Below are 109364 nucleotides of genomic sequence, written 5' to 3'. Positions count from 1 at the left end.
CCGCGCGCGACGCATTGCTGGCCTTTCCCCGGCAGGCCTTGCATGCGGAAACGCTGGGCTTCAACCATCCCGTGACCGGTGCGCCGCTGCGCTTCTCGGCGCCAATGCCGAGCGACATGAAGGCTTTGCTCACATTGCTGGATGGTAACCCGGCGTAACCCGACTATTACAGTCGGGATTTTCTTGCGCAACCCGGCCAATAAGGGTAGCGTTCACCTGTCGCCAACGCCGGGTGCCAACACCATGGCGCGGCCGTCGGAACCATTCCTGACCTATGTGACCTTGGAATGGGTCGGCGCGTCAGGGCCCGCGTGCAAGGCGACCGGACCAGGCGCCGGGGCTCGCCGTCACAGGGGCTCCCGGCCGGTGCAGGAGGCAGATGCTGACCATGGCTTCCACTTCGATGATTCCGATCGCCCCGGAGGGCAATCTTTCCCGCTACCTCCAGGAGATCCGCAAGTTTCCCATGCTTTCGCCGGAGGAGGAGTTCCGCCTGGCGAAGGAATGGAAGGACAATGGCGACCAGCAGGCCGCCCACCGTCTCGTCACCTCGCATCTGCGCCTCGTGGCGAAGATCGCCATGGGCTATCGCGGCTACGGCCTGCCCGTCGGTGAGCTGATCAGCGAGGGCAATGTCGGCATGATGCAGGCCGTCCGCCGCTTCGATCCCGACCGGGGCTTCCGCCTGGCCACCTATGCCATGTGGTGGATCCGCGCCGCGATCCAAGAGTACATCCTGCATTCCTGGTCGCTGGTGAAGATGGGCACCACGGCCGCGCAGAAGAAGCTGTTCTTCAACCTGCGCCGGCTGAAGGGCCAGATGGCCGCGCTGGAGGAGGGCGACTTGCAGCCCGAGCAGGTCGAGAAGATCGCCCGCGTGCTGCAGGTGCCCGAGCAGGACGTGGTGTCGATGAACCGCCGCCTCGCCTCGCCCGACAACTCGCTGAACGCGCCCGTCCGCGCCGACAGCGAGGGCGAGTGGCAGGACTGGCTGGTGGATGACAGCGAGAGCCAGGAAACCGAGATCGCCGAGCGGCAGGACATGTCCAACCGCCGGCAGCTTCTCGGCGAGGCGCTCAAGACGCTCAACGAGCGCGAGCGCCACATCCTGATCGAGCGGCGGCTGAAGGACGAGCCGACCACGTTGGAGGAGCTGTCGCAGCAGTACAACATCTCGCGCGAGCGGGTGCGACAGATCGAGGTGCGGGCCTTCGAGAAGCTCCAGAAGAGCATGAAGACCCAGATCATGGAGCGGCGGCTCACCGCCGAGTGACGACGGCCAGGGGAAGTTCCGCTTCCCCGGCCCCCTTTGCCTCCCGCACGCACCGGCCGCCGCTGGCGCCCGGAAGCGTTTTCAGAGCAGCGGGTCGTGGCCCCAGTTCATCAGGGAATGGCGCCAGCGCGTGTCGGTGACGTCGCCGCCCGGCCGCTGCTTGCCGGGGCGGTGGACGTAGCCGATCACCTTGCGCATGTCGGCCAGGTCGTTATCCGTCAGCTCCGCCTGCTTGCGGGCTTTGATCTCCAGGATGCGCCCGCCCATCTGGTGGCCGACCGCCTCGCCCTGCCCCTTGGCGGTGACCTTCTCCCCTTCGCTGGTCATGCCGACGCTCTGGCTCTCGTTGGTGGCCAGCCACTTCCGCAGGGCGGCGGGCGTCATGTTCACCACCCTGCCGAACTCGGCGATGGTCTCGTCGCGGTCGAGGCTCATGCGCGCTGCTCCAGGGCCTTCTGCAGCTCGGCCTTGGTCATGCGGGAGCGGCCGCGAATGTCGCGCCTGCGCGCCTCGGCCGTCAGCGCCTCGCGCGTGGGGGTGCCATCCTTGCGGGCGCGGGCGGATTTGCGCGCGACGTCCGGCGGCTGGGCGCTGAACTGGCGGCCCTTGCGCGTGTCGGCCCGCTTCTTGGCCGTGCTGCGGTCGTACTCCTCCTTGCTGAGGGATTCGCGGGCCTTGCGGGGCAGGTAGCGCTCGCCCGTCTCGCCGCTCTTCTCGCCGGAGCGGGTGCCCCAGTCCTCGTCCTGCCATTTTTGCAGGTGGTTGTCGGCACTCTTGCGGCCCTTGTAGCCGCCGCCTTCTTCCTTGTACGCGCTGACGGCGCGCTGCGCCTTGCGGGCGGACCATTGCCCGGGCTTGCCGCCCTTGTTCTCGCGCGTGACCTTGGCCTTGACCTTCTCCCACAGTTTGGGGTCGGTCTTCTCCGCTGTGCTGGCCATGCCTGCCTCCTCGGAGGGATGACAGGAAAACGGCCGCGTGCCCCGCGGGGTTGCCCAAGCCGAAGGCGAGGTCCAGGGGCAGCGCCCCTGGCCTTCTACCGCGTCACCCCGCGAACGGGTCGCTCACCAGGATGGTGTCGTCGCGCTCCGGCGAGGTGGAGAGCAGCGTCACCGGCGCCTCCACCAGCTCCTCGATGCGCTTGACGTACTTGATGGCGGTCGCCGGCAGCTCGGCCCAGGAACGCGCGCCCTGGGTGGACTGGGTCCAGCCTTCCAGCGTCTCGTAGATCGGCTCGGCCTTGGCCTGGGCGCCCAGCGCGGCGGGCAGGCGCTTCACCACCTCGCCCTCGATCCGGTAGCCGGTGCAGATCTTGAGCTCTTCCAGCCCGTCCAGCACGTCGAGCTTGGTCAGCGCCAGGCCCTGGATGCCGCCCACCTTCACCGCCTGGCGCACCAGGCAGGCATCGAACCAGCCACAGCGGCGCGGGCGGCCGGTGACGGTGCCGAACTCGCGGCCCCGCTCGCCCAGGCGCTTGCCCACATCGTCGAACAGCTCGGTCGGGAAGGGCCCGGAGCCCACGCGGGTGGTGTAGGCCTTGGCGATGCCGAGCACGGTGCCGATGCCGTGCGGCCCGATGCCCGCGCCCGCCGCCGCGTTGCCCGCCACCGTGTTGGAGGAGGTGACGAACGGATAGGTGCCGTGGTCCACGTCCAGCATCACCGCCTGCGCGCCCTCGAACAGCACGCGCTTGTTGCCGTGGCGGGCCTCGTCCAGCCGCTCCCACACCGCCTCGGCATAGGGCAGCAGCTTCGGCGCCAGCGCCACCAGCTTGTCCAGCAGCTCCTGCTTCTCGAAGGTGGCAGCGCCCAGGCCCTTGAGCAGCGTGTTGTGGTGCAGCAGCAGCTCGTCGAGCTTGGCCGAGAGCGTCTCCGGCTCGGCCAGGTCGCAGAGCCGGATGGCGCGGCGCGCCACCTTGTCCTCATAGGCGGGGCCGATGCCGCGCCCGGTGGTGCCGATCTTGGCCTCGCCGCGGGCTTCCTCGCGCGCCTTGTCGATCGCCGGGTGCAGCGGCAGGATCAGCGGCACGTTCTCGGCGATGCGCAAATTGTGCGGGCCGACATCCAGCCCCTGCCCCCGCACGCGGGAGATCTCGGAGAGCAGCGCGTCCGGGTCCAGCACCACGCCGTTGCCGATGACGCCCAGCTTGCCGCGCACCACGCCCGAGGGCAGCAGGCTCAGCTTGTAGGTCTGGTTGCCCACCACCAGCGTGTGGCCGGCATTGTGCCCGCCCTGGAAGCGGACGACCACGTCGGCCCGGCTGGCCAGCCAGTCGACAACCTTGCCCTTGCCTTCGTCGCCCCACTGGGCGCCGATCACGGCGACATTGGCCATGGTCAAGCAATCTCCTCGATCGGCGCGGCGTCGTGGCCGCGCAGGATGTGGCCGCAGCGGAGCTGCCGCGGCGTGTCGGCGGCCGAAAGCGCCGCCACCGTGATGAAACCTTGGGCGCGCAGCCGCGCGGCCGCCGCCGGGTCGGCCCCCAGCGGAATGAAGACCCGCGGCGCGGCCGGCGTGGCGGGCGCCGCGCGGCGCACGGCATCGGGGTAGAGCGTCATGCCGGTGGCCGGCTCCTCGCCGCTGCGGTAGCGGCCGCCGCGCGCCAGCTCCCCCGTGTTGCCGGGGCCATACAGGGTGAAGGCCACGCCCACATGGTACTGCAGCCCGCGGAACTCCACCGGGTCCAGCGTGATGCGCAAGGCCGGCGCACGGGCGCGGATGGCGGCGACGATGGCCGCGGCATTGTCGGCGATGGCGCGCGCCTCGGGGGGCAGCTCCGCCTCGCGCAGGGCCTCCAGCGCGCGGTCGGCGGGCCCGGCGGCGGTGAGCAGCGCGGCCAGCCCGATGGCGGGCGGCCCGGCGATGGCGGCGAGCTCGGCCACCGCGGCGGCATCCTTGCGGTCCAGCGCGCGGGCGAGGCGGCGGCGGAGGTCGCCCTGCACGCCGGCGGCGTCCAGCAGGGCGGGCGCCATGGTGGGAAGCGTGATGTCGAGGCTCGGCGAGCCGATGCCCACCGCCGCCAGCGCCTCGACGCCGAGCAGCGCCACCTCCGCATCCGCCTCGGCGCTGTCGGCGCCGATCAGCTCGATGCCGGCCTGCGGGATCTGCCGCTCGGGTGCCAGCTGGTTGCCCTGCACGCGCAGCACCTGCCCGGAATAGGACAGGCGCAGCGGGCGCGGCACGTCGGCCAGGCGGGTGGCGGCGATGCGCGCCACCTGCGGCGTGGTGTCGGCGCGCAGCCCCATCATGCGGTGGCTGCCCGGGTCCATCAGCCGAAAGGTCTGCTCGGCCACGGCGGCGCCCGAGCCGGCCAGCAGGCTGTCCTCGAATTCCAGGAGCGGCGGCTTCACCCGCTCATAGCCATGACCGGCGAAGACCGCGAGCATGGCCTCCACCAACGCGGCCTCCCGTGCCGCCTCGGGGGGCAGCAGGTCGGAAAGGCCAGAGGGCAGCAGGGCGGGGCTGGGCAGGTCTTCGGTCATGGTTCCGGAGGCCGGGGCGCCGGGCGTGGCGCGGGGTCAGAGGCAAACGGCGGCTGTGTGGCAGCGCAAGGCGGCGGCGGCAAGGGCGGATCGTCGCGCCGGGGCGTGGCGGGCGAAATCCGGGCGGCGCGCGGCAGCGTGAAGCGCCCTTCTCCGCGCCGCCCCTGGCCCGGCGGGAGCGGCGCCTTATCTGCCGGGGCATGCAACGCCGCCACGCCCTCGCCCTCCTCGCCCTTCCCCTGCTCGCCGCCTGCGCGGGTGGCCAAGGCACGGACTACCGCATCGGCGGCTACGAGGTCGGCTTCGGCGACCGTATCCACAGCGCGGCGCTGCGCGCGCCCTGGGAGTTCGGCGACCTGTCGCGCTGGCAGGGGCAGCCCGGCCGTGCCGCCCTGGCCGTCGCCGATCTCGAGATCCTGACCGACGGCCTGGCGCGGGATCCCTACTGGTCGCCAGAGACCCCGCCCGACGTGGTGGCCCTGCTCGGCCGGGCGCGCGCGGCGGTGCGGGCACGGCTCGGCATCGAGCAGGGCGCGCCGCCCGCCCTGGTGGTGGCGGCACTGCTGCAGGCGGCGGACGCGCTGGAAACCGGCCGCGCCTCCCTGGCGCCGCGGGCGCTGGAGCAGCCGGGCTTCCGCCAGGACGGGCCCGGCACGCTGGGCCTGCTGGCCAGCCTGCCCCGGCTGCCCGAAACCTCCACCGCCGCCAATGCCGCGGCCGCCGAGATCGCCCGGCGCGCTGGCGGCACCGATTGAGCCGGGCCGGGCAGACCGGGGCGCACAACCGGGGGCAGGCCGTCACAGGCGGGCGCCCGGGCGATGCTGGCCGTTCCAAGCGGTGGCAAGCGCGGTCTATGCTGCGCCGCAGGAACGATTGCCGGGATCTCGCATGTCCATACATGTCGCGCTGACGCACCGCACCCGCTACGTCTATGACCGCCCCGTCACCCTGGGGCCCCAGACCATCCGGCTGCGGCCCGCGCCCCATGCGCGCACGCCGATCCTGTCCTATGCCCTGCAGGTCTCGCCCAGGCCGCACTTCCTGAACTGGCAGCAGGACCCGCAGGGCAATTTCCTCGCCCGCGTGGTGTTCCTCGAGGCGGTGCGGCACTTCGAGGTGACGGTGGACCTCGTGGCCGACATGGCCACCATCAACCCCTTCGACTTCTTCCTGGAGCCCGAGGCGGAGCAGTGGCCCTTCGCCTACGACCCGGTGCTGGAGCAGGAGCTGGCGCCCTTCCGCCGGACGGAGGCGCCGGGGCCGCTGCTGCGGGCGCTGCTGGACGAGGTGCCGCGCGAGCGCCAGGGCACGGTGGACATGCTGATGCGGCTGAACCAGCTCGTCGGCCAGCGCGTCTCCTATGTGGTGCGCATGGAGCCGGGCGTCTGGACCCCGGAGCAGACGCTGGAGGAGGCCCGCGGCTCCTGCCGCGACAGCGCCTGGCTGCTGGTGCAGATCCTGCGCAACCTGGGCTACGCCGCGCGCTTCGTGTCGGGCTACCTGATCCAGCTCGTCGCCGACCAGAAGCCGCTGGACGGCCCCGAGGGCCCGGCGGCCGACTTCACCGACCTGCACGCCTGGGCCGAGGTCTATCTCCCCGGCGCCGGCTGGGTGGGGCTCGACGCCACCTCCGGCCTGATGGCGGGCGAGGGCCACATCCCGCTGGCGGCGACGCCGGAGCCGCAATCCGCCGCCCCGATCTCCGGGCTGATGAGCAAGGCGGAGGTGACCTTCGACTTCGGCATGGGCGTGCGCCGCATCCGCGAGACGCCGCGCGTCACCAAGCCCTATTCGGAGGCGGCCTGGGCCGCCATCCAGGCGGCGGGCGAGGCGGTGGACGCGCAGCTCGCGGAGGGCGGCGTGCGGCTGACCATGGGCGGCGAGCCCACCTTCGTCAGCGCCACGGACCAGGAGGCGCCGGAATGGAACACCGCCGCGCTCGGCCCCACCAAGCGGCGCCACGCCAACCGGCTGCTGAACCGGCTGCTGCCGCTCTGGGCGCCGGGCGCGGCCGTGCAGCACGCCATGGGCAAGCACTACCCCGGCGAGCAGCTGCCCCGCTGGGCGCTGAACGCCTATTGGCGCGCGGATGGCGAGCCGGTCTGGCTCGACCCCGCCCGCCTCGCCTCCGACGACGACACGGACGACGCCACGGCGCAGGATGCCGGCGCCTTCGCCCGCGCGCTGGCCGCCCGGCTGGGCCTGTCCGGGGACTACGTCCAGCCGGCGCATGAGGACATCCACCACTACCTGTGGAGGGAGAAGCGCCTCCCCGCCAATGTCGTCGCCGAGGATTCGAAGCTGCGGGACCCGCTGGAGCGCGCGCGGCTTGCCAGGGTGTTCGGCCAGGGGCTGGCGGCCGCGGCGGGCCATGTGCTGCCGCTGCGCCGCGCCTCCGGCGGGCAGGGCTGGGAAAGCGGGCTGTGGTTGTTCCGCCAGGACGACCCGATCTTCCTGATCCCCGGCGATTCGCCGATCGGCTTCCGCCTGCCGCTGGAAAGCCTGCCCTGGGCCGATCCCGCCAGCATCCCCGCCGGGTTCGAGCGCGACCCCTTCGCCCCGCGCGGCCCCCTGCCGCCCGCCCGGGCGCTGCACGCCCAGCCTTCCCTGCCCGGCGCGCCGGAACCCGCCGAAGGGGCGCCCGGCCACCCGCTGCGCCACCAGCCCTTTCCCGGCCCCCATCCCGGCCCCGCCCCCACGCCGGAAGGCCCGCTGCCTTCCGCCGCCGCGCTGCGGCGGACGCCGCCCCGGCGGGAAGCGCCGGCGGTCGGGCGGCAGGAGCCGGACCTCGTCCGCACCGCGCTGACCGTCGAGGCGCGGGAAGGCAAGATCCATGTGTTCTACCCGCCGCTCCAGATGGTGGAGGACTGGCTGGAGCTGACCGCCGCCATCGAGGACACCGCCGCCGCGCAGGGGCGGAAGGTGGTGCTGGAAGGCTACGGCCCGCCCTCCGACCCGCGGCTGCTGCACTTCTCCGTCACCCCCGATCCGGGCGTGATCGAGGTGAACATCCATCCCTCCCATTCCTGGGCCGAGCATGTGGAGCGCACCGAGCAGCTCTACGCCCTGGCGCGCGAGGAAGGGCTGGCGGCCGAGAAGTTCATGCTGGACGGGCGGCATGTCGGCACGGGGGGCGGCAACCATGTGGTGATGGGCGGCGCCTCGGTGGAGGAAAGCCCCTTCCTGCGCCGCCCCGACCTGCTGAAGTCGCTGCTCGGCTTCTGGCACAACCATCCGAGCCTCTCCTTCCTGTTCTCCGGCCTGTTCATCGGCCCCACCAGCCAGCACCCGCGCATCGACGAGGCGCGGCAGGACGCGCTGAACGAGCTGGAGATCGCCTTCCAGCAGGTGAGGCCCTTCCAGGAGGTGCCGCCCTGGCTGACCGACCGGCTGTTCCGCAACATCCTGGCGGACATGACCGGCAACACCCACCGCACCGAGTTCTGCATCGACAAGATGTACTCGCCGGACAGCAGCGCCGGCCGGCGCGGCCTGGTGGAGTTCCGCGCCTTCGAGATGCCGCCCAGCCCGCGCATGTCGGCGGCGCAGATGCTGCTGATGCGCGCGGCCGTAGCCGCCTTCTGGCGCACCCCCTATGAGCGGCGGCTGGTGCGCTGGGGCAGCCGCCTGCATGACGACTTCATGCTGCCGCACTACGCGGAGCAGGACTTCGCCGACGCCATCGAGGAGCTCCGCGGCCTCGGCGCGCCGCTGGAGAAGGCGTGGTTCGACCCGCACTTCGCGTTCCGCTTCCCGCTGGTGGGCGAGGTTTCCATGCACGGGGTGGCGCTGGAGCTGCGCCACGCGCTGGAGCCCTGGCACGTGCTGGGCGAGGAAAGCACCGCCTCCGGCACCGCCCGCTATGTGGACAGCAGCACCGAGCGCCTGCAATTGCGCGCCACCGGCTTCGCGCCCGAGCGATTCATCCTGGCGGTGAACGGCCACGCCCTGCCCATGGCCCCCACCGGCCGCGCCGCCGAGTTCGTGGGCGGCGTCCGCTTCAAGGCCTGGTCGCCGCCCTCCGCCCTGCACCCCGCCATCCGCTCCCAGGCGCCGCTCACCTTCGACCTGTGGGACAGCTGGACGGGCCGCTCCCTCGGCGGCTTCAGCCACCACGTGGCGCATCCGGGCGGGCGCAACTACGAGCGCTTCCCCGTCAACGCCAACGAGGCAGAGGCGCGGCGGCGCGCCCGCTTCTTCCCCTTCGGCCACAGCGCCGGCGGCGAGGGGGCGGGCGCGGCGCCGCTGCGGGTGGACGCGCCGGAGCTGCGGCGGACGCTCGACCTGCGGCGCCTCGCGTGATACCGGGAGCGGGGTGAACGCCCCCCTCCCCCACCCTTCCGCGCCCGACGAGATGGTGGACGGCCATGGCCATGTGCGCCCGCATTGGCGGCGGGTGCTGGCCGCGTTCTCCGACCTGCCGCAGGACTATGCCGGCCGCGGCATCGGCGAGGCGGTGCGGCGGCTGGACCGCGCCTTCGAGGATGAGGGGGTCGTCTCGCTGCTGCCCGGCGCCGCGCGGCCCGGCCGCGCCTGGCGCTGCGACCCGGTGCCGCTGCCGCTGCCGGCGCGCGAGTTCGCCGCCCTGGCCGAGGGGCTGGCGCAGCGCGCCCGGCTGCTGGAGCGGCTGCTGCTCGATTTCTACGGCCCGCAATCGCTGCTCGCCGAGGGGCTGGTGCCGCCGGCGCTGGTCTTCGCCAACCCGGCCTTTCTGCGCCCCTGCCGCGCCGCGGACCGCCCCCCCGCCGGCCCGCTGCTGACCACCTACGCCGCCGACCTGCTGCGCGCGGCGGATGGCGGCTGGCGCGTGCTGGCCGACCGCACCAGCCGCGCCGCCGGCATCGGCCACGCGCAGGAGAACCGGCGCATACTGGCGCGGGTGGTGCCCGGGCTGTTCCGCGGCCAGCAGGTGCGCCCGCTGCGCCCCTTCTTCGACCGCTGGCAGGACGCGCTGCAGCGCCTTTCGCCGCGCGGGCCGGGCAATGCCGCCCTTGCCCTGCTGACGCCGGGGGTTCACCACCCGCTCTGGTTCGAGCATGTGCTGCTGGCGGGCGAGCTGTCCTGCGCGCTGGTGGAGCCGGGCGACCTGACGGCGCGCAACGGCGCCCTGTTCCTCAAGACGCTGCGCGGCCTGCAGCCGGTGGACGTGCTGCTGCGCCGGATGGACGGGCGCCAGCTCGACCCGCTGGAGTTCGGCGGCCATGGCGGCGTGCCGGGGCTGATGGACGCGGCGCGCAACGGCGCGGTGCGCATCGTCAACGCCCCCGGCTGCGGCATGGTGGAGGCGCCGGCGCTGGCCGCCCTGCTGCCGGAGCTTTGCCGCCGCCTGCTGGGCGAGGCGCTGCTGCTGCCCTCGGTGGAGACGCACTGGCTCGCCAGCCCCGGCACGCTGGAGATGGTGCTGCGCGCGCCCGGGGAATGGCTGCTGCGCCCCGCCTTCGACGGCGGCGCCCCCGCCCAGCACCCGGCGCTCATGCCGGAGGCGGCGCGGGAGGCGCTGCTGCGCCGCCTGGCCGAGCGCCCGCAGGACTGGGCCGCGACGCGCGACATGCCGCCCTCCGTGGCCCCCTGCGCCGATGGCGAGCGGCTCTCCCCCCGCCCGGTGATCCTGCGCCTGTTCCTGGCGCAGGACGGGGCGGAGTGGCAGGCGATGCCCGGTGGCCTGGCGCGCGTGCCGGGCGGCCCGGGGGAACTGACCGGCCGCCTGCCGCAGGATGGGTTGGCCAAGGATGTGTGGGTGCTGGCCGAGGAGGGCGCCGAGATCCTGGGCCCCGCCGCTCTGCCCCGCCAGCCCCTGCCGATCCGCCGCGCCGCGGGCGAGCTGCCCTCCCGCGTGGCCGACAACATGTTCTGGCTGGGCCGCCATGTGGAGCGGCTGGAAGGCGCGGCGCGGCTGATGCGCGCGGCGCTGGCCCGGCTGGAGCGCGACCCGCTGCTGCCGCGCGAGTTCGCCGAGCTGGCGGCGCTCTCGGCCGCGCTGCGCCATGCCGGGCTGGTGCCGGCCGAGGAAACGCCCGGGGGCGCCGCCAGCGCGGCGTTGCAGGCCGCGCTGTGGCGCTCGCTGCGCGAGGGTGGCGCGGTGGGCCGGCAGATGGCCGAGATCGCCCGCCTCGTGGGGGCGGTGCGGGACCGGCTGACGGGCGACATCCACACCCTCTTCACCCTGCCGCTGCGCGCCGTGCAGGTGCAGGCGGCGGCGCAGCACCGTGGCGCGCAGGGGCTGGAGGAAGCGCTGGCCGGGGTGCTGCGCTATTGCGCCGGCGTGGCGGGCGCCGCGGCCGAGAACATGGTGCGCGCCGGCGGCCATGCCTTCCTCGACCTCGGCCGCCGGGTGGAGCGCGCCCAGAGCATCGCCGCCCAGCTCCGCTTCGCGCTGGACCAGCCGGCCAGCCGCGTCGAGGGCGGGCTGCGCCTGGCGCTGGAGTTGTGCGACAGCGTCATCACCTACCGGAGCCGCTATCTCGGCGTGCTGCAGCCCGCGCCGGCGCTGGACCTGGTGCTGGCCGACCCCGGCAACCCGCGCGGGCTCGCCTTCCAGCTTCGCGCCATAGGCCGGCTGCTGGCGGATATCGGCGGCGGCCCGGAGCAGGACCTGCTGCCGCAGGCCGAGGCGCTGCTGGCCGCCGTGGAGGAGATGCCGCTGGCCGTGCAGGCGGCGCACGACCCGGCGCTGGCCGCGGTGCAGCTCGCCCCGCGCCTGGCCGCGCTGGAGGGCGAGGTCGCCGCACTGTCGGACCATGTCAGCCGCCGCTACTTCGCGCTGCTGCCGCCCGCGCAGTCGCTGGGCCAGGAGATGGCCAAGGAGCCCTCGGTGCTGTTCTGGGGGGCCGCGTGACGCTCTGGCGCATCCGCCACGCCACGACCTACCGCTATGCCGAGCCGGTGGACATGGCCAGCCACATGCTGCACCTCTCGCCCCGCCCGCTGCCGCACCAGCGGGTGCGCTGGGAGAAGATGGCCTGCGCGCCGGAGCCGGCCCGCGTTTCCTCCTCGGTGGACCATTTCGGCAACCGCGTCACCTGGCTGTTCCTCGACCGCCCGCATGCCCGCTTCGAGGTGGTGGCGGAGGCGGAGATCGAGGTGGCCTTCCCCGCCCCGCCGCCCGCCGACCAGACGCCGCCCTGGGAGCAGGTGGCGGCCGAGGCGGCACGCGACGCGGCGGTGGCGGAGTTCACCTTCCCCTCCCCCCTGCTGCCCGAGCATGCCGGCGCGCGGGACTACGCGGCGCAGTCCTTCACGCCGGGGCGGCCGGTGCTGGCGGCGCTGCTGGAGCTGAACGGCCGCATCCGCCGCGACTTCACCTTCCGCGCCGGCGTCACCGGCATCGCGACGCCCGTCGGGCAGGTGCTGGCGCAGCGCATGGGGGTCTGCCAGGACTTCACCCACCTCATGCTCTGCGGGCTGCGCGGGCTCGGCCTGCCGGCGCGCTACGTGTCCGGCTACATCCGCACCCTGCCGCCGCCGGGGGGCGTGGTGCATCTCGGCGCCGATCAGTCCCATGCCTGGGTGGGCGCCTGGCTCGGCGCCCAGGCGGGCTGGGTGGACCTCGACCCCACCAACGACCTGGTGGTGCGGGACGAGCATGTGGTGCTGGGCTGGGGCCGGGACTTCCAGGACATCTCGCCGCTGCGCGGGATCATCCTGGGCGGCGGGCGGCACAGCCTGAACGTGGCGGTGGACCTCATCCCCGCCTGAGCGGAACCGGCGGGCTGATGGGCCGGAACGGGCGGGCGCCACACCGGCTCTTGAGCGCGGCACTCCTGCAACCGCGCCGCTCCGCTTCCGTTCTTTCCGGCCAAGGGCACCCGCTCCATCGCACCCGCTCCATCGCGCCCGATCCACCCCGCCCAGCCCGCAGGGGCCGAGCCCCGCCGAGACCTTCCCCTCCCCCGGGCGGGACACGGCGCTCGATGCCTGGCGCGGCGTGGCGCTGATCACGATCTTCATCAACCACGTCTCCGGCAACGTGCTGGAGCAGGTGACGCACAAGAACTTCGGCTTCTCCGACGCGGCCGACCTGTTCGTGATGTTCGCGGGCTATGCCGCCGCGGCGGCCTATTTCAGCCGCTACGAGATCGGCCAGCGGCTCGCCGTCTCGCTCAAGGTGGCGAGCCGGGCGGTGAAGCTCTACACGACGCATCTGGCGCTGGTGGTGCTGGGTGGCGCGGTGTTCGCCCTCGGCGTCATCCGCACGGGCGATTTCGGGCTGTTCTCGGTGATCGCGCTGGAGCCGCTGATGATGGACCCGGCGGAGGCGCTGGTCTCGGCCGTCACCCTCAGCTACCAGCCGGGCTTCCTGAACATCCTGCCGCTCTACTTCGTGCTGATCGGCATGCTGCCGCTGCTGCTTCACCTGGCCTCGCGCAGCCTGTCCGTGGCCGTGGCGCTGTCGGCCGCGCTCTACACGGCGGCGGGGCTGACCGGCACCAACCTGCCCGCTTACCCGATGCCGGGCGGCTGGTTCTTCAACCCGCTCTCCTGGCAGTTCCTGTTCGTCATCGGCTTTGCGCTCGGCGCGCGGCGCAACCGGCGGGGCGCCGCCATGCCCTGCCATCGCGGCGCCTGGTACGCCGCGCTGGCCTATCTGCTGCTGGCGCTGGTGGTGATGCGCGGCCCCGGCCTGCCGCCGGCCGGCTGGATCCCCTTCCTGCCCGACCTGCTCACGGTGCCGGAGAAGCAGTTCCTGTCGGTGCCGCGCCTGCTGCACGTCCTGGCGCTGTGCTATGTGGTGGCGCATTCCCCGCTGCAGGGCTGGGCGCGCGGCCTGCCCCGGCACCATCCGCTGTCGATGATGGGGCGGCACTCGCTGCCGGTGTTCTGCACGGGCCTTGTGGTCAGCATCACCGGCGTGGCGCTGAAGCAGACGGGCTTTGGCGGCCCCGTCTTCGACATCGCCTATGTCACCGCCGGCATCGCCACCCAGATGCTGGTGGCGTCCATGCTGAGCCTGGCCGAGAAGCGGCGCGGCGCCGGCCCTTCCACCCTGCCGGCCGCGGCGCAGCCCTCCTGATGCGGGGCGGGCGGAGGCTCCCCGCGCTGCTCGGCGCCGCGCTGCTGGCGGGCCTCGCGGCCCATCTCCCGCCCTCCCCGGCCCGGGGCCAGGCGCCGCCTCCCGTCAGCACCGACAACGTCCCCGCCGCCTGCACCGTGCCGGACGCGCTGCGCGACCTCGCCGGGCCGATGCCGCGCATGGCATCGCTGCTGAAGGAGAAGAGGCCGGTGCGCATCCTGGCCATCGGCTCCTCCACCACGGCGGGGGCCGGCGCCTCGGCGCCCGGCCGGGCCTATCCCCCCCGGCTGAAGGCGGCGCTGGAGCGGCTGCTGCCCGGCATTGGCGTCGTGGTCCGCAATGACGGCGTGGGCGGCGAGATCGCCTCCACCACCCTTGCCCGCATGCGCGCCTCGGTCGAGGAGTGGAAGCCCGACGTGGTGCTGTGGCAGCTCGGCACCAATGACGCGCTGCGCGGCATCACGCCGCAGGCCTTCGCGCAGGTGCTGCGCGAGGGGGTGGCGCTGGTGCGCGAGCGGCGGCTCGACCTGGTGCTGATCGACCCGCAGTTCTTCCCCCGCATCCCCGACGCCGCACTCTACGAGGATGTGGTGGGAAGCATCGCGGCGGTGGCGGAGGAGAAGGGGCTGCCGCTGATGCGGCGCTACGCCATCATGCGCTTCTGGCAGGCCCTGCCCCAGCCGGTGCCGATGCTCTCGCCCGATGGGCTGCACATGAACGACCTTGGCTACCACTGCATGGCCGAGGTGCTGGCGGGCGGCATCGCCCGCCGCGTCTCCGGCACGGAGTGAGCCGGCCCGCGCCCTTCTCCCCGCGCGGCCTCAGTTGGAGCCGGCCAGGAAGCGCGCGGCGCCCTCCACCAGCACCTCGATGCCGAGCGCCAGGTCCTCCTCCTTGGTGTCCTCCGCCCAGTGGTGGCTGACGCCGCCGATGGAGGGAACGAACAGCATGGCCGCCGGCATCACCTTGGCCAGGTACTGCGCGTCATGCCCGGCGCCGCTCGGCATCACCTGCCAGGCGCCGGGGGCCAGCGCCTCGGCGGCGGCGGACAGGGCGCGCATCATGCCCTCGTCGCACAGCGCGGGCGTCGCCTTGGCCACGCTGATCAGCGTCGTCTCGCAGCGCTCGCGGCGGTTGCTTTCCTGCACCAGCCGGCGCAGCCCCGCCTCCATCTCCCGCAGCCTGTCCATCGACACGTCGCGGAACTGGAACAAAACGTCGGCGCGGCCGGGGATGATGCTGGGCGCGCCGGGCTCCAGCGCGATGCGGCCGGTGGTCCAGGTGCTGCGCTCGCCGCAGAAGCGGGGGAACTCGGCGTCGATGGCGGCGAGCAGGCGCACGGCGGTGAGCCCGGCGTCGCGCCGCTCGGCCATGGTGGTGCCGCCCGCATGGTCCTGCTGCCCCTCGACCAGCAGCCGCCACTGCCAGATGGCGACGATGCCGCTGACCACGCCGATGCGCAGCCCGGTCCGCTCCAGCTGCGTGCCCTGCTCGATATGCATCTCGAAGAAGCCGCGGTAGCGCGCGGGGTCGATCCGCATGCGCGGCAGGCCCTCCAGCCCGGCCGCCTTCAGCGCGTCGCGCAGCGGCGTGCCGTCGGTGCGGTTGCGGCTGCGGTCGATCTCCTCGTCGGACAGCTCGCCGATGATGGAGCGGCTGCCGAGGAAGCCGCCCTCGAAATGCCCTTCCTCGTCGGCGAAGGCGCAGACATCGACGGGCAGGCCGGCGCGGGCCAGGGCGAGGCCCGCCACCACGCCGAGCGCGCCGTCCAGCCAGCCGGCCTCGTTCTGGCTCTCGATGTGGCTGCCCACCAGGAGGTGCGGCCCCGCGCCCTTGTGCCGGCCGAACACGTTGCCGATGCCGTCGATGGAGGCTTCCAGCCCCACCTCCTCCATCCGCTGCATCAGCCAGCGGCGGCTTTCCATGTCCTGCGGCGAATAGGTCGGGCGGTGCACGCCGGTCTTGAAGGCGCCGATGCGGCGCAGCTCGTGCAGGTCCTGGAGGAAGCGGGCGGAGTCGGCCTTGGCCATGTCTGTGCATCCGGTGCTGTTGGCGGGGATGCTGCTATGCAAGGCCTGTGCCGGCAAGCCCGCGCGCTCCCGCCCCGCGAGGAGGCGCGGCCCTCGGCAAGGGCCGCGCCTCCCGGCCGCCGGATCAGCGGGATTCCAGCGTCAGCCCGCCATCGACCACCACGGTCTGCCCCGTCACCATGCCGGCGCCGACGAGCAGGAAGGTGATGACCTCCGCGAGGTCCTCGGGCTGGCAGCGGCGCTTGAGCAGCGCCTTGCTGGCCGAGGCGGCGCGGCGCTCCTCGGTCCATTCCACCATCCAGGAGGAATCGACGGCGCCCGGCGCCACCGCGTTCACCCGCACCTCGGGCGAGAGGCCGCGCGCCAGGTTCTTGGTGAGGCTGATGACGCCGGCCTTGGTGGCGCCATAGGCCATCGAGCTGCCAGGGCTGTCCATGCCGGCGATGGAGGCCACGTTCACCACCGCGCCGCGCGCCGCCTTCAGCGCCGGCGCCGCCGCCTTGGCGCAGCGGAACACGCCGAGCAGGTTCACCTGCAGCACAGTCTGCCACAGCTCCTCGGTCAGCCGCTCCAGCGCCGTGGGCGGGATCAGACTGCTGGTGCCGGGGGTGCCGGCATTGTTCACGAGGTAGTCGAGGCGGCCGCCGAGATCGGCCACCGCCTGCTCCACCATGCGCGGGCCGTCGGCGGCGTCGCCCACATTGCCGGGGGCGGAGATGACGTCGTGGCCGGCGGCGCGCAGTTCGGCCACCACCTGGGCGCCGCGCGGGTCGTCGGCCAGGTGGTTGATGGCGACGCGGCAGCCGCCGCCCGCCAGGCGCTTCACCGTGGCGAGGCCGATGCCGGAGGCGCCCCCGGTCACCAGCGCCGTCTTGCCGGAGAGTTCGTAGCGGATCATCTCTATGCCTTCTGCGGGGTTTGGGCGTGGCCGGCCATCGGGCCGATCTCGCGGAATGCGCGCTTCAGCGCCAGCAGCCGGCGGTCACGCTCGGCCAGCAGGGTGGCGGGGTCCTCGCCGCCCCAGTCATACAGGCCACGGCCCGCCATCACGCCGGTGCGGCCCTCGGCGAGCGCCCGGTCCAGCGTGTCGCTGTGGCCGCGCGGCTTCGGCGGCTCGTACATCCGGTTGGCCAGCGCCTGGGCGGAAAGCGGCAGGCCGGTCAGGTCGCTCTTGGCCATCTGCCCCAGCAGCAGCATCCGCAGGCCGAGGCCGTGGATGATCGCCTCGTCGATCTCCTGCGGCGTGGCGTAGCCCTCGTCCATCAGCCGGTAGCATTCCAGGCTGAGCGCCGATTGCAGCCGGTTGGCGATGTAGCCGGGCAGGAAGCGGCGCATCACCAGCGGCACCTTGCCCATGGCGGCGAGCATGGCGCGCACCTCCTCCAGCAGCGCCTCCGGGCATTCCGGGCTGCCGACGAGATCGACCAGATCGACGAGATAGGGCGGCGTGTACCAGTGCATGATGATGGCGCGTGGCAGGCGCGCGGGCGGCATCAGCGGGAACACGTCGAGATAGGAGGTGTTGCTGGCCAGGATGGCGTCGGGGCGCATCAGCCCGTCCAGCTCGGCGTAGAGGGCGCGCTTCGGCTCGGGCTTCTCGATGATGGCCTCGATCACCATCCCCGCCTCGGCCACCGCCCCGGCCAGGGTGGGATGCAGCGTGACGCGCTCGCGCAGCGCCGCGGCGGAAAGGCCGCCCGCCTCGCCCGCGCCTTCCAGCGTGCCGCGGGCCTTCTCCATCAGCCCGGGCGCGCGGGCCAGCGCCTCGGCGCTGTTGTCCGTCAGCGTGACGCGGTGGCCGCCGATGGCGAAGACCAGCGCCAGGGCGTGGCCCATCAGCCCGGCGCCGATGATGGCGATGTTCATGCGGTTCAACCCTTCCGGTTCACGCTTCGGGGGTCCAGGGCTCGGGCGCGCGGTGGTCGATGCCGGTCATCACCTCCACCACCACCGTCTCGTCCGACGCCATGGCCTCGCGCAGCGCCGGGCCGATCTGGTCCGGCCGCTCGACGCGGATGCCGCGCAGGCCGAAGCCGGCGGCGAGGGCGCAGAAATCGGTGTGCTCGCCGAAGCGCAGCAGCGTGCCCGCCACCTCCGGCCGGTTGCCGGCGGCGCGCACCAGGTTGGGCCAGCCCTGGCCGAAGCCCTTGTTGTTGTTCACCACCAGCGTCACCGCGATGCCCCGGCGCTTGGCCGTTTCCAGCTCGGTGAGGTGGTAGTAGAGCGCGCCGTCGCCGCTGTAGCAGACGACCTTGCGCGCGCCGGCCGCGCATTTCGCGCCGAGCGCCGCCGGAAAGGCCCAGCCCAGCGAGCCGGCGGCGCGCAGGTATTGCTGCCCCGCGCCGTTGAACTCCACCAGCGTGCCCGTCCAGATGCCCGAATAGCCGGTATCGGCCACCAGGATGCCGTCCTCCGGCAGGGCGCCAGAGATCTCGGCGCAGAGCCGGGCCGGGTCGATCGGCGCCTCGTCGCTGGCCAGGCGCGCCGCCATGGATTGCCGCCACTCAGCCACCAGCCCGGCGGCGTGGTCGAGGAAGGCGCTGTCCCGCTCCGGCGTGCCAAGCGCCTCCAGCAGCGCCTCCAGCGTCGCGCGCGGGTCGCCGCAGACGGAGATCTCGGCCGGGCAGCGGTCCAGCTCCAGCGCGTCGGCGTCGATCTGCACGACGGGCGTGCCGGGCGCGGGCACGCGCCAGGCATGCGTCACCTGGTCGCCGCCATCGCAGCCGATCATCAGCACCAGCCCGGCGCCATGCACCACCCGGTTGGCCGGCGGCGCCGAGTAGCTGCCGACGACGCCGACATGCAGCCTGTGGCGCGTCGGCACCAGCCCGCGCGCGCCGAGGCTGGTGGCGATGGGCGCGCGCAGCCGTGCCGCCAGTTCCAGCAGCTCCGCGCCGCAGCCCGAAAGCGCGGCGCCGTCGCCGGCCACGATGGCGATGCGCGGCTCCTCCAGCAGGCGGCGGGCGAGGCGCGCCACGTCGCCGGCATCGCCCGCCGGGCGGTGGCGCGGGGCGGTCCAGGCGGACAGGTCGGCGGGTTCCGTGGCGCCGGTGTCGCCCTGCTCGACGATCTCGGCCATCAGCCCGTTCAGGTCGAGATGCATGGGGCGGGGCGGGGCGGCGACGGCGGCGGACCAGCCCTGGCGGAACAGGCGCGGCAGGTCGGAGGCCGCCTCCACCGCCATGCCCGCCTTGGTGACGGGCGCGAAGAGCGGCGCGTGCGCCACCTCCTGGTAGGCGTTGCGGTGCTGGGCGTGGTGCGGCTTGCGGCCGGTCAGCGCCAGCATCGGCACGCGGCCCAGCCAGGCATCCTGCAGCGCGGCGGCGAGGTTGGCCGCGCCCACCGACTGCGCCGCGACGATGCCGGGGCGGCCGGCCACGCGCGCATAGCCATCGGCCATGTAGGCGGCGCCCTTCTCGGAATGCGCCAGCACCGGCACCACCCCCTGCGCCTCCAGCGCCATCAGCGTCGGCCGCAGCACGGCGTCGATGAAGAAGACATGGCTCTGCCCGGAGCGCGCGATGCTCCGCGCCAGCCACTCCCACCCCTTCAGGCTCATGGGTCCCGCTTTCTTCCCGTTTCCTCGTGCCCGGCAGCCTGCCCCCGGGGGGCGGCGGGGGCAAGCCCCCGGCGCCGCCTTTCCCCGTGCCGGTTCCTGCCCTGCGCAGCCGGCGCTTGCCTTCCCCGCCCCCCTCCGCTACCGCCCCGCCATCCCATGACCCAGCCCAGCCCCCTTCCCGACCTGCGGGCCGAGGATTTCGACTTCGCCCTGCCCGAGGCCCTGATCGCCCAGTCCCCCGCCCGCCCGCGCGACGCGGCGCGGATGCTGGTGGCGGCACCCGGGGGCACGCAGGATGCCGGCGTCTCCGACCTGCCCGGCTGGCTGCGCCCGGGCGACGTGATGGTGGTGAACGACACGCGCGTCATTCCCGCCCGGCTGCGCGCGCGGCGCGGCGAGGCGCGGGTCGAGATCATGCTCAACCGGGCCGAGACGGGCGGCATCTGGCACGCGCTGGTGCGTGGCGCGAAGAAGCTGCGGCCGGGCGACATCCTCTCCATCGAGGGCGCGCCGGAGCTGGCGCCGCGCGTGGTGGAGCGGCAGGAGGGCGGCGCGGCGCTGATCGATTTCGGCCCCGACCAGGGGCTGCTCGCCGCCGCGCTGGAAAAGGCGGGCGAGATCCCGCTGCCGCCCTACATCGCCCGCCCCGGGGGGCCGCGCCCGGAGGACCGGGAGGACTACCAGCCGATCTTCGCCCGCCAGCCCGGCGCGGTGGCCGCGCCCACCGCCAGCCTGCACTTCACGCCCGCGCTGCTGGAGGCGCTGGCGGCGCGTGGCGTGGGGCAGGTCTCGCTCACCCTGCATGTCGGCGCCGGCACCTTCCTGCCCATCCGCGCCGACAACCCGCGCGAGCACAGGCTGCACTCCGAATGGGGCGAGATCTCCCCCGGGGCGGCGGCCGCCATCAACGCGGCGCGGGCGAAGGGCGGGCGCATCGTCGCCATCGGCACCACGGCGCTGCGGCTGCTGGAAAGCGCGGTGGACGAGAAGGGCATCGTCCATCCCTTCCGGGGCCTCACCGACATCTTCCTGCTGCCCGGCCACCGCTTCCATTCGGCGGATGTGCTGCTGACCAATTTCCACCTGCCGAAGTCGAGCCTCTTCATGCTCGTCTCGGCCTTCTCCGGCACCGCGCGGATGCGCGAGGCCTATGCCCATGCCATCGCGGCCGGCTACCGCTTCTACTCCTATGGCGATGCCAGCCTGCTGTTCCGGGAGGATCCCGCACCGTGACACTCTCCTGGAGCTGCCAGTGCCATGACGGCAAGGCGCGCGCCGGCATGCTGCGCACGGCCCATGGTGACGTGCCCACGCCGGTCTTCATGCCCGTCGGCACCGCCGGAACCGTGAAGGGCATGACGGCCGATGCCGTGCGCGCCACCGGCGCCCGCATCGTGCTGGGCAACACCTACCACCTGATGCTGCGCCCGGGCGCGGAGCGCGTCGGGCGGCTGGGCGGGCTGCACCGGATGATGGACTGGCACGGCCCGATCCTGACGGATTCCGGCGGCTTCCAGGTGATGTCGCTGTCCAAGCTGCGGAAGCTGGACAAGGACGGCGTCACCTTCCAGAGCCACATCAATGGCGAGCGCTTCCGCGTGACGCCGGAGCGCAGCATCGAGATCCAGCACCTGCTGGATTCCGACATCACCATGTGCTTCGACGAATGCATCGAATACCCGGCGGCGCATGCGGAAGCCGCGCGCGCCATGCGGCTCTCCATGGACTGGGCCGCGCGTTCCCGCGCCGCCTTCACGCCGCGCGAGGGCTATGGCCTGTTCGGCATCCAGCAGGGCAGCACCTTCGAGGACCTGCGCGCCGAAAGCAGCAAGGCGCTGACCGGGATCGGCTTCGAGGGCTATGCCATCGGCGGCCTGGCGGTTGGCGAGGGGCAGGAGGAGATGTTCCGCACCCTCGACTTCTGCGCCGACATGCTGCCGGAAACCCACCCCCGCTACCTGATGGGCGTCGGCACGCCGTCCGACCTGCTCGGCGCCGTGGCGCGCGGCGTGGACATGTTCGATTGCGTCATCCCGACGCGCTCCGGCCGCACCGGCCGCGCCTATACCAGCCGGGGCGTGCTGAACATCCGCAACGCCCGCCACGCCGAGGACACCGGCCCGCTGGACCCGGAATGCGACTGCCCCGCTTGCACCCGGCATTCGCGGGGCTATCTGCTGCACCTGTTCAAGGCGGGCGAGATGCTCGGGCCCATGCTGCTGACCTGGCACAATATCCGCTACTACCAGAACCTGATGGCGCGCATCCGTGCCGCCATCGTCGCCGGCCGCTTCGCCCAGGAAGCGGAGATCATCCAGGCCGGCTGGACCACCGCGCAGGAGACCGCCGCATGAGCAGCCCCATGGGAACACATGATGTCTCTGGCCTGACCATGCTGGGCCAGAACACGCGGCAGCCCGCCTCGCCCGAGGAGGCTGTGCTGGAGCGCGTGCCCAACCCGCATCCGGGCAGCTGCTACTGCGTGCGCTTCACGGCGCCCGAGTTCACCTCGCTCTGCCCCATCACCGGCCAGCCCGATTTCGCGCATCTGATGATCGACTACGTGCCGGGCGACTGGCTGGTGGAAAGCAAGAGCCTCAAGCTCTTCCTCACCGCCTTCCGCAACCACGGCGCCTTCCACGAGGCCTGCACCGTGGGCATCGGCCAGCGGCTGGCGGAAACGCTTTCCCCGGTCTGGCTGCGGATCGGCGGCTACTGGTATCCGCGCGGCGGCATCCCGATCGACGTGTTCTGGCAGACGGGCGATGCGCCGGCGGGCGTCTGGGTGCCCGCCCAGGACGTGCCGAACTACCGTGGGCGCGGGTAAGAAGGCCCTCCCTTCCGCCGCCACGACCCCCGAGGGCCGGGCGGCGGAGATCCGCGACGCGGCGCTGGCGCTCGGCTTCGACGCGGTGGGCTTCGCGCCCGCCCATCTCGGCCCCGAGGTGCGGGCGCGGCTCGATGCCTTCCTGGCCGCCGGCATGCAGGGCGAGATGGGCTGGCTGGCCGAGCGCGTGGAGCAGCGCGCCCACCCCCAGGGACTGTGGCCGGAGGCGGTCTCGGTCATCGCGCTCGGCATGAATTACGGGCCGGAGGACGACCCGCTCGCCCTGCTGGAGCGGCGGGACCGCGGCGCCATCAGCGTCTATGCCCGCAACCGCGACTACCACGACATCGTCAAGAAGCGCCTCAAGGCGCTGGCCCGCTGGATGGTGGAGCGCTGGAAGGGCAGCGAGCTGAAGGTGTTCGTGGACACCGCGCCGGTGGCCGAGAAGCCGCTGGCGCAGGCGGCGGGGCTCGGCTGGCAGGGCAAGCACAGCAACCTCGTCAGCCGCGAGCACGGCTCCTGGCTGTTCCTCGGCGAGATCTACACCACCCTCGACCTCGCGCCCTCCGGCGCGGAGGTGGACCATTGCGGCCGCTGCACGCGTTGCCTCTCCGCCTGCCCGACCGACGCCTTCACCGGCCCCTACCGGCTCGATGCGCGGCGCTGCATCTCCTACCTCACCATCGAGCATCACGGCCCCATCCCGCACGAGTTCCGCGCGGCCATGGGCAACCGCATCTATGGCTGCGACGACTGCCTGGCCGTCTGCCCCTGGAACAAGTTCGCCCATGCCGCGCGCGAGCCGGGGCTGATGCCGCGCGAGGACCTGTCCGCCCCCCGCCTGGCCGAGCTGGCGCGGCTCGACGACGCTGGCTTCCGTGCCCTGTTCAGCGGCTCGCCCATCAAGCGCATCGGCCGGGACCGCTTCGTGCGCAACGTGCTCAACGCCATCGGCAATTCCGGCGATCCCGCCCTATTGGACGTCGCCGCCGCGCTGCGCGCCGACCCCTCCCCCGTGGTGGCGGAGGCGGCGGAATGGGCCGCCCGGCGCATGGACGAGGCGGCAAGGCAGCAGGGCAGCCGTTAACCTCTTGTTCGCTCTTATCAAATGCGCCTCCGGAGGCGCAGAAGGGCCTGCCGTGCCGTCTCATTTTTTGTAAAACCCTCCGCATGGCCGGCGCAGCCTGGCCCTGGACGCGAGAGGGACCGCGATGAGCGACAAGCCGATCATGGGCTATGCCTGGTACGACGAGAAATCCTTCGACGCGCTGCGCGGCATCATGCCGGACATGAGCGAGCACTATGACGACTGGCTTTCCGGCGCGCAGCGGGACGTGACGCGGGCGCTCAGCGAGGGCTACCGCGTCATCCGCATCGCCGTGCGGCCCGAGCCTTTCATGGAGTGGTGCAGGCGGCGCAACGTCACCATGCCGGGCCTCGCGGCGCGGCGCGCCTTCGCCGCCGAGCAGGCGCGGCTTCTGGTGCGGGCCGAGCGGCAGGAGAAGGGCCTGTTCGGCCTGTTCTGACCCCGCCGCGCTTGACGCCCTCCCCCGCCCGCCGCAATCCCGGCGCGCAACGAGGAAAGGGACCGGGCGATGGACGAAGGCGCGCTGGTGTTGTTCAGCGGCGGGCAGGATTCCGCCACCTGCCTGGCCTGGGCGCTGGACCGCTTTCCCCATGTGGAAACGCTGGGCTTCGACTACGGCCAGCGCCACCGGGTGGAGCTGGAATGCCGCGCCGCCTTCCGCGCCACCCTGCCGGCGGCATGGCAGGCGCGCCTCGGCCCCGACCACACCCTGGCGCTCGACGCCCTCGGCGCCGTGTCCGACACCGCCCTGACGCGCGAGACGGAGATCGCCATGCGGGAGGACGGGCTGCCCAACACCTTCGTCCCCGGCCGCAACATCGTCTTCCTCACCTTCGCCGCGGCGCTGGCCTACCGGCGCGGGCTGCGCCACATCGTGGGCGGCATGTGCGAGACGGATTTCTCCGGCTACCCCGATTGCCGCGACGACACCATCAAGGCGCTGCAGGTGGCGCTGAACCTCGGCATGGAGCGGCGCTTCGTGCTGCACACGCCGCTGATGTGGCTAGACAAGGCGCAGACCTGGGAGCTGGCCGAGCGGCTGGGCGGCCGGAAGCTGGTGGCCGAGATCGTCGAGCAAACCCACACCTGCTACCGCGGCGAGCGCGGCGCGCGCCACCCCTGGGGGCATGGCTGCGCCGCGTGCCCGGCCTGCGAGTTGCGCGCGAAGGGCTGGGCGGAGTACCAGTCCCGCCGCTGACGCTTTCCGTCAGTGCGGATGCTCCCGCCCAGCAATGGAAAACTCGCAGATGACCGGCACCCGCCGCCTCGAGGGCTTCCTGGCCCTTCTCGCCTTCGGCCTCACCATTCCCGCCGCCAACTGGCTGATCGGCCATGCCGGCACCGTCTGCGCGCCGCAGGGGCCCTGCCTGATCCCCGTGGCGCCGGGGGTCATGGCGCCTTCCGGCGTGCTGATGATCGGCCTCGCCCTGGTGCTGCGGGACCTGGTGCAGCGCCGCCTCGGCCTCGGCTATGCCTGGGCCGCCATCCTGGCGGGCGCGGCGCTTTCCGCCCTGCTGGCGCCGCCCGCCCTGGTGCTGGCCTCGGCCGCCGCCTTCCTGCTCAGCGAGACGGCGGACCTGCTGGTCTACACGCCGTTGCAGCGGCGCAACCTGGTGCTGGCGGTGCTCGCCTCCGGCGCGGTCGGGCTGGTGGTGGACAGCGTGTTCTTCCTCGGCATCGCCTTTGGCGACCTCGCCTATCTGCCGGGCCAGGTGCTGGGCAAGCTGTGGATGGTGCTGCTGGCCCTGCCGCTGGCCGCCTGGCTGCGCCGCGCCGATGCCCGCCGCGGCATCCTGCCCGCCTGAGGCGGCCCCGCCGCCCTCGCCGGTGGGGGGCGGTTTCCCGCCCCGCTCTGGCAACCAAGGCGGGGCTGCGGCATAGAAGCCGGCAGATGGCCTCCGCACCGAACACGACGCCCATTGCCCCACCGCCGGACCCGCCCCTGCCGGACCCGGACTGGGACGCCCTGCTGCGCCAGCGCGCGGCCGGCGGCGCGGCGCCCGAGGGAAGCCCCTACGCCGCCCTGTTCGCGCCGCTGCTGGCGCCCCCCACGGCGCCCGATGGCTGCATCGTGCTCGGCCGGCTGGCGCAGACGCTGGACGGGCGCATCGCCACCGCCTCCGGCTCCAGCCAGTGGATCGGCGGCGCGGGCGACATCACCCACACCCACCGGCTGCGCGCCCTGTGCGACGCGGTGGTGATCGGCGCCGGCACGGTGCGGCACGACGACCCCCGCCTGACCACCCGCGCCGTGCCCGGCCCGAGCCCGGTGCGCGTGGTGCTCGACACCAACCGGCGGCTCGGCACCGGATACGGCCTGTTCGCCCCGGGCGGGCCGCCCACCCTGCTGGTCTGCGCCGAGGATGCCGGGGGCACCGCCACCCATGGCGCGGCCGAGGTGCTGCGCGCACCCCGCGCGCCGATCGGCGGGCTCGACCTTTGCGCCCTGCTGCCGATGCTGGCGGCGCGCGGGCTGCGGCGCATCTTCGTGGAGGGCGGCGGGCTGACCGTTTCGCGCTTCCTCGCCGCCGGCTGCCTGGACCGGCTGCACATGACGGTGGCGCCGGTGCTGCTGGGCTCCGGCATCCCCGCCTTCACCCTGCCCGAGGCGGCCCGCATCGCCGACGGGCTGCGCTTCGCCTGGGCGGTGCATCCGCTGGGGGAGGACGTGCTGTTCGACATCGCCCTCGGCCGCGCCCGCCCCGCCGTCTGCGCGCCTCCGGAGGAGGCGGCGCCATGATGGCCCGCGCCTTCTGGGCCACGGCTCCCGGCCAGGGCGAGATCCGCGAGGAGGCGCTGCCGCCCCGCGCGCCGGAGGAGGCGCTGCTGCGAACGCTGGCCAGCGGCGTCTCGCGCGGCACGGAGCGTCTGGTGCTGCACGGCCATGTGCCGGAAAGCCAGTGGCAGGCCATGCGCGCGCCCCTGCAGGAAGGCGACTTCCCCTTTCCCGTGAAATACGGCTACGCCGCCGTGGGCGTGGTGGAGGAAGGCCCGCCGGACCTGCTCGGCCGCCGCGCCTTCTGCCTGCACCCGCACCAGGACCGCTTCCTGGCGCCCGCCGCCATGTGTGCGCCCGTGCCGGAGGCGGTGCCGGACCGCCGCGCCGTGCTGGCCGCCAACATGGAAACGGCGCTGAACATCGTCTGGGACGCGGCGCCCATCCCCGGCGAGCGCGTGCTGGTGATCGGCGGCGGCGTGGTCGGGCTGCTCTGCGCCTATCTCGTCGCCCGCTTTCCCGGCACCAATGTCACGGTGCAGGACACCGACCCCACGCGCCGCGCCGTGGCCGAGGCGCTGGGCGCCCGCTTCGCGGCACCCGGGGAGGCGCCGGCCGAGCAGGAGCTGATCCTGCACGCCTCCGCGAGCCCGGAGGGGCTGCGCGCCGCCCTCGGCCTCGCCGCCATGGAGGCGCGCATCGTCGAGGCCTCCTGGTATGGCGACCGCAGCGTTTCCCTCCCCCTCGGCGAGGCCTTCCACGCGCGCCGCCTGACGCTGCGCTCCAGCCAGGTGGGCAGCGTCTCGCCCGCCATGCGCGGCCGCCGCAGCCATGCCGAGCGGATGGCCCTGGCCCTTTCCCTGCTGGCCGACCCGGTGCTGGACGCGCTGGTCGGGCCCGAGGTGCCGTTCGAGGCCCTGCCGGCGCGCATGGCCGCGCTGCTGGCGCCACCGCCGGCCGGGGAACAAGCCTCTGGCGAGCCGGCGCCGCTCTGTCCCGTCATCACCTACGGCGCCGCCGCCGGAACCACCGAACGAGGAATGCACCGCGCATGTTCAGCCTGACGGTCGCCGACCACATCATGGTCGCCCACAGCTTCCGCGGCGAGGCGTTCGGCCCGGCGCAGCGCGTCCACGGCGCCACCTTCGTGGTGGAGGCCGAGTTCCGCGCGCCGCGGCTGGACGCGGCGAACCTGCTGGTGGACATCGCCGCCGCCCGCGTCGAGCTGCGCGCCATCCTGGACGAGATCGACTACCGCAACCTCGACACGGTGCCGGAATTCGCCGGGCAGAACACCAGCACGGAGTTCCTTTGCCGGCACATCCATGGCCGGCTCTGCGCCGCGCTGCGCGGCGGCAGGCTGCGCGAGAGCGGGCACATGGTGGAAGCGGTGAAGGTGCTGCTGCGCGAGAGCCCCCTCGCCTGGGCCGCCTATGAGGCGCCGGTCACGGGCGGGGCGGGCTGAGGGATGGAGATCGCGCTTCTCGTCCCCGGCCCGTTCAGCGCCATCTCCGGTGGCTATGGCTATGACCGCCGGCTGGTGGAAGGCTTTCGCGCGGCCGGCCACGCGGTGCGCGTGGTCGAGCTGGAAGGCCGCCACCCGCTGCCCGACGAAGCCGCCGAGGCCTCGGCCCGCGCCGCGCTGGACGCCGTTCCCGCCGGCACCCGGCTGATCATCGACGGGCTGGGCCTGCCGGCCTTCGCGCCCTTCGCGGGCGAGCTGGAGGCGCGCGGCGCGGTCGGGCTGATCCACCACCCCACCGCCATCGAGCCCGGCTTCTCCGACGCGGAGCGGGATGAGCTGAAGCGGCGAGAGACGCTGCTGTTCCCGCGCCTGTCGCGCCTCGTCGCCACCTCCCGCCTCACCGCCGGCCGGCTGCCGCTGGAATTCGGCGCGGACCCGGCGCGCATCGGCGTGGTGGAGCCGGGCACCGACCCGGCGGCGCGCTCCAGGGGCTCGGGCGGCCCGGGCTGCGCCATCCTCTCGGTCGCCGTGCTGGTGCCGCGCAAGGGGCACGACGTGCTGCTGCGCGCCCTGGCGAAGCTGCCCGACCTCGACTGGACGCTGACCATCGCCGGCGGCGCGCGCGATCCCGTGCACGCCCAGGGGCTGGTCTCGCTGGCGGGGGAGCTGGGCATCGGGCAGCGTGTCACCTTCGCCGGCGAGGTGGCGCAGGAGGCGCTGGAGGATCTCTATGCCCGCGCCGACCTCTTTGCCCTCGCCACCCACTGGGAAGGCTATGGCATGACGGCGGCCGAGGCGCTGGCGCACGGCCTGCCGGTGGCCATCACCGCCGGCGGCGCCATCGCCGACGTGGTGCCGAAGGAGGCGGGCGTGATCGCGGCACCGGGCGATGTGGTCTCGCTGTCCCGCGCCATGCGCCGCCCCATCTTCGACCGCGCCCTCCGCGCCGAGATGGCGGAGGCCGCGTGGCGCGCCGGGCAGAAGCTGCCGCGCTGGGCCGACCGCGCCACCGCCTTCGCCGCCGAGCTGGAGCAGGCCGCCCGATGACCCCTTCCCCGACCGAGGGCTTCGACGGCGACTGGCTGGCGCTGCGCGAGCCCTTCGACGCCCGCGCCCGCAGCGCGGAGCTGGCCCTCGCCCTGGCCGGGGCGCTGCCGCCGCGCCCGCATCTGCTCGACCTCGGCGCCGGCACCGGGGCGCTGCTGCGCTGGCTGGCGCCCCTCCTCGGCCGCTCGCAGTTCTGGACGCTGGTGGATTCCGACCCCGCGCTCCTGCAGCGCGCCTTCGCCACGATCGAGGAGCGCGCCATCCTCGCCGGCTGGACCACCACCTGGCCGCGCGACACCACCCTTCTCGTCCACACGCCGCAGGGCGTCTGGCGCGTCGAGGCGCTGGTGGCCGACCTCGCCGCCGGGCCGCGCGCCCTGCCGCTCGACAAGGCCGATGGCGTGGTCAGCACCGCGCTGTGCGACCTCGTCTCGCGCCGCTGGGTGCGGCGCATGGCGGAGGCGCTCGCCATCCCCTTCTACGCGGCGCTGAACGTGGACGGGCGGGAAGCGTTCTCCCCGCCTCATGCCGCCGACCGCCTGGTGGCGCGCGGCTTCCGCCGCGACCAGGGGCGGGACAAGGGCTTCGGCGGCGCGGCCCTGGGCCCGGCGGCGCCGCGCGCGCTGGCCGAGGCGTTCCGCGCCCGCGGCTTCTCCGTGCGCACGGCGCCGAGCCCGTGGCGGATCGGCGCCAACACGCCGGTGATGGCCGACAGCCTGGCCGAGGGCCATGCCCGCGCCGCGCTCGCCGCCCTGCCGCGCGGCCACGCCCCCGCCATCCGCGCCTGGGCCGAGGCCCGCCGCGCCCAGGCGATGCGCGGCCGGCTTTCCGCCCGCATCGGCCACACCGACCTGCTGGCCCTGCCGCCACCCGGGGCGAAGCGGCGCTGAAGCGCGGTTTTTCCCTCCGCCGCCGGGCGTGCTAACCCTGCCGCCGGAACAAGGATCGAGGAGACTGGCACCGATGCCGTTGCTCGGCTGCATCGCGGACGATTTCACGGGCGCCACCGACCTCGCCGCCATGCTCGTCGCCCATGGCATGACGACGGTGCAGGTGATCGGCGTGCCGCGCGGCCCGCTGCCGGAGGCGGATGCCGTCGTCGTCGCGCTGAAGTCGCGCACCGCGCCGGTGGCGGAGGCGGTGGCCGCGAGCCTCGCCGCCTGCGACGCGCTGCTGGCCGGCGGCGCGCGGCAGATCCTCTTCAAGTACTGCTCCACCTTCGACAGCACGGACGAGGGCAATATCGGGCCGGTGGCGGATGCGCTGCTGAAGCGCCTGCAATCGGGCTTCGCCATCGCCTGCCCGGCCTTTCCGGCCAATGGCCGCAGCGTGTTCCAGGGCCATCTCTTCGTGGGCGGCGCGCTGCTGAGCGAGAGCGGCATGGAGAGCCACCCGCTGACGCCGATGCGCGACGCCAACCTGGTGCGCGTGCTCTCCCGCCAGACGGATGGCGGCGTTGGCCTGGTGCCCTTCGCCGTGGTGGAGCAGGGCGAGACCGCCATCCGCCAGGCCTTCACCCGGCTGCGCGACGGCGGCCGCCGCTACGCCATCACCGACGCGGTGACGGAGGCGCATCTGCACGCCATCGGCCGCGCCTGCGCGGAGCACGCGCTGGTCACCGGCGGCTCCGGCATCGCCATGGGCCTGCCGCAGAACTTCCGCGACCAGGGCCTGTTGCCCGACCGCGACGACGCCGACGCGCTGCCCCCGCCGCGCGGCGCCATGGCGGTGGTCGCCGGCTCCTGCTCGCGCGCCACGCTCGGGCAGATCGGGCTGGCGCGCGGCCATGTGCCGGTGCTGGAGCTGGACCCGCTCGTCACGCCGGACGCCGCCGCGCTGGTGGCCGAGGCGGAGGCGTGGATGGAGGGGAAGCTGTCGGACAGCCGCCCCGTCGTCATCGCCGCCTCGGCGCCGCCCGAGAAGGTGGCCGCGCTGCAGCGGCGCCTCGGGCGGGAAGAGGCCGGCGCGCTGGTGGAGCGGGCGGTGGCCGGCATCGCGGCCGCGCTCGTCGCGCGCGGCGTGGGCCGGCTGGTGGTGGCGGGGGGCGAGACCTCCGGCGCCGTGGTGCAGCGGCTCGGCATCGCCACGCTCCGCATCGGCCATCAGATCGACCCCGGTGTGCCCTGGACCCATGCGGAGCCGGGCGGGCTGCACCTGGCGCTCAAATCGGGCAATTTCGGCGCCCGCGATTTTTTCCTGAAAGCGTTCATGGCATGACCGAATCCGAACTGCGCGACCTGCTCTGCGAACTCGGCGCCAGCCTCTTCGCCCGCGGCTACAGCGTCGGCAGCGCCGGCAACATCAGCGTGCGCCTGCCCGATGGCTACCTGATGACGCCGACCAACTCCTCCCTCGGCCGGCTCAGCCCCTCGCGCATCAGCAAGCTGGCGCCGGACTGGTCGCATGTCGGCGGGGACAAGCCCTCCAAGGAGGTGTTCCTGCACCGTGCCGTGCTCACCGCGCGGCCCGAGGCGGGCGCCGTGGTGCACCTGCACTCCACTTATGCCACCGCCATCGGCTGCCTCGCCGCACCCGGCGAGGATGCGCCCATCCCGCCGCTGACGCCTTATTTCGTCATGCGCGTCGGCCGCCGCCTGCCGATCGTGCCCTATTACCGCCCCGGCGATTCCGCCATGGAGCCGGCGGTGCACCAGGCCGCCCTCGATGCGCGCGCGCTGCTGCTGGCCAACCACGGCCCCGTGGTGTCCGGCAAGACGCTGGTCGATGCCGTCTATGCCGCCGAGGAGCTGGAGGAGTCCGCCAAGCTGGCGATGATGCTGCGCGGCCTGCCGGCGCGCGAGCTGACGCCTGCGCAGGTGGACGACCTGCTCAGCACCTTCGGCTGAGCGGCGCGCGCATGGCCATCACCCTCGCCCTGGTCGCGCATGACCGGATGAAGCCGGCGCTCGCCGAATGGGCGGCGCGGCACGCGGCGGAGCTGGCGCCGCACCGCATCATCGGCACCGCCACCACGGGCGGCGTGCTGCGCGAGCGCAACCCCGATCTCGACATCCGCACGGTCAAGAGCGGGCCGCTCGGCGGCGACCAGCAGATTGGCGGCATGATCGCCGAAGGGGAGATCGAGGCGCTGATCTTCTTCCCCGACCCGCTGGCGCCGCAGGCGCATGACGTGGACGTCAAGGCGCTGCTGCGCATCGCGCTGGTCTATGACGTGCCCTGCGCCTTCAGCCCGGCGACGGCGGACCTTCTGGTGGCGGGCGGTCTGCTGCGGCGCTGACGGCCTCGGGCGCCAGCACGCGCAGCGCGCCGGGGCGGATGCTGTAGCGCAGCGGGGTGGCCATGGTGGCCACCTCGCCATCGAGCGAGACGCGCAGCACCGGCGAGCGGCTGCGGATCTCGGCTTCCGTCACGCACCGCATCTCGAAGTCCCGCTCCGCCCGCAGCCGGCCAAGCGCCGCGCGCAGGCCGAGGCGCAGCAGCCCCAGCCGGCTGCGGTGGCGCGTGACGCAAAGGCAGAGCGTGCCCTCGTCCAGCGCCGCGCGGGTGCCGGCATGCGGCAGGCTGGTCTTGTAGGTGTTGTTGCCGATGAAGACGAGCGGCGTGCGCAGCCGCTCCTGCCGCCCCCCTGACCGCACCAGCAGGCGCCGCCGCGCGAAGCGGAGGAAGATGCGCGCCGAGGCCAGCAGCATGGCCGGCCCCTTGCGCCAGCCGCGGCGGCGGCGGTGTCGGTCGCGCTCCGCCACCATGTCGGCGTAAAGGCCGACCGAGGAGTTGTTGATGAAGACCCGCCCGTTCACCTCCGCCACGTCCACCCTGCGGAGATGACCGGCGGCGATGATGGCCGCCGCCGCCTCCGGCTCGGCCGGGATGCCGAGGTCTCGCGCGAAGTGGTTGAGGGTGCCGAGGGGCAGCACGCCGAGCGGCGTTCCGCTGCCCGCCAGCAGCCCCGCCACGGTGCCGATGGTGCCGTCGCCACCTCCGGCCACGATGGCGTCCCAGGGCTCCTCCAGGGCCGCCCGGGCGGTCTCCAGGACCTCCCCGCCCCCGACCTGTGCGATGCTGGCGCAGACGCCGTGCCGGGCGAAGGCGGCGGCGATGCGGAGGGAAAGGTCCTCCCCCCGCACCGAGCCGCCGCCGGCATTGATGATGACCTTCACGCGCATGGCGGATCAAGCCGCCAGCCGCCGTCAGGTTTCCGCTTGGACGGGAAAGGGCCGCCCGCTCAGGCCGAAAGGTCGATCTCGTCCTGCAGCGCCTCGCCCCGGAAGAAGCGGCCGATATTGGCCGTGGCGCCCGCCACCTTGGCCTCCATGGCGTCCAGCGTGCCGGCGGCGACGTGCGGCGTCAGCACCACGTTGTCGAGCGCGAAAAGCGGGTTGTCCGGGCGCGGCGGCTCGGGCTCGAACACGTCGATGCCAGCGGCGCGGATGGTGCCCGCCTTCAGCGCACGGGCCAGCGCCGCCTCGTCCACCACCGCGCCGCGGGCGCAATTGATCAGCACCGCGTCGCGCCGCATTCGCGCGAGGGTGTCGTCGCTGAACAGGTGGTGCGTCTCGGGCGTGGCCGGCAGGTGCAGCGTCACCACCTCGGACTCGCGCAGCAGCTCGTCCAGCTCCACGCGGCGGAAGCCGAGCGCCAGCTCCAGCCCCTCGGGCAGCTTCTGGTAGGGATCGGCGTAGAGGCCGCGCACCTTGAAGGGCTGCAGCAGCGCCGCGACCGCAGAGCCGATGCGCCCCATGCCGACGATGCCCACCGTGCGGCCGCGCAGGTTGCGCGAGACGGTGCGCAGCGCCGTGCCGAGCCATTCGCCGCGCCGCATGGCCGCGTCGGTGCGCGGGATGTGCCGCAGGCAGGCGAACATCAGCGCCAGCGCGTGCTCGCTCACCACCTCGGCGGTGCCGGAGGGGTTGATGGCCAGGCGGATGTTCCGCGCGCGCAGCTCCGGGATGGGCGTCTCGCCCTGCCAGCCCACGCCCTGGTGCTGCACCAGCTTCAGCCGGGGCGCCTTCTCCACCCATTCCGGCCGCAGCACGGCGGGCGCCACGATCACCGCATCGGCGATGGCGAGCTTCTCCAGCCGCTCCGCGTCGCTGTTGGCCGAAAGGGTCAGCAGCTCGCACCCTTCCGGCAGGGCCTTGCGCCACATGGCGTAGACCGCCTCCGGCGCATGGCTCAGATACAGGACGCGGTGCAGATTCTCGGTCATGGACGTTCCTCGTGGCACGGGGCGCGCAGCCAGCGCCGCGCGGCGGGCCGAAGCTAGGCCAGCCGTGCCGCCACGAAAAGCGCGCCCGGCCACAAGAAGCTCCGCCCATGGAAAAAGGCCCGCGGGAAAGGGGCCACAGAAAAAGGCGCCGTGCGGCCACGGCGCCTTTTCTCGCTTCCGGCCGTGCCTCCGGCCGGCGGCTCAGTTGCCGGCGGGGGCCTCGGCCTTGGCCTCCGCTTCCGCCTCGGGCTCGCGCTCGGGCGCGCTCATCGGCTCGGCCTCCGCGGCCGGCGCCTCGGCGGCCTTCTTGCGGCGCGCGCGCGCGGGCTTGGGCGCCGGCGCGTCGTCACGGCCGGCATCGCCGAGCACCGCCTCGGCCACCGCCGCCGCCTGCTGCGGCATTTCCGCCAGCGTGTCGATCATGCTCTCGCCCAGCGCCACGGCGGCCTGCCTGGCCTTGCGCGGCGCCGCGGCACGGCGCCGGGCCGGAGCCGCCGCCTTCGGCGTGGTGGCCTTGCGTGCCGTCGTCGCCGTGCGGCTCGTCGCCGTGCTCTTGCGGGCGGCGCTCGCCTTCGGCGTGGCGGACTTGCGCGCCGTCGTCGCCGTGCGGCTCGTCGCCGTGCTCTTGCGGGCGGCGCTCGCCTTCGGCGTGGCGGCCTTGCGCGCCGTCGTCGCCGTGCGGCTCGTCGCCGTGCTCTTGCGGGCGGCGCTCGCCTTCGGCGTGGCGGACTTGCGCGCCGTCGTCGCCGTGCGGCTCGTCGCCGTGCTCTTGCGGGCGGCGCTCGCCTTCGGCGTGGCGGCCTTGCGCGCCGTCGTCGCCGTGCGGCTCGTCGCCGTGCTCTTGCGCGCGGGGCTCGCCTTCGGCGTGGCGGCCTTGCGCGCCGTCGTCGCCGTGCTCTTGCGCGCGGTGCTCGCCTTCGGCGTGGCGGCCTTGCGCGCCGTCGTCGCCGTGCTCTTGCGCGCGGGGCTCGCCTTCGGCGTGGCGGCCTTGCGCGCCGTCGTTGCCGTGCTCTTGCGGGCGGGGCTCGCCTTCGGCGTGGCGGCCTTGCGTGCCGTCGTCGCCGTGCGGCTCGTCGCCGTGCTCTTGCGGGCGGCGCTGGCCTTCGGCGCGGCGGCCTTGCGCGCCGTTGTCGCCGTGCGGCTCGTCGCCGTGCCCTTGCGGGCGGCGCTCGCCTTCGGCGCGGCGGCCTTGCGCGCGGGCGCCTTGGTGGCGGTCTTGGCGGCGCCGCGCGCGGCCGGCGTCCTGGCCGTGGACTTCGCCGCAGCCTTCGCGGGAGTGGCCTTCGCGGCCGTCTTCTTCGGCGCTGCCTTCGCGGGGGCCTTGGCCGCGGTCTTGGCGGGAGCCTTGCGGCCGGCGGAGCTTGCCTTGCGGGTGGCCGCGGTGCGGCGGCTGGCGCTCATCGCCATGGGCAGCGCGCGGGGCGGGCTGCTCGTCGTGTCGTCACTCATGTGCTGGTCTCCTTTTCTTGCCAACCGACGCCGCCCGGCATGCCGGGGCGATGCGCGCCGTTTCCGGCCTGCGCACCGCTCCGGAAATGCCCTTGCCCGGACGGGCGCAACAGAAAGGCTCCGCACCCGATTGGCCTGTGGCCCTTCGCGGTGTCGTGCCCTGCCTGGCCGCCCATGCGAGCTGTCCTTCCGAACCGTGCCGCCCTTGCCGGCATCCGATGCGCACGAGGTCTCTTGACACTCACCATGCGAATCGCGCGGAACCGGTACGCGACGGAAACACGCTATCTTCACGCGCAATCCGCTTGTCAACGAAATCCGCCCCTCGCCGTTGCAAATCCACCGCGCGAAAAGCACCGCATGCCTGAACGACAAACGCGGCGCCGTTGCCCGGCGCCGCGTTCCTGTTGCGGAGTCCTTGAAGGAAAGGAAATCAGCCGCGCGCGCCGAGCGCGGGAACCTCGCGCTGCGCCACGCCGGTGTAGTGCGAGAGCGGGCGGATGAGCCGGTTGTCGGCCGCCTGCTCGATGACGTGCGCCGCCCAGCCGGTGATGCGGCTGGCCACGAAGATCGGGGTGAAGAGCGGGATGTCGAAGCCCATCAGGTGGTAGGCGGGGCCGGCGGGGAAATCGAGGTTGGGATGGATGTTCTTGCGCTCCAGCATGGCGGCGGCCAGCAGGCGGCTCATCTCCATCCAGCGGCGGTCGCCCACCACCTCGGCCATCTTCTCCGCGTACCTGGTCATGGTGGGCACGCGGCTGTCGCCGTTCTTGTAGACGCGATGGCCGAAGCCCATCACCAGCGCCTTGTGGTCGAACTTGCCCTCCAGCCAGGCGACCGCCTTCGACGGCTCGCCGATCTCGGCCAGCATGTGCATGACCGCCTCGTTGGCGCCGCCATGCAGCGGGCCCTTCAGGGCGGCGATGCCGGCGGTGACGGCGCCGTGCAGGTCGGCGCCCGTGCTGGTGACGGTGCGGGCGGTGAAGGTGGAGGCGTTGAAGCCGTGCTCGGCATAGAGGATCAGGGAAACGTCGAAGGCCTTGACCACCTCGGGCTGCGGCACCTTGCCGAACACGACATGAAAGAAGTTCTCGGCGAAGGTGAGCTTCGGGTCGGGCTCCACCGGCGCCTGGCCCTTGGTGGCGCGGTGCGCGGCGGCGATGGCGGTCGGGATCTTGGCCAGCAGGCGCATCGCCTTGCGCCGCGTCGCGGGCTCGGAGACATCCGCCGCCTCCGGGTCCTCCATGCCGAGGAAGCTGACGGCGGTGCGGATCGCGTCCATCGGGTGCGCGTCGTGCGGGAAGGCCTGGATCACCTGGTGCAGCGCCGGGCTGATGCCGCGCTGCGAGGCTTCCTCGCGCCGGAACCCGGCGAGCTGCTCGGCATTCGGCAGCTCGCCGTTCCACAGCAGGTAGGCCACCTCCTCGAAGGAGCACTGCTCCGCCAGGTCCTGCACGGCATAGCCGCGATAGGTCAGGCTGTTGGTTTCCGGCATCACCTTGGAGACGGCGGAAACATCGGCGATGACGCCGACCAGGCCCTTGCGGATGTCGGGCTGGGTGTCGCTCATGGGTGTCGTTCCTTCCTGGGTGGTTCTTGGCAAGGGGGCGGCGCCTGGAAAGGCGGCCGGTTCCGCCGCCGGCGCCGCCCTTCCGGGCGCCGCAGCAGCAGGCCGGGCTCGCCTTCCTCGGTGCCGGCCCCGTCGCTGGCGGCAACGGGGCGGAAGCCGTGGCGTGCGCAGAAGGCGCGCGCCGCGTGGTTGCGGGCGATGCGGAACAGGCCGACGCGCGGGCCGGGCGGCTCGCCCGCCGCCTCCCGCGCGGCGCGGTGGATGGCCGCGCGGCGCGGCGCGTCCTCCGGCCGCCCGGGGCGCGGGGTGACGCCCGGCGGCACGCTCAGAAGATGCCCGGCCTACCCTCGGCCAGCGCGCCGCGCGGCAGGCTGACATTGAGCAGGTGCAGCTCGCCCGCGCCGAGGGCCGGCAGGTCCTGCACCACATCGAGGAAGCGGCGGCTCTCGCGCGGCGAGATCAGCCCCTCGGTCAGGATCTCGAACTTGCGGATGTAGTCCGCCCGGCCGAAGGGCCTGGCGCCCAGCGGGTGGGCATTGGCCACCGCCATCTCGTCCACCAGCGTCGTGCCGTCCTTGAAGACGATCTCCACCCGCGCGCCGAAGGCCTTCTCGTCCGGATCGGTCGAGTGGTAGCGGCGGGTCCACTCCGGGTCCTCGCGCGTCTCGATCTTGTGCCACAGCCGCACCGTGTCGGCCCGCCCGGCGCGCTTCGGCGCGTAGCTGTCCACATGGTGCCAGCGCCCGTCCTGCAGGGCGACCGCGAAGATGTACATGATGGAGTGGTCCAGCGTCTCGCGGCTGGCCTTGGGGTCCATCTTCTGCGGGTCGTTGGCGCCGGTGCCGATCACGTAGTGGGTGTGGTGGCTGGTGTGGATGATGATCTTCTCGATCGCCTCCTGGTCCGGGATCTGCTCCCGCAGCTTGAAGGCGAGGTCGATCAGCGCCTGGCTCTGGTACTCGGCCGAGTGCTCCTTGGTGTAGGTGTCGAGGATGGCGCGCTTGGGCTCGCCCTTCTCCGGCAGCGGCACCTCGTAATAGGTGGGGCCATAGACGTCGTCGCGGTTGCTGCGGCCGGAGAGGACCCAGGCGATGACCGAATCCTCGCCCTCGTAGATCGGGCTCGGCGCGCCCTCGCCGCGCATGGCGCGGTCCACCGCCTCGACGGCCAGCTTGCCGGCATGGGCGGGCGCGAAGGCCTTCCAGGAGGAGATCTCGCCCTTGCGGCTCTGGCGGAAGGTGATGGAGGTGTGCAGCGCCTGCTGCACCGCCTGGTAGATCACCTCCTGCTTCAGCCCGAGCAGCGTGCCGATGCCCGCCGCGGCCGAGGGCCCGAGATGGGCGATGTGGTCCACCTTGTGCTCGTGCAGGCAGATGGCGCGCACCAGGTCCACCTGGATCTCATAGCCGGTGGCGAGGCCGCGGATCAGGTCCTTGCCGGAGCGGCCCATGGTCTGCGCCACGGCCAGCACGGGCGGGATGTTGTCGCCGGGGTGCGAATAGTCGGCGGCGAGGAAGGTGTCGTGCATGTCGAGCTCGCGCACCGCCGTGCCGTTCGCCCAGGCCGCCCACTCGGGCGAGAAGCCCTTGCTGCCGGGCAGGCCGAAGATGGTGGCGCCGCCCGAGCGCGGGTGGCCCATCGCCATGGCGCGCGCCGAGGTGGGGGCGGAGCGGTTGATCGCCGCGATCGCCACCGCCGCGTTGTCGATGATGCGGTTGATGATCATCTCCGCCACCGGCTTCTGCACCGCCACCTTGTCGGCGGCGACTCCGGCGATCTTCCAGGCCAGCTGCTCCTCGCGCGGCAGCAGCGCCTTGGAGGGGTGGACCTTGACGGGGTGTTTCTTCATGAGCGGGCGCTCTCCCTCATTCCTGTAGAACGGCGGCGCTGTTGTGCGCCGCCGCAGCGCCATCGTCCATTCCGATTGACGGCGCGGCACGATAGCTTTTCCGTATCGCCGATGGATTTCCGACTCCTCCGCCGCCTCGGGCATTTCCTCGCCGTCGCCGAGGAAGGGCATTTCGGCCGCGCCGCCGCGCGGCTTGGCCTGTCGCAGCCGCCGCTCACCGCGCAGATCCAGGCGCTGGAGGCGGAGCTCGGCGTGCGGCTGCTGGAGCGCACCCGCAAGGGCGCGCGGCCGACGCGCGAGGGCGAGGCGCTGCTGCCGCTGGCGCGCCGCGTGGCGGAGGACGCCGCCTCGCTGGAGGCGTTGGCGCGCGAGCTGCGCGCGGGGCGGCACGCGCCCGTGGCCATCGCCTGCGTCACCTCCGGCATGTTCGATCACCTGCCGCCGCTGGTGCGGGGCCTGCGCGCGGCGCGCCCCGAGGCGGCCGTCGCGGTGCGCGAGATGGACACGGCCGACGCGGTGGAGGCGCTGCGACGCGGCGAGGTGGACATCGCCCTGCTGCGCCTGGACCGCGACCGGCCGCCGGTGCGCATGCTGCCGCTCGGCGAGGACATGCTGGTGGCGGCGCTGCCCGAGGGCCACCCGCTGCTCGCCCCCTATCCCGGCGCGTTGCCGCTCTCGGCGCTGGCCGGCGCGCCGCTGCTCACCCTGCCGCGCTCGATCAGCCCCGCCTATTTCGACGCGCTCGTCACCGCCTGCCGCGCCGCCGGCTTCGAGCCGCGCGGCGTGCGCGAGGTGGGCTCGGCCATGGCGCAGCTCGGCTTCGTCGCCTCCGGGCTCGGCGTCGCACTGGTGTCTTCCGGCATGGCGCGCATCCATCCGCCGGGCGTCGTGTTCCGCGAGCTGCGCGGGCCCATCCGCGCCGTCGGCGTCGCGCTGGCCTGGAACGAGGAGCGGCAGGGCGAGGCGGCGGCGGATATCGTCCGTGTCGCGCGGCAGGTGTTCGGCCGTCCGGCCACGCCCAGGCATGGCGGCTGAGCCCCCGCCGCCCTGGTGCGGCGATTCCTTCGCAGGCCGCGGCGCAACATGACCCCACACGCCGATTTTCCTGCTTGATCAGGCCATAAGAGCTTTCTTCTCAGGCGGCATGTCGGCATTGTGCGCGCGGCCTGGCCATGCAGGGGACCCTGCGCGCCCGGCACGCGGCCCGTTCATCCAAGGGCCGCGCGTGCGGCACGCAGGTTGCGTGGCCTGGCCTCGGTTCCGCGGGCGCTCGCCGGCGGAACTCCTGGGGGATGCTGGTCGGGGCGCCGGGGGCGGCGCCACGGCCACGCAGAGGGGGAAGGCCATCATGCTGGAGAACGGCATCACACACCGATGCCGCGCGGGCGTCTTCGCGCTGCTCGCCGCGGTCCTGCTTGTCCTGACATGCGCGCCCGCCCGGGCGCAGATCGGCGGCAGCCGCTACGCCGCCATCGTCGTCGACGCCGCCACGGGCGAGGAGCTGCTGGCGATCAACGCTGACGAGCCGCGCTACCCGGCCTCGCTGACCAAGATGATGACCCTCTACATGGTGTTCGACGCGATGGAGCGCGGCCGCCTCTCGGCCGGCACGCGCATCCCCGTTTCCCGCCACGCGGCGGGCCAGGAGCCCTCCAAGCTGGGGCTGAAGGCGGGCGGCAGCATCGCGGTGCGGGATGCCATCATGGCGCTGGTGACGAAGTCGGCCAACGATGCCGCCGCGGCGCTCGGCGAGCATCTCGGCGGCAGCGAGGTGCAGTTCGGCCGCATGATGACGCGCAAGGCGCACGCGCTCGGCATGCGCAACACCAGCTTCCGCAACGCCTCCGGCCTGCCGGACGCCAACCAGGTGACCACGGCGCGCGACATGGCCATCCTCAGCCGCGCGCTGATCCAGCACTTCCCCGGGCGCTACGCCTATTTCAGCGCCCGCAGCTTCCGCTACGCCGGCCAGAGCATGGGCAACCACAACCGCCTGCTCACCGAGTATGACGGCGCCGACGGCATCAAGACCGGCTACATCCGCGCCAGCGGCTTCAACCTCGCGGCCAGCGCCGAGCGCCATGGCACGCGGCTGGTGGCGGTGGTGTTCGGCGGCGCCAACAGCCGCGAGCGCGACGACCATGTGATGGCCCTGCTCGACCGCGGCTTCGCCGAGCGGCGGCGCGGCCTGCCGCCCGACATGCTGATGGCGCGTGGCGGCGCGCTGGGCGGCGGCGCCCGGCTGGTGGGCGCGGCGCAGGCGGCGCCGATGGCGGCTCCCGTCGCGCGCCTGCGCGAGCCGAACGCGAAGCCGCCCGCCAGGCCGGTGACGCCCGCCGCGAGCCGCGCCCCGCGCGCCGCCTCCGGGGGCGGCAAGTGGGTGGCGCAGGTCGGCGCCTTCGCCGACAGCGGCATCGCCCGGCAGGCCGCCAACCGCGCGGCGCGCGGCCCCGGCACCGCGCGGGTGCAGTCGGTGCGGGTGGATGGCAAGCGCTTCTGGCGGGCGCAGGTGACCAACCTCTCGGCCGCCCAGGCGCGCCGCATCTGCCAGCAGATGCGCGGCCCCTGCATGGTGATCTCCCCCTGAGGCCGGCCCGGCCGGCGGCGCTCCGCCGGCCACGGCCCGTCCGCGCGGCCCGTCCAGGCGGCTCCTCCGGGCGGCTCCTCCGCGCGGCCCCTTCGCACGAATCATCCCCGCACCCGGTTGAGGCGATGCGGGGCCGGGCCTAGTCTTGCCGCCGCGTTCCTCCAACCCGAGCGAGGCGGATCTCCTGACGATGCAGCTTCCCTACGACCGCGTCCTGCGCGGCAACCTCGTGCTCCCCGACGGCATCCTGGAGGATGGCTATGTCGCGGTGCGCGGCGAGAGCATCGCGGCGATCGGCCAGGGCGAGTTGCCGCCCGCGCGCCAGGTGGACGACTTCTCCGGCCGCACCATCCTGCCCGGCCTCGTCGATGGCCACATGCACACCGGCAGCGCCATCGGCTGGCCAGGGATCGAGGGCGCCACCATGTCGGCGGCCGCCGGCGGCGTGACCACGGTGTGCGACATGCCCTACGACATCCCGCGCGCCGTCACCTCGGCGGCCATCTTCCGCGAGAAGGTGGAGGCGGTGCACCAGCTCTCGCATGTCGATGTCGCGCTCTACGGCACCATCCGCAAGACCGGCGGCGTGGACGAGATCGCGGGGCTGGCCGAGGCCGGCGCCTCCGCCTTCAAGCTCTCCACCTATGAATACGACGCGGTGCGCTTCCCGCGCATCGACCACCCCACCATGGTCGCGGCCTTCCGCGAGATCGCCAAAACCGGGCTGATGGTGGCCGTGCACAACGAGGACCAGGAGCTGGTCGAGCGGCTGACCGCCGAGGCGAAGGCGAGCGGCCGGGTCGATCCCATCATGCACGCCCGAACCCGCCCGCCGCTGGCCGAGACCATGGCGGATCTCGAGATCTTCGAGATCGGGCTCGAGACGGGCGCGCATGTGCACATCGCCCATTCCTCCGTGGCGCGCGGCTTCGAGATCGCCGAGAGCTTCCGCGCCATGGGCGGCCGCGCCAGCGGCGAGGCCTGCATCCAGTATCTCTGCATGACGGAGGAGGACCTCGTCCGCCTCAAGGGCTTCGGCAAGTGCAACCCCCCCTTCCGCACCGCCGAGGAAGTGGAGCGCATGTGGGCGGCGCTGGTGGCGGGCAAGATGGCCTATGTCTCCACCGACCACGCGCCCTGGCAGCGCGAGAAGAAGCTCGGTGACGACATCTTCGCCTGCGGCGCCGGCCTCACGGGCATGCAGAGCTACGCGCCGCTGATGTATTCCATGCTGCGCGAGCGCGGCCTGCCGCTGACGCTGATGGCGAAGTACTGCGCCGAGAACACCGCCCGCTACCACGGGCTGTTCCCCAAGAAGGGCGCCATCCGCCTCGGCTCGGACGCCGACCTGCTGGTGATGGAGGAAGGCGACTTCACCTTCGACGAGGCCATCATCCAGGACCGGCCGGATGCCCGCTGGTCGCCCTATCACGGCCGGCCGATGAAGGCGCGCGTCGCCGCCACCTTCCTGCGCGGCGCGCAGGTGTGGGACGGCACGGCGGTGACGGCGAAGCCCGGCCAGGGCCGCTTCGTGCCGCGCCAGCACCGCGAGAGCGCGCTCGGCTGATGCGCGGCGCACTGGTGGCGGCGGCGACGGTGGGTGCCTTCGCCCTCTGGATCTGGCTGACCGGGCCGGGCACCAGCCTGCCGCTGGCGCTGGGCGGCGGGCTGTTCGCGCTGCTCGCCGGGCGCGTCGCCTACCGGCTTCTGACGCCGCGGTCCACCGACCATGACACGGCCCCCGAGGGCGCCCAGAACAAGGGAGAGCGCGATGTTTGACGTGCGCGAGGAGAAGGACGGCAGCTTCGCGGTCTGGATCGCGGGCCGGGAGCGCCTGGCCATGCTGAAGACAGAGGCCGCCGCCGTGGCGCTGATGGAAGCCTTCGAGGATGCCTGGGACGAGGCCTTCATGCGGGCCGTGGCCGAGGTGCAGGAGGACTACGCGGCCGACTTCATCGACCCGCTGCCGCCCGCCACCAACTGACAGCTTCCCGACCCGACGAGGAGTAGAGCCTCATGTCCCGCCGCTTGACCGTCGCCGCCGCCCAGCTCGGTCCCATCCAGAAGGCCGAGCCGCGGCCGGCCGTCGTCGCCCGCCTGGTGCGGCTGATGGAGACCGCGCACCGGCGCGGCGCCGAGGTCGTGGTCTTCCCCGAGCTGGCGCTGACCACCTTCTTCCCGCGCTGGTACGAGGAGGACATCAACAACGCCGACCACTGGTACGAGCAGGCGCTGCCCTCCAACGAGACGGCGCCGCTGTTCGAGGCGGCGCGGAAGTTCAACATCGGCTTCCATCTCGGCTATGCCGAGATCGCGCATGAGGCGGACGAGACGGGCGTGGTGCGCAAGCGCCACTTCAACACCGCCGTCTATGTCCACCCCAGCGGCGAGGTGGTGCTGAAGTACCGCAAGGTTCACCTGCCCGGGCACCGCGAGTTCGACCCGAAGCGCCGCGTGCAGCACCTGGAGAAGCGCTACTTCGAGGTGGGCAACCTGGGCTTCCCCGTGGTGCGGGCGCCGGTCGGCCAGGCCGGGCCGGTCAACATCGGCATGCTGATCTGCAACGACCGCCGCTGGCCCGAGGCCTGGCGCGTGCTGGGGCTGCAGCAGGTCGAGCTGGTGATGCTGGGCTACAACACGCCCTCCATCAACCAGGATGCCAAGGGGTTCGAGGCGCACCACCTGCGGGTGCTGCATTCCCACCTCTCCATCCAGGCGGGCTGCTACCAGAATGCCTGCTTCGGCGTGGGCGTGGCCAAGGCGGGGGTGGAGGATGGCTGCGAGCTGTTCGGCCACTCCATCATCGTCAACCCGCAGGGCGAGATCATGGCCCAGGCGACGAGCTGGGACGACGAGCTGATCGTGGCCGATTGCGACCTCGACCAGTGCACCCTCGGCCGCACCAGCATCTTCAACTTCGCCGCCCATCGCCGGCCCGAGGCTTATGGCCGCATCGTGGAGCAGACGGGCAGCGTGGCACCGCCCGAGTGGCAGCCGGCGGCTGCCCGCGCCGCCGAGTAAAAACGCCGTAATCCGGCGGAAAGATGGCGGGGCGGGCCATATCCCCGCCCACCTCCATCACCATCTCTGGCGGCGGAGGTGATCCCCATGGCCGAAGAAACCCCCGCCCGACGCCGCTTCGGGCTGCTGTTGCTGGGCGCCCTGCTGCTGCCCCTCGCCCCCGCCCGCGCGGATGACGATGATGACGACGACGATGATGATGATGACGAAGGCCGGCGGCGCCGCGGCTGGCTGTCCGGATCACGCCGCGACCGGGACGACGAGGACCGGGATGACGACGACGACGACAATGATGATGATGACCGCCGCCGTCCCGGCTGGAACCGGCGCGAAAGGGATGACGACGATGATGACTGAGGGGCCCGCCCTTCAGCCCCTCTGACTGTCCCTGGGCCGGTGGGAGGGCCGCGAAAGGCCCTCTGTGTCCGGCCCCTCTTCTACCCCGTCGCCAGCAGCGCCTGCACCGCAGCGGCCTGGCAGGGCTCGATCACCGGCACGCCGGCCGCGTCCTCCACTGCCGCCCGGTGCCCCGCCATGCCCGCGCAGCCCAGGATGACGGCCTCCGCCCCTTCCGCGACGAGGGCGCGGGCGGTATCGCACAGCGCGCCGCGCGCCGCGCGGAGGTCGGTCAGCGTCTCCATGGGCAGGTTGAGCGCGATGCTGGCGGCGAGGCGCTGCTCCGCCCCCATGGCCTGCAAGGCCCGCCGCTGCCGCGCCTTGGAGGCATCGACGAAGGCGATGACGCCGAAGCGCTCCGCCCGCGCCAGCGCCGCCGCCACGGCCGCGCGGAACGGCCCGAAGACCGGGCGCGGCGTGACGCTGCGCACCGCCTCCAGGCCAGGGTCCGAGACGCAGGCGATGATGTAGGCCGCGGCCGGCTCGCTCTCCACCAGGCGGCAGAGCGGCTCGGCCACGCCGTACCAGTCCCGCCAGGAGGCGATGGCGGGCGGCCCGCCGGGCAGCGAGACCACCTCGAAGGGTGGGCGCCCCGGCAGGGCGTAGCCCGCGAGGCTCTCGGCGATGCCGCGCTTGCAGCTTTCCGAGCTGTTCGGGTTGATGACGAGGATACGATGGCCCATCTGCGGGGTATCCCCCGCCCGCTGGCGGCCGCGCAAGAGCCCGCCTGCCCGGCTCCTCCCGCCAAGGCTTGCCTTGCCAAGCTTCTCTTGATCGCCGCTTCCGGACATGCCGATATTGCGGCGCACACGGAATGCCCGGCAACAGGGCCGAAGCGATCGAACGAACGATAAAGCCAGGACCAGGACCATGGATCGCCCGCCCGAGAGCTGGACGCCGGATCGCGAAGCCCCGACCGACACCCTGCCCCTGCCACCCTTCACCACCATGCTGAAGCGGGGCGCGATGAACCGCTGCCCCTTCTGCGGCGAGGGCAAGGTGTTCCGCGGCTATCTCAGCGTGGTGCCGGAATGCAGCAACTGCGGCGCCGAGCTCGGCCGCCTGCGCGCCGACGACGCGCCGCCCTACTTCACCATCTTCATCGTCGGCCACATCTTCGTGCCGGTCGTGTTCTGGGTGGAGAAGGCCTATGAGCCGCCGATGTGGCTGCACATGGCGGTGTGGCTGCCGCTCTTCGCCATCCTCTGCATGCTGGCGCTGCGGCCGATCAAGGGCGCGGTGGTGGGCTGGATGCTCCGCATCGGCCTGACCGGCAACGAGAACGATGCGCCGGTGGTGCGCCGGCGAGATGGCACGGCGAAGCCCGTGGTGGTGAACCCCTCGGTGCAGCGCGGCGATGCTTGACCAGCGGCTGGTCCGGATCTGCCTGCCGGACACCGCCCCCCTCCCCAACCCCTATGCGGAGGCCGACCGCGCGCAGGCGGTGACCGACCTGCTGGCCGGCAACCGCTTCGACCCCGCCGGCCTGCCGCCCGGCCCCTATGTGCTGCACCTGGAGGTGCGCGACGGCCGGCTGGTGTTCGACATCCACGATGCGCGGGACATGCCGCTGCGCATCATCGCGCTCGCCCTCGGCCCGTTCCGGCGGCTGATCAAGGACTACCACCTGGTGGTCGCCAGCCACGAGCAGGCGGTGACGGAGGGTGGCTCGGAGGCCCGCATCCAGGCCATCGACATGGGCCGGCGCGGTCTGCATAACGAGGGCGCCGAGCTGCTCTGCCAGCGCCTGGACGGCCGCGTGACGCTGGACTTCGAGACCTCCCGCCGGCTCTTCACCCTGGTCTGCGCCCTGCACCAGCGTATCTGACCCGTCCGCTTCACATGACGCGGAGGCGCCGGAGGGCCTATATGCGGGGGCCGAAATCCTCCCCGCCCGCGCGCGGCCCCCACGGACGGAGACTGCCTCCATGAAGATCGACGGCGTTCCCTATCGCAGCGTCTGGGTTGACCCCGAGGATGGCTGGTCCGTCCGCATCCTGGACCAGACCCGCCTGCCCTGGACGGTCGAGATCCTGCGCCTGACGGACGAGAGGCAGGTGGCGCACGCCATCAAGTCCATGCAGGTGCGCGGCGCGCCGCTGATCGGGGCCGTGGCCGCCTATGGGCTGGCGCTCGCCCTGCGGCGCGACGATTCGGACGCGGCGCTGGAAGCCGTTGCCGCCATGCTGGGCCGCACGCGCCCCACCGCCATCAACCTGCGCTGGGCGCTGGACCGCATGTTGCGGGCGCTCCGCCCCGTGGCGCCCGGCCGGCGGGCGGCCGCCGCCTATGCCGCCGCCGCCGACATCGCCGAGGACGATGTGGAGACCTGCCGGCGCATCGGTCAGCACGGGCTGCCTCTGTTGCAGGCGATCGCCGCCCGCAAGCCGGGCAAGCGGGTCAACATCCTGACCCATTGCAATACGGGCTGGATCGCCACGGTGGATTACGGCACGGCGCTTTCGGTCATCTACCAGGCGCATGACAGCGGCCTGCCCGTGCATGTGTGGGTGGACGAGACCCGCCCGCGCAACCAGGGCTCGGCCCTCACCGCCTGGGAGCTGGGCAAGCACGGCGTGCCGCACACCGTCATCGCCGACAATGCCGGCGGCCACCTGATGCAGCATGGGGAGGTGGACATCGTGCTGGTGGGCACGGACCGCGTGACGCGCCAGGGCGACGTGGCCAACAAGATCGGCACCTACCTCAAGGCGCTGGCGGCGCATGACAACGGGGTGCCCTTCTGGGTGGCGCTGCCGCATTCCACCCTGGACATGAGCGTGCGCGACGGCGTGCGCGAGATCCCGATCGAGGAGCGCGACGCGCGCGAGGTGCTGGAAACCACCGGCCAGACCTGGGACGGGCGCGTCGAGACGGTGCGCACCGCCGCCCCCGGCAGCGCGGGCCTGAACCCGGCCTTCGACGTGACGCCGGCCCGCCTCGTCACCGGCCTGATCACCGAGCGGGGCCGCTGCGAGGCGTCCGAGACGGGCCTGCGCGGCCTTTATCCGGAGTTCGCGGCCGCCGCCTGAGGCCCGCGCCCGGCCGGAAGGGGGGGATGCGCCGTGCCCCCCTTTCCTCTTCGCTCCAGGCGTTGCACGCTTCTTGCAAACGGGTTGGCTGTTTCCGGCCATGACCCGGCCACAGGGAGTGTCTCACTGATGCGTCGTCTTGTTCTCACCGCCTTCCTCGCCGCGCCGCTGGCGCTGGCCGCGCTGTCCGGCGCCGCCCAGGCCCAGCAGGGCCAGGCGCCGCAGCCGCTGCGCACGGCGGTGGACGGCACCTTCGCCCCCCATGCCTTTCCCAAGCTCGATGGGGGCGTGCAGGGCTTCAACGTCGATCTCTTCACCGAGGTGGCGCGCCGCATGGGCCGCCCCATCACCATGGACAGCGCCAGCTTCTCCGGCCTGGTGCCCGCGCTGAACGCCGGGCGCTACGACTTCCTCGCGGCGCCGGTGACGGTGACGCCGGAGCGCGCCGAGAACCTGCTCTTCACCGAGGGCTACCTCTACACCGAGTTCCAGTTCGGCATCCGCAAGGGCACGGCGCCGATCAAGTCGCTGGAGGACATCCGCGGCAAGGCCATCGCCGTGAACAAGGGCTCGGCCTACGATGCCTGGGCGCAGAAGAACGCGGCGCAGCTGGGCTTCACGGTGCAGACCTTCGACAGCCAGCCCGACGCGGTGCAGGCCGTGGTCGCCGGCCGCGTCTTCGCGACCCTGGGCGGCAACACCACCATCCGCTATGCCGCGACGCGCGCGCCCATGCTGGTGCCGGACTTCACCATCAAGGAGACCCGCGCCCACTGGGCCGCGCCCTTCCGCAAGGACAATGCCGAGCTGCGCAACGCGGTGGAGAACGTGCTGGAGTGCATGAAGCTCGACGGCACGGTGGCCAGGCTGTCCGAGAAGTGGTTCGGCACCAAGCCGGCGGCGGATGACGCGGAGAACACCCCCTTCCCCGGCTATGGCGTGCCCGGCCTGCCGGGCCACGACCCCACCCCGCACACGCCGCGCTGCGGCTGAGCCGGGAACCGCGCGGCGGGCCGGGCGTTCCTTCCGCGGAAGGAGACCGGCCATGCCGCGTGGCGACAAATCGGCCTACACCGACAAGCAGAAGCGCAAGGCAGCGCATATCGAGGAAGGCTACGAGGCGCGCGGCGTCCCCGAGGCGGAAGCCGAGCGCCGCGCCTGGGCCACGGTGAACAAGGATTCGGGCGGCGGCAACAGGAGCGGCTCCGGCCGCGGCCATCCGGACACCAACGCCGCCGCGCATGAGGGCGGCCGGAAAGGCAGCGAAGCCTCCGCCCAGCGCCCTGCGGCGGCCCGCTCGGCCTCGGCGAAAAAAGCCGCCGAGACGCGCCGCGCGCATCATCACTGAGGGGAGCCGGCGGCTCCCCTTGCCTTCCTCAGCGCTGGCGCCAGGGCAGCCCCTCGGCCTTCCAGCCGCCCACCGTGCCGCGGTGGCCGCTGGCATCCGGCGGCCCTTCAAAGCCGTCGGCCACGTTGTAGGCGTGCTGGAACCCGGCCGCTTGCGCCGCCTGGGCCGCGGCCAGGCTCCGCGCGCCGGAGCGGCACAGGAAATACAGCTTGTTCAGCGGCGTCAGCCCCGCCTTGCGGAGGTGGTCGGGAAAGGCGCCGTTCACCTGCATGCTGGGATAGACCTGCCAGGGGATCAGCACCGGCTGCTTGCCCGCCTCGCCGAGATCCGGCAGGCCGACGAAGTTCCATTCGGCATCGGTGCGCACATCCACCAGCACGGCGTCGGGGTCGGCGCGCAGCGCGTCCCAGGCGGCGGCCGGGGTCACATCTTCAACGCTCATGGCGGAACTCCTTTCCTCGTTCTGGGCCGCAATGTGGGCCCAGGCCCGCGCCGCGTCCATGCCGCTGGCACCGCCGCCCCCGGCAAGGCAGGATGCGCGGCACCCGCAAGCGGCAGGAGGGGGATGGATGGCACTCGTGGTGGCGGTGGCGCAGCGCAAGGGCGGCGCCGGCAAGTCGACCGTGGCCGCCACCCTGGCGACCGCCCTGGCAGCCGCCGGCCACCGCGTCGCCCTGCTGGACAGCGACCCGCAGCAGACCCTGGCGCGCTGGCACCAGGCGCGGCACGGCCAGGCTCAGGCCGCCCCCCTGCGCTTCGAGGCCGTGGCCGGCTGGCGCATGCCCGCCGCGCTCGACCGGCTGCGGCGGGAGCACGACTTCCTGATCATCGACACGCCGCCGCATGCCGACACCGATTCGCGCATCGCCATCCGCGCGGCCGATCTGGTGCTGGTGCCGTTGCAGCCCTCCCCCGCCGACCTCTGGGCGATGGACGCCACGCTGGAGCTGGCGGCGGCCGAGCGCCGCCCCGTGCGGCTGCTGATGAACCGCGTGCCCGCCAGCGGCCGCCTGCGCGGCGAGATCGCGGCGGAACTGGCGGAGCGGGGGCTGCCGGTGCTGGAGCCGGCGCTCGGCAACCGCACCGCCTTCGCCAGCGCCTTCGCGCAAGGACTGGGGGTGGCGGAAGCCGCGCCGCGTGGTACCGCCGCCACCGAGGCGCGCGCCCTGGCGCGGGCCATCGAGGATCACGGCAAGGGACGACCGGCATGACGCTAGTTTATGTGCTTCACCTCCTGGCGGCGGTGCTCTGGGTGGGCGGAATGGCCTTCTCCATCCTGGCGCTGCGGCCAAGCCTGGCCACGCTGCCGGGGCCGCAGCGCCTCGCCGTGCTGGGCGGCACCTACCGGCGCTTCTTCCTGGTGGTCTGGCACGCCATGCCGGTGATGCTGGCCAGCGGCTACGCGCTGCTCTTCGGCTGGTATGGCGGCTTCGCCGGCACGGGCTGGCACGTCCACACCATGCACCTCACCGGGCTGATCATGTCCGCCCTGTTCCTCGCCCTGTTCTTCGGCCCCTGGAATGCGATGCGCGCCGCCCTCGGCGCCGGCCAGGACGCGGAGGCGGCCGCGGCGGCGGACAAGGTGCGCCGCCTCGTCACCATCAACCTGGCGATCGGCCTGTTCACCGTGGCCGTGGCGGGCTGGGGCCGCTTCGGCGGGTGAGCGCGGCGGCCGGCATCGAGTTCGTCGCGGACAACAAGGGCTCCGAGGCGCAGGCGGTGCTGGCGGGCCTGGCCGAGCACCGCCGCGCGGCCATGGCGGCGCGGCCCGGGGCGCTGGTGTCCCACCCCCTCTGCTTCCTGCGGCGGGACGAGGCCGGCACGGTGCGCGCCGGGCTGGTGGGCGAGGTGACGATGGACTGGCTGTTCATCGACAAGTTCTGGGTCGATGAGAGGCTGCGCGGCCAGGGCACCGGCACCGCCCTGCTCGCCGCCGCCGAGGCGGAGGCGCGGCGCCTCGGCGCGGTGGGGGCGCATCTCTACACCAGCAGCTTCCAGGCGCCGGGCTTCTACCGCAAGCACGGCTTCCGGGAGGTCGGCCGGCTGGAAGGGCGCCCCTCCGGCCACCACCGGCTGTGGTTCGCCAAGCGGTTCGGGGCGGCGCCCGGCTGAGGCGGGCGGCGGCTCAGCGCTTCAGGCCGAGCCGCACCTCGCGGTGCCAGATATAGAGGCCCGACGCCACCAGCACGGCGATGCCCACGAAATCCCAGGCCCGCGGCAGCTCGCCCCAGATCAGCACGCCGAGGCTCATGGTCCAGAGCAGGCCGGAATACTCGAAAGGGGCGATCAGCGTCGTCTCGCCGCTGCGGTAGGCGGCCGTCATCAGCAGTTGCGCCACCGCCGAGATCAGCCCCACCGCCGCCAGCAACGCCCATTGCTCCGGCGTGGGCCACACCCAGCCCGGCAGCGCCGCCACCGCCCCCACCAGCGTGCCGCCGATGGCGAACCACAGCACGATGGTGGTGCCGCTCTCCCCCAGCTCGCCCATGCGGCGGATGCTGATCATGGCCAGCGCCCAGGCCACGGCGCCGCCCAGCACGGCGGCGGCCGGCAGCGCCGGCAGCGCCTCCCCCGAGAAGCCGGGGCGCAGCATCAGCAGCACCCCGCCAAAGCCCACCAGCACGGCGCTGCACCGCCGCCAGCCCACCTTCTCCCCCAGCAGGGGCACGGACAGGGCGGTGAGGAAGAGCGGCATGGTGAAGCCCAGCGCCGTCACCGTGGCCAGCGGCAGGTGGACATAGCCGTAGAAGCTGCCGAACATGCCGCCCAGCCCGAACAGGATGCGCAGCAGGGTCCAGCCTGGGCTGCGGGTGGCCAGCAGGCCGCGGCGCTCGGCCGGCGGCACCGTGGCCAGCGCCAGCAGCACCAGCGGCGGGATGGCGAACAGGTTGCGGAACAGGATGACCTGCATCACGGGGATGGCGCCGCCGAGCAGCTTCACCGCCACGGCGGCGAGGGCGAAGGTGAGGGCGGCGCCCATCACGCAGAGGATGGCGCGGCGGCGCGCGGCGAGCTGCGCGGCCCTGTCATCGGGAAGGGCCGGCGGGGCATGGACGAGGGGAATGGGGCGGCTCATGATCGTGGCGTTTCCAGACGAGGTTAGGCTGCCCCCCGCATGAAGGCCAGACCACCCGCCTCCCGGCCACCCAAGGCGCCGCCGGTGCCGCCGCACCCGCTCTACATGCCCGAGAGCGACGAGGTCGCCTGGTCCGGCCGGTTCGCGCTGCAGGTCGTGCGCTTCCGCTACCGGCGCAGCGACGGCACGCCCTCCGCCCTGCTCACCTGGGAGATGTGGCGGCGCGGCCAGGGCGTGGTGATGCTGCCCTACGACCCCCGCACCCGCCGCGTGGCGCTGATCGAGCAGTTCCGCCTGCCCGCCCTGGCCGCGGGCGAGGAGCCGGTGATGCGCGAATGCCCCGCCGGCCTGCTCGGCGCGGGCGAGGACCCTGGCCAGGCCGCGCTGCGCGAGGTGGAGGAGGAGACCGGCCTGGTGCCCGACCGCGTGGTGCCGATCGGCCAGTTCATGCTGATGCAGGGCGGCAGCGACGAGCGGATGCACTTCTATTGCGGCCGCGTGAGCCTGCCCGATGAGGGGCTGCTCGGCCTGCGCGGGCTGGAGGAGGAGGGGGAGGAGACCCGCATCCTGGTGCTGCCGCTGGAGGAGGCGCTGGCCCAGCTCGCCCGCAACGAGATCCGCAACGTCACCGCCGCGCTGGCCCTGCTCTGGCTGCAGGCCAACGCGCCCCGCCTGAATACCGAATGGATGGACCCATGACCGAGATGCTGTTCCGCACCGAGCCCTATGCCCGCGAATGCACCGCCAGGGTGGTCTCCGCCGGGCCGGAGGGCGTGGTCCTGGACCGCACCGTGTTCTACGCCCAGGGCGGCGGCCAGCCAGGCGATGCCGGCCTGCTGCGCTGGGAGGGCGCGGAGATGCCCCCTGGAGAGATGCCCCCTGGAGAAATGCCCGTGACCAATGCGGTGAAGGGCGAGAACGGCACGGTGCTGCACGTGCCGGCCGCCGGCGCCCCCCTCCCCGCTCCCGGCGCGGAGGTCACCGCCGTGCTGGACTGGGAGCGCCGCCACCGCCTGATGCGCATGCACACCACCCTGCACCTGCTGTGCAGCCTGATCCCCGGCGCCGGCGTCACCGGGGGGCAGATCGGCGTGGAGAAGTCGCGCCTCGATTTCGACTTGGCCGAGCCGCCCACCAAGGAATGGCTGAGCGAGCGCCTGACGGCCCTGGCCGCCGAGGACCACGCGGTGGGCGAGCGCTGGATCACCGAGGCGGAGCTGGACGAGAACCCGAACCTCGTGCGCACCCTGTCCGTGAAGCCGCCGCGCGGGGCGGGGCAGGTGCGGCTGGTGCGCATCGGCGCCGAGGCGGCGCCGGTCGATCTCCAGCCCTGCGGCGGCACGCATGTGGCCCGCACGGGCGAGATCGGCGCCGTGACCGTCGCCAAGCTCGAGAACAAGGGCAAGCAGAACCGGCGCGTCTACGTGACGCTGGAAGGCTGAAGCGGATGGAAAACCTCGTCTCCACGGAATGGCTGGCGGCCGAGCTCGGCAAGCCGGACCTTCTGGTGTTCGACGCCACCAAGTACCTCCCCAACGAGCCCCGGGACGCCAGGGCCGAGTTCGCGGCCGCGCACATCCCCGGCGCAGCCTTCTTCGACATCGACGAGGTGGCGGACCCCGAGACGGACCTGCCGCACATGGCCCCCACCTCCGGGCGCGCCGCGCGGCTGCTGGGGGCCTTGGGCATCTCCAACCACCACCGCGTGGTGTTCTACGACCAGAAGGGGCTGTTTTCGGCCGCGCGCGGCTGGTGGCTGATGCGGCTGTTCGGCCACGAGAACGCCGCCGTGCTGGATGGCGGCCTGCCCAAATGGCTGGCCGAGGGCCGCGACACCGCCGCCGGCACCCCCGCCGCGCCGCCGCGGCAGGATTTCTGGGCCGATTTCATCGCCCGCCGCCTGGCCGGCATCGGTGACGTGAAGCGCATCGTGGCGGACCGCTCGGCGCTGATCCTCGATGCCCGCGCCAGGGGCCGCTTCGACGGCACGGCGCCCGAGCCGCGGCCCGGCCTGCCCTCCGGCCACATGCCGGGCGCCGCCAGCGTGCCCGTGACCGAGCTGCTGGCGCCCGACATGACCCTGCTGCCGCCCGAGCAGCTCCGCGCCCGCTTCGCCGCGGCCGGCGCGGATGGCAGCCGCGCGCTCGTCACCTCCTGCGGCACCGGCGTCACCGCCTGCGTGCTGGCGCTGGCGCTGGTGCGGGCGGGGCTGCCGGAGCCCGCCGTCTATGACGGCTCCTGGACCGAATGGGCCAGCCGGCCCGAAACCCCGAAGCAGAGCACGCCCTGATGCCGGACAACCTCCCGCCCAAAGCAAAGCACGGCGCCAATTCCGGCCATGGCTTCGCCACGCGCATGGCGCATGGCGGCCGGCCCGGCCTGCGCGAGCATGGCTTCGTCAACACGCCGGTCCATCGCGGCTCGACGGTGCTCTACCCCTCCTGCGAGGCGCGCGGCGCGCTCAACGCCCGCTCGCTCGAGCAGGTGATGACCTATGGCACCGCCGGCGGCCCCACGCATTTCGCGCTGGAGAACATGGTGGCCGAGATCGAGGGCGGCACGCGCGCCCTGATCACCGGCACCGGCCTCGCCGCCTGCACCCTGCCGCTGATGGCCTATCTCTCGGCCGGCGACCACTGCCTGATCCCGGACAGCGTCTATGGCCCGACGCGCCGCGTGGCCGAGGGCATGCTGAAGCGCTTCGGCATCGAGACCAGCTACTACGACCCGACCATCGACGCCGCCGGGCTGCAGGCGCTGCTGCGCCCGAACACCAGGGTGCTCTACACCGAGAGCCCGGGCAGCCACACCTTCGAGATGCAGGACATCCCGGCGCTGGCCGAGGTGGCGCATGCCCATGGCGCCAAGGTGCTGATGGACAACACCTGGGGCATCCACCACTTCCAGCCCTTCACCAAGGGCGTCGATGTCTCGATCCAGGCGCTGACCAAGTATGTCGGCGGCCATTCGGACGTGCTGCTGGGCAGCGTCACCGTGGCCACGGAGGAAGATTGGCGCATCGTGGCCGGCGCGGCGCGCGAGATCGGCCACTATGCGAGCCCCGACGATTGCTGGCTGGCGCTGCGCGGCCTGCGCTCCATGCCGATGCGGCTGAAGCACCAGTATGAGGCGGGCCTCGCCGTCGCGCGCTGGTTCGAGGGCCGGCCGGAGGTGCTGCGCGTCATCCACCCTGGCCTGCCCAGCCACCCGCAGCACGCGCTGTTCAAGCGGGACTTCACCGGCGGCTGCTCGCTGTTCGGCGTGGTGTTCCAGCCGCGCTACGACGTGAAGCAGGTCGAGGCGGTGATCGACGGGCTGAAGCTGTTCGGCATCGGCGCCTCCTGGGGCGGCTATGAGAGCCTGGCGCTGCCCACCACCAACCACATCACCCGCACCGCCACCAGCACCGGCATCCTGGAAGGCCCGACGGTGCGCTTCCATATCGGGCTGGAGGAGCCGGCCGACCTGATCGCCGACCTGGAGGCGGGGCTCGACACCCTGCCGCGCTGATGCCTCCGGCGCGGGGGGCGCCCGCCGCCACCCCGCCCCGGGCGTTTCCGCCCGGGGCGGATCTGCTCTAGCCTGCCCCCGACGAATCACGAGAACGGGGGAACACCACTCATGCCGACACGCCGCCAGGCCCTGGCCGGGGCCGCCGCCCTGGCCCTCGCCCGCCCCGCGTCCCTGCGGGCCGCGGGCTATCCGGAGCGCCCGGTCAGCCTGATCATCGGCTATGCGCCGGGCGGGCTGACCGACGTGATGGTGCGGCTGGTGGCCGGGCGGATGCAGCAGGAGCTGGGCCAGCCGGTGGTGGTGGAGAACCGCACCGGCGCCGCCACCGCCATCGCCGCCAATGCCGTGGCCCAGGCGCGGCCCGATGGCCACACCCTGCTGATCGGCACCAACAGCCTGGCCATCAACCCCGCCCTCACCCCCGGCGCCATGCCGGCTGACCCGGTGGCGGCGTTCGACCCGATCGGCGAGGTCTATTACAGCCCCTTCGCGCTCGCGGTGCGAACCGGCGTGGAAGCGCGCGACCTGGCCGGGCTGATGGCCCTGGCGCGCGAGAAGCCCGGTCACCTCAACTATGGCAGCTCCGGCTCCGGCTCGGTGAACCACCTGCTCACCGAGCTGCTGCTGCAGCGGGCGGGCGCGCAGATGACGCACATCCCCTTCCGCGGCGCCGGCCCCGCCCTGCTGGAGCTGCAGGCCGGGCGGATCGACCTGTTCTACGCCACGCCGCTCGATGTCCGGCCGCTGGTGCAGGAGGGCAAGGCGCGGCTGCTGGCCATCTCCTCGCCCGAGCGCATCCCCGCCCTGCCGGAGCTGCCCTCGGTGGCGGAAAGCTTCGAGGGCTGCGCGGGCGTGCTGTGGCAGGGGCTGTTCGCCCCGGCGGGCACGCCCGAGCCGATCCGCGCCCGGCTCCATGCCGCGCTGCGCAGCGCCCTGGCCGACCCCGCGCTGCGGGAGCGCGTGACCAGCCAGGGCGTGGTGCTGATGGAGGGCGACGCGGCCGCGCTGCGCCAGCGGCTGGAGGCGGAGATGCGGCTCTGGCCGCAGATCATCCGGGATGCCGGCATCACGCCGGGCTGAGCGCGCGGGAGGGCGGCGGATTTCCGCCGCGCCCCGCAACCCGGGGCGTGGCTTCGGCGCTTAGGCAGGGCATTCCCCCAACGAGGACACCCCTGTGCCCCCCGCCATCAACGTCTCTCGCATTTCCGAAGGGCGGCCCAACCCCCTGGGCGCCACCTGGACCGGGCTCGGCGTGAACTTCGCCCTGTTCTCGGCCCATGCCACCAAGGTCGAGCTGTGCCTCTTCGATGCCAGCGGCGAGACAGAGCTGGAGCGGATCGAGCTGCCCGAATACACCAACGAGGTGTTCCACGGCTTCCTGCCCGACGCACGGCCCGGCACCATCTACGCCTACCGCGTGCACGGCCCCTACGCGCCGGAGGAAGGGCACCGCTTCAACCCGAACAAGCTGCTGCTGGACCCCTACGCGCTGAGCCATGTGGGGGACCTGAAGTGGGACCACGCGCTGTTCGGCTACACTATCGGGCACGAGGCGGAGGACCTCTCCTTCGACGAGCGCGACAGCGCGCCCTTCATGCCGAAGTGCCGCGTGGTGGACCCGGCCTTCACCTGGGGCAACGACCGGCGCCCGCGCATCCCGTGGGAGCGCACGATCTTCTACGAGACCCACGTGAAGGGCCTCACCATGCGCCACCCGCTGGTGCCGGAGGACCGCCGCGGCACCTATTCCGGACTTTCCAGCCGGGAGGTGATCCGGCACATCAAATCGCTCGGCGTCACGTCCGTCGAGCTACTGCCGGTGCACTTCTTCCTCAACGACGACTACCTGCTCAACAAGGGGCTGGTGAACTACTGGGGCTACAACACGCTGGGCTTCTTCGCCCCGGCGCGGCGCTACGCCCGCAACCAGGACTTCGCCTTCGCCGAGTTCAAGGAGATGGTGGCGCGGCTGCACGATGCCGGGCTCGAGGTCATCATGGACGTGGTCTACAACCACACGGCCGAGGGCAATGAGCGGGGCGCCACGCTGTCCTTCAAGGGCATCGACAACGCCAGCTACTACCGCCTGCTGCCCGACCAGAAGCGCTACTACATCAACGACACGGGCACCGGGAACACGGTGAACCTCTCGCACCCGCGCGTGCTGCAGATGGTGACGGACAGCCTGCGCTACTGGGTCAACGAGATGCATGTCGATGGCTTCCGCTTCGACCTCGGCACCATCCTGGCGCGCGAGCCGCACGGCTTCGACGAGCAGTCCGCCTTCCTCAAGGCCTGCATGCAGGACCCGGTGCTGTCCGACGTGAAGCTCATCGCCGAGCCCTGGGATATCGGCCCGGGCGGCTACCAGGTGGGCAACTTCGCCCCCGGCTGGGCGGAATGGAACGACAAGTACCGCGACACGGTGCGCGCCTTCTGGGTGGGCGAGGAAGGCAAGGCGCCCGATCTCGGCAACCGCCTGTCCGGCTCGGCCGACCTGTTCGACCACCATGGCCGCAAGCCCTGGGCCAGCGTGAACTTCCTGGCCGCGCATGACGGCTTCACGCTGAACGATCTCGTCAGCTACAACGAGAAGCACAACGAGGCGAATGGCGAGGAGAACCGCGACGGCCATTCGCACAACTACTCGTACAATTACGGCGTCGAGGGCCCGACCGACGACCCCGAGATCAACGCCCTGCGCGAGCGGCAGATCCGCAACATGCTGGCCACGCTCTACCTCAGCCAGGGCACGCCGATGCTGCTGGCCGGCGACGAGTTCGGCCGCACCCAGCAGGGCAACAACAACGCCTATTGCCAGGACAACGAGATCTCCTGGCTCGACTGGGACCTCAAGGACAAGGGCAAGCGCCTCGTCGCCTTCACCCGCCGCCTGGCGCGGCTGCGGGACCGCTTCCCCGTGCTGCGCCGCGGCCGCTTCCTGTCCGGCGAGTTCCACGAGGCGAGCGGCGTGAAGGGCCTGTCCTGGTACAAGCCCTCGGGCGAGGAGATGGACAGCGCGGACTGGGAGGACCCCAACACCCGCTGCTTCGCCCGGATGCTGGACGGCCGCGCGCAGGAAAGCGGCATCCGCCGCCCCGGCCATGACGCGACGCTGCTGATGATCATGAACGCCCACCACGAGGCGGTGGAGTTCACCCTGCCGGAATGCCCGGACGGCGCGGCCTGGATCCGCCTGCTCGACACCAACATCTTCGGCACGGAAAAGGATGCCGAGGAGGCCTTCGGCATCGGCGAGACCTATACGGTGACGGGGCGGTCCCTGCTGCTGTTCTCCCTGCAGCGGGAGGAAAAGGAAGAAGGCAACTAGGAGGCTTCCGGCGGGGCGCCAGGGCGGCCGGCGGGCCGGCCGGCAAGCCAGGGGGTCATCGGCCGCTCGCGGCGCTGCCCTCCTGGCCATGCGCGCCGGCCGCCTGCGCCGCGGCGCAGGCGGCGCAAAGCCCCTCCACCTCCACCGTGGCATTGCCGATGCGGAAGCCCGCGCGCCGCGCCGCGTCGTCCAGCGCATGCGCCACCGCGTGGTCGCTCAGTTCCACGGTGAGGCCGCACTGGCGGCAGATCAGGAACTGGTGGGCATGGTCGTGCCCATGCCCCTCCTGGTGCGCGTGGCCCGCTTCGACGCAGCCAATGAAGGCGTTGAGCCGCTCCACCTTGTGGATCAGCCCCTGCTCCAGCAAGAAGTCCAGCGCCCGGTAGACGGTGGGCGGCGCCGCGCCGGGGCGCTGGGCCTTCAGCCGGTCGAGCAGCGCATAGGCGCCGAGCGGCTGCTCCGCCTCCAGCACCAGTTCCAGCACCTGCCGGCGCAGCGGCGTGAGCTGCACGCCGGCGCGCAGGCAGCGCGCCTCGGCCGCCAGCAGGGCCGGCTCCACGTCATGGGCCGGTCTGTCGGGCCCGCTCCGCTGCGGCCCACTCCGCTCCGGCCCGTTCCGCGCCCCGCCCGGGGGCATCCCCGCAGCACTGCCCTGCCCTGCCGCCATGTCCTCTCTCCCGCGCCACACAGATGTTATATAGTAACCCGACCTGAGTGGAGAAACCGCCCCATGCCGGTTGCCGAACCCGCCGCCCGTGCCCGCTTCCTCGCCGCCACGCGGTTCAACGAACAGGGGCTGGTGCCCGCCATCGCCCAGGACCACGCCACGGGCGAGGTGCTGATGATGGCCTGGATGAACGCCGAGGCCCTGGAGGAGACGCTGGCCACCGGACGTGTGGTCTATTTCAGCCGCAGCCGCAACGCGCTCTGGCGCAAGGGCGAGACCTCCGGCCAGGAACAGCATCTGGTGGACCTGCGCCTGGATTGCGATGGCGACACCATCCTGGCGCTGGTGACGCAGAAGGGCGTGGCCTGCCACACCGGCCGCCGCTCCTGCTTCTACCAGGCGCTGCGCGGGGGGGAGCTGGTGCCCATCGCCGCGCCCGCGGTGGACCCGGCGGTGCTCTATGGGCGCTGAGACCGAGCGGGCGTCCCCGCCCGCGAAGCTGCCCGTGACGCTGCTGACCGGCTTTCTCGGCGCCGGCAAGACCACGCTGCTGAACCACCTCCTGCAACAGCCGGAGATGGCCGGCACCGCCGTGCTGATCAACGAGTTCGGCGAGATCGGGCTGGACCACCTGCTGGTGGAGACGGCGGAGGAGGATGCGGTGCTGCTGCAGGCGGGGTGCCTGTGCTGCACCATCCGCGGCGACCTCGCCCTGGCGCTGGGCCGTGTCGCGCAGCGGGTGCGGGACGGCCAGCCGCTGCGCCGCGTGGTGATCGAGACCACCGGCCTCGCCGACCCGCTGCCCATCCTGCAAACCCTGATGGCCGAGCCCGCCGTGGCGCGGGACTTCGTGCTGGACGGGGTGGTGACGCTGGTGGAGGCGGTGAACGGCGCCGCCACGCTGGACCGCCAGCCGGAGGCGGTGCGGCAGGTGGCGGTGGCCGACCGGCTGCTGCTGAGCAAGACCGACCTCACCCCGGCCGAGAGCGTGGCGGCGCTGACGGCGCGGCTGCGGGCGCTGAACCCGGGCGCGGTGCCCCTCACCATCACGGGCGGCATGGTGGCGCCGGACGCGATCCTGGGCTGCGGCCCCTTCGACCCCGCCATGCGTGGCCCCGGACCGCGCGGCTGGCTGGACGAGGCGGCCTGGGCGGAGGCGCCCCATCACCACCATCCTCACGACCACGGGCATGGCCACCACCACGGGCACGACCCGAACCGGCACGACGCGCGCATCCACGCCTTCTGCCTGACCTACGACACGCCGCTGCCCTGGGAAGGGCTGGCCACCTGGCTGGAGGTGCTCACCGCCACGCGGGGCGATGCCGTGCTGCGGGTGAAGGGCATCCTCGACCTGGAGGGCGAGGACCGGCCGGTGGTGATCCATGGCGTGCAGAGCGTCTGGCACAACCCCGCCCGTCTTTCCGCCTGGCCGGCGGGGCAGCCGCGACGCTCGCGGCTGGTGTTCATCCTGCGCGACATGCCGCGCGCGGCGATCGAGGAAGGCATCGCCGCCTTCTGCCAGGCGGCCAGGACGGAGGCGCGGATCGCGGCGGGCTGAGCGGAGGCGGCTTTCTCCGCGCCGTGTCCCGTGCTGGCTAAACCCAGGCGCTTTTCCGGCTTTAGTATCCCCGCGAAACCACAAAGCCGGAGAACGCCCATCATGCCGCTGACCATGCCGGAGGAGATCCTCCTCCTCATGCTCGATGACGAGAGCGGCCGCCTGACCGACCGCGCCGCCCCTTCCGGCGACCACGCGCTGGCCGGGGCGATCCTCGCCGAACTGGTGCTGGAGGAGCGGATCGGCGTGGAGCCCGGGCGCATCACGGTGCGCGACCCCGCTCCCACCGGCGACGCGGTGCTGGACGAGGTGCTGGCGCGCATATCCGCCGAGCCCGAGACGCAGGGGGGGCGCCGCTGGATCGAGACCCTGGCGCGCGAGGCCGACCGGTACCGCGACCACTACTTCAACCGCCTGGTCGAGCGCGGCATCCTGCGGGCGGAGGAAGGCCGCTTCCTCTGGATCTTCCCCGAGCGGCGCTACCCGGTGGTGTCCGACAAGGAGGAGCGCGAGGTGAAGGCGCGGCTGATGGGCGTCATCTTCGAGGATGGCGTGCCGGAAACCCGCGACGCCCTGCTGATCGGGCTGACCCGCGCGGCCGGCCTCTTCCCCATGCTGCTGGCGCCGGCCGAGCTGGAGCGCGCCCAGCCGCGCATCGACGCCGTGACCGAGATGGAGACGCTCAACCGCAGCCTGTCCGCCGCCGTGCGCGACATCTTCACCGAGGTGGCCCGCTACGCTCCGATGATGTGAAGCGCCGCGCCGCCGCGCCGCCGGCATCGCGGAACGGCGGCCCGCGTTCAGCCCGTCATGAGCCAGAACACATCCTCCCCCGTCGCCCTCGTCAGCGGCGCCGCGCATGGAATAGGCGCCGGCATCGCCCGCCACCTGAAGCGGGAAGGCTGGCGTGTCGTCACCGCCGACCTCAACCCCGGCGACGCGGGCACGCGCCACGCGATCGCCGACGTGGCCGACGAGGCGGCGGTGCGGGCGCTGGTCGCCGGGGTGGAGCAGCAGGAAGGGCGGCTGGACGCGCTGGTGTGCAATGCCGGCATCATGCTGCGCAAGCCGCTGGCCGAGCTTTCGCTGGCCGAATGGAACAAGGTGCTGGGCACCAACCTGACCAGCGCCTTCCTGCTGGCGCGCGCGGCGCAGCCGCTGCTGAAGGCGGCGCGCGGCAGCATCGTCACCATCGCCTCCACCCGCGCCCACATGTCGGAGCCGGACACGGAGTCCTATTCCGCCAGCAAGGGCGGCATCCTGGCGCTGACCCATGCCCTGGCCGTCAGCCTCGGGCCGGAGGTGCGCGCCAACTGCGTCAGCCCGGGCTGGATCGACGTGAGCGGCGAGGCGCTGCGCCCGGAGGACCACGCCCAGCATCCGGCGGGGCGCGTGGGCCGGGTGGAGGACATCGCGGCGCTGGTGGCGTGGCTGGTGGGGCCGCAGGCGGGCTTCGTCACCGGCGGCGAGTTCATCGCCGATGGCGGCATGACCCGGAAGATGATCTACGCCGGGTGAGCGGCCGGGGGATGCGGGGGGGGATGCGGGCGGCGCCCCATCCCCGGCGCCCCTCCCCCCTTGGCCATCGCCGCCGATCTGCTTTATCGGGGAGGGATGGGCACCCCTCCCCTCCGCTTCGAGACGCTGCGCGGCGCCGCGCTGCACCCCCTCCTGCCGGCCCTGGCCCGGCTGCGCATCGCCGTGTTCCGCGACTGGCCCTATCTCTACGAGGGCGACGAGGCCTACGAGGCTCGCTACCTGCGCGCCTATGCCGACGCTCCCGGCGCCGCCGTGGTGGTGGCGCTGGATGGCGGCACGCCCGTGGGCATCGCCACCTGCGAGCCGATGGCCGAGACCCATGGCACGGTGCGGGACGCCTTTCTCGCCGCCGGGCTGGACCCCGCCCGCTACACCTATTTCGGCGAGAGCGTGCTGCTCGCCCCCTATCGCGGCCAGGGCGCGGGGGTGGAGTTCTTCCGCCGGCGGGAAGCGCATGCCCGCCAGCTCGGCACCGACCATGCCACCTTCTGCGCCGTGCAGCGCGACGATGGCGACCCGCGCCGCCCCGCCGCCTACGTTCCGCTCGACGGCTTCTGGCGCAGGCGCGGCTACACTCCCTGCCCCGGCCTCGCCTGCACCATGGCGTGGCGGGAGCCGGACGGCGCGGGCGAGATCCCGCACACCCTGTCCTTCTGGCAGAAATCCCTCGCCTGGGACGCTCCCGCCGGAGCCCCCTCCCCGATGCCGGAGCCCCGAGCATGAGCACGACCCTGCGCCTCGCCCTGCTGCAATATCCGGTCGAGCGCCCCGGCAGCGTCGCCGCCTGGGAGGCCAAGCTGGATCGCTGGCTGGACGAGGCCCGCCTGCGCGGCACGCAGATGGCGGTGCTGCCGGAATATGCCTGCGTCGAGCTGGGCTCCGCCCTCGCCGGCAAGTCCCCCGCGAGCGAGGCTGAGGAGCTGGCGGCCATGGTGGAGGCCACGCCCGCCATCCTCGCCTCGATGCGCCATGCCGCGCGCCGCGCCGGGCTTTGGCTGGTGCCCGGCTCCCTGCCGATGCGCGGCGCCGACGGCGCCATCCGCAACCGCGCCCCGATGATCACGCCGGAGGGCATGCTGGCCTTCCAGGACAAGCACGCCATGACGCGCTTCGAGACGGAGCGCTGGGGCATCGCCTCCGGCGCGGCGCCGTCGGTGTTCGAGACGCCCTGGGGCCGCATCGGCCTGTCCATCTGCTATGACAGCGAGTTCCCCAAGCATGTCCGCGCCCAGGTGGAGGCCGGCGCCTGGCTGGTGCTGGTGCCCACCTGCACCGACACGCTGCACGGCTTCAACCGCGTGCGCTTCTCCGCCGCCGCGCGGGCGCTGGAGAACCAGTGCTTCGTCGCCATCGCGCCCACGGTGGGCGAGGCCGCGTGGTCGGCGGCGCTGGACCGCAACCGGGGCCATGCGGCGGTGTTCGGCCCGATCGACCACGGCTTCCCGGAGGACGGCGTGATCGCGCAAGGGGCGCTGGACACGCCCCAGTGGATCTATGCCGACCTCGACCCCGCCCGCATCGCGCGGGTGCGGGAGGAGGGCGCGGTGCGCAACCACCGCGACTGGCCGCGCCAGGGCTTCCCCGAGCCGGCCGTGGCGCGCTTCGCGTGACGCTGCTCTACCTCGTCGCCGGCGAGGCCTCGGGCGACATGCTGGGCGCGCGGCTGATGGCCGCGCTGCGCCGCCGGCGCCCGGACCTCGCCTTCGCCGGCGTCGGCGGCGAGCGCATGGCCGAGCAGGGCTTCGGCAGCCTCTTCCCCATGCGCGAGCTGGCGCTGATGGGGTTCCTGGAGGTGCTGCCCAACCTCCGCCGCCTCGCCCGCCGGCTGGACGAGACGGCGGCCGACATCGCCGCGCGCCGCCCGGCGCTGATCGTCACCATCGACAGCCCCGGCTTCACCCTGCGCGTGGCCAGGCGCGCCAAGGCACAGGGGTTCCGCGTGGCGCATTACGTGGCGCCGCAGGTCTGGGCCTGGCGCCCGGGGCGGGTGAAGCGCATCGCCCGCGAGGTGGACCGCATCCTGGCCCTCCTCCCCTTCGAGGCGCCCTTCTTCGAGAAGGCCGGCATCCCGGTCAGCTTCGTCGGGCATTCCATCCTGGAATCCGGCGCGGACCGGGGCGACGCCGCGCGCTTCCGCGAAACCTACGGACTGCGGCCGGAGGAGCGCGTGCTGCTGGTGATGCCCGGCAGCCGCCGCAGCGAGGTGGGGCGGCTGCTGCCGGTCTTCGGCGAGGCCCTGAAGCGCCTCGCCGGCCGCGTGCCCGATCTGCGCCCGGTGGTGCCGCTGGCCGGCCCGGTGGAGGAGGCGGTGCGCGCGGCGGCCAGCGACTGGCACCCCGCCCCCATCCTGCTGCGGGGCGTGGCCGAGAAATACGACGCCTACGCCGCCGCGCGCGAGAATGGCGCCGGGCTGGTCAAGTCCGGCACCTCCTCGCTGGAGGTGGCGCTGGCCGGCGTGCCCATGGCGGTGGGCTACCGCGTCAACCCGCTCAGCGCCGCGATCGCCCGGCGGCTGATCAAGGTGCGCTTCGTGTCCATCGTCAACCTGCTGGCCGACGCGCCGGTTATCCCCGAGTTCCTGCAGGAGCGCTGCACGCCGGAGCTGCTGGCGGCCGAGCTGGAGCGGCTGCTGACCGATCCCGGCCCCGTGGCCACCCAGCGCGCCGGCTTCGAGCGGGTGATGAGCCAGCTGCGCCCGGCCCGGGGCCTGCCCAGCGAGGCCGCGGCGGATGCCGTCCTCGCCATGCTCGACGAAGGCTGAACAAGCACAACCGGAGGCCACGCCATGCCCAACGATCCCGCGCTGAAGATCGCCGACACCTTCCCCTTCTGGACGGAGGAGCGGGTGCGCTTCGGCGACACGGACCGGCTCGGGCACGTCAACAACGCCATCTATGGCACCTACCTGGAAACGGCGCGGGTGGAGCTGATGCAGCAATTGCTGCGCGGGCCGGAAACCTATTTCGTGCTGGCCCGCATGAGCCTCGACTACCTCGCCGAGATGAAGGAGCTGGGGCCGATCCGCATCGGCACCGCCATCACCGGCATCGGGCGCAGCTCCTTCACCACCGGGCAGGGCATCTTCCAGGGGGAGATGTGCTCGGCCACGGGCGAGGGGGTGGTGGTGCTGGTGGACGCGGAAACACGCCGCTCGACGCCGTTGCCGGAGGACGTGCGGGCGGCGCTGGAGAAGCTGAAGCCAAAGAATCCGGGGGAATGAATTCCCCCAGACCCCCATCTTCTTTCTGTCAGTTTCAGGCAGCCGCCTTGCGGCGGGCGGCGTCGTAGAGGGCGAGGCGCTTCGCCGCCGCCTCGGTGAGGCCGCCGGAATAGTCGAGGCCCGGATCCGGCAGGGTTTCCGCGAAGTGGCAGGCCACCTTCTGGCCGGGCGCGATCTCGCGCAGCGCCGGCACTTCCTGCTTGCAGCGCGCCTGGGCGAAGGGGCAGCGCGTGTGGAAGCGGCAGCCCGGCGGCACCGCCATCGGGCTCGGCACGTCGCCGCCGAGCGGGGTCACGCGCCCGCGCCGCGCCGGGTCGGGGTGCGGGATGGCGGCCAGCAGGGCGCGGGTATAGGGATGGCGCGGATTGGCGAACAGCTCGTTCTTGCCGCCGATCTCCATCACAGCGCCCAGATACATGACGGCGATGCGGTCCGCCATGTGCTTCACCACCGCCAGGTCGTGCGCGATGAACAGGTAGGACAGGCCGAGCCGCGCCTGGAGGTCCTTCATCAGGTTCACCACCTGCGCCTGGATCGACACGTCCAGCGCCGAGACCGGCTCGTCGCACACCACCAGGTCCGGCTCGACCGACAGGGCGCGCGCGATGCCGATGCGCTGCCGCTGCCCGCCCGAGAACTCGTGCGGGTAGCGCTCGGCATGGAAGGGCGCGAGGCCCACCAGCCGCAGCAGCTCATGGACCTTGGCCCGGCGGCTCTCGGCATTGCCGATGCCGTGCACCACCATCGGCTCGGCGATGGCGTCGCCCACCGTCAGGCGCGGGTTGAGGCTGGCATAGGGATCCTGGAAGACGATCTGCATGCGCCGCCGGAGCAGCCGCATGGCACCGCCTTCCACCTTGGTCACGTCCTTCCCCTCGAAGCGGATGGTGCCGGCCGAGGGCTCGATCAGCCGCAGCACCAGCCGCGCGGTGGTGGACTTGCCGCAGCCGGACTCGCCCACCAGCGCCAGCGTCTCGCCGCGGTCGACATGGAAGGAGACGCCGTCCACGGCGCGCACCGTGCCGACCTGCTTCTGGATCACCACGCCCTTCTTCACCGGGTAGTGCTTGGCCAGGCCGGAGACTTCCAGCAGGGGGCTCATGCCGCGCTCTCCAGGGACAGGGCGTTCTCGACGGGCGCGCGGATGCAGGCCGCCTGGTGGCCGGGCGTGATCTCGCGCAGCGGCGGCAGCTCCGCCCGGCAGGGGGCGATGGCGAAGGGGCAGCGCGGGTTGAAGCGGCACCCCTCGGGGAAGGCGAAGGGCGGCGGCACCGCGCCATCGATCGCCAGCAGCCGCTCGCGCTCCTCGTCGAGGCGCGGCACGGAGCCCAGCAGGCCCAGCGTGTAGGGGTGCTGCGGGTCCTCGAACAGCGCGCGGGCCGAGGCGCGCTCGGCCACCTTGCCGGCATACATCACCGCCACCTCGTCCGCCATCTCGGCCACCACACCGAGATCGTGGGTGATCAGGATGATGGACATGCCGGTCTCCGATTGCAGCTCGCGCAGCAGGTCGAGGATCTGCGCCTGCACCGTCACGTCGAGCGCGGTGGTGGGCTCGTCGGCGATCAGCAGGCGCGGCTCGCAGGCCAGCGCCATGGCGATCATCACGCGCTGGCGCATGCCGCCCGAGAGCTGGTGCGGGTATTCCTCGAAGCGCCGCTCGGGCGAGGGGATGCGCACGCGCTTCAGCGCCGCGATCGCCTTGTCCTTCAGCGCCGAGGCGCCGAGGCCGGGCGAGTGGACCTGCATCGCCTCGATCAGCTGCCGGCCCACGCTGTGCACCGGGTTCAGGCTGGTCATCGGCTCCTGGAAGATCATGGCGATCTGCCCGCCGCGCACCTGCCGCATCTCGGCGGTGGAGAGCTCCAGCAGGTTGCGCCCTTCGAGCAGCACGCGGCCTTCCACCGTGCGGCCGGGGGGAGGCACCAGCCGCATGATGGAGAGCGACAGCATCGACTTGCCGCAGCCGCTCTCGCCCACGATGCCCAGGGTGCGCCCGCGCGGCACGGAAAGGTCGATGCCGTCCACGGCGCGCACCAGGCCGGAGGAAGTCTTGAAGACCGTGCGAAGGCCCTCGATACGCAGAAGATCCGGCTGCATCACGCCCATCGGAAAGTGGGAGGGGAAATCTTGTCGACCGGGCGGTGCGCCCAGTCCTGCTGCGGCGCGCGGTCGAGGATGCGCTTCTGCGCCTCGTCCAGATGCGCCGCGGCGCCTTCGTAGTCCATGGTGAGCACCTTGCCGTCCTTCACCACCACCTGCCCGTCGATGTGGACGGAGCGGATGGCGCGGTCGCCGGCCGCGTAGATCAGGCTGCGCATCGGGTCGCGCGCGGGGCGCATCTGCGGGTGCGTCACGTCCACCATCACGAAGTCGGCGCGGCAGCCGGGCGCGAGCCGGCCGATGTCGTCGCGGTTCAGCGCCTGGGCGCCGCCGATGGTGGCGGCATCGAACAGGTCGGTGGAGGACAGGCTGCGCGGATCGCCCGACTGGGTGCGGGCGAGATAGGATACGAGGCGCAGCTCATCGAGCATGTTGTGCGGGTAGGTGTCGGTGCCGACGCCCATGTTCACGCCCCGCTTGCGGTAGCGCCCGAAGGAGCGCATGGCGATGCCGCGGCGGGCGAACACCGTCGGGCAGTGCGCCACGGTGGTGCCGGTGGCGGCGAGGCGGTCGAGGTCGTTCTCGGTGTGCCAGCGCGTGCTCGGGTGGTCGTCGAGGAAGATGCCATGGCCGATGATGGAGCGCTCGGAGAGCAGGCCCATCTCGTCCAGCCAGCCGATCGGCGTCAGGCCGTGGCGACGGGTGATCTCGTGGAACTCGACGACGCTCTGCGCCGCGTGGATCTGCCAGGACAGGCCGCGCGCCTTGGCCTCCTGGAAGCTGTCCTTCAGCAGGGTCTCGGAGCAGGTGTCGATCTGCGCCGGCACCACCATGCCGAAGAGGCGGCCGGATTCGTGCTGCTCGGCGCGCTGGATGAGGTTCAGCGCCTCGCCCATCGACTTCTCGCCCGCCTTCTCGTCCCACTCGTACTCCACCACATGGCCGTTCTTGGTGAACCAGCGGGCGGAGCGGAACATCGGCGCGATGCAGACCCGCATGCCGCTCTCGGCCAGCAGGTCGAGCCAGCCGGGATGCGCCATGGACAGGTCGGCGACCGTGGTGACGCCGGAGAGCAGCAGCTCGGAGAGCGCCACGCGGACGCAGGAGGGCACCGCCTCCGCATCCGCCCGGAAGATCGGCATGTATTCGTAGAGCGAGGAATTGTAGAGGCCGGGGGAGCCGATCTCGTCGATCAGCCCCTTGTTCATCGGCTCGGAGGAGGGATGGCAGTGGATGTTCACGAGGCCGGGCATGACCATCATGCCCTTGCCGTCGATCACCTCATCGGCCGGGCCGTCATAGCCGCGGCCGACGAAGGTGATCTGGCCGTCCCGGTAGGCCACCTCCGCATCCGTGAGATAGATGTGCTGCTTCTCGGCCGCGTCCCAGGCGATCACCAGGTCGGCGTTGCGGATGACGGTGGTGGTCATGGTCCCTGCCCTTCCCTATGCCCGGTTCAGCGCGTCAGCCGCAGGTCGAGGCCCTTGTAGAGGCCAGCGCCGTAGATGCCGTGCGCGCGGGCGCCCTCCACCCGCTGCGCGGCGGCGACGTAGAGCTTCTCCCGCGCGATCGGGAACCAGACATTGTTGCGGGTGGCGATCTGCTGCACCTCGGCGATGGCCTTGGCGCGCTCCTCGGCCGAGAGCGCGGTCTTGGCGGTGGCGAGCAGCTTGTTGGTCGCCTCGTCGTTCCAGTTCATGCGGTTCGGCGTGGGGCGGTTGGCGCCGTCGAAGTAGAGCGCGAAGCCGTCGGTGGCCGAGATATAGGGGTAGGACATCACGAAGCTGTCGAACTCCTGCGTCGCCAGCTTGCCCCACGCCACCGTCGCGTCCCAGAGCTGGATGCGCAGGTCGATGCCGACGCGGCGCAGGTCGGCCTGCATCGCCTCCGTCATGCGGCGCCACTCGGCGGACTGGATGCCATAGACGTTGAAGGAGGCGCGCTGCCCGTCCTTTTCGCGGATGCCGTCCGCGCCCGGCTTCCAGCCGGCCTCGTCCAGCAGCTTCTTCGCCGCCTCCAGGTCGAACTGCGGCATCAGCTTGGCCGCCTCGGCGTCATAGCCCAGGGTGTTGGGGTTGACATAGGCGTCGGCCGGGTCGGCGGCGCCGAAGAACACGGCCTTGACCAGCGCGTCGCGGTTCACCGCCATGTTCACGGCCTGGCGGATGACGGGGTCGCTGACCACCGGCTTGTCCACCTTGAAGCCCAGGAAGAAGTCCCAGAAGTAGTTGGGCTGGGTGGAGACCTTCACCGTCGGCACGCGCTGGAGCTGCGCCACCGCGAAGGGCGGGATGTACTGGGTGATGTCGCCCTGGCCGGTCTGCAGCGCGGCGAGGCGGGTGTTGGCCTCGGGGATGATGCGCCAGATCACCTTGCCGATCTGCGGGCTGCGGTTCTGGTAGACCGGCGGGCCCCAGTTGTAGTTGGGGTGCTTGGTCAGCACCAGGTCCTGGCGCGGCGTCCAGGACTGCCAGCAATAGGGGCCGGTGCCGTTGAAGCCCTGCACGCCGAAATTGGCGCCGAGCTTCTCCACCGTGTCCTTGTCCACGATCGAGGCGAAGAACAGGGAGAGCTGGTAGAGCAGCTCGCCAAAGGGCTCGGTCAGCTCGTACTCCACCGTGTAGTCGTCGGTGGCACGGACCTCCTTGATGGGGCCGGCGCGCCACTTGACGGGGCTGCGCGTCTCGGGCGCCACCCAGCGGTTGATGGAGTAGACCACGTCGGCCGCCGTCATCTTCTTGCCGTCGCAGAACGTCACGTCCCGGCGCAGCTTGAAGGTATAGAGCTTGCCGTCCTCGCTCACCGTCCAGCTCTCGGCGAGGCCCGGCTTCAAGGTCTTCTGGTCGAAGTCGAGCGAGACCAGCGTGTCGGACATCATGTAGATGACCTCGCCGGCGCTGCGCGCGGTGGAGCGGGCGGGATCGTAGCGGTCGGCGTCGTATTCGCGCAGCACCACCAGCGTGTCGCGCGGCGCGGCCTGCGCCAGCGCATCCGCTACCGGGACGGTCGCGGCCAGCGACAGCAGCGCGGCCCCCAGGGTCTTCTTCATCACTCTCTCCCATCGGCCCGCGCTCGCGGCGGGCCTGTTATCCGAAGCCTCCGGCCCGGCACGCAGGCCAAGGCCGCCTTGAAAGCCGGACGCGCCGGCGCTCAGACCCGCAGGCGCTCAGACCCGCAGGCGCGGGTCCAGCGCGTCGCGCAGCGCGTCGCCCAGCACGTTGAAGGCCAGCACCACCACGAAGATCAGCACGCAGGGGATGACCGCGATGTGCGGGGCGAAGAACAGGAAGTTGCGCCCTTCCGAGGCCATCGCCCCCAGCTCCGCCACCGGCGGCTGCGCGCCGAGGCCGAGGAAGGACAGCGCCGAGCCGAGCAGGATCACCTGCCCGAAGCGCAGCGTGGCGAAGACGAAGATTGGCGACAGGCAGTTGGGTGCCAGGTGGCGCAGGATCAGCCGGGCATCGTTCATGCCGGTGGCGCGCGCCGCCTCGATGTAGTCCTGCCGCATGATGACCAGCGCGGCGCCGCGCACGATGCGCGCCATCAGCGGCACCGTGGCCACCGAGAGGGCCAGCACCACCGCCGGCACGCCGGGGCCGAAGATGGCGGCGATGGCGAGGCCGAACAGGATGGCGGGGAAGGACAGCAGCACGTCCATCAGCCGCATCAGCAGCCCGTCGATCCGCTTGTAGTAGGCGGCGGCGAAGCCCACCAGCGCGCCCACGCCGCCGCCCAGCAGCACCGAGGCCAGGCCCATCAGCATGGTGATGCGCAGCCCGAACAGCAGGCGGGTGATCATGTTCCGCCCCTGGCTGTCGGCGCCGAGCGGCAGGCCCTCCGTGCCGGGCACCGCCATGGCGTTGGCCAGGTCGTTGTCATAGGGGTCGGTCGGCGCCAGCCACGGGGCAAGCAGCGCCGCCAGCACCAGCGCCACCACGAGAACGAAGGCGATGGCCGCCACCGGCTCGCGCAGCAGCCGCTTCATCAGCCCCGGGCGACGCGGCGCCACGGGCGAGACCGGCGTGACGGCGCTGGCCGCCACGGAATTCGCGCCGGCCATGCTCAGCCTCCACGCATGCGCGGATCGAGCGCCACATACAGCACGTCGACCACGAGATTGACGAGAATGAAGCCCAGTGAGAGCACGATGATGGTGCCCTGCGCCATCGGGAAGTCGGAGGACAGGATGGCGCCCACCGCCAGCCGGCCGACGCCGGGCCAGGAGAACACCGTCTCCGTCACCACCGCGCCGCCGAGCAGGAAGCCGATCTGCAGGCCGATCAGGGTCACCACCGGGATGAGCGCGTTGCGCAGCGCGTGGTGCAGCACCACGGCGCGCTCGGTCAGGCCCTTGGCGCGGGCGGTGCGCACATGCTCGGCGCCCAGCACCTCCAGCACGGCGGTGCGCGTCATGCGCGCCACGGGGGCGATGAACACGCCGCCGAGCGTCAGCGCCGGCAGCGCGATGGACTGCCAGCCCTCCACCGTCCAGAGCGGCCCGCCGCGCCCGGTGAAGGGCAGCCACTGCCACTGGAAGCCGACCACCCAGATCAGCATCAGGCCCAGGAAGAACACCGGCACCGAGCCGCCCGCCACCGAGAGCGCGGTGACGAAGCGGTCCAGCACCGAGCCGCGCCAATAGGCGGCGATGGTGCCGAGGGCGATGCCGATCGGGATCGACCAGAACAGCGAGGCGAACATCAGCTCCAGGGTCGGGCCGATGGTGCCGCCCAGCTCCTGCGTGACGGCCACGTTGTTGATGATGGAGACGCCGAGGTCGCCCTGCAGCAGGCGCCACAGATAGATGCCGAACTGCACGTAGAGCGGCTGGTCGAGGCCCAGCTCGCGCCGGATCTCCTGGACCAGCTCGGCGGAGGCTGTGGGGCCGGCGCGGACGATGGCGGGGTCGGTCGGCACCACCTGCATCAGCAGGAAGCCGATGAGCAGCACCCCGAACATCACGGGCACCGTCATCAGCAGGCGCTGGAAGACATGACGCAGCATGGTTCTAGTTCGCGGCTCCGGCCAATGCGGCGGCTTCGCCGTGGCGGTCGAAGATGACGCGCCCGCCACGGAAGGTGAGATCGGCCTGGGTGGTGAGGATCTCCTCCGGCGCGCAGGCCAGGAGGTCGCGCGAGAAGATGGCGATGTCGGCCTGCATGCCCGGCTCCAGCGTGCCGCGCTCGCCTTCGGCGAACTGGCTGTGCGCGCCGCACCAGGTGTAGCAGTGCAGCGCCTGCTCGGGCGTCAGCGTCTCGCCTTCGCCCAGCACGGTGCCCTTGGAGGTCTGGCGGGTGACCATGGTGAACAGGTTGATGAATGGATCGACGGTGCAGACCGGGCTGTCGGACGAGGCGGCCGGGTGGTGCCCCTCCTCCAGCCAGGTGCGCATCGGGTAGGCCACCTCGGCGCGCTCGCGCCCGAGGTTGCGGACGTAGAGGTCGCCGAACTCGTACATGAACACCGGCTGCGGCACCGGCAGGATGCCGTGCGCCAGCATGCGCCGCCGCTGCGCCGCGTTGAGGAAGCCGCAATGCTCGATGCGGTGGCGGCGGCCGGCAAGCGGCGCTTCCGCGCTGTCCGCCATCTCCATGGCCACCAGCACCTGCTCGATGGCGGCGTCGCCGATGGCGTGGATGTCGAGCTGCCAGCCCTGCCGGTGATAGTGGCCGAGCATCTCCTGCATCGCGGCATCGGGGAAGCAGAAGATGCCGGTGCCGCCGCCGGCGCTTTCCAGGTAGGGGTCGAAGAAGGCCGCCGTCAGGCCGCCGGCCGAGCCGTCGCCGAACACCTTCACCGCGCCCCAGGCCAGCATCTCGTCGGCCGTGGCGCCGGCCGAGACGTTGGGGCGCAGCCCCTCCTCCCAGGCCTGCCTGGCGATGCCCTCCGGGTTGCCCGCCAGCACCTGCCACATGCGCTGCCCGAGCCGCCCCTCGGCGCTCGCGCGCCGGTAGGCGGCGATCTCGGCGATGCCGGCCGTCATGCCGACATTCATGTCGCTCGCCGAGGCGAAGCCCAGCGCGGCGAGGTTCTGCCCCGCCTTCTCGATGGCGCCCACCATCTCCGCTTCGGAAGGCGGCGGCATGACGTCGCGCACCAGCCGCATCGCCCGCTCGGCGAAGAGGCCGGTCAGGCGGCCGCCCTTGCGCTCGATGGCGCCGCCCTCGGGGTTCGGCGTGTTGTGGCCGACGCCGGCGAGCTTCATCGCCATGCTGTTGGCCACGGCCACATGGCCGCAGGTGCGCGTCAGGAACACCGGATGGTCCGGCGCCACGCGGTCCAGCTCCTCGGCCAGTGGGTGGCGGCCGACATCCAGCTCGCCATGGTCGTAGCCGCGGCCCAGGATCCAGCCGCCCTTGGGCGTGTCGCGCGCGGCGGTGGCGACGCGCTTCAGCACCTCGTCCAGCGTGCGCACCTCGTCCTCGGCGCGCAGGTTCACCTGGCTGAGGCCGAGCCCATAGGGCAGCAGGTGCATGTGCGCTTCGTTCAGCGCGGGCGTGGCGACGCGGCCGCCGAGGTCGATGCGGCGCGTGGCGGCGCCGGCATGCGCCTCCACCTCGTCCGCCGCGCCCACCGCCAGCACGCGCCCGCCCTTGATGGCCAGCGCCTCGGCGAAGCCGTTCGCGAGGCCGCGGAAGATGCGGCCGCCGGTGATCAGGACATCCGCGCTCATGACCGCCAGTCCAGCTTGCTGCCTTCGATGAGCTGCAGCGCCGAGCCCCAGGCCCATTCGCTGTGCGCGAGGGAACGCTCCGGGTTGCCGTTGAACTGCGCGGCGGTCTTGAGGCGCACCTCCTCGGGGGGCAGCACCAGCTCGGCGCCGCCGGACAGGGCCGCCACCTGCGCCTGGCAGGCGCGCTCCAGGTAGTAGATCAGGTTGAACGCCTCGGGGATGCTGCGCCCGGCCACCAGCAGGCCATGGTTGCGCAGGATCATCGCCTTGTGCTGGCCGAGATCGGCCACCAGCCGGTCGCGCTCGTCGAGGTCCAGCGCGACGCCCTCATAGCCGTGATAGGCGAGGTGGCCGTAGAACTTCAGCGCGTGCTGGCTGATCGGCAGCAGGCCGTGCTTCTGGGCGGAGACGGCGATGCCGGCGGCGGTGTGGGTGTGCACCACGCAGAAGGCGTCCTCCCGCGCCATGTGCAGCGCGGAGTGGATGGTGAAGCCCGCCGCGTTCACCGGCTTGCTCTCGGCGTCGCCCTCGACGACGTTGCCGTCCAGGTCGATCTTCACCAGGTCGCTGGCGCGCATCTGGTCGAACAGCACGCCGTACTTGTTGATGAGGAAGTGGTGCTCCGGCCCCGGCACGCGCGCGCTGATGTGGGTGTAGATGAAGTCGGTCATCCGGAAATGCGCGACCAGCCGGTACAGCGCGGCAAGATCGCAGCGGATGCGCCACTCTGCCTCGGAACAGGCAAGGCGCGCGGGTGGCGTGGCGATGTTCATGACCAACTCCCCTCAGGTCGGGAGAATGTCAGCCGCCAGCGGCAGCAACGTCAACGGGGTGTAAGGATGTTTGCGGTGCAGCAAGAACGGCCCTGCCCGCACCGCAAGCAAATCCATGGGCCACGCGCCCGCTTCGCGGGCATTGCCATGCAGCGCAACAAGATCTCGCCGCGCGCCCTGCGATACCTGACCGGATAGACGAGGTTTGCCGCCCGCGCAAGGCGCCGGCCATGGCGGCGCTTTTGCCATTGTCCCGCTTCTGGCGCGTTTCGTGCAATCCTGCGCCGGCCGCGTGGCATTCCGCCATCCGCCGCGAAAAGGAGCCGAAGCCGTGCTGTCACGCTTCACCCGCCCCGCAGCCGCCTCCCTGCGCGCCGGCCTGCTCGCCGCCGCCGCCCTGGCGGCCCTGCCGGCCCCTGGCGCCGCGCAGGCCCAGCCGCCTTCGCGCGAGGCCACGCTGCGCATCGTGCTCAGCAACGAGCTGACCAGCATCGACCCCGTGCTGTCCACCGCCGCCTTCGTGCGCAACCACGGCTTCATGGTCTACGACCAGCTCTTCGCCGTGGACGGCAAGGGCGCGGCGCGGCCGCAGATGGTGGAAAGCCACGCCGTCTCGGCCGATGCCATGACGCACCGCTTCACCCTGCGCCCCGGACTTGCCTTCCACGACGGCACGCCGGTGCGCGCGGCGGATGCGGTGGCCTCCATCCGCCGCTGGGCGCAGCGCGACGTGGTGGGCCGGGCGCTCGCCGCCGCCACCGCCTCGCTCGAGGTGATCGACGAGCGCAGCTTCGAGCTGAAGCTGTCCCGCCCCTTCGGGCTGGTGACGGAGGCGCTGGCGCGCTCCACCGCCTCCGCCCTGTTCATCATGCCCGAGCGCGTCGCCAGCACGCCCGCCACCACCGCCATCACCGACGCCACCGGCTCCGGCCCCTTCATCCTGGACCGCGAGAACTGGCGCATCGGCGACCGCGCCATCTACCGCCGCAACCCCGCCTACCAGCCGCGCGCCGAGCCGGCGGACGGCCTGGCGGGCGGCAAGGTGGCGAAGGTGGAGCGGCTGGAATGGATCGCCATGCCGGACGCCTCGGTGGCGGCCAGCGCGCTGAGCAATGGCGAGATCGACTTCGTGGAGCATCCGGCGCCGGACCTGCTGCCGCTGCTGCAAAGGGCGCGCGGCGTCACGGTCGGGCTGATCAACCCGGTGGGCAGCATGGTGTGGCTGCGCATCAACCACACCCAGCCCCCCTTCAACGACCCGCGGGCGCGGCGGGCGCTGCTCCACGCCATCGACCAGAAGGAGGTGCTGCAGGGCCTCGGCATCCCGGCGGAGGACCAGGTGCCCTATTGCCCGTCCTACTTCATGTGCGGCACGCCGGTGGAAAGCAGCGCCGGCGCCGTGGGCCTGCGCGACCCCGATCTCGGCCAGGCGCGCGCCCTGCTGCGCGAGGCGGGCTATGACAACGGCCCCGTCGTCTTCCTCAACGGCGCCGACAACCCGCTCAACAACGGCTCCACCCTGGTGCTGGCCGAGCAGTTCAAGCGCGCCGGCATGAACATGGACGTGCAGACCCTGGACTGGGCCACCGTGACCGTGCGCCGCAACCGGCGGGAGGCGCCGGCCCAGGGCGGCTGGAACCTGTTCGTCACCATCGCCAACGCGCTGGACGCGGGCAACCCGCTCTCCAACCTCTATCTCGCAAGCCCCTGCGAGGGCGGGCTGACCGGCTGGCCCTGCGATCAGAAGCTGGAGGAGCTGCGCCGCGCCTGGTGGGAGGAGCCGGACGCCGCCAGGCGCGCGCCCCTGCTCGATGCCGTGCACGCCCGCGCCTATGAGGTGCTGCCCTACATCAATGCCGGGCAGTTCCGCACCAAGTCGGCCTGGCGCAGCAACCTCTCGGGCCTGCTGCCGGCGACAGTGCCGGTGTTCTGGAACGTCGAGCGCAAGTAGCGCGCGCCGCCCGGGGAGAAAGGGGGGCGCGCGCCGCCGCCCCCCCGGCAGACAGCCTGGCTCAGTCGCGGTAGTCCGGCTGCTCGCGGTCCATCTTCCGCTTCAGCGCCTGCCAGGGCAGCCAGCCCTTCACCGGGCTGTCCTTGGCCTGGGCGCGCACCCGCTCCACCATCTCGATGGGCGGCATGGAGAGCGGCACGCCGGTGGACTGCGCCGCCACCTGGATGCGGCAGGACTGCTCCAGGTAGTACATCCAGTAGAACGCCTCGCCCACGGTGCGGCCGATGGTCAGCAGCCCGTGGTTGCGCAGGATGAGGCAAGGCCTGTCGCCCAGGTCTCGCACGATCCGCTCGCGCTCGGAAAGGTTGTCGTCGGCGGCGATGCCTTCGTATTCGTGGATCGCCACCCGGTCGTGCAGCTCCATGTTCATCTGGTTCAGCGGCAGCAGCCCGCCGGCCTGGGCCGCCACCGTCATGCCGGCCAGGGTGTGGGTGTGCATCACGCATTGCGCCCGCTCCACCGCCCGGTGCACCGCCGAGTGGATGACGAAGCCCGCCGGGTTCACCGGCCAGCGCGTGTCCTGCAGCGGCTCGCCCTCGGCATCCACCGCCACCAGCGAGGAGGCGGTGATCTCCTCGAACAGCAGGCCGTAGGGATTGACCAGGAAGCGGTGCCCCTCGCCGGGGATGCGTACCGAGAGATGGGTATAGACGAGATCCGTCATGCCGAAATGCGCCAGCAGCCGGTAGGCGCAGGCGAGGTCCTCGCGCAGCTCGCGCTCGGTGAGCGGGCGGTCCGGGTCGGGGCGAGTGGGGGGCGGTGGCAGCGGCATCAGTAGCCTCGGTCGGGGTCATAGAGATTGGGCAGCGGCCGTCCCGCCTCATGCGCGGCGATGACCCCCGCGAAGTAGCGCGCCCGCTGCGGCCGGCTGGCCGTGGAGGCGACATGCGGCGTCACCGTGACCCTGGGGTGCGACCAGAGCGGATGGCCGGCGGGCAGCGGCTCCTCCTCGAACACGTCGAGCACGGCGCCCTCCAGATGCCCGGAATCGAGCGCGGCCAGCAGGTCCGGCACCCGGACATGCGGTCCGCGCCCGGCATTCACCAGCTCCGCCCCGCGTGGCAGCCGCGCCAGCAGCGTCGCATCGATCAGCCCCTCGGTTTCCGGCGTGGAAGGGAGCAGGCAGACCAGGATGTCCGTGCCGGCCAGGAACTCCGCCAGCTCGCCGGAGCCGGCGAAGCTCCGCACGCCGGGGATCTCTTTGCGCGAGCGCGACCAGCCGCGCACCGGGAAGCCCGCCGCCTGCAGCATCCGCGCCGCCTGGGCGCCGAGATTGCCGAGCCCCATGATGCCGACCGTGCGGTCGCTGGCGAGATGGCGCGTCTCGCGGTGGCGCCATTCCCCCGCCGCCTGCCCCAGCGCGAAGTGCCGCGCGTCCCGCAGCAGCGAGAGGCAGGACCAGAGGACATACTCGCCCATGCGCTGCGCCGTCGCCTCGCCCCCCATGCGCACCAGCGGCAGGTGGCGCGGCCAGGCCGGGTCGCAGGTGATGTGGTCGACGCCGGCGCCGGAGGAGAGCACCGCCTTCAGATTCGGCAGGCTGGCCAGCCAACCATGCCGCGGCTCCCACACCAGCGCGTAGTCCACCGCCTCGGGCGGCACGGCGGGGTCCTCCCACCAGCGCACGGTGATGCGCGGGTCCACCGCGCGGAAGCATTCCTGCCAGTCCGGCACGGCCTGCTCGCCGCCGGACTTCACCAGTAACATCACCACCTGTCGCCGATCCTCATCCGCTGCCCCAACTCCGCTGCGATGAGCGGAACCTGCGCTCCCCGCCCCGCCCGCGTCCAGTGGCCGCGCGCGGAAGGAGAGGCTTTTCGCGCGGCCGCGGCCCGGCCGGCGCCGGTCCTTTGTTCACACTGTCCAAGGCGGAGGCAGCGCCAGCCGCGGGCGGCCCCTGCCCGCGCGGCGCGGCGCCCGCCGTTCAGCCGGGCCGCAGCAGGCTGGCGCGCCAGTTGGTGGACAGCACGGCGTCCGTCAGCGCCGCCAGCGGGTAGAGCGCCACCGTCCAGGGGCTGGCGCCCGTATACGCCAGCAGGCCGGGATAGATGGCGAAGCGGTAGTAGAGCAGCGCCGCCGCCACCGGCAGCACCAGCAGCGCCACGCGCTCCAGCAGGTGGCGCAGCAGCATCGGTGCCAGGTGGTCGGCGAGCGCGAAGGCGGCGTGGTCGGGGCTGAGGCCGAGGCGCCGCTCCAGCGTGGCCAGCGCCTCGCGCAGCAGCGTGGCGGTGAAGCCGCCGCCCGGCAGGGCGCCGCGCAGGCGGTGGTGCCCGTCGCGGATCAGGTGGAACAGCACCAGCCGCGTCTGCTGGCGGGGCGGCAGCCGCGTCACCCACCAGAAGCGCAGATGCGGCGCCGAGAGATGCGCGGCCAGGCCCACGCCATAGGCCGTCCAGCCCAGGGCCCCGAGCACGACGACGCCCGTCGCGATCCGCTCCAGCTCCGCGGGCGCCATCAGCCAGACGGCCATGGCGTGCAGCCCCAGCAGCGCCGCCAGCAGCGCGAAGGACGGCCAGATGACGCCCACCACCTGCTCCACCACGGCGGCGTCCAGCAGGGCGCGGGCCAGCGGGCCGCTCAGCCCCTTGCCGTCCTCGAAGGCCTCGCGCAGCGGAGTGCCCCAGCGCGCCGCCACCCATTCCCCCAGCTGCCGCCCGGCGAAGCCCGCCGCGTTGTCCATCATGGCTGGCATCCTCGACCTTTGCGCGGAGTCTGATAGCGTCGCGCTCCAAGGCAAGACGCATGGACCCCTTCTCCACCCTTCTTCTCGACCTCACCGGCCTGTTCCTGTCCAGCCCCCGCGCCGCGCTGCGCCCGGTGGAGGCGGCGCTGCGCCGGCTGCGCCCCGATGCCCCCGGCGCCGCCACCCCCGACCAGATGGCCGCCGCCGTGGCGGAGCTGGCCAGGACGCTCGCGGCGGAGGGCCGCTTCGGCGAGCCGCAGGCCGACCTCGCCGCCACCGCGCTCCGCCGCGCCGGGAAGCCCGTGCCGGAGCGCGCCAGCGTGCCGGCGCTGGAAGCACTGGTGATCGAGGCGCTGGTGACCGAGGCGCTGGTGACCGAGGCGCTCGGGCCGGCGCCGGAGGAGCCGCTGGCCGCGCTGGCCCTGGCGGTGGCGCAGCTGCGCCAGCCGCGCCTGGCGCGCGCGGCCAGGGTGCGCATGGCGCCCGAAGCCCCCATCTTGGAGGCCCGGCCTGCCGCCGGAAAGGAGGGCACACTGGCCAGCGACGTGTTCCAGAGCATCACCGGGCTGATCGGGAACAACCCGTTCTTCCAGGAGTTCCAGAAGCATGCGGAGGAGGAGAAGCGGCGCATGGGGCGCGTGAACATCCTGGTGGCGGGCAAGACCGGCGCCGGCAAGAGCACGCTGGTGAACGCCGTGTTCGGCGAGGCGGTGGCGCGCACCGGCATGGGCCGGCCCGTCACGCAGGACATCGAATGGTACGAGCCGCCCCACCTCCCCGTGCGCCTGTGCGACACCAAGGGGCTGGAGATGGAGGGCTTCCAGGCCACCCTCGCGGCGCTGGAGGGCGAGATCGAGCGCGCCAACGCCACCGGCCGGTTCGACGACCGCATCCACATCCTCTGGCTCTGCATCAGCGAGCCCGGCACGCGGGTGGAGGAAGGCGAGCGCGCCGTGGCGCGGCTCTGCGCCCGGCACGGCATCCCGGCGGTGGTGATCCTGACCAAGGCGATCGGCCCGCGCGCCTTCCAGGAGACGGTGAAGCAGGAGATCCCCGAGGCGCGGCAGATCGTCCGCGTGCTGGCCGAGCCCTGGGACGACCGCCCGCCCTTCGGCCTCGACGACCTGATCCGCGTCACCGAGGCGGTGCTGCCGGAGGCGCGGCAGGCGGCCTTCATCGCGGCGCAGCGGGTGGATGTGGAGCGCAAGCGCCGGCGCGCGCTGAAGATCGCGGCCGGCGCCGCCGCCTCCGCCGCCGGCGCCGCCGCCGTGCCGATCCCGGTGGCGGATGCGGCGGGGGTGTTCGCGGTGAATGCCGGCATGGTCGCCGCCATCGCCGCCGCCATGGGCGTCTCGCTGGACCGCGACAGCACGCTGGCCCTGGCCGCGAGCCTGGCCGGCGCGCTGGCCACCTCGGCGGGCGGGCGGATGATCGCGGGGCAGGTGCTGAAGTTCATCCCCGGCATCGGCACGCTGGCCGGCGGCGCCGTCACGGCCGCGGTGGCCGGCAGCACCACCTATGGGCTGGGCTACGGCTTCACCGAGTATCTCTGCCGCTTCCACGCCGCGCGCGGCCACATGCCCGAGGGCGACGAGCTGCGCGAGGGCTTCCGCCGCTTCTGGGAAGGCTGGGGCGAGAAACAGAAGCCCCTCCCCCCTTCTCCCGGCTGACCGGGGCGGGGAAGGCGGCGGGAGCGTTTCCCGCCGCCGCCCTCGTCAGAAGAACAGCCCGTAGAACATCCGCACCGCCGTCACCGCCAGGAACACGGCGAAGGCGCGCTTGAGCGCCAGCGGCGGGATGGTGTGCGCCAGGTGCACGCCCCAGGGCGTGGCGATGATCGAGCTGGGCACGATGAGCGCGAAGCCCACCAGGTTGACGTAGCCCACCGAATAGGGCGGCAGGTCCGGCACCCCCCAGCCGCCGTAGAGGAAGCCCAGCGTGGCGGGGATCGAGATGATCAGCCCGAACACCGAGGAGGTGGCGACGGCCGAGCGGATCGGCGTGCCGAACATGGACAGGATGGGCACGCCCACCGTGCCGCCGCCGATGCCCATCATCGCCGAGACGGTGCCGATGAAGCCGCCGATGCCCCACAGCCCCGGGCCGCGCGGCGTGGTGTCGCGCAGTTTGAAGTCCACCCCCGTGAAGCCCATGTTGAGCGCCACCAGCAGCGCGATGGTGGCGAACACCGCCGAGAGCGCCTCGCCCCGCAGCCAGATGGCCAGCACGGTGCCCAGCACCACGCCGAGGATCATCGAGGGCCAGATCGCCTTGAGCAGCCCGGCGTCGATGGCGCCCCTGGCGTGGTGCTTGCGGGCCGAGACGATCGAGGTCGGGATGATGGTGGCGAGGCTGGTGCCGACGGCAAGCTTCATCTGCACCGCCTCGGGGATGCCCAGCAGCGGAAAGACGTTGAACAGCACCGGCACGATGACGATGCCGCCGCCGACGCCGAGCAGGCCCGCGAGCGTGCCGGAGAGCAGGCCGGTGATCGCCATCGCGGCGGCGAGACCCGCGAGCCAGAGCGGGTCGGACATGTGTTCCATGGGATGGGGACCTTGGCGGCAGGAAGGCGGAAGTGCACCCTCTGCTTACACCCCACCTCCGGCGCCGTCAGCCCGTGCCCCATTTCATGTCCCCTGCCACCGACCTGCTCATCACCGACCCCTGGTTCTATGCCCTGGCCGTGCCGGCGCTGCTGGTCACCGGCATCAGCAAGGGCGGCTTCGCCTCGGGGGGCGGCAACCTCTCGGTGCCGGCCATGGCGCTGCTGCTGCCGGCGCCGCAGGCGGCCGCCATCAGCCTCCCCGTGCTCTGCGCCATGGACCTCGCCGGCCTGCGCGCCTGGTGGGGGCGCTGGAGCCGGCGGGAGATGCTGGCCATCATCCCCGGCGGGCTGCTCGGCATCCTGCTCGGCAGCCTGGCCTTCGGTGCCATGAGCGACCGGATGACCAAGCTGATGGTGGGCGTCATCGCCCTCGCCTTCCTGGCGCGCACGCTGTGGCTGTCCCGCCGCGGCGGCCCGCCGGAGGCCGCCGCGCCGAATCGGCTGCGGGGCGGCTTCTGGTCCACCGTCTCGGGCTTCACCAGCACCATCGCCCATGCCGGCGGGCCGCCGCTGGCGGTCTATCTCTACCCGCTGCGGCTGGAGCGGGCGAAGCTCGCCGCGACCACGGTGGTGTTCTTCGGGGTGGTCAACTACGTGAAGCTGGTGCCCTATGGGCTGCTCGGGCAGCTCAGCCCGAGCAACCTGCTCACCAGCCTGGTGCTGCTGCCGCTGGCGCCCATCGGCGTGCGGCTCGGCGTCTGGCTGCAGGGGCGCATCAGCGACAAGGTGTTCTATCGGGTGATCCACGTTCTTCTGGCGGCCACCGGCCTGAAACTGGTCTCGGACGGGCTCGGGCTGTGAGCGGCGCCTCCCCCTCCGGCAGCCCGGTGCTCGGCGTGCTGGGCGGCATGGGGCCGCTGGCCAGCGCCCAGTTCATGCTGCGGCTGACGCTGCTCACCCCGGCCGCGCGGGACCAGGACCACCTGCCCGCCATCCTGTGGTCCGACCCGCGCGTGCCGGACCGCACGGCGGCGCGCCTTGCGGGCGGCGAGGACCCGCTGCCCTGGCTGAACCGCGGCATCGCCGGGCTGGAGGCGGCGGGCTGCGGCGTCATCGCCATCCCCTGCAACACCGCCCATGGCTGGTACGAGGGGATGCGGGCGGCGACGCGCCTGCCCATCCTGCACATCGTCGATGCCGCCGCCGAGGAGCTGGCGCGGCAGGGCGTGGCGGGCGGGCGCATCGGCGTGATGGGCACGGCCGGCACGCTCGCCATGCGGCTCTACCAGGAGCGGCTGGAAGGGCGCGGCTATGACTGCATCGTGCCGGAGGAGGCGGAGATGCAGGCCCTCGTCTCCCCCGGCATCGCGCTGGTGAAGGCCAACCGCGTGGCCGAGGCCTACGCGCCGCTGGCCGAGGCCGCCACGCGCCTCAGGGCGCGCGGCGCGGCGGCGGTGGTGCTGGGCTGCACCGAGATCCCGCTCGGCATCCTGGCGGGGCCGCATGCCGAGATCGGGGTGCCGCTCATCGACACCATCGACGCGCTGGCGCTCTCGGCGCTGTGCTGGGCGGGGAAGCTGTAGAAGGCGGGGCCGAGGCCCACCTCCCCGGCTTCAGCCGCGCAGCAGGGCGGCCGCCTCCGCCGCCCCCATGGCCATCGCGGCCTGGGCGGCGGTGTTGCCCATGGCGTCGCGCGCTTCCCGGTCGGCGCCGGCCGCCAGGAGCTGCTCCACGATGGAAACGCGGTTGAACATCGCCGCCGTCATCAGCGCGGTGCGGCCGTCGGGGCCGCTGCCGTCCACCGCCGCGCCGTGCCGCAGCAGCAGCCCGACCACCGCCTCCGTGCCCTTGAAGGCGGCGCCGGCCAGCGGCGTCTGGCCGCGGTCGTTCAGGATGTCGGGGTCGGCGCCATGCTCCAGCAGCACCCGCACCGCCTCCGCGTGGCCGTGATAGGCCGCCAGCATCAGCAGCGTGTCGCCCTTGTCGTTGCGCAGGTTGGGCGGCAGGCCCTGGCCCAGCATCCGCTCCAGCACCTCCGCCTGGCCGGCGCGGGCGCACTGGAACATCTGCCCGGCGAAGGCGATCACCTCCTCGTCCATCGCGGGCGGGGCGGCGGGGTTGTCCTGTGTCATGGCGTGTGGCTCCTGTCCGGTGCGGGATAAGGGGCGCCGCACCCCCCTGGACAACCCCGCCCCATGGCGCGAGCCTGACCGGGAAGCTGACCGCCGGAGCCGTCCCGCCTTGCCCCATGCCCTTTCCTCCCCTCCCCGCCCGATCCCCGCCGCCCGCGCCGGAGTTGCGCCATGAGCGGCTGGAAGGACCGGGCCGGCAGCCCCTTCGCGCGCGAGAAGCAGCCGGCGCTGGCCAGCCGCGGCATGGTGGTGACCAACCACCCGGTGGCGTCGGCTGCGGGGGCGGAGATGCTGCTCGGCGGCGGCAACGCCATCGACGCCGCCATCGCCGCGCTGTTCACCCTCACCGTGGTGGAGCCGATGATGGTGGGGCCGCTCGGCGGCGGCATGGCGCATATCCGCCTGGCCGATGGCCGGCACCTGGTGCTGGACGGGATCTCCACCGCCCCCGCCGCGGCGCGGCCCGGCATGTACCGCACCGTCTCGGACACCCTGCCCGACTACCAGGAAACGGAGGGGCTCGAGAACAAGGTGGGCGTGCTGGCCATGGGCGTGCCCGGCGCGCTGGCCGGCTGGTGCAAGGCCCTGGCCGGGCACGGCACGCTGCCGCTCGACGAGGTGCTGCGCCCCGCCATCCGCGCCGCCGCCGAGGGCTTCCGGGTCACCCCCTACCTCACCGGCGCCATCCATGACGCGGCGGGCGACCTGGCGCGCGACCCCGGCCTCGCCGCCACCTTCCTGCCGGACGGCGCGCCACCCGCGCCGGGCACGCTGCTGCGCCAGCCCGCGCTGGCCGAATCGCTGCGGCTGATCGCCGAGGAAGGCCCCTCCGCCCTTTACGGCGGCGCGCTGGGCCGGGCGCTGGCCGCGCACATGGCGGCCTCGGGCGGGCTGATCACCCTGGCGGACCTGGAAGCCTACCGCGTGGCGGAGCGGGAGCCGGTGGTGGGCCATTACCGGGGGCACGAGGTGCTGTCGCCGCCGCCGCCCTCCTCCTCCGGCGTGCATGTGACGCAGATGCTGAACTTGCTGGAGGCCTACGACATCGCGGCCCTGGGCTCGGGCAGCGCGGCCACCATCCACCTGCTGGCCGAGGCGCTGAAGATGGCCTTCGCCGACCGCGGCGCCGCCACCGCCGACCCGGCCTTCATCCGGGTCCCGGTCGATCTGCTGACCAGCAAGGACTACGCCGCCACCCGCCGCGCGCTGCTGCGCGAGGACCTGGCGCAGGACTGGACCGCCGGTATCCCGCCCGGTGAAATCCTCGCCGAGTCGGCCAACACCACCCATGTCACGGTGGCGGATGCGGCGGGCAACATCGTCGCCTCCACCCAGACCATCAACAGCCTGTTCGGCGCCCGCTTCTCGGTCCCCGGCACCGGGCTGATCGCCAACAACTACATGTACAACTTCGACCCGCATCCGGGCCGGGCGCTGTCGGTCGCGCCGGGCAAGCGGGTCTTCACCTCCATGGCGCCGACCATCGTGCGCAAGGACGGCAAGGCCCTCTTCGCGCTGGGCCTGCCCGGGGGCCTGCGGATCTTCGGCTCTGCCATGCAGGCGGTGATCAACCTGATCGACCACGGCATGGAGCTGCAGGACGCGGTGGAGGCGCCGCGCATCTGGACGCAGGGCCACATGCTGGAGCTGGAGCCCACCGTCTCGCCGGAGGTGGATTCGCGGCTCGCGGCGCTGGGCCACCGCGTGCAGCGGGTGAAGCATATCGGCGGCGGCATGGGGGCGGTGCGCTTCCACGCAAACGGCATGATCGAGGGCGCCGCCTGCTGGCGGGCCGATGGCACGCCGGTCGGCATCTCCGGCGGGCTGGCGCGGCCGGATGTGCGCTTCAACCCGGATGTCGTGCTCCGGCGCTGAGCCGGCGGGGGCGCGGCCCGCGCGCCCATGAAAAAAGCCGCCCCTCGCGGGGCGGCTTCACCTTCCGGGCGCGTCCGCCCTCAGGGGCAGTCGCAGCCATCCGTCGGGCCGGAATCGCCCCGCACCACATGGTGGTCGATCCATTCGGAGACCAGCCGCCGCGCCTCGTTCACCGAGGCTTCCGGGTGGTGAATCCTGTACAGGGCCGTGCAGGCCCGGAAGGACGACAGGTCGTCATTCCCGGTTTCCCGCAATTCGCGATACGCAGTCACCACCGCCCGCTCGCAACGCCGGGTGATGTGGCTGAAATCGATGCCCATCCGCATAAACTCCTGCAGTTGCGAGAAAAATGAGAATTGCTCGCAACTCATCCCTCGCGATTTATAGTCTCATCTGAACAGGCGTTCAAGTTTCCTGTGCCCGTCCCGGCCGGCTTCGCGCTCCGCCAGGGAGCGGCGCGCCGGCCGGCCGCCCCCTGTTGTCGGGGCGTCCGGCCGCTCCGGCAAGCGTGGCTGATGCGGATTTCCGCCCGGCCACGCCTTCCGCCTCACCCGCCGGCGGCGATCGCCTGGGCCAGGGCGCGGCCCACATCCTCGGTGCCCGCCTGGCCGCCCAGGTCGCGCGTGCGCGGGCCGCCCTCGGCCAGCAGCTTCTCGATGCAGCGCAGGATGGCGTCCGCCGCCTCCTTCTCGCCCAGGTGCTCCAGCATCATCGCCCCCGACCAGATCTGGCCGATCGGGTTGCAGATGAACTTGCCGGCGATGTCCGGCGCCGAGCCGTGCACCGGCTCGAACATCGAGGGATGCGCCTTCTCGGGGTTGATGTTGGCCGAGGGCGCGATGCCGATGGAGCCCGCCACCGCCGGGCCGAGGTCGGACAGGATGTCGCCGAACAGGTTGGAGCCCACCACCACGTCGAACCAATCCGGGTGCTGCACGAAGTGCGCGCAAAGGATGTCGATGTGGAACTGGTCGGTGGTGATGCCGGGGTAGCTCTTGGCCATCTCGGCGAAGCGCTCGTCCCAGTAGGGCATGGTGAAGGTGATGCCGTTGGACTTGGTGGCGCTCGTCACCTTCTTGCGCGGCCGGGTCTGCGCCAGCTCGAAGGCGTATTTCAGCACGCGGTCCACGCCATGGCGGGTGAACACGCTTTCCTGGCTGACGAATTCGCGGGGCGTGCCCTCGAACATGCGGCCGCCGGAGGAGGAATACTCGCCCTCCGTGTTCTCGCGCACCACGTAGAAGTCGATGTCGGCCGGGCCGCGATTCGCCAGCGGCGTCTTGGTGCCGGGCATCAGCTTGCAGGGGCGCAGGCTGATATACTGGTCGAAGCCGCGGCGGATCGGGATCAGCAGGCCCCAGAGCGAGACATGGTCCGGCACGTCCGGCCAGCCCACGGCGCCGAGGAAGATGCTGTCGCTCTCCGCCAGCCGCTCCATGCCGTCCTCCGGCATCATGCGGCCGGTCTTCTTGTAGGTCTCGCAGGACCAGTCGTAATGGTCGAGCGTCAGGTCGAAGCCGAAGCGGCGCGCCGCGGCGTCCAGCACGCGCAGCCCTTCCGGCACGGTCTCCTTGCCGATGCCGTCCCCAGGGACGACGGCGATGCGATAGGATCGGGACATGGGCGGGCTTCCTCGGCGGCTGTCAACTGCCGACACAGTGCCGCCACCGCCGCGCCCCGGCAAGACGCCCAGGCGCCCCTTCCTTTCGCCTCCCCCTCCGCGGGCGCCATCCCCTGGGCCCGGCCCCCTGAGGCCCAGCTTCTCTGACCCAGCCCCTCAGGCCCAGCCCCTCAGGCCCAGCCCCTCAGGCCCAGCCCCTCAGGCCCAGCCGCGCAGCCGGATCGTGGCGGCGACGCGCGCCACCTCGTCCAGCGGCGCGCGGGCGAAGGGCTCCGGGGCATCGCGCAGCGGGCGGGCCTGGCCGGCGGCGTAGAGGCTTTCCCACAGCCGCCGGTGGCGCGGCGCGTCCGTGGTCTCGGCGATGTGGAGGGGTGCCGCGGTGGCCAGCGCCTCGCTCAGCATCGAGACCGAATCGCCCGTCGCCACGATGACGTCGGCCCAGGCGAGGTATCCGGCATAGGGGTTGGGGCCGGCGGCGCCCCAGGCGTGCAGCCGGTGCGGCGTGCCCGCCAGCGCCGCCTCCACCGCGCCCGCCGCCGCCATGCCGCTGCGCCGGCTGGTGGTGGCCAGCACGCTGCCGCCGAGGCCCGCCGCCTGCCGCGCCAGCCGCGCCGCGAGCGCCGGCGCCAGCCCCTCCCCGCGCACCGCGCCGCCCAGCAGCAGCGCCACGCGCGGCGCAGGCAGCGCCGCCAGCGCGGACCATTCGGCCCGTGCCTCGGCCAGGCGGCGCGGGCTCATCCGGTGGCAGGCGCCCAGGATGGGCAGGATGTTGGGCGCCTCGGGCGGCGCGTCGTGCCGGCCGATCACCAGCAGGTCGAACCCCGCCGCCCCAAAGCCGGGGCGCATGGCGTGCACCGTGCGCGCGCCGCGCCGCGCCAGCCAGCGCGCCACCGGCGCCGAGCGCCGCCCGGCGGAGAGCACCAGCCTCGGCCAGGGCGGCACGATGCCACGCCGCGCCGCGCCCCCGAGCCCGGCCAGGGTGGGCACCGGCCAGGGCAGCCGCGCGAGCGGCCCCCATTGCAGCGGAACGACGCGGAACGGCGCGTCCAGCCGCTCGGCGATGCCCAGCGCCTGCGCCGCCGTGCCGGCGCGCGGATCGGCCAGCACCCATACCGGGCCCGCATCCGTCATGGACGCGCCCGGCGGCTGGCGTTACGAACCGCCGCAAAAGGAGAAGCCCCTGCCATGCCCTCGACCCACGCCTCTGACTGGGACCGCGACGCCGCGCTCACCACCGCCCGCATCCTGCTGGAGATCAAGGCCGTCAATTTCCGGCCCGAGGAGCCCTACACCTTCACCAGCGGCTGGAAGAGCCCCGTCTACATCGACTGCCGCAAGATCATCTCCTTCCCCCGCGCGCGCAACCGCATCTGCGAGCTGGCGGTGGAGAAGATCGGCCGCCACATCGGCTACGAGACCATCGAGGCGGTGACGGGCGGCGAGACCGCCGGCATCCCCTACGCCGCCTGGATCGCGGACCGGATGATGGCGCCGATGTCCTATGTGCGGAAGAAGCCGAAAGGTTTCGGCCGCAACGCCCAGATCGAGGGCGACGTGCCCGAGGGCAAGCGCACCCTGCTGGTCGAGGACCTGACGACGGACGGCGCCAGCAAGATCCGCTTCGCCCAGGCGCTGCGCGACGCGGGGGCCATCTGCAACGACACCTTCGTGGTGTTCTTCTACGGCGTGTTCCCCGGCGGGCAGGAGCGGCTGAAGGAGATCAACCTCAACCTGCTGCACCTCGCCACCTGGTGGGACGTGCTGGAGGTGTGCCGCGAGCGCCCCTACTTCGCCGAGGGCGCGCTGAAGGAGGTGCGCAAGTTCCTGGAGGACCCGACGGGCTGGTCCAAGGCGCATGGCGGCATCGGCAGCGTCGAGGAAGCCAAGCCGACCTGAGGGCAGCGGGCAAGCGGCGGCGGGCGCCTCAGCGCCGCCGCGCCACCCCGTCCGCCACCAGCGCGCAGGCAGCCACCGCCAGCAGGATGGCCAGCCCCGGCCACACCGCCGCCAGCGGCGCCGCGAACACCGCCTCCTGCGCATTGGCCAGCATGTTGCCCCAGGACGGCACGGGCGGCTGGATGCCGAGGCCGAGGAAGCTCAGCACGCTCTCGGCCAGGATGGCGCCGGCCACGGCCAACGCGCTGGCCACCGCCACGGGCGCGGCGAGCCCCGGCAGCACGTGCCGCCACAGCACCCCCGCCTCCGTCACGCCGAGCGCGCGGGCGGCGCGCACATAGTCGCTGGCCAGCAGGGTGATGGCCGTGGCCCGCGCCAGCCGCGCCACCCCCACCCAGCCGAACAGCACCAGGATGCCGGTGATGCGCAGCATGTCGGTGGCGAGCGCCCCGCGCGGCAGGCCGAGCGCCGCCGGATCGACCGCCGCCAGCAGCACCAGGATGGGCAGCGCCGGCAGGGCCAGCAGCCCGTCGGCCAGGCGCATCAGCGCCGCGTCCACCCAGCCGCCGCGCCAGGCGGCGAGCAGGCCGATGGCGGTGCCGAGCAGCGCCGCCGCCAGCGCCGCCGCCACGCCGACGCCGAGCGAGACCCGCGCCCCGTGCAGCAGCCGCAGCAGCAGGTCCCGCCCCAGCTCGTCGGCGCCGAGCGGGTATTCGGCCGAGGGCGGGGCGTAGCGGGCGAACAGGTCGGGCGCGAAGGCGTCCCGCCCCGTCCATCCCTCCAGCAGGGGCGCGGCGATGGCGGCCAGCGCCAGCAGCGCGAGCAGCGCGAGGCCGAGGCGCAGCCGCGTCATCGCTCGCCGATCCGCGGGTCGAGCCAGCGCTGGGCGAGGTCGGCGGCCAGCGTCGCCAGCATCGTCACCAGCGCCACCAGCAGCAGCGCCAGGAGCGCCAGGTTGTAGTCGTTGCCCATCACCGAATCGTAGAGCAGCTTGCCCATGCCGGGGCGGGCGAACACCGTCTCGGTCACCAGCGCGCCGGACACCAGGGCGCCGGCATCCAGCGCCAGCAGGGTCAGCAGCGGCACGCCGGCGTTGGGCAGGGCGTGGCGCCACAGGATGCGCCCCTCCCCCGCCCCGCGCGCCCGGGCGCTGGTGATGAAGGGGCGGTGCAGCTCGGCGGAAAGGGCGGCGGCGGCATGGCGCGCATAGGCCGCCATCTGCCCGAAGGCGATGGTGGCCACCGGCAGCACCAGGAAGGGCCAGCCCGCCTCGCCCGGTGGCGGCGCGCCCCCGGCCGGCAGCCAGCCCAGCCACACGGCAAACAGGATGATCAGCAGGATGCCCAGCCAGAAGCCCGGCATGGCCTGGCCGAGCAGCGCCACCGCATCGACCAGGGGCGCCAGGCGCGGCCTGAGCGCGGCGAGCCCGCCCAGCGCCACCCCCGCCAGCGCCGCCAGCCCCACCGCGCTGCCCACCAGCACCAGGGTGGAGCGCAGGGCGGGCCACAGCACATCGGCCACCGGCTGGGCGTAGAGGCGGGAATAGCCCAGCTCGCCCCGCAGCAGCGCGCCGGCCCAGGCGAGGTAGCGGGCCATCAGCGGCTGGTCGAGCCCGTGCAGGGCGCGCAGGCGCGCGGCATCCTCCGCCGTCAGCCGCGGGTCGGACACCAGGGCGAGCGAGGCCGGGTCCCCCGGCATCAGCCCGATGGCGAACCAGGCGGCCAGCGACAGCAGCGCAAGCGTCAGCGCGATCTGCGGCAGGCGCAGCGCCACCATCCTCAGCATGGGGTTCTCAGCGCAGCCGCCACTCGGACACCCAGAGCGAGGAATAGTTCTGGTGCCCGGTGGGCCGCACGCCCTCCAGCCAGCGCGGCCAGACATGCGCGTCCGCCCGGTGCCAAAGCGGCAGGGCCGGCAGGTCGGTGGCGATGCGCCGCTGCAGCGCGGACCAGAGCGGGCGGCGCGCCTCCGGCTCCAGGGTCACGGGGATCTCCTCGATCAGCCGGTCCACCTCGGCGTCGCGGTAGCCGGTGTAGTTCTGGCCGGACCAGTTGCGCTCGGGGCGCGGGATCTCGTCGGAATGGAAGGTGGAGCGCGGCACGTTCTCCGGGCTGCTGATCCAGGCGAACATCGCCATGGCCCCGAAGCGCCGCTTGCTCACCGTCTCGCCGAAAAAGACGCGCGGCGGCTCGTTGCGGATGCGCGCCTCGACGCCCACCGCCTTCCACATCCCGGCCAGGATCTGCTGCACCTGCTCGCGCGAGCGGTTGCCGGCGGTGGTCATGAACTCCAGCGAGAGCCGCTCGCCGGCCGCGTTGCGGCGGATGCCGTCCGGCCCCGGGCGCCATCCGGCCTCCTCCAGCAGCGCGGCGGCCCGCGCCGGGTCGAAGGGGTATCCCGGCAGGCCATCGTCATACATCCGGTCGCGCGGGTGGACGCCGCCCTCGGCCACGGGCTGGCGGCCCTCGTAGAGCCGCTCGACGATCTGCCTGCGGTCGGCGGCGAGCAGCAGGGCCTGGCGCACGCGCCGGTCGGCGAGCAGCGGGTTGTCCAGGTTGAGGTCGATGTGCTCGTAGGTCAGGCCGGGGGTGAAGGCGAAGCGGAACCGCTCGCCGCTGCGCTTCTGCAGCGCCAGCGCCTGTTCCAGCGGCAGGCCCAGCTCGCCCGCGATCATGTCGAGCTGCCCGGCCAGGAGCTGCGCCTCCAGCGCCGCCGTGTTCTCCACCGTGCGGATGGCGATGCGCTCGAAGGGCGGCTTCGCGCCCGCCCAATGGGCATTGCGCTCCAGCGTCACCCCCGCCCCCGGCTGCACGGCGGCGATGCGGTAGGGGCCGTTCCACAGGCCGGGATTGGCGGTCTCGGTGTCGTAGGCGGTGCGGTTGCGGTAGCCCTGGCGGTCCGCCTCCCAGCGCGGCCGCTCGATGCGCGCCGGCAGCGGCTGGAAGTCGCCGAGGGAAGCGAAGTCGTAGGTCACCTTGTCCAGCCGCAGCGTGACGGTGCGCGCATCGACGACGATCAGCTCATAGGCCGAGCGGTAGAACTCGGCGGGGCCGAAGCCCGTCTCGAAGGCGCGCCCCGCTTCCCAGGCGAAGCGCAGGTCCTCGGCGGTGACGGGCGTGCCGTCGGCCCATCTCTCGCCCTCGCGCAGGCGGTAGGTCAGGCGCAGGCCGGGCTTGCCATCCGGCGTCGTCTCCCGCGCCGCGTCGCCGTTCCCGAAGCTCGGCAGCCGCTCGCAGGAGAGGCAGGCGAGCGCCCAGTCCGCGTCATAGGCGGTGACGGGGCGGCGGACGAAACCCAGGATGTAAGCCTTGGCCGCCATGCTCTCGATGTTGGGGTGGAAGGTGCCGGGATACTGGTTGATGCCGATGGTCAGCAGCGGCCGCGTGGCGGAAGGTGCCGGCGCCTGCGCCATGGCGGGCACCGCCGCGAGGGAGCCGGCCAGCACCGCCGCCAGGGTTCTCGGCACGCCGCATCCGCCATCGCCCATCCGGCCGCTCCTGTCCCGTTGCGTGACGCGGCAACCGGGTGCGGTGCCGCGGCCTTCTGCGTAGCGAAACCGCGCACGGAACGCCAAGCCCCAATGACTTCCCGACATCACCGCATGCTGCTGCGCGCCGCCGTGGCGCTGGGCGGCCTGGTGCCCGTCGCCGCCGGCCTGACCGGCCTGCTCTTCGGCCTCGACATGCTGCCCGCCTCCGAGGCGCCGCCCCTGCTGCGCGCGGTCGCGCTGGACAGCCACTACCGCTACCTGTCCGGCCTGCTGCTGGGCATCGGCCTCGGCTTCTGGAGCACGCTGCGGCGGATCGAGGAGCAGGGGCCGCGCTTCAGGCTGCTCACCGCCATCGTGGCGCTGGGCGGGCTCGGGCGGCTGCTGGGGCTGGCGGTGCAGGGCGCGCCGCCGGCGCCCATGCTGTTCGGGCTGGGGATGGAGCTGGTGGTGGCGCCCCTGCTCTGCCTCTGGCAATGGGCCGTGGCGCGGATGGAGCGGGAATGAGCGCCTCCCTTTTCGCGCCTCACCCGCCCAGCAGCGCCGTCAGCCCCGCCGCCTCGCGCCGCACCGCCTCCTCCAGCGGCGCGCGGTAGCGGGCGTCGCGCAGCCGCGTCGCGGTGCCGGACAGGCAGAGCGCGCCGAGCAGCAGCCCCTGGCTGCCGCGCACCGGCGCCGCGATGGCCGCCAGCTCCGGGTCCCGCTCGCCGATGGTGACCGAGAGCCCGTCCGCCGCGCCGCTCAGCACATGCCCGGCGGCGCCGCGATACAGCGGCAGCAGCGAGCCGGGCGGCACTTGGTCGCGCGCCGCGTGGCGCCCCTCCTCCCGCAGCAGGCAAAGGCGCGCCTCGCCCTCGCGGACGTAGAAGCTGGCGCTTTCCCCCGTTTCCGCCACCAGCCGGCGCAGCACGGGCGGCACCAGCTCGCGCAGCAGGGTGGTGCCGCTCTGGGCGCGCAGCCCGAGGCCGACCAGCGCCGGGCCCAGCCGCCAGCGCGCCTCCGCCCCCGGCCGCACCAGCATCCGCGCGCGTTCCAGCGAGGCGATCAGCCGCAGCAGCGTGCTCTTGTAGAGCCCGGTGCGGCGGGAAAGCTCGGCCAGGGTCAGCCCCGCATCGCCGGCCTCGAAGGCGAAGAGGATGGACAAGGCGCGATCGACCGCGCCCACGCCTTCGGCGGGTGCTTCCGGCTTGACCGGCATGCGGGGCTTCTCCATGCTTGCAGGCAGAACGATATTCTGTCTGACGGAACGAAGCCGTGTCAACCAACCCTCTCCCCCTCGCCGGCTTGCGGGTGCTGGATTTCGGCCACACCGTGATGGGCCCCACCTGCGGCGTGGTGCTGGCCGATCTCGGCGCCGAGGTGATCCGCGTCGAGCCGCCGGAGGGCGACCGCACCCGCCGGCTGGGCGGCTTCGGCACCGGCTTCTTCGCCACCTACAACCGCAACAAGGCCAGCCTGGCGCTGGACCTGAAGGACCCGCGCGGCAAGGCTCTGCTGGAGCGCCACGTCCCCACCGCCGACGTGCTGGTGGAGAACTTCGCGCCCGGCACCATGGAGCGGCTGGGCCTCGGCTGGGAGCAGCTCCGCGCCCGCAACCCGCGCCTCGTCTATTGCGCGCTGAAGGGCTACCTGCCCGGCCCCTATGAGGACCTGCCGGCGCTGGACGAGGTGGTGCAGATGCAGGGCGGGCTCGCCTTCATGACCGGCCTGCCCGGCCGGCCGCTGCGCGCCGGCACCTCGGTGGTGGACATCATGGGCGGGGTGTTCGGCGTCGTCGGCATCCTGGCGGCGCTGCGGCAGCGGGAAGCCACCGGCCAGGGCCAGAAGGTGCAGGCCTCGCTGTTCGAGAGCGTCGCCTTCATGGTGGGGCAGCACATGGCGGCGGGCGCCATCGCCGGCAGCCGCGTGCCGCCGATGACGGCGCGGCGCATCACCTGGGCCATCTACGACGTGTTCGCCGCCGCCGACGGGCAGGTCTTCGTCGGCGTCACCAGCGACCAGCACTGGCAGCGCCTCTGCGCCCGGTTCGGCCTGGAGGCGCTGGGCGCCGACCCCGGCCTCGCCACCAACGCCCAGCGCGTGGCGGGCCGCGCGCGGATCATGCCCGAGCTGGAGCGGATCTTCGCGTCCATGACGGTGGCCGAGGTGCTGGAGCGCTGCCGCGCGGCGCGCATCCCCTGCGCCCCCGTGGCCCACCCGGAGGACCTGTTCGACGACCCGCACCTCGCCGCCAGCGGCATCATGGGCGAGACGGCGCTGACCGACACGCTGCGCGCCGCCCTGCCGATGACGCCGCTGCATTTCGAGGCCGCCGCCCTCGGCCTGCGCCGCCAGCCACCGCATGTCGGCGAGGGCGGCGCGGCGGTGCTGGCGGGCCTCGGCCTCAGCGAGGCGGAGATCGCCGCGCTGCGCCAGGACGGCGTGCTGGCGCTGCCGGAGGAGACCGCCGCATGAGCCTGCCCCCCCGCATCGAGATCCGCGAGGAAGGCCCGCGCGAGGGCTTCCAGTTCGAGAAGGGCGAGATCCCCACCGCCCGCAAGGTGGCGCTGATCCAGGCGCTGGCCGGAACGGGGCTGAGGCGCATCCAGGCCGTCTCCTTCGTCGATCCGCGCCGGGTGCCGGGCATGGCCGATGCCGAGGCCGTCTGCCAGGCGCTGCGGCCGCCGCCGGGCGTCGCCTTCGGCGCGCTGTGGCTGAACGCCAAGGGGTTCCTGCGCGCCCTGGTGGCGCCCAACCTCACCCTGGACGGCAGCGTCTCCGTCTCGGCCTCCGAGGCCTTCGGCCGCCGCAACCAGAACCGCGACCGCGAGCAGGACCTCGCCGCCGCCGCGGCGCTGATGGCGCTCTATGCCGAGCACCGCATCCCCTTCGCCCGCGCCACGGTGATGGCGGCCTTCGGCTGCAACTTCCAGGGCGAGGTGCCAGTGGGCGCGGTGATTGACCGCGTGGCGGCCATCCTGGCGCTGGCCGGCGGCGCGGGGCTGGAGCGGCCGGTCGTCTCGCTGGCCGACACCATGGCCTGGGCCACGCCCCGGCGCGTCGCCGCCGTGGTGGGCGCGGTGCGGGAGAAGTGGCCCGAGCTGGAACTCTCGCTCCACCTGCACGACACGCGCGGCCTGGCCATGGTCAATGCCTGGGAAGGGATGCGCCTCGGGGTCGCGCGGTTCGACGCGGCCATTGCCGGGCTGGGCGGCTGCCCCTTCGCGCGCCATGCCGGGGCGGCGGGGAACATCTGCACGGAGGACCTCGCCCTGCTCTGCGCGGAGGCGGGCATCGAGACGGGGCTGGACCTGGAGCGGCTCATCGAGGCGGGCAGGCTCGCCGAGGAGGTGGTCGGGCACCCGCTGCCCGGGCGCGTCAAGCAGGGCGGAAGGCTCCACCCCGCCGGCCCGCCGCCTGGGTGAGGGTCCCGACCCGCGCCGGCCCGGAATAGTTGCGAGGAGATCGCAACAAGGCTAGAGCCAGGGCATGTCCATCCCCCTCTCGACCGTGCGCGAGGCCAGCGCCGAGCAACTCGAGGCCGCCTTCAGCGGGCCGCCGGAGGAGGCGGCGCGCTGGATCGCCGCCGCCGCCCGCGCCGGCATGGTGGAGGCCCAGATCCTCTACGGGCAGATCCTGCTGGAAGGCCGCGGCGTGAAGGAGGACCGCTCCGCCGCGCTGGGCTGGTTCCAGGCGGCCGCCGGCGCCGGCAACCTCAAGGCGCTGACCATGGTAGGGCGCTGCCACGAGCTGGGCTGGGGCACGCCGATCGACCTGCGGCGTGCCCGCGCCATCTACAGGGACGCGGCGGCAAAGGGCTTCGACTGGGCGCAATACAACCTCGCCGCCCTGCTGGCGCGGGAAGGCGACCGCGCCGGGGCGCTGGCCTGGTACCGCCGCGCCGCCGAGCAGGGCCACGCCAAGTCGATGACGGTGCTGGGCCGCTTCCTGGAGGCCGGCTGGGAAACGCCGCCCGACCCGGCCGCCGCCCACGCGCTTTATGCCCGCGCCGCCGCGCTGGGCGATTTCCGCGCGCAGTTCAACATGGGCACCCTGGCCACGGCGGCGGGCGACATCCCGGCGGCGCTGCGCTGGTTCGGGCAGGCGGCCGCCCAGGGCTCCCCCGGCTTCCTCGGCAAGATGGCCATGGCGCTGCTGGCCCGCCCGGAGGCCGAGCTGCGGGCCCTCGGCGCGCGGATCGAGGCCGCCAGGGCCGCAGGCGGCCGGATCGCGGAAACCCCGGTGGCGGAGGAAGGGTAGGAGGCGCGGGCGAGGAAGCCCCTCTCCCGCATCCCTCTCACCCCATTGCCGGCAGCGCCCTGCCGCCCACGAGGCGGAGGATGCGCGTCGGCCGCTCCACCCCCAGCAGGCGGTGGGCGATCAGGATGACGCTGCGTCCCTCGGTGGCGCTTTCCAGCGTTTCCAGGAAGGCGCGCTCGGCGGAAGGGTCGAGCCCCGCCCCCGGCTCGTCGAGGATCAGGATGTCGGCCGGCGCCAGCAGCGCGCGGGCCAGCGCCAGGCGCCGCCCCTGCCCGCCCGAGAAGCGGGCCCCGCCCTCGCCGCAGCGCGTGCCCAGCCCTTCCGGCAGGGCGCGCACCACATCCGCCACCCCGGCGCGCTCCAGCGCCCGCCACAGCGCGGCATCGTCCGCCTCCGGCGCGGCAAGGCGGAGATTGGCGGCGATGCTGTCGTCGAACAGCCGCGCATCCTGGGTCAGGCAGGCGATGCGGGCGCGAACCGCGTCGGCCGGCAGCGCGGCGAGATCGACCCCGCCCAGCGTCAGCCGCCCCTCCTGCGGCGCGGCCAGCTTCAGCAGCAGCGAGGCCAGGGTGGACTTGCCGGCCCCCGACGGGCCGAGCAGCGCCAGCCGCCCGCCTTCCGGCAGCTCGAAGCTGAGATCCTCGAACACCGGCGCGCGGTCCGGCGCCCAGGCGAAGCGCACGCCCTCGGCGCGCAGCGCGTGGCCGCGCGGGGCCTCGGCGGGGCTGGCGGGCTCGGCCACGGGGGCGGGGGTGTCGGCCGCATCGAACAGGCGGCGGGCGCTGGCGCCGGCGGCGGCCAGGGCAGTGCCGGCGCGCGGCAGGGCGGCCAGCACCTCGCCCGCGGCGAGCGCCAGGAACAGGCCGATGATGGTGGCGCCGACCGCGCCCGGGCCGCCCGCCAGCCCGTAGCCCAGCGCGCCCAGCAGCGCCGCCTGGGCCAGCAGGCCGCCGCTGGCGCCGCCCCAGGCGGAGCGCCGGGAAAGCCGGTCCTGCGTCTCGGCCAGGGCGCGGCCCGCCTCCTCCAGCCGGGCGGCGGCGCGCGGCTCGGCATTGGCGGCCAGCGTGTCCTCCAGCCCCAGCAGCGGGTCCACGGCGGCGGCGCGCAGGCCGCCCCGCGCCTTGGCCACGCGGGCCGCGGCGCGCGCGGCGCCGGGCGCCAGCAGCGGCGGCAGCAGCAGGGCGAGCGCCAGCGGCAGCGCCACGATGGCGGCCAGCGCCGGCCCGGCCGCGCCCAGCAGCACCGACACCGCCAGCACCACGGCGATGGCAGCGGCGCCGGGCACCAGGGCGCGGAGATAAAGCCCGTCCAGCGCCTCCACATCCGAGACGAGGCGGCCCAGCAGGTCGCCCGCGCCGCGCAGGCCGAGGCCGGCGGGCAGCCGCTCGGCCAGGCGGCGAAAGAACCAGATGCGCGTGTCGGCCAGCGCCCGGAAGGTGGCGGAATGGGTGACGAGGCGCTCCAGGTAGCGGGCGCCGGGGCGCAGCGCCATCAGCGGCCGCAGCAGCAGCAGCGAGCCGACCGCGGCGCCGGTGAGCGCGCCGCTGCGCAGCCCTTCCGAAACGCCGCGCCCAGCGAGGGCCAGCAGCGCCACGCCGGCCAGGGCCGCCAGCACGGCCATGGCCGCGCCGCCGAGCAGCCAGCCCCGGCGGGCGCGCCAAAGGCCGAGGACGCGGATCAGGTCGGTCTGGATCAGGGCCTGGCGCATGGTGCTCACTCCCCGGCCATGCGGGAGAGGGTGGCGCGGCCCTGCTCCAGCTCCAGCACGCGGCTGAAGCGGGCGCGCAGCGCCGGCGAATGGGTGGCGATGATGGCGGTGCGCCCGGCGCAAAGGCGGCGCAGGCTGTCCAGCACCTGCGCCTCGGTGCCGGGGTCGAGATGCGCCGTGGGCTCGTCGAGCAGCACCAGGGGCGCGTTGCGCAGGAAGGCGCGGGCGATGGCCACGCGCTGCGCCTGCCCGCCGGACAGGCCGAAGCCCCCCTCGCCCACCAGCGTGTCCAGTCCCTGCGGCAGCGCGGCCGCGAACTCGGCGACATGGGCGGCGCGGGCGGCGGCCTCCACCTCGGCCGGGGTGGCATCGGGGCGGGCGAGCAGGATGTTCTCGCGGATGGAGGCGCGGAACAGGTGCGCCTTCTGCCCGACATAGGCGGAAAGCCGGCGCAGCTCGGCCGGGCGCAGCGTGGTGGCGTCCCGCCCGTTCAGCGCGATGCGCCCGCCATCGGGGGCGTGGAAGCCCATCAGCAGCCGCAGCACGGAGGACTTGCCGGAGCCGGAAGGGCCGGCCAGCACCAGCGCCTCGCCCGGCAGCACGCGGAAGGTGAGGTCGGTCAGCGCGGGGCCGCGCGCCGGGTCGTAGGTGAGGGCCACATGCTCGAAGGTGACCACCACGCTGGGCGGGATCTCCGCCAGTTGCAGCCCCTCCTCCTCGTCCGGTCCTTCCAGCAGGGGCGCGAGCGCGGCGGCGGCGCCGTTGGCGGCCATGCGCTCGTGATAGGCGGCGGAGAAGGCGCGCAGCGGCGCGAAGAAGCCCGGCACCATCAGCAGGCAGAACAGCGCCGCCTGCGGCGCCGGGTGGCCGCCCACCAGCAGGTTGCCGTGCCGCCAGGCGAGGCAGCCCAGCACCGCGGCGAAGATCACCTCCAGCACCAGGCCGGACAGGAAGGCCACGCGCAGCACGCGCATGGTGCGGCGGCGCAGCTCGTCGGCGGCGGCGGCGAGCGCCTCCGCCTCCGCCTCCTGCCGGCGGAACAGCACCAGCTGCGGCAGGCCGCGCATGCGGTCGAGGAAGCGGCCCGAGAGCGCCTGCAGCGCGTCGAATTGCTGCCGGCTGGCCAGCGCCGCGCCGATGCCCGTCACCGCCATGCCCACCGGCACCATGGCGCCGGCCACGAACAGGATCAGCCCGCTCAGCGGGTCCTCGGCGGCGACGGCGATGGCGATCAGCAGCGGGCCGGCGACGGCCAGGGCGGCGGCGGGCAGCCAGCGGGAGAAATAGCCGTCCAGCGCCTCGATGCGGTCCACCACCAGGGTGGCGCGCTCGCCCACCGGCCGCTCATCGGCCGGGCCGGCGCGCAGCAGGCGGGCAAAGGCGCGGCGGCGCAGCCCGGCCCGGGCGGCGGCGCCGGCATCGGCCTGCGCCGCCTCCTGCGCCACGCCGAGCGCGATGGACAGCAGCGCCAGGGAGGCGGCGCCGGCCAGCTCCGCCCAGCCGGCGGTGCCGTGGCCGAGCAGGGTGGCCAGCACGGTGGCGATCAGCCAGGCCTGGGCGATGCCGCAGGCGATCGAGGCAAGGCCGAGCAGGATGGGACGCGCCAGCCGCGCCCGACCCGAGCGGGCGGTCGCGGAGAGCAGGGCGCGGGCCCGGGCCGCCTCGGCCGGCGGGGGCTTGGACATGGGCGGGTTCTAGCGGCTTTCGCGCGGCGCGGGAACTGTGGAGGCATGTGGCGGCGCCTGGCCTGCCCTTTGCTTGGCGGCTGTGCTTTGTCTGCACACCTCCGGAGGAAAAGCCCATGCTGCCAGGCCATGGCCGCTACGATTACCGCCCCTGGCGCGGCCGCCCCGCCTATGAATGGCCCGGAGGCACGCGGCTGGCGGTGTATGTCGGCCTCAACCTGGAGCACTTCGCCTTCGGCCAGGGGCTGGGGGCGGAGCTGGCGCCGGGTGCCAATGGCGGCGGCGGCCCGCAGCCGGACGTGCTGAACCATGCCTGGCGGGACTACGGCAACCGCGTCGGCGCCTGGCGCATGCTCGACCTGCTCGACGAGCTGTCGCTGCCCGCCACCGTGCTGCTGAACAGCGCGATGTATGGCCACGCGCCGCAGCTCGTGGCCGCCCACCGGGCGCGCGGCGACGAGATCGCCGGCCATGGCCGCACCAACAGCGAGCGGCAGAGCACGCTGGACGAGGCGGCGGAGGCGGCGCTGATCGCCGAGGCCACCGCCGCCATCGCCGCCGCCGAGGGGGCGCCGCCGCGCGGCTGGCTCTCGCCCTGGATCGCCGAGAGCCTCGTCACCCCCGACCTGCTGGCCGAGGCCGGCTACCGCTACACGCTGAACTGGTGCGCCGACGACCAGCCGATCTGGATGCGGACCCGGGCGGGGCGGCTGCTCGCCATCCCCTATCCGCAGGAGGTGAACGACATTCCCGCCATCGTCGCCCGCAAGGATGGCGCGGAGCGGTTCGCGCGGATGATCGTGGCGGATTTCGAGGAGCGGCTGCGGCAGGTGGCGCGGGACGGCCAGCCCCAGGTGATGGGCATCGCGCTGCACCCCTATCTGGTGGGGCAGCCCTACCGGCTGCGGGCGCTGCGCGGCGCGCTGGAGCGGATCGCGGCGGAGCGCGACACGGTGTGGATCACCACCGCCGGCGCCATCCTGGACCATGTTCTGGCACTGCCCGAGGGCATGGTGCCCTGAGGAGGGCGGGGGAAAGGCGGCGCCCTCCCCCCGTGGCCGGCCTTCAGAAGTCGAGGTCGGCGTAATGGACGGGCGGGTTCACGCCGCTCACCCGGTCCGCCAGCAGGGAGCGGAAGGCGGGACGGGACTTCACCCGCGCATACCAGTCCTTGGCGCTCTCGTTCAGCGACCAGTCGAGGTCGCCGATGTAGTCGAGCGCCGAGAGGTGGGCGGCGGCGGCGAGGTCGGCGAGGGAGAGCGCGTTGCCGGCGAGCCAGAGCCGCGTCTCGGCCAGCCAGCCCAGATAGTCGAGATGCGGCTTGAGGTTGGCGTAGCCCGCGCGGATGGCGGCGGCATCCGGGTTGCCGCGCCCGAGCAGCCGCTTCATCTGCTTCTCGTAGAGCAGGTTCTCCGTCACCTCGCGGGCGAACTTGCCATCGAACCAGGCGACGAGCCGGCGCACCTCCGCCCGCTCGCCCAGCGTCCGGCCGAGCAGCGGCAGGTCGGGATAGGCCTCGTCCAGGTATTCGCAGATGGCGTAGCTGTCGGCCAGGACGAGGCCGTTCTCCTCCTCCAGCACCGGCACGGTGCAGGCGGGGTTCAGGCCCAGGAACTCCTCCCGCCGCTCCCAGACCCGCTCCACCCGCAACTCGAAGGGGATGCGCTTCTCGCTGAGGACCAGACGCACTTTGCGCGCATAGGGGGAGAGAGGCAGATGGTAGAGGATTCGCATGCACCGGGCCGAGACAGGAAGGGGCGGCGCTTATCGCACGCCGCCCCCGTGATCGCAAAGATGGCGCTCACGGAATCGTGAGCAGATGGCCGGCCTTTCCGGGCCTGGTCACGCAAACTTGGCCATTATTCCGCCGCGATCGCCACGGCCTCCAGCGGCTGCGGCAGGTAGCGGACATACTCCTTCGGCACGACCTGCCAGAAATGGCCGCGCTCGCTGTCCCAGTCGTTCAGCAGCCGCGCCGCGTGGCGCGAGCCGGTCTCCGCCGCGTGGCGGGCGATCAGCGATTGCAGCACGCCCTCCCAATGGACGGAGGACAGGCGGCGCCAGACCAGCGTGTCCGGGTTCAGCCGCTGCTCGAAGGTGGCGTCCGCGTCGTAGATGAAGGCCTGGCCACCGGTGAAGCCCGCGCCGAAATTGTCGCCCACGCTGCCCAGGATGACCACCACGCCGCCCGTCATGTACTCGCAGCCATTGGCGCCGACGCCCTCGACCACCGCCGTGGCGCCGGAGTTGCGCACGGCGAAGCGCTCGCCCGCCTGGCCGGCGGCGAAGAACTCGCCCGCCGTCGCGCCATAGAGGCAGGTGTTGCCGACGATGGAGTTCTCGTTCCACACCAGCGGCGAGGACGGCGCCGGCCGCACCACGATGGTGCCGCCCGACAGGCCCTTGCCGACATAGTCGTTGGCGTCTCCCAGCACCTCCAGCTTCAGCCCGCGCACGGCGAAGGCGCCGAGCGACTGGCCCGCGCTGCCCCGCAGCCGCACCGTCAGGTGGCCCGGCTGCAGCCCGGTCATGCCGAACTTGCGGGTGATCTTGCTGCTGATCTTGGTGCCGATGGCGCGGTGCGTGTTGCGGATGTTGTAGGCGAGCTGCATCTTCTCGCCCCGCTCGAACAGCGCGGAGGCATCGCGGATCATGTCGGCGTCCAGCGTCTCCGGCACCTCGTTGCGGCCTTCCAGCGTGCAGTGGCGCGGATAGGGGCCGGCATCGGCCTGCACCAGCAGCGGGTTCAGGTCGAGGTCGTCGAGGTCGTCGGCGCCGCGGCTGACCTGCTTCAGCAGGTCGGTGCGGCCGATCACCTCCTCCAGCCGGCGGAAGCCGAGCCCGGCCAGGATCTCGCGGATCTCCTCGGCGATGAAGGAGAACAGGTTGATGACCTTCTCCGGCGTGCCCTCGAACTTCTGCCGCAGCGTCTCGTCCTGGGTGCAGACGCCGACGGGGCAGGTGTTGGAATGGCACTGCCGCACCATGATGCAGCCCATGGCGACGAGGGAGGCGGTGCCGATGCCGAACTCCTCGGCGCCCAGCATGGCCGCGATCACCACGTCGCGCCCCGTCTTGAGGCCGCCATCGGTGCGCAGCTTCACGCGGTGGCGCAGCCGGTTGAGCAGCAGCACCTGATGCGTCTCGGACAGCCCCATCTCCCAGGGCAGGCCGGCATACTTGATGGAGGAGACCGGCGAGGCGCCGGTGCCGCCCGAATGGCCGGACACCAGGATGGCGTCCGCCTTGGCCTTGGCGACGCCCGCCGCGATGGTGCCGATCCCTGAGCGCGAGACCAGCTTCACGCAGACCGACGCCTCGGGGTTGATCTGCTTCAGGTCGTAGATGAGCTGCGCCAGGTCCTCGATCGAGTAGATGTCGTGGTGCGGCGGCGGGCTGATCAGGGTGACGCCCGGCGTCGCGTGGCGCAGCTTCGCGATGATGCCGCTCACCTTGAAGCCCGGGAGCTGGCCGCCCTCGCCGGGCTTGGCGCCCTGCGCCACCTTGATCTCGATCTCCTTGCAGTTGTTCAGGTACTCGGCCGTGACGCCGAAGCGGCCCGAGGCGATCTGCTTGATGGCGGAGTTGGCGTTGTCGCCATTGGCGCGCGGCCGGGCGCGCTCGGCGTCCTCGCCGCCCTCGCCGCTGTCGGAGCGGGCGCCGATGCGGTTCATGGCGATGGAGAGCGTCTCATGCGCCTCGGGGCTCAGCGCGCCGAGGGAGATGCCGGGCGCGACCAGGCGCTTGCGGATCTCGGTGATGCTCTCGACCTCCTCGATGGCGATCGGCCGGGTCGCCTCGGCGCGGAAGTCGAGCAGGTCGCGCAGCGCCACGGGCGGCAGCTTGCGCACCGCGTCCGAGTAGCGCTTGAAGGTCTGGTAGCTGTCCGTCTCCACCGCGTGCTGCAGCATGTGGATCAGGCTGCCCTCGAAGGCGTGCGCCTCGCCGCGGCGGCGCAGCTTGTAGAGGCCGCCCACCGAGAGCACCGGCGCCTCGCCCTGCCAGGCCTTGCGGTGCATGGCCAGCACCCGGCGCGCGATGCCGGAGAGGCCGATGCCGGAGATGCGGCTCTGCATGCCGGGGAAGAACTCGCCCACCAGCGCGCGCGAAAGCCCGATCGCCTCGAAGTTCATGCCCCCCCGGTAGGAGGACAGCACCGAGATGCCGATCTTGGACATGATCTTGAGCAGGCCCTTGTCCACCGCGCGGCGGTAGGAGGCCACGCAGTCCTTCAGCGACTTCTGCCCGAACAGGCCCCGGCGGTGCCGGTCGGCGATGCTTTCCTGCGCGAGATAGGCGTTGACCGTGGTGGCGCCGGCGCCGATCAGCACCGCGAAGTAGTGCACGTCCATGCACTCGCCGGCCCGCACGTTCAGGCTGGTGAAGGTGCGGAGCGAGTTGCGCACCAGATGCGTATGGACCGCGCCCACCGCCAGGATCATCGGGATGGCGGCGCGCTCGGGCCCCTGGTTCTCGTCCGTGAGGATGACATGGGCGCAGCCGGAGCGGACCCCCTCCTCCGCCTCGTGGCGGATGCGCTCCAAGGCCCGGCGCAGCCCGGCCTCGCCTTCCGCCACGGGGAAGGTGCTGTCCACCTCGCAGGCCGTGTCGCCCATGTAGCCGCGCATCGCCGTGAACTCGGCGTTGCTCAGCACGGGGCTGTCCAGCATCAGCATGTCGCACTGGGTGGGGTCCTCGTCGAGGATGTTGCCCAGGTTGCCGAGGCGGGTCTTGATCGTCATCACCCGCGTCTCGCGCAGGCTGTCGATCGGCGGGTTGGTCACCTGCGCGAAGGTCTGCCGGAAGTAGTGGTGCAGGCCGCGGTACTGGTTGGAGAGCACGGCGATGGGCGTGTCGTCGCCCATGCTGCCGATCGCCTCCGCCGCCTCCTCCGCCATCGGCTGGAGGATGGTCTCCAGGTCCTCCATGGTGACGCCCATGGCGAGCTGGCGCCGGCGCAGCGCCTCGCCGCTCAGCGCCGGCGCCTCGTCCACCTCGGCGCGGACGATGTCGTCGATGCGCGTGGTGCGGTTCACCCAATCGCCGAAGGGATGGCGGGCGGCCAGCATGTCCTTGAGCGCGGTGTCGCCATAGAAGCGCGCCTCGTCGAGGTCGACCGCGATGCACTGGCCGGGACCGACGCGGCCCTTGGCCACGATCTCGCTCTCGGCCAGCTTCACCATGCCCGTCTCGGAGCCCACGATCAGCAGCTTGTCGGCCGTGACGGTGTAGCGGATCGGGCGCAGGCCGTTGCGGTCGAGGCCGGCGATCGCCCAGCGCCCGTCGGTGGCGCAAAGCGCGGCGGGGCCGTCCCAGGGCTCCATCACGGCGTTGCAGTACATGAACAGGTCGCGATGCGCCGCCGGCATGGTGGCGTTGCTGCCGATGCTCTCGGGGATGAGCATGGCCTTGGCCATGGGCGCGTCGCGCCCGCCGCGCACCAGCAGCTCGAAGACGTTGTCGAGCGTCGCGGTGTCCGAGCCGCCCGCCTGCACCACCGGCTTGATGTCCTCCATGAAGGGGTCGAGCAGCCGGTGGGCGAGCCGCGTCTCGTGGCTCTTCATCCAGTTGATGTTGCCGTGGACGGTGTTGATCTCGCCGTTATGGGCCAGCATCCGGAAGGGCTGCGCCAGGCGCCAGGTGGGGAAGGTGTTGGTGCTGTAGCGCTGGTGATAGATGGCGAAGCGGCTGACGAAGCGCTCGTCCAGCAGGTCGGGGTAGAAGTCGGTGATGTTCTCCGCCAGGAACATGCCCTTGTAGATGATCGAGCGGGCGGACAGGCTGCACAGGTAGAGCTCGGGCACCTGCGCCAGGATGGCCTGCTTCTCGATGCGGCGGCGGATGACGTAGAGGTCGCGCTCCATCGTCGCGATGTCGCGCTGCTCCGGGTCGTAGATCAGGATCTGCTCGATCTCGGGGCGCGTCGCATTCGCCTTTTCGCCGATGCAGGAGACGTCGATCGGCACCTGGCGCCAGCCATAGATGTTGTAGCCGGCGTTCAGGATCTCGGTCTCGACGATCTGGCGGCAGCGCTCCTGCGCCGAAAGGTCGGTCTTGGGCAGGAAGATCTGGCCCACCGCGATGCGGCCCGGACGCAGCCGGTCGCCGCCGCGCTCCACCACCTCGGCGAAGAAGTCCTGCGGGATCTCGATGTGGATGCCGGCCCCGTCGCCGGTCTTGCCGTCGGCATCCACGGCGCCGCGGTGCCACACCGCCTTCAGCGCGTCGATGCCCGCCTGCACCACGTCGCGCCGCGCGCGGCCGTCCAGCGCGGCGACAAGGCCGACGCCGCAGGCATCGTGCTCGGTGACATCGACATGCGCCGCACCCGAGAGCAGCGCGGCGTTGCGGCGGAAGCTCTCGGCGAAGGCGGCACCGTTCTCGGCGGCGCGTCCGGAGGCGTTCTCGAACTGGGTCATATCGGTCACTCCGCCGCCATGGCCGGCGAAGCCTTCGCCAGCACGTACTTCTCGATCTGGTCGGCCGCGTCGCGGCCATCGCGGATGCCCCACACCACGAGGCTCGCGCCGCGCACGATGTCGCCGGCGGCGAAGACGCCGGGGAGGTTGGTCATCATGCTGCGGCGGTCCACCGTCAGCGTGCCCCAGCGGCTGACGGTCAGGCCGGGCTCGCCGAACAGGGTGGGCAGGTCCTCGGGGTCGAAGCCCAGCGCCTTGATGACGAGGTCGGCCGGCTCGGCGAAGGCGCTGCCGGGGATCGGCTCCACCTGCTGGCGGCCGGTGGCGTCGGGCAGGCCGAGATGCATCCGCACCGCGCGCACGGCGCCGACCTTGCCCCCGTCGCCCTCGAAGCCCTCCGGCGCGCAGAGCCAGGCGAAGCGCACGCCCTCCTCCTCCGCGTTGCCCACCTCGCGCATGGAGCCCGGCATGTTGGCCTTGTCGCGGCGGTAGAGGCAGGTGACGCTCTCGGCGCCCTGGCGGATGGCGGTGCGGACGCAGTCCATCGCCGTGTCGCCGCCGCCGATCACCACCACCTTCTTGCCCGCCGCGTTCAGCGCGCCGCTCTCGAACGCCGGCACCGTGTCGCCGAGGCCCTGGCGGTTGGAGGCGGTGAGATAGTCGAGTGCCGGGACGATGCCCTCGAGGTCGCTGCCCGGGCCGCCGATGTCGCGCGCCTTGTACACGCCGGTGGCGACCAGCACCGCGTCGTGCCGCGCCCGGATCTCGGCCAGCGAGATGTCGCGGCCGATCTGGCAGTTCAGCACGAACTCGATGCCGCCCTCGGCATATTGCGCGTGGCGGCGCAGCACCACCTCCTTCTCCAGCTTGAAGTTGGGGATGCCGTAGATCATCAGCCCGCCGACACGGTCGTAGCGGTCATACACCGTGACCTTCCAGCCGCGCTGCCGCAGCCGCTCGGCCGCGGCGAGGCCGGCGGGGCCCGCGCCGATGATGCCGACCGAATGCCCCACCTCGCGCGCGGGCTTCGGCGGCTTCACCCAGCCCTGGTCCCAGGCGGTGTCGGTGATGAACTTCTCCACCGCCCCGATGGTGACGCTGTCGAACCCCTTCTCGATGACGCAGTTGCCCTCGCAGAGCCGGTCCTGCGGGCAGACGCGGCCGCAGATCTCGGGAAAGGTGTTGGTGGCGGCGGAAACCTCGTAGGCCTCCTCCAGCCGCCCTTCCGCCGTCAGCTTCAGCCAGTCGGGGATGTTGTTGTTCAGCGGGCAGTGGATCGAGCAGAAGGGCACGCCGCACTGGCTGCAGCGGCTGGCCTGCTCGCCCGCCCGCTCGGCGGTGAAGCGGCGGTAGATCTCGCCGAAATCCTGGCGGCGGGCCTCGGCCGAGCGCTTGTCCGGAGTCTGTTGCGAAAGGCGGACGAATTGCAGCATGCGTTCGGCCATGAACACGGTCCTTCGGCAGGAAGGTCGGACAAGGGGCCGGGGGCGCTCGCCGCCAGGGCGCAGGGGGCGCCATGGCGGGGCTTCCGCCCCGGCCGGCGCAGCTTTGGCATAGTCGGAGGCGCCATGCGAGTCCTATTCCCACTGAAAGGACAGCATGGCTTACCTTGAAATTTGCGCCTCCTTCTCTCCTTCTGGTTTCATTGGCAAACCCACATCCTGATAGGTCCGATACGGACTTTTAGCACTG

The 109364-nt window shown here is 72.8% G+C and carries 106 protein-coding genes and 1 pseudogene (1 of these 107 running past the window's edge); 64 read left to right on the top strand and 43 right to left on the bottom strand.

What is annotated here, in order from left to right:
• Nucleotides 1–158 carry the 3' end of an RluA family pseudouridine synthase gene (locus tag CR162_RS02915; RefSeq protein ID WP_245870094.1) on the top strand. The gene continues 868 nt to the left of window position 1, outside the view, so 158 of the gene's 1026 nt are visible here — the last part of the coding sequence; the start codon falls outside the window, past its left edge; it ends in the stop codon at nucleotides 156–158.
• Between the two features lie 230 nt (nucleotides 159–388).
• A complete protein-coding gene (gene rpoH / locus CR162_RS02910) occupies nucleotides 389–1273 on the top strand; it encodes an RNA polymerase sigma factor RpoH (RefSeq protein ID WP_099094288.1) in 885 nt (294 codons plus the stop codon).
• An 81-nt stretch (nucleotides 1274–1354) separates the two neighbouring features.
• Here rpoH and CR162_RS02905 read toward each other — a convergent pair whose 3' ends face one another.
• The 4 genes from CR162_RS02905 to CR162_RS02890 all read right to left on the bottom strand — a co-directional run bounded on the left by CR162_RS02905 (nucleotide 1355) and on the right by CR162_RS02890 (nucleotide 4752).
• The gene (locus CR162_RS02905) at nucleotides 1355–1708 is read right to left on the bottom strand and encodes a DUF3140 domain-containing protein (RefSeq protein ID WP_099094039.1); all 354 of its coding nucleotides are present in this window, start codon (nucleotides 1706–1708) and stop codon (nucleotides 1355–1357) included.
• Nucleotides 1705–2211: a hypothetical protein gene (locus CR162_RS02900; RefSeq protein WP_099094038.1), complete on the bottom strand. Its 507-nt coding sequence runs from the start codon at nucleotides 2209–2211 to the stop codon at nucleotides 1705–1707. Before CR162_RS02900 ends, CR162_RS02905 begins: the two co-directional genes overlap by 4 nt.
• A gap of 103 nt (nucleotides 2212–2314) precedes the next feature.
• Complete coding sequence (locus CR162_RS02895) at nucleotides 2315–3604, bottom strand: adenylosuccinate synthase (protein WP_099094037.1); 1290 nt, start codon at nucleotides 3602–3604, stop codon at nucleotides 2315–2317.
• Nucleotides 3605–3606: 2 nt separating this feature from the next.
• On the bottom strand, nucleotides 3607–4752 hold the full coding sequence (locus tag CR162_RS02890; RefSeq protein WP_099094036.1) for an ATP phosphoribosyltransferase regulatory subunit: 1146 nt from the start codon (nucleotides 4750–4752) through the stop codon (nucleotides 3607–3609).
• Nucleotides 4753–4952: 200 nt separating this feature from the next.
• Between CR162_RS02890 and CR162_RS02885 the strand changes: the two genes are divergently transcribed.
• From CR162_RS02885 to CR162_RS02860, 6 genes and pseudogenes are all read left to right on the top strand, one after another.
• On the top strand, nucleotides 4953–5507 hold the full coding sequence (locus tag CR162_RS02885; protein ID WP_099094035.1) for a hypothetical protein: 555 nt from the start codon (nucleotides 4953–4955) through the stop codon (nucleotides 5505–5507).
• A gap of 133 nt (nucleotides 5508–5640) precedes the next feature.
• Nucleotides 5641–9054, top strand: a complete 3414-nt coding sequence (locus CR162_RS02880) for a transglutaminase family protein (RefSeq protein ID WP_099094034.1) — start codon at nucleotides 5641–5643, stop codon at nucleotides 9052–9054.
• 13 nt (nucleotides 9055–9067) lie between these two features.
• Nucleotides 9068–11587, top strand: coding sequence for a circularly permuted type 2 ATP-grasp protein (locus CR162_RS02875; RefSeq protein WP_141563060.1), 2520 nt, complete (start codon nucleotides 9068–9070; stop codon nucleotides 11585–11587).
• Entirely contained in the window at nucleotides 11584–12447 is an 864-nt protein-coding gene (locus tag CR162_RS02870; RefSeq protein ID WP_099094032.1) for a transglutaminase family protein, read from the top strand. Before CR162_RS02875 ends, CR162_RS02870 begins: the two co-directional genes overlap by 4 nt.
• A 211-nt stretch (nucleotides 12448–12658) precedes the next feature.
• Nucleotides 12659–13762 (top strand): annotated as a pseudogene (locus tag CR162_RS02865) (OpgC family protein); the annotation flags it as partial.
• The gene (locus CR162_RS02860; protein WP_099094030.1) at nucleotides 13762–14553 is read left to right on the top strand and encodes an SGNH/GDSL hydrolase family protein; all 792 of its coding nucleotides are present in this window, start codon (nucleotides 13762–13764) and stop codon (nucleotides 14551–14553) included. The pseudogene CR162_RS02865 and the gene CR162_RS02860, both read left to right, overlap by 1 nt.
• Before the next feature lie 30 nt (nucleotides 14554–14583).
• Here the strand turns inward: CR162_RS02860 and CR162_RS02855 are convergent, their stop codons facing one another.
• From CR162_RS02855 to CR162_RS02840, 4 genes are all read right to left on the bottom strand, one after another.
• Nucleotides 14584–15792: a Zn-dependent hydrolase gene (locus CR162_RS02855; protein WP_099094029.1), complete on the bottom strand. Its 1209-nt coding sequence runs from the start codon at nucleotides 15790–15792 to the stop codon at nucleotides 14584–14586.
• A 124-nt stretch (nucleotides 15793–15916) separates the two neighbouring features.
• A complete protein-coding gene (locus tag CR162_RS02850) occupies nucleotides 15917–16690 on the bottom strand; it encodes an SDR family NAD(P)-dependent oxidoreductase (protein ID WP_099094028.1) in 774 nt (257 codons plus the stop codon).
• Nucleotides 16691–16692: 2 nt separating this feature from the next.
• Nucleotides 16693–17658, bottom strand: coding sequence for a 3-hydroxyacyl-CoA dehydrogenase family protein (locus tag CR162_RS02845; RefSeq protein ID WP_099094027.1), 966 nt, complete (start codon nucleotides 17656–17658; stop codon nucleotides 16693–16695).
• A gap of 19 nt (nucleotides 17659–17677) precedes the next feature.
• Entirely contained in the window at nucleotides 17678–19351 is a 1674-nt protein-coding gene (locus CR162_RS02840; RefSeq protein WP_099094026.1) for a thiamine pyrophosphate-binding protein, read from the bottom strand.
• 156 nt (nucleotides 19352–19507) lie between these two features.
• On the opposite strand from CR162_RS02840, the gene queA reads away from it, so the two are divergent.
• The 15 genes from queA to CR162_RS02765 all read left to right on the top strand — a co-directional run bounded on the left by queA (nucleotide 19508) and on the right by CR162_RS02765 (nucleotide 31731).
• Nucleotides 19508–20584, top strand: coding sequence for a tRNA preQ1(34) S-adenosylmethionine ribosyltransferase-isomerase QueA (queA, locus tag CR162_RS02835; RefSeq protein WP_099094025.1), 1077 nt, complete (start codon nucleotides 19508–19510; stop codon nucleotides 20582–20584).
• A complete protein-coding gene (gene tgt / locus CR162_RS02830) occupies nucleotides 20581–21705 on the top strand; it encodes a tRNA guanosine(34) transglycosylase Tgt (RefSeq protein WP_099094024.1) in 1125 nt (374 codons plus the stop codon). The genes queA and tgt overlap by 4 nt, the downstream gene beginning before the upstream one ends.
• Nucleotides 21702–22178 (top strand): preQ(1) synthase, encoded by a 477-nt coding sequence (gene queF, locus CR162_RS02825; RefSeq protein WP_099094023.1) that lies wholly within the window; start codon nucleotides 21702–21704, stop codon nucleotides 22176–22178. The genes tgt and queF overlap by 4 nt, the downstream gene beginning before the upstream one ends.
• Nucleotides 22165–23265: a tRNA epoxyqueuosine(34) reductase QueG gene (queG, locus tag CR162_RS02820; RefSeq protein WP_408887447.1), complete on the top strand. Its 1101-nt coding sequence runs from the start codon at nucleotides 22165–22167 to the stop codon at nucleotides 23263–23265. Before queF ends, queG begins: the two co-directional genes overlap by 14 nt.
• Before the next feature lie 124 nt (nucleotides 23266–23389).
• On the top strand, nucleotides 23390–23704 hold the full coding sequence (locus tag CR162_RS02815; RefSeq protein WP_099094021.1) for a hypothetical protein: 315 nt from the start codon (nucleotides 23390–23392) through the stop codon (nucleotides 23702–23704).
• A 69-nt stretch (nucleotides 23705–23773) separates the two neighbouring features.
• Complete coding sequence (gene queC / locus CR162_RS02810) at nucleotides 23774–24463, top strand: 7-cyano-7-deazaguanine synthase QueC (protein WP_099094020.1); 690 nt, start codon at nucleotides 23774–23776, stop codon at nucleotides 24461–24463.
• Nucleotides 24464–24512: 49 nt separating this feature from the next.
• Nucleotides 24513–25070 carry a VUT family protein gene (locus CR162_RS02805; protein WP_099094019.1) on the top strand — a complete coding sequence of 186 codons (558 nt, stop codon included), beginning with the start codon at nucleotides 24513–24515 and terminating at the stop codon, nucleotides 25068–25070.
• Nucleotides 25071–25156: 86 nt separating this feature from the next.
• Nucleotides 25157–26005, top strand: a complete 849-nt coding sequence (locus CR162_RS02800; protein ID WP_099094018.1) for a RibD family protein — start codon at nucleotides 25157–25159, stop codon at nucleotides 26003–26005.
• Nucleotides 26002–27045, top strand: coding sequence for a zinc-dependent alcohol dehydrogenase (locus CR162_RS02795; RefSeq protein WP_099094017.1), 1044 nt, complete (start codon nucleotides 26002–26004; stop codon nucleotides 27043–27045). The genes CR162_RS02800 and CR162_RS02795 overlap by 4 nt, the downstream gene beginning before the upstream one ends.
• Nucleotides 27033–27446: a 6-pyruvoyl trahydropterin synthase family protein gene (locus tag CR162_RS02790; protein ID WP_099094016.1), complete on the top strand. Its 414-nt coding sequence runs from the start codon at nucleotides 27033–27035 to the stop codon at nucleotides 27444–27446. Before CR162_RS02795 ends, CR162_RS02790 begins: the two co-directional genes overlap by 13 nt.
• 3 nt (nucleotides 27447–27449) lie before the next feature.
• Entirely contained in the window at nucleotides 27450–28493 is a 1044-nt protein-coding gene (locus CR162_RS02785; RefSeq protein WP_099094015.1) for a glycosyltransferase family 4 protein, read from the top strand.
• Nucleotides 28490–29383 (top strand): class I SAM-dependent methyltransferase, encoded by an 894-nt coding sequence (locus CR162_RS02780; protein ID WP_099094014.1) that lies wholly within the window; start codon nucleotides 28490–28492, stop codon nucleotides 29381–29383. Before CR162_RS02785 ends, CR162_RS02780 begins: the two co-directional genes overlap by 4 nt.
• A 73-nt stretch (nucleotides 29384–29456) precedes the next feature.
• Nucleotides 29457–30710, top strand: coding sequence for a 3-oxo-tetronate kinase (otnK, locus tag CR162_RS02775; protein WP_099094013.1), 1254 nt, complete (start codon nucleotides 29457–29459; stop codon nucleotides 30708–30710).
• Nucleotides 30707–31339, top strand: a complete 633-nt coding sequence (gene otnC / locus CR162_RS02770) for a 3-oxo-tetronate 4-phosphate decarboxylase (RefSeq protein WP_099094012.1) — start codon at nucleotides 30707–30709, stop codon at nucleotides 31337–31339. The genes otnK and otnC overlap by 4 nt, the downstream gene beginning before the upstream one ends.
• An 11-nt stretch (nucleotides 31340–31350) precedes the next feature.
• Nucleotides 31351–31731: a methylglyoxal synthase gene (locus tag CR162_RS02765; RefSeq protein ID WP_099094011.1), complete on the top strand. Its 381-nt coding sequence runs from the start codon at nucleotides 31351–31353 to the stop codon at nucleotides 31729–31731.
• Here the strand turns inward: CR162_RS02765 and CR162_RS02760 are convergent.
• The 3 genes from CR162_RS02760 to CR162_RS02750 all read right to left on the bottom strand — a co-directional run bounded on the left by CR162_RS02760 (nucleotide 31679) and on the right by CR162_RS02750 (nucleotide 34083).
• Entirely contained in the window at nucleotides 31679–32617 is a 939-nt protein-coding gene (locus tag CR162_RS02760; RefSeq protein ID WP_099094010.1) for a diacylglycerol/lipid kinase family protein, read from the bottom strand. The two genes, CR162_RS02765 and CR162_RS02760, sit on opposite strands and share 53 nt — an antisense overlap.
• Nucleotides 32618–32676: 59 nt before the next feature.
• Nucleotides 32677–33660, bottom strand: a complete 984-nt coding sequence (locus CR162_RS02755; RefSeq protein ID WP_099094009.1) for a 2-hydroxyacid dehydrogenase — start codon at nucleotides 33658–33660, stop codon at nucleotides 32677–32679.
• Nucleotides 33661–33861: 201 nt separating this feature from the next.
• A complete protein-coding gene (locus tag CR162_RS02750; RefSeq protein ID WP_141563059.1) occupies nucleotides 33862–34083 on the bottom strand; it encodes a hypothetical protein in 222 nt (73 codons plus the stop codon).
• Between CR162_RS02750 and CR162_RS02745 the strand changes: the two genes are divergently transcribed.
• Nucleotides 34073–35347: a hypothetical protein gene (locus CR162_RS02745; RefSeq protein WP_141563058.1), complete on the top strand. Its 1275-nt coding sequence runs from the start codon at nucleotides 34073–34075 to the stop codon at nucleotides 35345–35347. The genes CR162_RS02750 and CR162_RS02745 overlap by 11 nt on opposite strands.
• 195 nt (nucleotides 35348–35542) lie before the next feature.
• Here the strand turns inward: CR162_RS02745 and CR162_RS02740 are convergent, their stop codons facing one another.
• Genes CR162_RS02740 through CR162_RS02730 form a run of 3 tightly spaced genes read right to left on the bottom strand, consistent with a single transcriptional unit; the run spans nucleotide 35543 to nucleotide 38528 of the window.
• Nucleotides 35543–36679: a bifunctional 2-methylcitrate synthase/citrate synthase gene (locus tag CR162_RS02740; protein ID WP_099094006.1), complete on the bottom strand. Its 1137-nt coding sequence runs from the start codon at nucleotides 36677–36679 to the stop codon at nucleotides 35543–35545.
• Nucleotides 36676–37002 (bottom strand): hypothetical protein, encoded by a 327-nt coding sequence (locus CR162_RS02735; RefSeq protein ID WP_099094005.1) that lies wholly within the window; start codon nucleotides 37000–37002, stop codon nucleotides 36676–36678. Before CR162_RS02735 ends, CR162_RS02740 begins: the two co-directional genes overlap by 4 nt.
• 2 nt (nucleotides 37003–37004) lie before the next feature.
• Nucleotides 37005–38528, bottom strand: coding sequence for an MmgE/PrpD family protein (locus tag CR162_RS02730; RefSeq protein ID WP_099094004.1), 1524 nt, complete (start codon nucleotides 38526–38528; stop codon nucleotides 37005–37007).
• A gap of 111 nt (nucleotides 38529–38639) precedes the next feature.
• Here CR162_RS02730 and CR162_RS02725 point away from each other — a divergent pair, with 111 nt between their 5' ends.
• The 7 genes from CR162_RS02725 (at nucleotide 38640) to CR162_RS22275 (ending at nucleotide 44493) form a co-directional block, all read left to right on the top strand.
• On the top strand, nucleotides 38640–39563 hold the full coding sequence (locus tag CR162_RS02725) for a LysR family transcriptional regulator (RefSeq protein WP_099094003.1): 924 nt from the start codon (nucleotides 38640–38642) through the stop codon (nucleotides 39561–39563).
• Nucleotides 39564–39876: 313 nt separating this feature from the next.
• The gene (locus CR162_RS02720) at nucleotides 39877–41115 is read left to right on the top strand and encodes a D-alanyl-D-alanine carboxypeptidase family protein (protein WP_099094002.1); all 1239 of its coding nucleotides are present in this window, start codon (nucleotides 39877–39879) and stop codon (nucleotides 41113–41115) included.
• 190 nt (nucleotides 41116–41305) lie between these two features.
• Nucleotides 41306–42682 carry a dihydroorotase gene (locus CR162_RS02715; RefSeq protein WP_099094001.1) on the top strand — a complete coding sequence of 459 codons (1377 nt, stop codon included), beginning with the start codon at nucleotides 41306–41308 and terminating at the stop codon, nucleotides 42680–42682.
• Nucleotides 42682–42894 carry a hypothetical protein gene (locus CR162_RS02710; RefSeq protein WP_099094000.1) on the top strand — a complete coding sequence of 71 codons (213 nt, stop codon included), beginning with the start codon at nucleotides 42682–42684 and terminating at the stop codon, nucleotides 42892–42894. Before CR162_RS02715 ends, CR162_RS02710 begins: the two co-directional genes overlap by 1 nt.
• Nucleotides 42887–43099 (top strand): hypothetical protein, encoded by a 213-nt coding sequence (locus CR162_RS02705; RefSeq protein ID WP_099093999.1) that lies wholly within the window; start codon nucleotides 42887–42889, stop codon nucleotides 43097–43099. The genes CR162_RS02710 and CR162_RS02705 overlap by 8 nt, the downstream gene beginning before the upstream one ends.
• A 32-nt stretch (nucleotides 43100–43131) precedes the next feature.
• A complete protein-coding gene (locus CR162_RS02700; RefSeq protein ID WP_099093998.1) occupies nucleotides 43132–44136 on the top strand; it encodes an N-carbamoyl-D-amino-acid hydrolase in 1005 nt (334 codons plus the stop codon).
• Between the two features lie 87 nt (nucleotides 44137–44223).
• Nucleotides 44224–44493 carry a hypothetical protein gene (locus CR162_RS22275; RefSeq protein ID WP_176559687.1) on the top strand — a complete coding sequence of 90 codons (270 nt, stop codon included), beginning with the start codon at nucleotides 44224–44226 and terminating at the stop codon, nucleotides 44491–44493.
• Between the two features lie 80 nt (nucleotides 44494–44573).
• On the opposite strand, the gene CR162_RS02690 is transcribed toward CR162_RS22275, so the two are convergent.
• Complete coding sequence (locus CR162_RS02690) at nucleotides 44574–45215, bottom strand: aspartate/glutamate racemase family protein (RefSeq protein WP_099093997.1); 642 nt, start codon at nucleotides 45213–45215, stop codon at nucleotides 44574–44576.
• A 187-nt stretch (nucleotides 45216–45402) separates the two neighbouring features.
• Between CR162_RS02690 and CR162_RS02685 the strand changes: the two genes are divergently transcribed.
• The 5 genes from CR162_RS02685 (at nucleotide 45403) to CR162_RS02665 (ending at nucleotide 48912) form a co-directional block, all read left to right on the top strand.
• Nucleotides 45403–45897, top strand: coding sequence for a DUF983 domain-containing protein (locus tag CR162_RS02685; RefSeq protein ID WP_099093996.1), 495 nt, complete (start codon nucleotides 45403–45405; stop codon nucleotides 45895–45897).
• Nucleotides 45890–46360, top strand: a complete 471-nt coding sequence (locus CR162_RS02680; protein ID WP_099093995.1) for a UPF0262 family protein — start codon at nucleotides 45890–45892, stop codon at nucleotides 46358–46360. The genes CR162_RS02685 and CR162_RS02680 overlap by 8 nt, the downstream gene beginning before the upstream one ends.
• 100 nt (nucleotides 46361–46460) lie before the next feature.
• On the top strand, nucleotides 46461–47564 hold the full coding sequence (mtnA, locus tag CR162_RS02675) for an S-methyl-5-thioribose-1-phosphate isomerase (protein WP_099093994.1): 1104 nt from the start codon (nucleotides 46461–46463) through the stop codon (nucleotides 47562–47564).
• Between the two features lie 129 nt (nucleotides 47565–47693).
• Nucleotides 47694–48557, top strand: a complete 864-nt coding sequence (locus tag CR162_RS02670; protein WP_099093993.1) for a transporter substrate-binding domain-containing protein — start codon at nucleotides 47694–47696, stop codon at nucleotides 48555–48557.
• 52 nt (nucleotides 48558–48609) lie between these two features.
• Nucleotides 48610–48912, top strand: coding sequence for a plasmid stabilization protein (locus CR162_RS02665; RefSeq protein WP_099093992.1), 303 nt, complete (start codon nucleotides 48610–48612; stop codon nucleotides 48910–48912).
• A gap of 28 nt (nucleotides 48913–48940) precedes the next feature.
• Here the strand turns inward: CR162_RS02665 and CR162_RS02660 are convergent, their stop codons facing one another.
• The gene (locus tag CR162_RS02660; protein WP_099093991.1) at nucleotides 48941–49354 is read right to left on the bottom strand and encodes a rhodanese-like domain-containing protein; all 414 of its coding nucleotides are present in this window, start codon (nucleotides 49352–49354) and stop codon (nucleotides 48941–48943) included.
• Nucleotides 49355–49481: 127 nt separating this feature from the next.
• Between CR162_RS02660 and parA the strand changes: the two genes are divergently transcribed.
• Genes parA through CR162_RS02645 form a run of 3 tightly spaced genes read left to right on the top strand, consistent with a single transcriptional unit; the run spans nucleotide 49482 to nucleotide 51024 of the window.
• Nucleotides 49482–50123 carry a ParA family partition ATPase gene (parA, locus tag CR162_RS02655; protein WP_099093990.1) on the top strand — a complete coding sequence of 214 codons (642 nt, stop codon included), beginning with the start codon at nucleotides 49482–49484 and terminating at the stop codon, nucleotides 50121–50123.
• Nucleotides 50120–50575 carry a CopD family protein gene (locus CR162_RS02650; RefSeq protein ID WP_099093989.1) on the top strand — a complete coding sequence of 152 codons (456 nt, stop codon included), beginning with the start codon at nucleotides 50120–50122 and terminating at the stop codon, nucleotides 50573–50575. Before parA ends, CR162_RS02650 begins: the two co-directional genes overlap by 4 nt.
• On the top strand, nucleotides 50572–51024 hold the full coding sequence (locus CR162_RS02645; protein ID WP_099093988.1) for a GNAT family N-acetyltransferase: 453 nt from the start codon (nucleotides 50572–50574) through the stop codon (nucleotides 51022–51024). The genes CR162_RS02650 and CR162_RS02645 overlap by 4 nt, the downstream gene beginning before the upstream one ends.
• Before the next feature lie 13 nt (nucleotides 51025–51037).
• Here CR162_RS02645 and CR162_RS02640 read toward each other — a convergent pair whose 3' ends face one another.
• Nucleotides 51038–51988, bottom strand: a complete 951-nt coding sequence (locus tag CR162_RS02640) for a DMT family transporter (protein WP_099093987.1) — start codon at nucleotides 51986–51988, stop codon at nucleotides 51038–51040.
• Between the two features lie 39 nt (nucleotides 51989–52027).
• On the opposite strand from CR162_RS02640, the gene CR162_RS02635 reads away from it, so the two are divergent.
• The 6 genes from CR162_RS02635 (at nucleotide 52028) to glgX (ending at nucleotide 58832) form a co-directional block, all read left to right on the top strand.
• On the top strand, nucleotides 52028–52687 hold the full coding sequence (locus tag CR162_RS02635) for an NUDIX domain-containing protein (RefSeq protein WP_099093986.1): 660 nt from the start codon (nucleotides 52028–52030) through the stop codon (nucleotides 52685–52687).
• Nucleotides 52684–53430 carry an alanyl-tRNA editing protein gene (locus tag CR162_RS02630; RefSeq protein WP_099093985.1) on the top strand — a complete coding sequence of 249 codons (747 nt, stop codon included), beginning with the start codon at nucleotides 52684–52686 and terminating at the stop codon, nucleotides 53428–53430. The genes CR162_RS02635 and CR162_RS02630 overlap by 4 nt, the downstream gene beginning before the upstream one ends.
• A 5-nt stretch (nucleotides 53431–53435) precedes the next feature.
• Entirely contained in the window at nucleotides 53436–54278 is an 843-nt protein-coding gene (locus CR162_RS02625; protein WP_099093984.1) for a sulfurtransferase, read from the top strand.
• Nucleotides 54278–55498: a cystathionine beta-lyase gene (gene metC, locus CR162_RS02620; protein WP_245870093.1), complete on the top strand. Its 1221-nt coding sequence runs from the start codon at nucleotides 54278–54280 to the stop codon at nucleotides 55496–55498. The genes CR162_RS02625 and metC overlap by 1 nt, the downstream gene beginning before the upstream one ends.
• Before the next feature lie 111 nt (nucleotides 55499–55609).
• Nucleotides 55610–56581, top strand: a complete 972-nt coding sequence (locus tag CR162_RS02615; RefSeq protein ID WP_099093982.1) for a Bug family tripartite tricarboxylate transporter substrate binding protein — start codon at nucleotides 55610–55612, stop codon at nucleotides 56579–56581.
• Between the two features lie 94 nt (nucleotides 56582–56675).
• Nucleotides 56676–58832, top strand: coding sequence for a glycogen debranching protein GlgX (glgX, locus tag CR162_RS02610; RefSeq protein WP_099093981.1), 2157 nt, complete (start codon nucleotides 56676–56678; stop codon nucleotides 58830–58832).
• A 55-nt stretch (nucleotides 58833–58887) separates the two neighbouring features.
• Here glgX and CR162_RS02605 read toward each other — a convergent pair whose 3' ends face one another.
• Entirely contained in the window at nucleotides 58888–59499 is a 612-nt protein-coding gene (locus tag CR162_RS02605; RefSeq protein WP_099093980.1) for a Fur family transcriptional regulator, read from the bottom strand.
• Between the two features lie 63 nt (nucleotides 59500–59562).
• Between CR162_RS02605 and hisI the strand changes: the two genes are divergently transcribed.
• The 8 genes from hisI to CR162_RS02565 all read left to right on the top strand — a co-directional run bounded on the left by hisI (nucleotide 59563) and on the right by CR162_RS02565 (nucleotide 65819).
• On the top strand, nucleotides 59563–59970 hold the full coding sequence (hisI, locus tag CR162_RS02600) for a phosphoribosyl-AMP cyclohydrolase (protein WP_099093979.1): 408 nt from the start codon (nucleotides 59563–59565) through the stop codon (nucleotides 59968–59970).
• Nucleotides 59960–61060 carry a CobW family GTP-binding protein gene (locus CR162_RS02595; RefSeq protein WP_099093978.1) on the top strand — a complete coding sequence of 367 codons (1101 nt, stop codon included), beginning with the start codon at nucleotides 59960–59962 and terminating at the stop codon, nucleotides 61058–61060. The genes hisI and CR162_RS02595 overlap by 11 nt, the downstream gene beginning before the upstream one ends.
• A gap of 102 nt (nucleotides 61061–61162) precedes the next feature.
• On the top strand, nucleotides 61163–61813 hold the full coding sequence (locus CR162_RS02590) for a GOLPH3/VPS74 family protein (protein ID WP_099093977.1): 651 nt from the start codon (nucleotides 61163–61165) through the stop codon (nucleotides 61811–61813).
• Nucleotides 61814–61870: 57 nt separating this feature from the next.
• Entirely contained in the window at nucleotides 61871–62578 is a 708-nt protein-coding gene (locus CR162_RS02585; protein ID WP_099093976.1) for an SDR family oxidoreductase, read from the top strand.
• Between the two features lie 96 nt (nucleotides 62579–62674).
• A complete protein-coding gene (locus CR162_RS02580; protein WP_099093975.1) occupies nucleotides 62675–63322 on the top strand; it encodes a GNAT family N-acetyltransferase in 648 nt (215 codons plus the stop codon).
• Nucleotides 63319–64209: a carbon-nitrogen hydrolase family protein gene (locus tag CR162_RS02575; protein ID WP_099093974.1), complete on the top strand. Its 891-nt coding sequence runs from the start codon at nucleotides 63319–63321 to the stop codon at nucleotides 64207–64209. Before CR162_RS02580 ends, CR162_RS02575 begins: the two co-directional genes overlap by 4 nt.
• Entirely contained in the window at nucleotides 64206–65360 is a 1155-nt protein-coding gene (lpxB, locus tag CR162_RS02570) for a lipid-A-disaccharide synthase (protein WP_099093973.1), read from the top strand. Before CR162_RS02575 ends, lpxB begins: the two co-directional genes overlap by 4 nt.
• A gap of 24 nt (nucleotides 65361–65384) precedes the next feature.
• The gene (locus CR162_RS02565) at nucleotides 65385–65819 is read left to right on the top strand and encodes an acyl-CoA thioesterase (RefSeq protein WP_099093972.1); all 435 of its coding nucleotides are present in this window, start codon (nucleotides 65385–65387) and stop codon (nucleotides 65817–65819) included.
• 34 nt (nucleotides 65820–65853) lie between these two features.
• Here the strand turns inward: CR162_RS02565 and CR162_RS02560 are convergent, their stop codons facing one another.
• The 8 genes from CR162_RS02560 to CR162_RS02525 all read right to left on the bottom strand — a co-directional run bounded on the left by CR162_RS02560 (nucleotide 65854) and on the right by CR162_RS02525 (nucleotide 75368).
• Nucleotides 65854–66921, bottom strand: a complete 1068-nt coding sequence (locus tag CR162_RS02560; protein WP_099093971.1) for an ABC transporter ATP-binding protein — start codon at nucleotides 66919–66921, stop codon at nucleotides 65854–65856.
• Nucleotides 66918–67919 carry an ABC transporter ATP-binding protein gene (locus tag CR162_RS02555; RefSeq protein WP_099094287.1) on the bottom strand — a complete coding sequence of 334 codons (1002 nt, stop codon included), beginning with the start codon at nucleotides 67917–67919 and terminating at the stop codon, nucleotides 66918–66920. Before CR162_RS02555 ends, CR162_RS02560 begins: the two co-directional genes overlap by 4 nt.
• Nucleotides 67919–69352, bottom strand: a complete 1434-nt coding sequence (locus tag CR162_RS02550) for an amidohydrolase family protein (protein WP_099093970.1) — start codon at nucleotides 69350–69352, stop codon at nucleotides 67919–67921. Before CR162_RS02550 ends, CR162_RS02555 begins: the two co-directional genes overlap by 1 nt.
• 26 nt (nucleotides 69353–69378) lie before the next feature.
• The gene (locus CR162_RS02545; protein WP_099093969.1) at nucleotides 69379–70971 is read right to left on the bottom strand and encodes an ABC transporter substrate-binding protein; all 1593 of its coding nucleotides are present in this window, start codon (nucleotides 70969–70971) and stop codon (nucleotides 69379–69381) included.
• 117 nt (nucleotides 70972–71088) lie between these two features.
• Nucleotides 71089–71982, bottom strand: a complete 894-nt coding sequence (locus CR162_RS02540) for an ABC transporter permease (protein ID WP_245870091.1) — start codon at nucleotides 71980–71982, stop codon at nucleotides 71089–71091.
• A 2-nt stretch (nucleotides 71983–71984) separates the two neighbouring features.
• Nucleotides 71985–72926 carry an ABC transporter permease gene (locus CR162_RS02535; protein ID WP_099093968.1) on the bottom strand — a complete coding sequence of 314 codons (942 nt, stop codon included), beginning with the start codon at nucleotides 72924–72926 and terminating at the stop codon, nucleotides 71985–71987.
• A gap of 4 nt (nucleotides 72927–72930) precedes the next feature.
• The gene (locus CR162_RS02530; protein WP_099093967.1) at nucleotides 72931–74595 is read right to left on the bottom strand and encodes an amidohydrolase; all 1665 of its coding nucleotides are present in this window, start codon (nucleotides 74593–74595) and stop codon (nucleotides 72931–72933) included.
• Nucleotides 74592–75368, bottom strand: a complete 777-nt coding sequence (locus CR162_RS02525; protein ID WP_099093966.1) for a class II aldolase/adducin family protein — start codon at nucleotides 75366–75368, stop codon at nucleotides 74592–74594. Before CR162_RS02525 ends, CR162_RS02530 begins: the two co-directional genes overlap by 4 nt.
• Nucleotides 75369–75699: 331 nt before the next feature.
• Between CR162_RS02525 and CR162_RS02520 the strand changes: the two genes are divergently transcribed.
• Nucleotides 75700–77319 carry an ABC transporter substrate-binding protein gene (locus CR162_RS02520; protein ID WP_245870090.1) on the top strand — a complete coding sequence of 540 codons (1620 nt, stop codon included), beginning with the start codon at nucleotides 75700–75702 and terminating at the stop codon, nucleotides 77317–77319.
• A gap of 61 nt (nucleotides 77320–77380) precedes the next feature.
• On the opposite strand, the gene CR162_RS02515 is transcribed toward CR162_RS02520, so the two are convergent.
• The 3 genes from CR162_RS02515 to CR162_RS02505 form a co-directional block, all read right to left on the bottom strand.
• On the bottom strand, nucleotides 77381–78151 hold the full coding sequence (locus tag CR162_RS02515) for a class II aldolase/adducin family protein (RefSeq protein WP_099093965.1): 771 nt from the start codon (nucleotides 78149–78151) through the stop codon (nucleotides 77381–77383).
• The gene (locus tag CR162_RS02510; protein WP_099094284.1) at nucleotides 78151–79086 is read right to left on the bottom strand and encodes a 2-hydroxyacid dehydrogenase; all 936 of its coding nucleotides are present in this window, start codon (nucleotides 79084–79086) and stop codon (nucleotides 78151–78153) included. Before CR162_RS02510 ends, CR162_RS02515 begins: the two co-directional genes overlap by 1 nt.
• Nucleotides 79087–79303: 217 nt before the next feature.
• Nucleotides 79304–80062: a hypothetical protein gene (locus CR162_RS02505; protein ID WP_099093964.1), complete on the bottom strand. Its 759-nt coding sequence runs from the start codon at nucleotides 80060–80062 to the stop codon at nucleotides 79304–79306.
• A 59-nt stretch (nucleotides 80063–80121) separates the two neighbouring features.
• Between CR162_RS02505 and CR162_RS02500 the strand changes: the two genes are divergently transcribed.
• Entirely contained in the window at nucleotides 80122–81732 is a 1611-nt protein-coding gene (locus tag CR162_RS02500) for a DUF697 domain-containing protein (RefSeq protein WP_099093963.1), read from the top strand.
• 45 nt (nucleotides 81733–81777) lie between these two features.
• Here the strand turns inward: CR162_RS02500 and CR162_RS02495 are convergent, their stop codons facing one another.
• A complete protein-coding gene (locus CR162_RS02495; RefSeq protein WP_099093962.1) occupies nucleotides 81778–82608 on the bottom strand; it encodes a sulfite exporter TauE/SafE family protein in 831 nt (276 codons plus the stop codon).
• Nucleotides 82609–82694: 86 nt separating this feature from the next.
• On the opposite strand from CR162_RS02495, the gene CR162_RS02490 reads away from it, so the two are divergent.
• Nucleotides 82695–83471, top strand: a complete 777-nt coding sequence (locus CR162_RS02490; protein WP_099093961.1) for a sulfite exporter TauE/SafE family protein — start codon at nucleotides 82695–82697, stop codon at nucleotides 83469–83471.
• On the top strand, nucleotides 83468–84193 hold the full coding sequence (cuyB, locus tag CR162_RS02485; protein WP_245870089.1) for a cysteate racemase: 726 nt from the start codon (nucleotides 83468–83470) through the stop codon (nucleotides 84191–84193). The genes CR162_RS02490 and cuyB overlap by 4 nt, the downstream gene beginning before the upstream one ends.
• 30 nt (nucleotides 84194–84223) lie before the next feature.
• On the opposite strand, the gene CR162_RS02480 is transcribed toward cuyB, so the two are convergent.
• A complete protein-coding gene (locus tag CR162_RS02480; RefSeq protein WP_099093960.1) occupies nucleotides 84224–84742 on the bottom strand; it encodes an ankyrin repeat domain-containing protein in 519 nt (172 codons plus the stop codon).
• Between the two features lie 171 nt (nucleotides 84743–84913).
• On the opposite strand from CR162_RS02480, the gene ggt reads away from it, so the two are divergent.
• Complete coding sequence (gene ggt, locus CR162_RS02475) at nucleotides 84914–86617, top strand: gamma-glutamyltransferase (RefSeq protein ID WP_099093959.1); 1704 nt, start codon at nucleotides 84914–84916, stop codon at nucleotides 86615–86617.
• An 80-nt stretch (nucleotides 86618–86697) separates the two neighbouring features.
• Here the strand turns inward: ggt and CR162_RS02470 are convergent, their stop codons facing one another.
• The 3 genes from CR162_RS02470 to CR162_RS02460 all read right to left on the bottom strand — a co-directional run bounded on the left by CR162_RS02470 (nucleotide 86698) and on the right by CR162_RS02460 (nucleotide 89369).
• Nucleotides 86698–86937: a hypothetical protein gene (locus CR162_RS02470; protein WP_099094282.1), complete on the bottom strand. Its 240-nt coding sequence runs from the start codon at nucleotides 86935–86937 to the stop codon at nucleotides 86698–86700.
• 227 nt (nucleotides 86938–87164) lie between these two features.
• Nucleotides 87165–88238 carry a tartrate dehydrogenase gene (locus CR162_RS02465; protein ID WP_099093958.1) on the bottom strand — a complete coding sequence of 358 codons (1074 nt, stop codon included), beginning with the start codon at nucleotides 88236–88238 and terminating at the stop codon, nucleotides 87165–87167.
• Between the two features lie 198 nt (nucleotides 88239–88436).
• Nucleotides 88437–89369 (bottom strand): mitochondrial fission ELM1 family protein, encoded by a 933-nt coding sequence (locus tag CR162_RS02460; protein ID WP_099093957.1) that lies wholly within the window; start codon nucleotides 89367–89369, stop codon nucleotides 88437–88439.
• A gap of 54 nt (nucleotides 89370–89423) precedes the next feature.
• On the opposite strand from CR162_RS02460, the gene CR162_RS02455 reads away from it, so the two are divergent.
• On the top strand, nucleotides 89424–90134 hold the full coding sequence (locus CR162_RS02455) for an orotate phosphoribosyltransferase (protein WP_099093956.1): 711 nt from the start codon (nucleotides 89424–89426) through the stop codon (nucleotides 90132–90134).
• 28 nt (nucleotides 90135–90162) lie between these two features.
• Here the strand turns inward: CR162_RS02455 and CR162_RS02450 are convergent, their stop codons facing one another.
• From CR162_RS02450 to CR162_RS02440, 3 genes are read right to left on the bottom strand one after another with little or no spacing between them, the layout of a single operon-like run.
• Nucleotides 90163–90987, bottom strand: coding sequence for an ABC transporter permease (locus tag CR162_RS02450; RefSeq protein WP_099093955.1), 825 nt, complete (start codon nucleotides 90985–90987; stop codon nucleotides 90163–90165).
• Nucleotides 90984–91919 (bottom strand): ABC transporter permease, encoded by a 936-nt coding sequence (locus CR162_RS02445; RefSeq protein ID WP_099093954.1) that lies wholly within the window; start codon nucleotides 91917–91919, stop codon nucleotides 90984–90986. Before CR162_RS02445 ends, CR162_RS02450 begins: the two co-directional genes overlap by 4 nt.
• 7 nt (nucleotides 91920–91926) lie before the next feature.
• A complete protein-coding gene (locus CR162_RS02440) occupies nucleotides 91927–93621 on the bottom strand; it encodes a peptide ABC transporter substrate-binding protein (protein WP_099093953.1) in 1695 nt (564 codons plus the stop codon).
• A gap of 93 nt (nucleotides 93622–93714) precedes the next feature.
• Between CR162_RS02440 and CR162_RS02435 the strand changes: the two genes are divergently transcribed.
• Entirely contained in the window at nucleotides 93715–94128 is a 414-nt protein-coding gene (locus CR162_RS02435; protein WP_099093952.1) for a DUF4345 domain-containing protein, read from the top strand.
• Between the two features lie 19 nt (nucleotides 94129–94147).
• Here CR162_RS02435 and CR162_RS02430 read toward each other — a convergent pair whose 3' ends face one another.
• Complete coding sequence (locus CR162_RS02430; RefSeq protein WP_176559686.1) at nucleotides 94148–94819, bottom strand: IclR family transcriptional regulator; 672 nt, start codon at nucleotides 94817–94819, stop codon at nucleotides 94148–94150.
• Nucleotides 94820–94875: 56 nt separating this feature from the next.
• Between CR162_RS02430 and CR162_RS02425 the strand changes: the two genes are divergently transcribed.
• The 3 genes from CR162_RS02425 to CR162_RS02415 all read left to right on the top strand — a co-directional run bounded on the left by CR162_RS02425 (nucleotide 94876) and on the right by CR162_RS02415 (nucleotide 97860).
• Entirely contained in the window at nucleotides 94876–96075 is a 1200-nt protein-coding gene (locus CR162_RS02425; protein WP_245870088.1) for a CaiB/BaiF CoA transferase family protein, read from the top strand.
• Nucleotides 96072–97025 carry a hydroxymethylglutaryl-CoA lyase gene (locus CR162_RS02420; protein WP_099093950.1) on the top strand — a complete coding sequence of 318 codons (954 nt, stop codon included), beginning with the start codon at nucleotides 96072–96074 and terminating at the stop codon, nucleotides 97023–97025. The genes CR162_RS02425 and CR162_RS02420 overlap by 4 nt, the downstream gene beginning before the upstream one ends.
• Before the next feature lie 64 nt (nucleotides 97026–97089).
• Nucleotides 97090–97860, top strand: coding sequence for a tetratricopeptide repeat protein (locus CR162_RS02415; RefSeq protein ID WP_099093949.1), 771 nt, complete (start codon nucleotides 97090–97092; stop codon nucleotides 97858–97860).
• Nucleotides 97861–97897: 37 nt separating this feature from the next.
• On the opposite strand, the gene cydC is transcribed toward CR162_RS02415, so the two are convergent.
• Both cydC and cydD read right to left on the bottom strand, forming a co-directional pair.
• Nucleotides 97898–99568, bottom strand: coding sequence for a thiol reductant ABC exporter subunit CydC (gene cydC, locus CR162_RS02410; protein WP_099093948.1), 1671 nt, complete (start codon nucleotides 99566–99568; stop codon nucleotides 97898–97900).
• Nucleotides 99569–99573: 5 nt separating this feature from the next.
• Complete coding sequence (gene cydD, locus CR162_RS02405; protein ID WP_099093947.1) at nucleotides 99574–101253, bottom strand: thiol reductant ABC exporter subunit CydD; 1680 nt, start codon at nucleotides 101251–101253, stop codon at nucleotides 99574–99576.
• 116 nt (nucleotides 101254–101369) lie between these two features.
• Between cydD and CR162_RS02400 the strand changes: the two genes are divergently transcribed.
• A complete protein-coding gene (locus CR162_RS02400; RefSeq protein WP_099093946.1) occupies nucleotides 101370–102275 on the top strand; it encodes a polysaccharide deacetylase family protein in 906 nt (301 codons plus the stop codon).
• A 43-nt stretch (nucleotides 102276–102318) separates the two neighbouring features.
• Here CR162_RS02400 and fzlA read toward each other — a convergent pair whose 3' ends face one another.
• From fzlA to CR162_RS02385, 3 genes are all read right to left on the bottom strand, one after another.
• On the bottom strand, nucleotides 102319–102987 hold the full coding sequence (gene fzlA / locus CR162_RS02395; RefSeq protein ID WP_099093945.1) for an FtsZ-binding protein FzlA: 669 nt from the start codon (nucleotides 102985–102987) through the stop codon (nucleotides 102319–102321).
• Between the two features lie 125 nt (nucleotides 102988–103112).
• Nucleotides 103113–107672, bottom strand: a complete 4560-nt coding sequence (gene gltB / locus CR162_RS02390; protein ID WP_099093944.1) for a glutamate synthase large subunit — start codon at nucleotides 107670–107672, stop codon at nucleotides 103113–103115.
• A gap of 5 nt (nucleotides 107673–107677) precedes the next feature.
• A complete protein-coding gene (locus tag CR162_RS02385) occupies nucleotides 107678–109117 on the bottom strand; it encodes an NAD(P)-dependent oxidoreductase (protein ID WP_099093943.1) in 1440 nt (479 codons plus the stop codon).
• Between the last annotated feature and the right edge of the window lie 247 nt (nucleotides 109118–109364).

It is taken from the genome of Teichococcus rhizosphaerae (genome assembly GCF_002631185.1).
Classification (GTDB): domain Bacteria; phylum Pseudomonadota; class Alphaproteobacteria; order Acetobacterales; family Acetobacteraceae; genus Pseudoroseomonas; species Pseudoroseomonas rhizosphaerae.
Note: the sequence above shows the minus strand (reverse complement) of the source record. Positions and strands in the feature narration are given on the sequence as shown.

What these genes read in the sequence shown, in the direction of transcription:
- rpoH (WP_099094288.1), top strand. Translation starts at nt 389, where the DNA reads ATGGCTTCCACTTCGATGATTCCGATCGCCCCGGAGGGCAATCTTTCC.
- CR162_RS02905 (WP_099094039.1), bottom strand. Translation starts at nt 1,708, where the DNA reads ATGAGCCTCGACCGCGACGAGACCATCGCCGAGTTCGGCAGGGTGGTG.
- CR162_RS02900 (WP_099094038.1), bottom strand. Translation starts at nt 2,211, where the DNA reads ATGGCCAGCACAGCGGAGAAGACCGACCCCAAACTGTGGGAGAAGGTC.
- CR162_RS02895 (WP_099094037.1), bottom strand. Translation starts at nt 3,604, where the DNA reads ATGGCCAATGTCGCCGTGATCGGCGCCCAGTGGGGCGACGAAGGCAAG.
- CR162_RS02890 (WP_099094036.1), bottom strand. Translation starts at nt 4,752, where the DNA reads ATGACCGAAGACCTGCCCAGCCCCGCCCTGCTGCCCTCTGGCCTTTCC.
- CR162_RS02885 (WP_099094035.1), top strand. Translation starts at nt 4,953, where the DNA reads ATGCAACGCCGCCACGCCCTCGCCCTCCTCGCCCTTCCCCTGCTCGCC.
- CR162_RS02880 (WP_099094034.1), top strand. Translation starts at nt 5,641, where the DNA reads ATGTCCATACATGTCGCGCTGACGCACCGCACCCGCTACGTCTATGAC.
- CR162_RS02860 (WP_099094030.1), top strand. Translation starts at nt 13,762, where the DNA reads ATGCGGGGCGGGCGGAGGCTCCCCGCGCTGCTCGGCGCCGCGCTGCTG.
- CR162_RS02855 (WP_099094029.1), bottom strand. Translation starts at nt 15,792, where the DNA reads ATGGCCAAGGCCGACTCCGCCCGCTTCCTCCAGGACCTGCACGAGCTG.
- CR162_RS02850 (WP_099094028.1), bottom strand. Translation starts at nt 16,690, where the DNA reads ATGATCCGCTACGAACTCTCCGGCAAGACGGCGCTGGTGACCGGGGGC.
- CR162_RS02845 (WP_099094027.1), bottom strand. Translation starts at nt 17,658, where the DNA reads ATGAACATCGCCATCATCGGCGCCGGGCTGATGGGCCACGCCCTGGCG.
- CR162_RS02840 (WP_099094026.1), bottom strand. Translation starts at nt 19,351, where the DNA reads ATGAGCCTGAAGGGGTGGGAGTGGCTGGCGCGGAGCATCGCGCGCTCC.
- queA (WP_099094025.1), top strand. Translation starts at nt 19,508, where the DNA reads ATGACCCAGCCCAGCCCCCTTCCCGACCTGCGGGCCGAGGATTTCGAC.
- queF (WP_099094023.1), top strand. Translation starts at nt 21,702, where the DNA reads ATGAGCAGCCCCATGGGAACACATGATGTCTCTGGCCTGACCATGCTG.
- CR162_RS02815 (WP_099094021.1), top strand. Translation starts at nt 23,390, where the DNA reads ATGAGCGACAAGCCGATCATGGGCTATGCCTGGTACGACGAGAAATCC.
- queC (WP_099094020.1), top strand. Translation starts at nt 23,774, where the DNA reads ATGGACGAAGGCGCGCTGGTGTTGTTCAGCGGCGGGCAGGATTCCGCC.
- CR162_RS02805 (WP_099094019.1), top strand. Translation starts at nt 24,513, where the DNA reads ATGACCGGCACCCGCCGCCTCGAGGGCTTCCTGGCCCTTCTCGCCTTC.
- CR162_RS02800 (WP_099094018.1), top strand. Translation starts at nt 25,157, where the DNA reads ATGGCCTCCGCACCGAACACGACGCCCATTGCCCCACCGCCGGACCCG.
- CR162_RS02795 (WP_099094017.1), top strand. Translation starts at nt 26,002, where the DNA reads ATGATGGCCCGCGCCTTCTGGGCCACGGCTCCCGGCCAGGGCGAGATC.
- CR162_RS02790 (WP_099094016.1), top strand. Translation starts at nt 27,033, where the DNA reads ATGTTCAGCCTGACGGTCGCCGACCACATCATGGTCGCCCACAGCTTC.
- CR162_RS02785 (WP_099094015.1), top strand. Translation starts at nt 27,450, where the DNA reads ATGGAGATCGCGCTTCTCGTCCCCGGCCCGTTCAGCGCCATCTCCGGT.
- CR162_RS02780 (WP_099094014.1), top strand. Translation starts at nt 28,490, where the DNA reads ATGACCCCTTCCCCGACCGAGGGCTTCGACGGCGACTGGCTGGCGCTG.
- otnK (WP_099094013.1), top strand. Translation starts at nt 29,457, where the DNA reads ATGCCGTTGCTCGGCTGCATCGCGGACGATTTCACGGGCGCCACCGAC.
- otnC (WP_099094012.1), top strand. Translation starts at nt 30,707, where the DNA reads ATGACCGAATCCGAACTGCGCGACCTGCTCTGCGAACTCGGCGCCAGC.
- CR162_RS02765 (WP_099094011.1), top strand. Translation starts at nt 31,351, where the DNA reads ATGGCCATCACCCTCGCCCTGGTCGCGCATGACCGGATGAAGCCGGCG.
- CR162_RS02760 (WP_099094010.1), bottom strand. Translation starts at nt 32,617, where the DNA reads ATGCGCGTGAAGGTCATCATCAATGCCGGCGGCGGCTCGGTGCGGGGG.
- CR162_RS02755 (WP_099094009.1), bottom strand. Translation starts at nt 33,660, where the DNA reads ATGACCGAGAATCTGCACCGCGTCCTGTATCTGAGCCATGCGCCGGAG.
- CR162_RS02750 (WP_141563059.1), bottom strand. Translation starts at nt 34,083, where the DNA reads ATGATCGACACGCTGGCGGAAATGCCGCAGCAGGCGGCGGCGGTGGCC.
- CR162_RS02740 (WP_099094006.1), bottom strand. Translation starts at nt 36,679, where the DNA reads ATGAGCGACACCCAGCCCGACATCCGCAAGGGCCTGGTCGGCGTCATC.
- CR162_RS02730 (WP_099094004.1), bottom strand. Translation starts at nt 38,528, where the DNA reads ATGAAGAAACACCCCGTCAAGGTCCACCCCTCCAAGGCGCTGCTGCCG.
- CR162_RS02725 (WP_099094003.1), top strand. Translation starts at nt 38,640, where the DNA reads ATGGATTTCCGACTCCTCCGCCGCCTCGGGCATTTCCTCGCCGTCGCC.
- CR162_RS02720 (WP_099094002.1), top strand. Translation starts at nt 39,877, where the DNA reads ATGCTGGAGAACGGCATCACACACCGATGCCGCGCGGGCGTCTTCGCG.
- CR162_RS02715 (WP_099094001.1), top strand. Translation starts at nt 41,306, where the DNA reads ATGCAGCTTCCCTACGACCGCGTCCTGCGCGGCAACCTCGTGCTCCCC.
- CR162_RS02710 (WP_099094000.1), top strand. Translation starts at nt 42,682, where the DNA reads ATGCGCGGCGCACTGGTGGCGGCGGCGACGGTGGGTGCCTTCGCCCTC.
- CR162_RS02705 (WP_099093999.1), top strand. Translation starts at nt 42,887, where the DNA reads ATGTTTGACGTGCGCGAGGAGAAGGACGGCAGCTTCGCGGTCTGGATC.
- CR162_RS02700 (WP_099093998.1), top strand. Translation starts at nt 43,132, where the DNA reads ATGTCCCGCCGCTTGACCGTCGCCGCCGCCCAGCTCGGTCCCATCCAG.
- CR162_RS22275 (WP_176559687.1), top strand. Translation starts at nt 44,224, where the DNA reads ATGGCCGAAGAAACCCCCGCCCGACGCCGCTTCGGGCTGCTGTTGCTG.
- CR162_RS02690 (WP_099093997.1), bottom strand. Translation starts at nt 45,215, where the DNA reads ATGGGCCATCGTATCCTCGTCATCAACCCGAACAGCTCGGAAAGCTGC.
- CR162_RS02685 (WP_099093996.1), top strand. Translation starts at nt 45,403, where the DNA reads ATGGATCGCCCGCCCGAGAGCTGGACGCCGGATCGCGAAGCCCCGACC.
- CR162_RS02680 (WP_099093995.1), top strand. Translation starts at nt 45,890, where the DNA reads ATGCTTGACCAGCGGCTGGTCCGGATCTGCCTGCCGGACACCGCCCCC.
- mtnA (WP_099093994.1), top strand. Translation starts at nt 46,461, where the DNA reads ATGAAGATCGACGGCGTTCCCTATCGCAGCGTCTGGGTTGACCCCGAG.
- CR162_RS02670 (WP_099093993.1), top strand. Translation starts at nt 47,694, where the DNA reads ATGCGTCGTCTTGTTCTCACCGCCTTCCTCGCCGCGCCGCTGGCGCTG.
- CR162_RS02665 (WP_099093992.1), top strand. Translation starts at nt 48,610, where the DNA reads ATGCCGCGTGGCGACAAATCGGCCTACACCGACAAGCAGAAGCGCAAG.
- CR162_RS02660 (WP_099093991.1), bottom strand. Translation starts at nt 49,354, where the DNA reads ATGAGCGTTGAAGATGTGACCCCGGCCGCCGCCTGGGACGCGCTGCGC.
- parA (WP_099093990.1), top strand. Translation starts at nt 49,482, where the DNA reads ATGGCACTCGTGGTGGCGGTGGCGCAGCGCAAGGGCGGCGCCGGCAAG.
- CR162_RS02650 (WP_099093989.1), top strand. Translation starts at nt 50,120, where the DNA reads ATGACGCTAGTTTATGTGCTTCACCTCCTGGCGGCGGTGCTCTGGGTG.
- CR162_RS02640 (WP_099093987.1), bottom strand. Translation starts at nt 51,988, where the DNA reads ATGAGCCGCCCCATTCCCCTCGTCCATGCCCCGCCGGCCCTTCCCGAT.
- CR162_RS02635 (WP_099093986.1), top strand. Translation starts at nt 52,028, where the DNA reads ATGAAGGCCAGACCACCCGCCTCCCGGCCACCCAAGGCGCCGCCGGTG.
- CR162_RS02630 (WP_099093985.1), top strand. Translation starts at nt 52,684, where the DNA reads ATGACCGAGATGCTGTTCCGCACCGAGCCCTATGCCCGCGAATGCACC.
- CR162_RS02625 (WP_099093984.1), top strand. Translation starts at nt 53,436, where the DNA reads ATGGAAAACCTCGTCTCCACGGAATGGCTGGCGGCCGAGCTCGGCAAG.
- metC (WP_245870093.1), top strand. Translation starts at nt 54,278, where the DNA reads ATGCCGGACAACCTCCCGCCCAAAGCAAAGCACGGCGCCAATTCCGGC.
- CR162_RS02615 (WP_099093982.1), top strand. Translation starts at nt 55,610, where the DNA reads ATGCCGACACGCCGCCAGGCCCTGGCCGGGGCCGCCGCCCTGGCCCTC.
- CR162_RS02605 (WP_099093980.1), bottom strand. Translation starts at nt 59,499, where the DNA reads ATGGCGGCAGGGCAGGGCAGTGCTGCGGGGATGCCCCCGGGCGGGGCG.
- hisI (WP_099093979.1), top strand. Translation starts at nt 59,563, where the DNA reads ATGCCGGTTGCCGAACCCGCCGCCCGTGCCCGCTTCCTCGCCGCCACG.
- CR162_RS02595 (WP_099093978.1), top strand. Translation starts at nt 59,960, where the DNA reads ATGGGCGCTGAGACCGAGCGGGCGTCCCCGCCCGCGAAGCTGCCCGTG.
- CR162_RS02590 (WP_099093977.1), top strand. Translation starts at nt 61,163, where the DNA reads ATGCCGCTGACCATGCCGGAGGAGATCCTCCTCCTCATGCTCGATGAC.
- CR162_RS02585 (WP_099093976.1), top strand. Translation starts at nt 61,871, where the DNA reads ATGAGCCAGAACACATCCTCCCCCGTCGCCCTCGTCAGCGGCGCCGCG.
- CR162_RS02580 (WP_099093975.1), top strand. Translation starts at nt 62,675, where the DNA reads ATGGGCACCCCTCCCCTCCGCTTCGAGACGCTGCGCGGCGCCGCGCTG.
- CR162_RS02575 (WP_099093974.1), top strand. Translation starts at nt 63,319, where the DNA reads ATGAGCACGACCCTGCGCCTCGCCCTGCTGCAATATCCGGTCGAGCGC.
- CR162_RS02565 (WP_099093972.1), top strand. Translation starts at nt 65,385, where the DNA reads ATGCCCAACGATCCCGCGCTGAAGATCGCCGACACCTTCCCCTTCTGG.
- CR162_RS02560 (WP_099093971.1), bottom strand. Translation starts at nt 66,921, where the DNA reads ATGAGCCCCCTGCTGGAAGTCTCCGGCCTGGCCAAGCACTACCCGGTG.
- CR162_RS02555 (WP_099094287.1), bottom strand. Translation starts at nt 67,919, where the DNA reads ATGCAGCCGGATCTTCTGCGTATCGAGGGCCTTCGCACGGTCTTCAAG.
- CR162_RS02550 (WP_099093970.1), bottom strand. Translation starts at nt 69,352, where the DNA reads ATGACCACCACCGTCATCCGCAACGCCGACCTGGTGATCGCCTGGGAC.
- CR162_RS02545 (WP_099093969.1), bottom strand. Translation starts at nt 70,971, where the DNA reads ATGAAGAAGACCCTGGGGGCCGCGCTGCTGTCGCTGGCCGCGACCGTC.
- CR162_RS02540 (WP_245870091.1), bottom strand. Translation starts at nt 71,982, where the DNA reads ATGGCCGGCGCGAATTCCGTGGCGGCCAGCGCCGTCACGCCGGTCTCG.
- CR162_RS02535 (WP_099093968.1), bottom strand. Translation starts at nt 72,926, where the DNA reads ATGCTGCGTCATGTCTTCCAGCGCCTGCTGATGACGGTGCCCGTGATG.
- CR162_RS02530 (WP_099093967.1), bottom strand. Translation starts at nt 74,595, where the DNA reads ATGAGCGCGGATGTCCTGATCACCGGCGGCCGCATCTTCCGCGGCCTC.
- CR162_RS02525 (WP_099093966.1), bottom strand. Translation starts at nt 75,368, where the DNA reads ATGAACATCGCCACGCCACCCGCGCGCCTTGCCTGTTCCGAGGCAGAG.
- CR162_RS02515 (WP_099093965.1), bottom strand. Translation starts at nt 78,151, where the DNA reads ATGCCGCTGCCACCGCCCCCCACTCGCCCCGACCCGGACCGCCCGCTC.
- CR162_RS02510 (WP_099094284.1), bottom strand. Translation starts at nt 79,086, where the DNA reads ATGTTACTGGTGAAGTCCGGCGGCGAGCAGGCCGTGCCGGACTGGCAG.
- CR162_RS02505 (WP_099093964.1), bottom strand. Translation starts at nt 80,062, where the DNA reads ATGATGGACAACGCGGCGGGCTTCGCCGGGCGGCAGCTGGGGGAATGG.
- CR162_RS02500 (WP_099093963.1), top strand. Translation starts at nt 80,122, where the DNA reads ATGGACCCCTTCTCCACCCTTCTTCTCGACCTCACCGGCCTGTTCCTG.
- CR162_RS02495 (WP_099093962.1), bottom strand. Translation starts at nt 82,608, where the DNA reads ATGGAACACATGTCCGACCCGCTCTGGCTCGCGGGTCTCGCCGCCGCG.
- CR162_RS02490 (WP_099093961.1), top strand. Translation starts at nt 82,695, where the DNA reads ATGTCCCCTGCCACCGACCTGCTCATCACCGACCCCTGGTTCTATGCC.
- CR162_RS02480 (WP_099093960.1), bottom strand. Translation starts at nt 84,742, where the DNA reads ATGACACAGGACAACCCCGCCGCCCCGCCCGCGATGGACGAGGAGGTG.
- ggt (WP_099093959.1), top strand. Translation starts at nt 84,914, where the DNA reads ATGAGCGGCTGGAAGGACCGGGCCGGCAGCCCCTTCGCGCGCGAGAAG.
- CR162_RS02470 (WP_099094282.1), bottom strand. Translation starts at nt 86,937, where the DNA reads ATGGGCATCGATTTCAGCCACATCACCCGGCGTTGCGAGCGGGCGGTG.
- CR162_RS02465 (WP_099093958.1), bottom strand. Translation starts at nt 88,238, where the DNA reads ATGTCCCGATCCTATCGCATCGCCGTCGTCCCTGGGGACGGCATCGGC.
- CR162_RS02460 (WP_099093957.1), bottom strand. Translation starts at nt 89,369, where the DNA reads ATGACGGATGCGGGCCCGGTATGGGTGCTGGCCGATCCGCGCGCCGGC.
- CR162_RS02455 (WP_099093956.1), top strand. Translation starts at nt 89,424, where the DNA reads ATGCCCTCGACCCACGCCTCTGACTGGGACCGCGACGCCGCGCTCACC.
- CR162_RS02450 (WP_099093955.1), bottom strand. Translation starts at nt 90,987, where the DNA reads ATGACGCGGCTGCGCCTCGGCCTCGCGCTGCTCGCGCTGCTGGCGCTG.
- CR162_RS02445 (WP_099093954.1), bottom strand. Translation starts at nt 91,919, where the DNA reads ATGCTGAGGATGGTGGCGCTGCGCCTGCCGCAGATCGCGCTGACGCTT.
- CR162_RS02440 (WP_099093953.1), bottom strand. Translation starts at nt 93,621, where the DNA reads ATGGGCGATGGCGGATGCGGCGTGCCGAGAACCCTGGCGGCGGTGCTG.
- CR162_RS02435 (WP_099093952.1), top strand. Translation starts at nt 93,715, where the DNA reads ATGACTTCCCGACATCACCGCATGCTGCTGCGCGCCGCCGTGGCGCTG.
- CR162_RS02430 (WP_176559686.1), bottom strand. Translation starts at nt 94,819, where the DNA reads ATGCCGGTCAAGCCGGAAGCACCCGCCGAAGGCGTGGGCGCGGTCGAT.
- CR162_RS02420 (WP_099093950.1), top strand. Translation starts at nt 96,072, where the DNA reads ATGAGCCTGCCCCCCCGCATCGAGATCCGCGAGGAAGGCCCGCGCGAG.
- CR162_RS02415 (WP_099093949.1), top strand. Translation starts at nt 97,090, where the DNA reads ATGTCCATCCCCCTCTCGACCGTGCGCGAGGCCAGCGCCGAGCAACTC.
- cydC (WP_099093948.1), bottom strand. Translation starts at nt 99,568, where the DNA reads ATGCGCCAGGCCCTGATCCAGACCGACCTGATCCGCGTCCTCGGCCTT.
- cydD (WP_099093947.1), bottom strand. Translation starts at nt 101,253, where the DNA reads ATGTCCAAGCCCCCGCCGGCCGAGGCGGCCCGGGCCCGCGCCCTGCTC.
- CR162_RS02400 (WP_099093946.1), top strand. Translation starts at nt 101,370, where the DNA reads ATGCTGCCAGGCCATGGCCGCTACGATTACCGCCCCTGGCGCGGCCGC.
- fzlA (WP_099093945.1), bottom strand. Translation starts at nt 102,987, where the DNA reads ATGCGAATCCTCTACCATCTGCCTCTCTCCCCCTATGCGCGCAAAGTG.
- gltB (WP_099093944.1), bottom strand. Translation starts at nt 107,672, where the DNA reads ATGACCCAGTTCGAGAACGCCTCCGGACGCGCCGCCGAGAACGGTGCC.
- CR162_RS02385 (WP_099093943.1), bottom strand. Translation starts at nt 109,117, where the DNA reads ATGGCCGAACGCATGCTGCAATTCGTCCGCCTTTCGCAACAGACTCCG.